The sequence below is a fragment of the Longibacter salinarum genome (assembly GCF_002554795.1).
GTDB classification, from domain to species: domain Bacteria; phylum Bacteroidota; class Rhodothermia; order Rhodothermales; family Salinibacteraceae; genus Longibacter; species Longibacter salinarum.
In genome coordinates, this window is the sequence record NZ_PDEQ01000005.1 from 1 (window position 1) to 115,343 (window position 115,343).

Here is a 115,343-nt window from a genome sequence, read left to right on the forward strand (position 1 = left end):
TTTCAACTGCATCGCACGCGGCTGCAGGCCCCGGAGCGCATCGCGAGGCTCGTCCTCGTACTCAGCCTCATCTACGTCTGGCTCATCGCGGTCGCAAGCGCCGTCGTCAAACGAGGCGACCGATGCTCCGTGGACCGATCCGACCGACGGGACCGAAGCTACCTTGCAATCGGCCTGCGATGGATCCGGCGATGTTTGCAGAACGACGCCCCCATCGACATGCGATTTACCCCCTATTTTTGAAAACTGTCCGGTAGCTAGGGTTCAAGGTTCAGGGTTCAAAGTTAGCGGCGCCCCGGTCCATGGCTCGGGGCGCCGCTTTTTATGTGTTGACGTAAGGGTCGCTCGCCCATCAACCCGTTCACACTTTAACACATCCATACCTCAACACACGCACTATCGCGCAAGCAGGCGCTCTCGAAGCACGCTCTGCTCGGTCTCGACCTCTTCGAGGCGTGATTTCAGGAGGTCCCCAATGCTGACGATGCCGACCAGAACGCCGTCCTCGAGAACAGGGAGGTGCCGAATGCGACGGCGGGTCATCGTCGACATCATGTCCTTCACTCCCTCATCCGGACTACACGTCACGACGGTCTGCTTCATCACCTCGCGCACGCTTTGACTTAGCGTTCGAGTACCTTCCGTTGCGAGCCGTCGGATGATGTCCCGCTCGTCGAGAATACCGACAAGTTTGCCGTCCCGCTCGACGACGAGCGCACCGATGTTGTGCTTTGACAGGAGGTTGACACTCGTCGCGATGAGTTCGTCAGCTGCAATCGTGACAGCGCCGGTGCCTTTTCGTTTGAGAATCTCTCGGGCGTACATGGGAATGAGGCTCGCTGGATGGGGGAAAACGCATGGTCAACGATCACCGCGTGAGGAGCGCCCGTTCCGAGCACTGTCGGGACATCGGGTATTGACGAATCGAGTGTCGCACAACACAACGCGAGCCAATTTGCCCTTGTACCGTCACACCGGGCACTCCATCACTTCGCGTCCTGCGACGCGGATCACACTTGCAGATTCAACTTCTTGGAAACTACACGAGTGTGGATTTCTTCGTCCTATACAAACGATCAGGGTGACGTAGGACTCTCCCGGATATGAATGAGGGAAAATCGATGATGCCCGAGGGTGGACAACCATCATCCAAATGGGTTCATGTCTTCCGGAGCACCCGGCATCCAGACCGCACGTGCTACATCCATCCGCTCCACCGCGCAAGCGTATACAGAAGACCGAGAGCGAACAGGCTCCCGAAGATCTGCTTGTTGTAGCGAGCCAGCCAGAGCGGGAGATAAATGTCGAAGTTGTCGGCGCGTTCATCCGTAAAACGCTCAGCAACGTTCGTTAACGGACAACGCCACTCATTGACGACGATAATGGCTACCTCCACAAGTACGATAGCGACCAGCACCGCTGCGACATCGAACTCGCCACGCCACGCGTAAACCGGCAGGGCGAGAATGCAGCCGGCAAAGAAAGCCCAGGCGACGGTGTGGATCCCCTTGATAAGGCGCAATGCAACCTGAGGACGCATAACCATGACATCAGATGTGAGCGTGCGCGTGGCGACAGGATAAGCAAAGAACCTGAGACATTTTACGTCAGAGTTGGCTCTCGCTCGCTCCCGTCCACCCGATGACGGATTAAGCGGTCGCCCGATGTCCGTCCAGGAAAGACATCACCGCGGAATTGTACGCAGAGGCATTGTCCTCGTGGATCAGGTGAGACGCTCCGGGAATATCGATGCGCTCGGTTCGTGGCAGCAGTTCCTCTAGCCGATCCACGAGTAGGTGAAAGACGGAGCGACTTGAGCCGCCCATCACGAGCAACGTCGGCGTCTGCATTTTTCGAAGTGCTTCATCATCCAGCTGAGGGAATCCCGACCCAACAAACTCAGCTCGGATGAGATTGTCGCGGACCTGCTGTTTTCTTTTCTCAGATAGATTCTGGTAGGTCGTTCGACCGAGAACCGCAGTGCCAAACCGTTGCATCACCTGCTCCATGTCGCCGCGCTCGGCGGCTTTCTCGGCAGGAATGAGTCCGCTCGCACCCATCCTGAGAATCGCTAGGGCCGTCCGCGGCCGGGTCATAAACAGCTTTAGTAGCTCCATCGGCTGCGGCGTGCTGCTAACGAACAGCGTAAGCACGGGCGGCTCTGAAAGAGCGAGCGTGCGAACGAGACCTAGATTCTCCTGAGCAAAAAGAAGAGAGACGAAAGCACCGTAGGAGTGACCGACGACATGCGCCGGCGTCGCATCAAGCACACGAACAATCTCACGCAGGTCGTCGACGTGCTCGAGCATCGAGTAGTCCGCCCCCGGAGGAATCGGCTCGTTCGGCCAGTGATAACGTCGACTGTAGGAAATGACGCGAAAGTGCCTGGAGAACGCCTCCTGCTGACGCTTCCACGTCCGACGATCGCTTCCGGAGCCGTGAACCAGGATGAGCGGCTCGCCGCGACCCGATTCGACATACTCGACCTCTGCGCCGTTCGCTCGTACTCGTGCCATAACCTCCCGGTCGTTATCCGAAGGCGTCCGGTCTCACGAACCAGGCGTTACGACGTGGACCCCTTGCCACGACCGTAAGCTACCGCGGAAATATCGAGGCCATTTCCCCTGTGTCTGTCTACGTACTCTGTAGAACGACGGGAAAAACCGACCGTTCTCTCGCACCGGGAAGCGTGGGAATGCGCCGATACTCGCTTCAGAGCGAATCGGACCGGCGATTGTCCGACCGGCGAAGACGACCAAAACCCGTTCATCGGATGGATCGCGAGAAAGACCGGACAGAAAGTCCCTTCAAAATCAGAGCTGAAGGTCTTTCGCCGACACACGCAGTAGACACAGCGAGCGAGATGCGCGACATCTCGATGTTTTGATCCTCGCGAGGACCGACCGGCGGGAGGTCCGTACATTTGGATCTTCGAGGGCTGTCCGCCCGCGCAGCCCCCCTAAATTCCCATCACGCCGATCAAGAAATACGTCAGTATGATCGCAGCGAGGCCAGCCCCCGCACTCGTCGCCCATCCGAGTGCACGTGAACGCGTCCATCCACTGATCCCCAGGCTCACGAGCAGCGCGGAGATCCCGAGCAGAAATGCCTGTCCGGAGAGGCGAAAAGCTGTGAGAAGCGGTCCAGGCATCTGCGCCTGTCGACCCATATCCGGGCGCTCGGCTAACCAGATCACACCCCAGGCACCCGCAACGGTCGCCACGAGAAGCGACAGAGCCGCCGTCACGGCCGCTCCCGCTGCCCACGTCACCGTCCGCTTCATTATCTCACTCTCTGCTCCCATCTGAAGCCATCCGATGGCCAGCGAGATCGAGAAGCCACCGAGCACGGCGCTGATGAAGGCCAACTGATTCTGTATTTCAGCAGCGGATTCAGGAATCATGGTTTGTGGAGAGCGTCGATAATCGAGGATGGGCTGTACGAGCAGAAAGCACACCGTCCTCTCGCGTGGGCCTACTGCCCGACGAAGAAGACAGCATTCGCGAACGGGATGAAGCCCCCGTACCAGAAGCCGCGAAAGAGTGGATTGCCGGAAAAGTACACGACGGTCCCGTCGCCGATCGACTGGGTGCCAAACACGAGCGTCTCATCGAGCCGGTCCTGCGCCTCATGACCCATGAACCCCGTCACCGGCTCACCATCGGCCAGCGTGGCGACATTCCACCCGTCGTCGGCCTTCAGGTAGGAAACAGCGTCGTCGCTGCGCTTCAGGGCGTAGTACGTTTCGCCCACCCCAAAACCGAGAGGATGACTGGTATCAACGGATGCGCGGTGGATGCTTCCGGGTGTTGCCGACGTCAGGGCATCGCGCGACCGATCCGCGTACCGGCGGGGTACGGCCGTCGTATCGGCTCCATGCGATGCCATCTCGATCGCAAACGGCGTGTGCCCGGCCAGGGCTTTCGTCGCTCCTCCCATCGTGACAAGACGCCCGCCCTCGCGGACCCATTCAGCCAGCATGCTTCGCTTCTCTTTGCTATCCCAGTCTCCCGCCAGATTCGGCAGAACCAGAACGTCAACGTCCTCGAGCGCCCGTGCGTCTGCATCGTCCGTATCGATCAGCGTCACCGGGTACTCGAACTGATGATCAAACGCGTACCAGACCTCACCGACGCGATAGGGACTTAGCGGCGACCCGCTGAGGAGTGCAACGTGGGGCGCTTTGATCGGGCGAACGCTCGACGACCCAAGGTCGGAGCCCCGATCCACGAATCCGCTCGCTACGCCGTGGAGCGCCCGGTTGTGCTTCGACGCAATGCGACGCACCTCCCGATCGAAGGCATCCTCCATCTCGAGATTATCGGCGCGGGGAATGATCAGAGCGCCGGCGTCATACGACTGCCCCTCGTGCTCGAACGGCTGCGTGGCCAGGCGAACGCCGAATCCTTGATGCAACAATTCGCCGAGGAACCGAGCATCCGCGCGACTGCCCCAACGCGTGATGTACGCGTACGACGATTCGCCGCCCTCGCCCATCTGCCGGGACGAGGCCTCACCGATGGAACCGGAGGTCGCTGGCAGGTCTCCCGTCACGGCCACGGCTTCGAGTCCGTACGCATAGGGCAGTCCCCACGACGTAATATCGTAGGTCAGCGAGTCGATGATCGTCGTCCGCGGCTCGAGCAGCACCTTGGCCAGTCGCGACTTCGGTTGAGCGGCAGGCACGAGCAGGTCTCCAGCCGAAACGTTCGCGCGGTCCATTTCCCCCGTTTCATAGCGGAGGCCACTCACGGTGCCGTCTTCTGCAACACGTCCATATTCGATCTTCTGACGGTCGAGATGGGCAGCCACAGCACGGAGACGGTCCCCGGAGGCATCTGACTTAATCACGAACCCACTGTATTCTCCCGGCGGGTTCTGCTGTGCCGTCTGGTAATAGCGGGAAAACTCTTCCTGCACCGTCTGGTGGTTCTCCGCTGCGACCTCTATGGTCGACATGCCCGCCGTGTGGTGGTGTGCAATCCGGTCGCCGAGTGTGAGAGTGTCGCCGGTTGCCGTGATCACCTTCAGGCCCGCGCGGCCGGACCCGCCCTGTTCGTAGGTCATGCCGATGGCTCCGTTGAAGATCGGCCACGTATCCCCGTATCCAGGATAGAAGAGATCGAACACTTCGCGCGTGAAGTAAAGCCACCCGTTTTGATCGAAGTACCGAGCGTTGTTGCGACCGATCGCGAACTGAAAAGAGCGTTGCCAGTCGGTGATGTCTTCGTGGAACGGGTCCGCCGCCGGCGCAAAATAGTAGGGATCATTGATGCCCTGCTCATGAAAGTCGACGTGGACGTGCGGCATCCACTCGTGGTACACGGCCAGACGCTGTTGCGTCTCCGGCTGCACGCCCCAGGCCCAGTCCCGGTTCAGGTCAAAGTAGTAGTGGTTGCTCCGACCGTTCGGCCACGGCTCGTTGTGCTCGCGAGCGATCTGTCGAGCACTGGGCGTCCGTCCCACCGTCCGCTTGTACCACTGCACGTAGCGCTCACGCCCGTCCGGATTCAGGCAGGGGTCGAGGAGAATGACCGTGTCCGAGAGCCATTCGCCCGTGCGATCGTTCAATGGATCCGCCATCTCAAACAGCGTCTGCATGGCCGCTTCGGTCGAGACCGACTCGTTGCCGTGGACGTTGTAGCTGAGCCAGACGACGGCTGCAGACGGTCCCTGCACTCGCCCGTCGGCCATTCCGGCGCGCCGAAGGTTGTTTTTACGGATCGCATCAATCTGATCGTGGTTTTCGGGGGAAGCCAGCGTCGCAAGCAAAAGGGGGCGACCTTCCACGCTCATGCCATACTGCTGAAGCGTCACCCGCGGCGAGGCCTCCGCTACGTGCCGGACGTAGTCAACCACGCGATGATGCGGCGTAAATTGTTGACCGAGATCATACCCGAGGTAGGCTTTCGGAGACTGAAGCGTCGCCGGGGCCGTGGCCGCATTCTGAGCGACCGATGCCGGCTGCGAAATGCCCATGATGAGGGCAACGATCAAAAATGCAGCGGCGACGTGAGGGCGTGCGTGCATAAAACGTCAGGGCTTCATTGAACGGGAGCCCTAAAGACTACGCCTTAGCACACTAAGAGGAAAGAGCCAGGGGTGAGGCGCAGTTGAAACGTGATCGGAACCTTTTTTACCACATGGAGATGCAGACCTTCCGCCACGCTGATTCGATCAGTCATTTATCTCCCCCGTCATGGCCGACATCGAAATTTCTCGCTCGCATTCTCTCGGTACCTCTGGTGCTCGTACCGCCGTCGAGAAGGTTGCGTCCAAGCTCCACGAAAAGCTGAATGTCGACACGGAATGGCAAGGCGACACACTCCATTTCGAGGGGAACGGGGCGAACGGCAATATCGAGGTGAAGGAGCAACACGTTTATCTGGCACTGAACCTCAACTTTGTGCTCAAATCAATGAAGGGTTGGATTCGAAACGAGGCGGAGAAATATCTCGATAAGTACCTTGCGCAAGCTAGCGCGTAGACGTACCCTGGCACGTTCAGCCGTCGGCATGGTCGCCCCACGCATCGAGTTGTCGACGGATCGTGATGATCTGGCCGATGTGATAGGCATTGTGGTCGGCGACGAGCAGTGCTTCACGCAAATAGGTCTGCTCGTCCCCATGAGGAACGGGTTCGTAGAGATCGATGGAATCGTCGCGTACCATGTCGCAGATCGACTCCAGGTCGGTCCGAAATCCCTCGACGGAGGACGTCCACACGGTGTCGTCATCTGGAGCCGACGCGTCCGGCCAGTAGTCGTTCGGCCACTCGCGCTCCGCATACTCCGGTGCCCTGCAGAACTCCAGAATATCGCGCTGAGCGATTCGCATGTGCTCTACTTGCTCCCACACGGAGTACGGCAATCCTTCCGGTCGAACGCCTCTCAGCTCGGGCGCCAGACCACCGATCGCATCGTCGAACGTCGCATGAGCCTGTCGAGCGGTTAGAAGGTTGAGAACGTGGTGGCGCAGAGCGTCTTCACGGTCAGCCATGGGTCGAAACGTTAGCAGAAGAAAGGAGCGGCAATCTTGCTCAGTACAAACGGGTTCTTCGCGTCTGATCCCCAGCGCCACGTTGTTTGTTCAGGAAAGAACACTCAGTCGCGCAGCGAATCAACACCCGAACACGTAAACACCCAGTTTCCTCAACACCTTCGCCATGCCCGCCTTCTTGAACTGGCGACGGGTCGTCGCCGTCCTTGTGATCGCGTGGAGCGGCCTGCTGATGGTCAGTTGTGGGCTTCCCCACGTGACGGTGGAAGATGACGGTCCGCCGGTGCACGACATATACGTCGTCGAATACGGCTGGCACGCTGGGATCATCATCCCGACGCAATCCCTCCCCTCCGATGCGCTCCCGGCATTTCCGGGCGTTCCCGCGTCCCCGTTCATTGACGTCGGCTGGGGCGAAGCGCGCTACTACCCATCGAGCGACCCCGGCACCCTAACGCTTCTCAGGGCAGGTCTGTGGCCCACGTCGAGCGTCGTGTACGTCGTCCCCATCTACGAGCGCCCACCCCCATCCAGTCGAGGAAGTAAGACCGTCCGCCTGCGGGTGAGTGATGCCGAGCTCCGCGCCATGGCGAACGCAATCCGATCGTCGATGCGCGTAACGGAGGACGGATCCGCCATTTTCGCCGCCGAGGGACACGCGCAGAATAGCCGCTTCTTCGAGTCTCCCCTTTCGTATCACGTTTTCAACAACTGCAATCACTGGGCGGCTGCAGTGCTCCGGGCGGCCGGATGCGACACCTGGCCCCGCTACACACTCACCGTCGACCGCGTCATGCGCCAGGCCGAGGAATGCTCGCGGCGATGAGTTCGGAGTTCAGGGTTCAGGGTTCAGGGTTCAGAGTTCAGAGTTCAGAGTTCAGTGTCCGAAACGGCCGTTACGGACAAACACTTGAATACTCTCACACCCACACACTTCCAAACGTTCACACTTCCACACCTCCAAACCGAAATCCGTATCATTCCTCGAACTCCCGCTCGGGCTCCGGGGGCTCCATCTCACTCAGATAGGTGTTGAGGCGATCGCCGCCGTCGTCGTGATCGAGATCTCGGAGGATGTAAAGCACGGCCTCGTGCGGATGTTTGTAAAAGTGATCTTCTCCGAGTCGCTCCCACAGGCCCGCCCGTCTCATGAGATCGCGAACCGGACCGATCAACCCAGTGAAGTAGAGATCGATACCCTCCTCGTCGAGCACGTCCAGGATGGAGTCCAGCGCCTCTGCGGCCGTGGTGTCGAGATCGTTGATGCTCGCTCCATCGATAACGACGGCTTCGATGCGATGGAGCTGCGTGCGACTCTTGTCGAGAATGAAGTTCTTGAAGTACTCCGCGTTCGCGAACGTAAACGCCGCATTCACGCGAAGAATGAGCACGCTATCGATCGGCGACGCCCCGTCCATCCTTCGCAGATCGTGATACGACCGCGTCCCCGGTACGTGACCGAGCTCCGCCATTTTCGGCCGACTGAGTCGGTACAGGGCAGCGACAATGGATGCCGCGACGCCGACCAGAATGCCTTCCTGGATCCCGACGGTCAGAGTAATAACCATTGTCAGGACCGCGATGAACGCCTCCCTTCGCTTTGTCTGGACCAGGTACTTAATTTCACCGATGTCGATGAGTCCGGCCCCGCTCACCACGATGATGGCTGCAATTGCTGGCATCGGCATATGGTACACCAGCGGGGTGAGCACCAGCAAGGTCGCACCGATCAGGATGGCCGCGATGGCATTGGGCACCGGCGTTTTTGCACCAGCGCGGTCGTTCACGGCCGAGCGTGAGAAGCTACCGGACACCGGCACGCTCTGGAAGACACTTCCGATCAGGTTCGCGCTCCCGACGGCAAACAGCTCGCGGTTCGCATCAATAGCATACCGGTGCTCCTTCGCGAATACGCGCCCAAGCGAGATCACGCTCATGAACTGAACGACAGCGAGGGTCGCGGCCGTGGGTAGGAGTTGCCAGAGATCCCCCTGCGAGATGTCCGGCCACCCGGCGCTCGGCAGCCCCGTTGGAACGCTTCCGATGACCTCGACGCCGGCCGCGCGACCGCCGAGGATCCATCCCAGCAGCGTCGCAACGGCCGCCACAATGAGCGCACTCGGCCACTTCGGACGCCAGCGAGCGATGGCCAACAGGCAGACGATACTCAACCCGCCCACCACAGCCGACGGCACGTGCACCATGTGCGCGTGGATCGCAGCATCAGCGACGAGTTCATGGACATACGCGCTCCGTTCTAAGTCAATGCCAAGCAGTGGGCCAAGCTGACTGGCTGCAATGATGAACGCGGCGGCGGTCGTGAACCCGGCAATGACCGGCCGCGACAGCAGGTCGGCCACGAAGCCGAGACGAAGGGCGCCCATCCCCAGTTGCAGCGCCCCGGCGATAGCGGCCGCCATCACCGCGAGGGCCACATACCGATTCGAGCCCGGATCCGCGAGAAGACCAACGCCAGCTGCGAGAATCAGCATGTCGATCGCAACCGGCCCGGTGATCAGCTGCCGCGAGGTCCCGAGAAGGGGATAGACGAGCAGCGGGACCAGGGCGGCGTACAGACCATAGATCGGCGGCAGTCCGCCGAGGACCGCGTACGCCATCCCCTGCGGGATCAGCATGACGCCCACCGTCAATCCGGCCAGCACATCGGTCCGGAAGTCGTCATTATCGTAGCCTGGCAGCCAATCCGTGATCGGCGTCAGCTGCCGCAGCCATCGGAGAAGGTGCGTCATGTGGGGGCAAAAAGTACAGTCGGTCGAAACCCATGATCCTCGCCTCGTCGGTACTCCCCGAATGAGGGATCGATCCAACGTGTAGGGAGGTATTTTCTGGTCTTTGCGTCATACAAAAAGCCCGCCGCCGAGCTCCAGGAAGAGTTGGCGACGGGCTGGTCTTGCTTCGTAACGCGCAGTGCGATCACGGGAAGAAGCCCATGGCGGTGTACGACTTGCCGATCTTGTTGATCGCGGAGCAGTACGCAGCTGTTCGCATGTCGATGCCTTTCTCCTCCCGGATAACGCGGACCTCGTCGTACGCGAAGGCCATCGTGTCTTCCAGACCGGAGTTCACGAGATCCTGCTCGCTGGCGCCGAAGCCAATGCGTTCGATCAGTCCCTCGAGGAGCTTGCTGTCGAAGTCTTCCGCCGTAAGCTCGTCCACGGCGCGGAGGATCCGCTCTGCGTTCCGCTCCTCGAAGCGACGGCTCATGCGGCCATGACGCACGTGCGAGAGGTTGCGGAGCCACTCGAAGTAGGACACCGTCACGCCACCGGCGTTGAGGTACACATCCGGAATGATGAGCATGCCCCGCTCGTTCAGGATCTCATCTGCGTCGGCGGTCAGGGGGCCATTTGCGGCCTCGGCGATGATCTTCGCCTTAATGTCGCCCGCGTTATCGCGGTCGATGACACCCTCCAGCGCAGCCGGAATCAGGATATCGCAGGGAAGCAGTAGCGCGTCCGCGGATTCCTCGATGTTTTTCGCGCCCGGGAAGTCGAGAATCGACCCGGTCGTCTTCCGGTGGTTCATTACCTCTTCGATGTCGAGGCCGTCGGGGTCGTAAATCGCACCCTCGATCTCAGCGAGACCGACGATTTTCGCGCCGCCTTCGTTCTGTAGAATGCGGGCGGCATGGTAGCCGACATTGCCAAGCCCCTGGATGACAACGCTTTTGCCTTCCACGCCGACACCGAGATCGAGCGCTTCCATATCGCTCTTGTAACTGCATGCCTCGCGGATGCCGTAATAAACGCCGCGGCCGGTTGCTTCCGTCCGGCCCCGGACGCCACCCTGTCCGACCGGTTTGCCCGTCACGCACCCGAGCGCGTTCAGGTCATCGTCGGTCATCTGGTTGTACGTGTCCATCATCCACGCCATCTCCCGCTCGCCGGTGCCGTAGTCCGGCGCTGGCACGTCGAGACCCGCACCGATGAAGTTCTTCCGGATCAGTTCGAACGTGTAGCGACGGGTGATCCGCTCCAGTTCGTCGACCGAGTATTCCCGTGTATCGATGCAGACACCGCCTTTCGCGCCGCCGAACGGCACGTCGACGATAGCGCACTTGTAGCTCATGAGGGAGGCCAGCGCCATCACCTCATCGACGTTGACGCTAGTCGCGTACCGAATTCCACCCTTCGTCGGCTTCTTGTGGTGGGAATGCTCGGCGCGGTAACCGCGAATAACATCAATGGAGCCATCGTCTCGCTTGATGGGAAACTCGAAGCGGACGATGTTGTCGCACGCGCGGATCTGGCCGAGGATGCCCGGATCGAGATCCGAGTGAGCGGCCGCCGCATCGAACATGCGGTTTACCTGCGCGAGAAATCCGTGCGGCTTTGTACCGTTTGACGTCGGCGTCGCCGTAGATGTGACCATGACAGAAGGGGTATCGAAATAGGGAACGTACGGGCCGTCGCCCGAGCGAATCACTGCAGGCTCCAGAGAGAAGCCTCACAAAACGGGCAACACAGACTGTACCGCATGTAAGGCAGCACATACCGCAACTGCAAGCGCTTCCGGACGCGGCCCTGGAACGTCTGCCGCTTTTTAACCCGGATGCGCAATACCTTGTCCGTCCCTTCATGATATCCGACCATGTTCGCTGTAAACATCGCCGGCGATGACGAACGAAAGTAGTCCATCGGGCCACGTCGACAAATCGTCCAACCTCGCGCGACTCCGGGTCTTTCTCCCGACGCATGTAGCTTTTCCAGACATCGTTGTGGGCGAAGAACCGTCTCTTTCGTCTTCGCACCGGAGAGATCGTCCTTTGCCGCTCGAGATTTTCCCCTTAGACGGCCAACGGAGTAGCGTCCCTGAACCCATCGCTTAAGCAACCGGGACCCCTACGGCGGGCACGTCAGTAGCACGAAAATGTCTCCCGTCGTCCCTCGCGCACAAGCTGATTCGGTTCGTGCCTGAATCTATCCTTCTCGACATCACCACGGTCATCGTCCTGGGCATCGGTGCTCAGTGGCTCGCCTGGCGATTCCGGCTCCCTTCCATTCTTCTTCTGTTGCTTGCCGGTTTTTTGGCGGGCCCGGTGCTTGGGCTGCTGTCCCCCGCCTCGCTTCAGGGCGACTGGCTGTTCGCCTTTGTATCCGTGTCGATCGGGATCATTCTCTTTGAAGGTGGGCTCAGTCTACGTCTCAGCGAGCTCCAGGCCGTCGGGTCCGCAGTTCGCAATCTGATCAGTATCGGGGTGTTCATTACCTGGGGCCTGGCGGCGTTCTTCGCGCACATTGTGATGGGGTTCAATGTCGAGCTCTCCATCCTGATCGGAGCCATTCTTACGGTCACGGGACCGACCGTCGTGGTGCCGCTCCTCCGACACGTTCGCCCGAGAGGCCGCGTCAGCACGGTCGCGAAGTGGGAGGGCATTACCATCGACCCGGTCGGCGCAATCATCGCCGTCCTCGTCATGGAAACGCTGCTGCTCATCCACGAACCGGCACAAAGTGGGGGACACACGGGCCTGAGCACAGCTGCAGAGCACGTCGTCATCGGTCTGGGACTTGAGATCTTCGTCGCCCTCGGCGTCAGTGTCGCAGCCACGTTTCTGCTGCTGATCATTCTCAAGCAGCGCCTCGTCCCGGACTTCCTCCGAAACCCGGTCACGCTCATGATTGTCGTGGCCGCGTTCGTGATTTCCAACGTTCTGAAAGAAGAGTCGGGCCTGCTCACCACAACGATCATGGGCATCGCGCTGGCAAACCAGCCGTATGCACCGGTTCAGCGCATCATCGAGTTCAAAGAGAACCTTCAGGTCCTCCTCATCGGGTCGCTTTTCATTCTTCTAAGTGCCCGCCTGGACCTTGGTGCGCTGGAGTTTATCACGATCGAGTCGCTCATTTTCCTCGGTCTCCTCGTCATTCTCGTCCGACCGCTGGCGGTCTTCCTGTCGACATTCAACACGCAACTTGAGTGGGAGGAGCAAGCGTTCCTCGCCTGGCTCGCCCCACGCGGAATCGTCGCTGCAGCGGTCGCCTCACTGTTTGCATACCAATTGCGCAACATCTACCCCGATCAGGTAGAGGCCGTCGTTCCGACGGTCTTTTTCGTCATTGTTGGAACGGTCGCGATCTACGGTCTAACCGCCGCCCCTCTTGCTCGCTGGCTGGGTATCGCCGAGCCAAACCCGGAGGGCCTGCTCTTCGTCGGAGCCGCGGAATGGGTTCGCCACGTCGCGGCGTTTCTCCACGAGCACGGCCATGAGGTTCACCTGGTGGATGCCAACGCCGACCACGTCCGCCGAGCACAGGAAGCAGACTTACCGGCCCGGCGCGCAAATGCTCTGTCTGAAACTGTTCTCGACGATCTGGACCTGAGCAGTACGGGACGGCTCCTCATCACCATTCCGAATGACGAGGTGGCGTCCCTCACCGCACTCCACTTCTCGGAAGTATTCGAGACCACCGACATCTACCAGCTCGCTGCAGAACATGAGAGCCGGCACAGCAAGGAGGGGGAGATGCCGAAACACCTGCGCGGCCGCCCCCTCTTCGGCGAAATGACGAGTTATGCCGATATCGAAGACCAGTTTAATCAGGGGGGTACGATCCGCGCCTTCGACCTGCAGAAAGATGGAGGGCTCTTCGACGATGGTGGCAAGGAGTACTACACGTACGAAGACCTCCAGGAGCAGACGGGGGACATCTCCGTCATCCCGTTCTTCATTCTTCGCGGCTCGGACCTGGTTATTGTTTCGGAAGAGAGCAACTTCTCGCTTCGTCGCGGGGACACGCTTATTGCCATGGTTGGCGCAAGCGAACGGGTCCACCTCGTCGAGGAGGGCGATAGCTCCGTATTCTTCTTTCAGGACCCAGACGCGGAACCCTCCGCACCAGAACCCGCTACGGAGACTCCGACGCAGGAGGAAAAAGAGTCCACATCCTCCTGATCAGGATTCTGCGCTGGCGGTACTCCGGTTACCCGGTTGTATCAGATCCTGCATGCCGCGTAACGTAGCGGTTGTCCCTCGGTGATTCATGGAGCTATAGGAAACCGCTCCCTCACCTGCGCTTTCACCCACCCCACGCGGCCCTCACCCCGTCGCTTCTACTCGGTTTATTTTGACATCATGGCTGCATCTTCCCCATCAGGTGCGAAGAAACTTGAAAAGTCGCTGACGTTGTTCGACGTATATGCGATCAGCACCGGAGCCATGTTCAGCTCTGGATTCTTTCTCCTCCCGGGTCTCGCGACAGCCGAGGCCGGGCCATCGGCGATTCTCGCCTATTTTATCGCCGGTATTTTGATCATGCCGTCCATGCTGAGCATGGCGGAACTGGCGACAGCCATGCCGAAGTCCGGCGGGACTTATTACTTTCTCGACCGGAGCCTCGGCCCCCTCGCCGGCACAGTTGGCGGGCTCGGCACATGGCTGGCCCTCGTATTCAAAAGTGCCTTTGCCCTCATCGGTATGGGCGCTTATCTCGCGATCTTCTTCGACGTCCCGATCAAGCCTCTGGCAGCGGCGCTCACCGTGGCATTTGCCGTCTTGAACGTTGTCGGCGCCAAGGAAACGAGTAGCCTGCAACGGATTCTGGTCGCCATCCTCGTCGCCGTCCTCGTCTTCTTTGCCGTTCAGGGGCTCATCACCGTTGCCGGTGGAGACCCGACGCAGGTGAAGGGCGGCTTCACTCCCTTCTTTGCATTCGGCGCCACCGGCTTCTTATCCACGATCGGACTGGTGTTCGTGTCGTATGCCGGGCTAACGAAGGCGTGCAGTGTCGCCGAGGAAGTCCAGAACCCAGACAAGAATATCCCGCTGGGCATGTTTTTGTCGCTTCTCACGGCGACGCTGCTCTACGTCATCGGTGTGTACATCATGGTGAGTGTCCTGGACCCGGAGCAGCTGCGCCAAGACCTGACGCCGGTCGCAACTGCCGGGGAGGTCTTTCTCACGTGGCTGCCGTATGACGGAGGATTGATCCTCGTTGTCGTGGCCGCCATTGCCGCCTTCGCCTCTACCGGAAACGCCGGCATCCTGTCTGCGTCGCGATATCCGCTTGCGATGGCGCGTGACCGCCTCGTCCCTGACAATTTCGCGCGACTCGGGCGGTTCAAGACACCGACCGCGGGCATCATGATTACGGCGTTCGTCATGCTCCTGGTCATCTTCGGGCTGAGTGAGGAAGGCGTCGCGAAGCTTGCCAGCGCGTTCCAGCTTCTGATTTTTGGGCTGGTTAACTTCGCCGTGATCATCATGCGCGAAAGCCGGATTCCGTCGTACGCACCCGGATACCGCTCCCCATTTTACCCGTGGACGCAGGTCTTCGGCATCGTGATCGCATTCTTTCTGATCACCGAGATGGGGCCGCTTGCGATTCTCTTCACCGGAGGCATCGTGGTGGTTGGAATCGCTTGGTACTTCTACTACGCACGCTCCGTCCCCCGGGAAGGAGCTATTTTCCACCTCTTTGCTCGTCTGGGCAAATTCCGCTACGACGGCCTCGACAGTGAGCTGCAGGCCATTCTTGAGGAGAAGGGGGCAACCGACGATGCCGCATTCGAACGACTGGTCGCCCAGGCCGAGATTCTCCATCTTGACGAACCGACCGACTACGAATCGGTCGTCGAGCGCGCCACGGAGATCCTGTCCAACCGCGTGTCGATCTCTGCTGAAACGTTGAAGCACGACTTCCTCGAGGGTACGCAGCACAGCGCGACGTCCGTGGCCCATGGAGCCGCCCTTCCGTACGTTCGAGCCAGCGGCATCAAGACGCAAGCGATGGTGATGGTGCACTGCCAATCCGGCATCTGCGTCGACATCGATCCCGAAATCACCGGTGAAGACGGGTCGGAGCCGGTCTACGCGATCTTCTTCCTCGTCACACCGGAAGATGAGCAAAGTCTCCACCTCCGTACACTGGCCACCCTCGCCAGCCGAACAGATGACGAAGACTTCCTCGTCGAATGGCGCTCAGCAAACGACGAGCAGGAAATCAAGGAGTCGCTTCTGCATCACGACCGGTACCTCACTCTTCAGCTGCTGAGCGGCACCAATACAGAAGCGTTCATCGGGCAGCGGGTGCGCGACGTCAACGTCCCGGCCGGCAACCTCGTCGCGCTAATCCGCCGACGGGGGGATATGATCATTCCGAACGGGAGCACGGAGTTCGAAGAGGGTGACCGAGTGACCATCATCGGCGATCCGAACGGCATTCAGCGGCTCTACGAGCTCTACCGTCGCGGCGAGCGGGAAGGCGTGGTGAGATAACCACCTGTTTGGCGGATGGATATCGAAACTGAAGGACGGTTGTTCATCCCTATGATAAGCCTGACAGTGATCGTTTCGCGATGACGCCGTAGGCACGGTGCGCGAGATCAACCAAACCCAGTAGTGCCAACATAGCGAGGACCGATCAGCGGGAGATCCATACCATCGGATCGCCGAAGGCTGTCCGCCGAACAGGTTCTAAACGTCCAGCAAACGAGGATACAGCCACAGACTGGTTGACGTCGTCTGGCCTCTCGTGCAGAAATTCCTGCGTAGCACATCACACACGCCTTTCGTCCCGTAATGCGACGCAGTTTTAACACAGGTGAAAGAGATGGAAAACGAACGATAAAAACACCTCTCAGCGGCGTTTGGGCGACACAGCGTAAAGGATTCGACTTGGGGCGTTAGACTATCGTTACCACGCCGCGTGGATCGACGGGTCGTGATGCACATACGGGATGGCTGGACGAGATGCGCCACGATTCTCGTCACGTCAGATTATTCATTTTCCCCGTTTTGCTATGAAGAACACGCGCTACGTAACACGAACTCTCTACGCGGCCCTTGCTGTACTCGTGGCCGCCACGATGGCGGTCCCATCGGCTCAGGCTCAAATGTATGACGAGCCGCTGACCTCTGACCGTCCGGGCTTCAGCAACGCTGCCGCGACGCTGCAACAGGGTGCCTTCCAGACCGAACTCGGCTACAGCTTCGCGAATACGGCGGATGTATTTGGAGACGAGTCCGCCTCGTCCCATAACCTGGGTCAGCTCCTCCTTCGGTACGGCGTGACCGATGCATTCGAACTCCGGGCGAACGTGGGTTCGTACGAATACCAGGAAGTCCTCGACCCATCCCTTACAAATCCGTCGCTAACGGATCCGGAAACGACCTACGAAGGTGGCTACTTCGGCCCATCCGTTGAAGCAAAAGCACGCCTTTTCCGGAACGAGACGTCGACGCTGTCGGCCTTTTCCTCAACCTTGCTTCCGGTTCAGACAGGTTTCTACGACAGCAACCCGGATCAGCGTGCGATCCAGACACTCGCACTGCTCCTTGACGGCCAACTGGGTACGGGCGTATCGCTCACCATCAACGGTGGAACGCAGTTCTACTGGGACGGTGGCGTGCAGGAAGATCGCCAGTTCTCGGCGCTCTTCATCCCGACCCTCAACTTCGCCATTAATGATCAGGTGGGAGCCTACGTCGGGTACTACGGTGAGTACACAGAATTCGCGAACACGAACTTCGTGGAGGGTGGACTGACGTTCCTCGCCAACGAGAACACGCAGCTGGACCTCAACACGGGATACCGTGTGGACGACAACCTCGACCAGTTCTTCATCGGTCTTGGCCTATCCCAGCGTTTCTAAGTGGCGCATAGCATGGTGAATGCGGCGCACGTTTTGGTGCCGCCATCATTCCGCGGACCGAGGGGCCACGTGCCTCCCGGTCCGTTTTTTATTTGCTCTCCGCTCTGCGGTCGAAGGCCGAACCCATTCGAGGACGCGATGTAACAGCCCGCGCTCCCGCAGACGTCTTTTCCAACACCGCCTCTCTCCACGCTCATGACTATCGACGCGAAGACGCGTCTCGTCACGCTCCTCGGTTTCCCGGTCGAACACTCGATGTCTCCTGCCCTTCACAACCCTGCCTTCGAAGCGCAGGGCGTGAATGCAGCCTATGTCGCGACGCCAGTGCGACGCGAGGATCTGGCAACAGCGGTGAACGGACTCCGAGCCATGCACTTCCTGGGAGCCAACGTCACGATTCCTCACAAACAGGCGGTCCTCCCGCTGCTAGATGTCGTGACGGAAACGGCCGAAGCGGTTGGGGCCGTCAATACGATCGTCTGCCAAGGTACGGACGACGAGATCCTGCGACTGAAGGGGGACAACACGGACGTGGCGGGATTTGTGATGCCGCTCGCCGACCACGCGACCACACTCCGCGACGGCAGCGCAACCATCCTCGGCGCGGGAGGCGCTGCCCGCGCCGTCGTCTACGGACTGCTCACCCGGTTCGACCTCCACCGCCTTACGATCGCCGCCCGGCGGCCGGAGCAGGCGGAGGCGCTCGCACGCGAATTCTCGCCATGGGCAGACGGTACGGCGGTTACGGCTACAGCACTGGCCGAGGCCCCAGTGCGTGCCAGCCGTTTGGTCGTCAATGCGACGCCGGTGGGCATGCACCCGAACGAAGACGAGACGCCATGGCAAACCGTGAGCGATTTCTCCGACGGCCAGATCGTATACGACCTTGTCTACAACCCACGCGAAACGCGTCTACTCCGCGAAGCATCGGAACGCAATGCCACCGTCATCGGCGGCCTCGACATGCTCATCGGACAGGCCGCCGACGCCTTCCGGCAGTGGACCGGACGAGAAATGCCGATCTCCCTCGTCCGCAGCGCCCTCTAGATTCCAATCCCCTCGCGCGACCTCGGGCGCATCTCCTATTCTCCTGCCTGCGCTTCTCTCCATCCATCCTGTTTGCCATGGTCATTCGTCCGAACGTCTTCGCCGACATGTCGCCCATCACGGCTGGATTCTCGACGCGCAACGGAGGCGTCAGCTCAGCGCCCTTCGACACGCTCAACCTCGGCTTCTCGACGGAGGATGACCCGGACAACGTCACGACGAATCGGCTCCGTTTCTGCAACGCTCTGGGAGCGGTACAGGACCAGATCGTGGAGGCCGGACAGATCCATGGAAAGACGGTTCGCGCCGTAGATGAACCCGGCGTCGTTCCAGAGTGTGATGGCCTCGTCAGCGATACGCCCGGCGTTCTGCTCTGCATCGGAACGGCCGACTGCGCCGCCGTGCTTCTCGCAGACCCCGACGCCGGCGTGGTTGGCGCCTGTCACTCCGGCTGGCGCGGAACCGCTGCGGATATCGCAACAGAAACGGTCAAACACATGGTTGACCTTGGCGCCCGCCCACAGCAGATGTCCGGATACGTCAGCCCGTGCATCTCACTGGATGCGTTTGAGGTCGGGCCCGAGGTGGCCGAGCAATTCGACGCAAAGTACGTGGAGCAACGGGCTGAATGGGATCGACCGCATGTTGACTTGAAGGCGGTGATTCGGGACCAGCTAACGCAGGCCGGCCTTTCCAGCGAGCGAATCGAGATCTCACCCTACTGCACCATGCTGGACAACGGCGACTTCTTCTCGTATCGTGCCGCAGGCGGGATCACGGGCCGCATGTTCGGCGCCATCGGTCGATCCCTGCGCCAATAGCTTTCATCAACGCCGATGCGGGGGATGCCCTACCAACCGCTTGGCAAAAAGTCGATCCAATTTATCGTTAGCGGGCACAGCGGAGGTTCGTTTTCGTTGAGGCGCCGTGACATTTTTACTTCGATGACCTTCTCTCTATCCTATGCCCATTGCTTCGTCTGATTATGCCGCGCCCGCATGGCTGATTGGAGGTCACGCTCAGACGCTCTACGCGACGCTCTTCAGGGGCGTGGACTTCCAGTACAAATACACGGAACGTATTAGCACGCCGGACGACGACTTTCTGAACCTCCACTGGACCAAGCCGAGCGATGCCGGAAGCGTATCGGAGCCGAGTCGCCTGAACCGCGTGGCCGTCCTCACGCACGGGCTTGAGGGCAGTGCCCAGCGCAACTACATGCGCGGGATGGCGAAAACGCTCGTCCGGCACGGGTGGGATGTGGTCGCCTGGGATCTGCGCGGCTGCGGAGAGGAGCTCAACCGAACCGTCCCGACCTATCACAGCGGGAAGACCGAGGACCTCGATGTTGTCGTGCAGCACGCCCTGTCGAAAGGATACGACCAGGCCGCCCTCGTTGGATTTAGCCTGGGCGGGAATATGACGCTCAAGTACGTCGGCGAACGGGGGGAAGCCATTGACGACCGGATCCAGCGCGCCGTCGCAATCTCCACGCCCGTCGACCTGGAGGCCTCGTCTCGCCGAATCTCCGAACGGTCGAACTGGCATTACACGCAGTACTTCCTCCGATCGCTGCGCGAGACCGTTCGCCAAAAGGCCGAGCGCCATCCAAACGTTGTCGACCGCACGCTCATGCAGGGCGTCCGTACGCTCACAGACTTCGACAACGCCTTCACCGCCCCACTCAACGGCTTCCGCGACGCACAGGACTACTACCGGCAATCCAGCAGCAAACAATATCTTGGCGAGATCGCGATCCCAACCCTTCTGCTGAACGCGGCCAACGACCCGTTCCTCCCGGACGAGTGCTACCCGCACGAGATCGCCCGTGATCACAACCTGCTGACCCTCGACACCCCCGGCGAAGGCGGTCACGTCGGTTTCGTCTCGTCCGAGCCCGATGGTGCGTACTTTTCGGAAATCCGAACAGCCGACTTCCTCAGCCAGCAGGTCGTCGCGATCACCAACGCCTGACGAACGTCCCGTAAGTGCTACGGATCACGGGGACACGCCTTCGCACCGGCTGATCCACAATTCAAAATATTCATTCCGCACTTCGCACTTCACACTTCGCAATCCACATCTCGCATTTCGAAATCCCCGACCCTATTGCCCGCCGAGGATAATCGGCAGCCCACCGGACTCAGAGCCGCCAACGACCACGACCTTCGAATTCGACGATTGCGCCAGTTCTCGCGTCGCCTCGATGCCTTTGAATCGCAGGAATTCAGGGGACAGGCTTTCCGTGATGATCCGCTGGTATTCGGCTTCTCCCTCGGCCTCAATTCGCTTCCGTTCAGCCTCCAACTCTTCCTTCTGCAACGTGTACTCGTAGCGCTGCGCCTCCTGCTCCTCCTTCAGCTTGTTCTCGATCGCGCTCTGAATCTGTTGCGGCAGGCGAACGTCGCGGATCAGCACCGCCTCGATCGTCACGTACTCGGTCTCCACGCCCGTACGAACCCGGTCGATCATTTCTGTTTGTAGCTCCTCGCGTTTGCTGGAATAGAGTTCCTCGGGCGTAAACAACCCGACGACCTCACGGGCCGCGCTACGGAGCTCGGGCTGAACGAGCTTCTTGTAATAGTCCGTGCCGTACGTGGTGTGCAGTTGCGGAAGCTTTCCTGCGTCGGGCTTCCACCGAACCGACACGTCCATTCCGATGGACAGGCCGTTCGACGAGAGCGCGGTGATTTTCTCAAGTTGCTCCTGCACTCGGACGTCGTAGCGAATGATATCGACCCACGGCGCGTGCACCTTCAGCCCTTCACCGACGGTATTATCGAGATTGGTCCCCCCGAAGACGCTGTACTTCACGGCGGCCTCTCCACTTTCGACCGTCGTCGACATGCAGCCGGGAATCAGGATGGCAAAGAAAATGAGTCCAACGATAGCGCCTCCGACACGGAGAGCGGCTTTCGTGAGATTGGGATAGCTTGCCATACTGGAGACCTGCAGGTTGCAATTCGAGAGAGAAAAAAGCGTACATCTAACGTCGACGTGAGCGACGTCTGCTACGGTGACGAGGTACCAACAATCGTTTAAGCCGACTCCTTCTGCAGGACGCGCTCACTGCTTTCCAGTCGTACGTCGCGGCATTTGAGCTGGAGGGTCGTGCGACCATTCCACGTGTTCTCCTCGACGGAATACAGCAATTCGATCGGTTCGCCGGAATCATAGCTCTCGCGAACCACGTCCAGTTTGTTGCCCATGCCGAAGCCGATGACGTCGTAGCTCTGACGCGAGTCGGAGTCTGCCTCCCGCACACGAAACTTCAGGTGGTTACCGCCACGGCCAACCGTCCGTGGCTTGCCGTCCAGAACGAGATTGCCGGAATGAAAGACGGGCGTCGCGTTCGCCGGCCCGTGTGGACCGAACTGCTTCAGCACCGCCCAGAAGCGACCGCGGTGCTCCCCGACAACGTCCAGCGGCATGGACGCGTCGACCTTGATCGCCGGCGTCAGCATTTCGGCCGTGATCCGCTTCCCAACCGCCTCGTCGAACGCATCGCGGAACGCATCCACCTGATCCTCAGGAAGAGACATGCCCGCGGCGTAGTCGTGCCCTCCGAACTGAGTGAGCACATCTTCGCAATCCGACAGAGCGTCGTACACGTTGACGCCCGAAATCGACCGTGCCGACCCTTTCACCTCGGCGCCATTCCGGGCCAGGAGAATCGCGGGCTTGTGGAAATGCTCCACGACGCTCGATGCTACGATGCCGATGATGCCGAGATGCCATTCGGGGTTGTAGAGAACGAGTCCGTGCGGCGTGCGCGACGTGATCTGGCGCTCCGCCAGCTCGATCGCTTCCTTTTCGATCCGATCGTTGATCTCGCGACGCTCCCGGTTCAACGTCTCCAGTTCCCGGGCCATCGGTAAGGCCGTCTCGACATCCGGCGCGAGCATGAGGTCGACGGCGAGGTCCGCCTGCGCCATGCGCCCGGCCGCGTTGATGCGCGGACCGATGGTAAAGACAATTTTCCCCGTCGACGTGACATCCGCCAGATCGAGATCTGCCGTCTGTGCCATCGCGCGCAGTCCGGGGCGAACCTCGTCCTTCTCCTGCAACACCCGCAGGCCCTCGGCCATCAGCACTCGATTTTCGCCGTACAACGGGACGATGTCACTAGCCGTGGACACCGCGAGGAGATCGAGGTAACGAAACGCGTCGTCGGCAGGCTGCCCCAGCCGATCGAGCGTTGCCTGCACGAGCTTGAACCCAACGCCACATCCGGAGAGCTCCTTGAACGGATACTCGCAATCATCGCGCTTTGGGTCGAGGATCGCGACCGCTTCTGGAAGCGTAGCCTTGGGCGTGTGGTGGTCGCAGATGATGAGGTCGAGACCGAGCTCACGGGCATACGCGGCTTCCTCCATCGCCGTGATCCCGCAATCGAGAGCAATAACCAATGTCGCTCCGATCTCGCGGGCCCGATCCAGCCCCCGCGACCCAAGCCCGTACCCGTCCTCGTAACGGTCCGGAATAAAGACGTGCGCATCGACTCCCTGCGACCGCAGAAAGTCCGCCATAAGAGCGGAGGCCGTTGTCCCATCTACATCGTAATCGCCGTACACGAGTACCGGATCGTCCGACTCGATCGCCTCCGCGACGCGATCGGCCGCTGCCTCCATGTCCTGCATAAGGAAGGGATCGTGGAGCGCTTCACGGTCTGCCCGAAAGAAGTGCCGCGCCTCATCAAACGACGAGACGTTGCGAAGCGCAAGAGCACGAGCGAGCGCTTCCGGCAATCCATTGAGCTCCTTCTGAAGATCAGAAATGACATTCGGATCGTCGACGGAGCGGAGAATCCAGCGATACGTCATATGCGGACCGAAACGATACATTCTATCAGCGGACATGAGACCGACAAGCGAATCGGCCGGCACTCACTATCTTAAGACACATCGTGTGCTGTATCATAACATGCGATGGGGATTCTGTCTGAAAACTCCACGATGACAGCCTTTCTCAACGAAACCGGAATATAGTTAAAGAACGTACCCTTTACTCACGGAGAGATCTCGTCTCGACGAACGCATCGCTCTGTCAGGTGACGAGCACCGAATCCCTGTGGGGCTGCCAGTGAAGTGCTTACCAAGACCGCTCCCACGGCACGCCCCTTGCTTGAGTAGACAACCCTTTGACATTCCAAATGAAGGCACTCATCGGCGGTGCAACGTAATTTTTATGCGCCGAAAGCTATTTGCTGCCGAGAGAGTGGACACGCGTGCACCCTGGAACGTTTAGGTGGTACAATCAATCTAGTGTTGTACGCCTCCCACTCGGCTCCCGTCGTACATGTGGCCCCGGGCAACCGAGGTACATAATGTAGCGATCCTTTCCGGCCTCGGCACGTGTACATTACAGGTTTACCTCTGCCTGGTGGCTCTTGACCCCCGGGTGCTCTTTACCGGCCGACTCGTTCGATAACTCCTCGTCGTTCGGTTTCGTCCCCTGCCTGCGCCGCATTCAACTGCAGGCACTTCTTTGCTTTATCTATCTACCCCATCCAATACGGACGGTGCAACCGGTTTTATCCGGCCCGCAGTGGCCACCGATCCAGATCTGAGTCGGCCGTCGACGCCTGCTCGTTTCTCTCGGTTGGCGCGTCGTACGGACGGTGCGCGTATGCTTCATTGCCCTGCGCCTCCCCACAGACATTCTTGTCGTTGCGGCGCTCTCTTCTCTGCCAACCTCGGCACGCCTTAACCTCGATTTACTGATTCGAATGAAAATTTCCACGCTTCAAGAAAAGAAGCTCGACGAGCTCCGCGACATCGCGCGTGGTCTCGATCTTCGTGGGTACAGTAAACTCCGCAAGCAAGACTTAATCTACCGTATCCTGGAAGCGCAGGCGGAGGATGCGGCTCGTTCCGGCTCTTCGAGATCACGCAACGGGTCCACAAACGGATCCTCCGACTCCTCGAGGAAGCGTTCGAGCAACCGGTCGAAGAAGTCATCGAGCAATTCTTCAAACTCAAGCGGCCAGGAGGACAAATCATCGCGGAAGAACCAGCGAGGTAGCGGCAAAGCTTCCGGAAACGGTGGCCGATCGTCTAAGGACCGTCAAAAAGGGAGTGCGTCCTCGAAAAACGGATCGTCGAAGAAACGTTCGTCCAACGGCGACAAAAGCTCTTCAAACCGGGGATCCAACCAGAAGTCTAACTCGAAACGATCTTCGTCCAAGGGATCACACGACGGACGCTCAAAACAGCAGCAGTCGAGCAAAAAGAACTCGATCTACGCGGATCGGCCGGAATACATGGCCGAGTACGATGCCGACGACACCGAACTCCGCGGCATGATCGAGAAGGTCGGGCTACTTGAGGTGCTGCCCGATGGCTACGGCTTCCTCCGGTCAGACGAGTACAATTTCGAGTCCAGCCCGGATGACATCTACGTCTCTCCGTCGCAAATCAAGCGCTTCGGCCTTCAGGATGGCGACACGGTCTTCGGGCAGGTTCGGCCACCGAAAGAAGGCGAGAAATACTTCGCACTAATTCAGGTTCACACCGTCAATGGCTGCAAGCCGGGCGAACTGGAAGAGCGGCGCGAGTTCGATTACCTGACTCCCATCTTCCCAAACAAGCGCCTCACGCTGGAGACCGATGCCACGGAGTACGGGCAACGCATCATCGACCTCTTCGCCCCGATCGGCATGGGGCAGCGCGGCCTGATCGTCGCCCCGCCGAAAGCCGGTAAAACCGTTCTGCTGCAGAAGATCGCGGCCGGGGTCACGAAGAACCATCCGGATGCGCACCTCATCATGCTCCTGGTCGATGAACGGCCGGAGGAGGTGACCGACATGGACCGGCACGTGGATGGCGAGGTCATCGCGTCGACATTCGACTCCGATGCGGAGAAGCATGTCGAAATCGCCGACACGGTCATGATGAAGGCGAAACGACTCGTCGAGTCCGGCCAGGACGTCATCATCCTACTCGACTCGATTACCCGCTTGGCCCGCGCGCACAACGCAGTGGTGCCGAGCAAGGGACGCACGCTCTCCGGCGGTGTCGAAGCCGGTGCCCTCCGCGGTCCGAAGCAGTTCTTCGGCGCAGCGCGCAATGTGGAAGAAGGCGGCTCGCTAACGGTTATCGGCACGGCGCTGATCGACACGGGCAGCAAGATGGATGAGGTCATCTTCGAGGAGTTCAAGGGCACGGGCAACATGGAGCTCGTCCTGAATCGCACAATGGCCGACCGACGCATCTACCCCGCGATCGACCTGATCAAATCCGGGACACGACGGGAGGAGCTCCTCATCTCCAAACCACAGATGAAGCGGATCTGGGTTCTCCGGAAGATCCTCGCCGACATGGATGCCATCGAAGCCATGCAATTCCTGCTGGACAAAATGGAGGGAACGGAGGACAACGACGACTTCCTCGCGACGATGAACTCGTAGCGCCACCTTCGCACCTCATCGTTCGGTCAAGCGCCCGCCTTGCCGCCCTCTTCGACGGAGGGTGAACGAGCCAGGCGTTTTCCATTTCCCCGTGACCTTCCTTCCCAGAACAGGATATCTCGCCGGCTGCTACAGGAATCTGCCGATTACGACACGACGGGAAGACGTGCGGAACGTCGTATAGTTTGATGGAGTGATCCATATATCTCGCTTTCCCCACCTCTCAATTGGCTCGTATGTATCGCCACATCGTCGCTATCGCCGCAGCTGTGTTCTTGCTGTCTGGAACATCCGGTTTCGCGCACGCACAGTCGAACGAACAATCTGACGACGCCGGCCCCTTCCTGAGACACCCGGCCGTGTCCCCCGACGGTAATACCATCGCATTTTCGTACCAGGGCGATATCTGGACCGTGCCCGCATCGGGTGGGCGCGCGTTCCGACTCACGGTGCATGAAGCCTACGAAGGCCAACCGCAGTGGAACGACGCCGGGACCCACCTCGCCTTCACGAGCAACCGGCACGGCAATGCCGATGTCTTCGCTATGACGGCCGAGGGCAATACGCCCGTTCGGCTGACGTATCATTCGACAAACGATCGCGTCACCGACATCACGGCAGACAACCGCGTCCTCTTCAACACGGAGCGCACCTACGTCCAGGTCGAGCGAGAGAGTGAGGTCTACCACGTGCCGATGGACGGCGGAATGCCCGACCGGCTCCTCAACGCCCTCGGCGACGGCGCTACGCAATCGCCCGACGGACGCTTCATCGTGATGGAGCGCGGCAGCAACCGCACCACGCGAAGCGATTACCGTGGCCCCGCGAACCGCGACCTCTGGATCTACGACACGCAGGAGGAGAGCTACCAGCAGATCACGCAGTACAACGGCAACGACTACGCGGCGGTGTGGGCCGGACCGCGCGAGCTGTACTTCATCAGCGACCGCAGCGGCACGCGCAACGCCTACCGCCTGCAACTCGCGGACGATGGCTCCGCCAGCAGCGAACCCGAAGCGCTCACGAACTACGACCGGGACGGCGTCCGTACGCTATCTGCCAGCGCAGACGGTAGCCTTATCAGCTTCGAGCGCATGACGAACGCGTATACGCTCGACGTGGACGGCGGAGAGCCGCAGATCCTCAACGTCACCGTCCCGCGCGATGCACGAAATGTGCCTGTGGACCGCATGACCATGTCGGACGAGGCCCGCGAATTTGCCGTCTCCCCGGACGAGTCGCAGATCGCGTACGTGGTTCGCGGCGAAATCTTCGTCACGGAGACAGACACCGAAGAGCCGGAATCCAACCGTCTCACGCGTCATGCCTACCGCGATCGCGACGTCGTATGGGTGAACGAGAAAACCCTTCTGTTTACCAGCGACCGCGAAGGACAGTACGATGTCTTCCGCCTGACCTCCACCGACCCGGAGGCCGAATCGCTGTTTGAAAGTCTCCAGCACTCGGTCGAACGCATCACGTCCAGCGATGTCGATGAACGACATCTCGTTCTCTCTCCCGACCGCGATCGCGTCCTCTTTCTCCGCGGTCAGGGTACCCTCGTTTCTGCATCCGTTTCCGACGACGGCCTCTCGGACGAGAACGTCCTGATTGAGGGATGGGCGGAGCCGCGCGACGTCACGTTTAGCCCGGACGGGCAGTGGATCGCCTACTCGCAGAGCGACCTCGACTTCAACGAGGACGTCTTCATCCTTCCTGCCGATGGCGACGGCACCCCCGTGAACGTCAGCCAGCACCCGCGCTCCGACGGCAACCCTGTCTGGAGCCCGGACGGATCGAAGCTGGGCTTCGTGTCGGAACGCAGCGGCAACGACGCTGACATCTGGTTTGCCTGGCTGACGGAAGAAGACTTCGAGCGCACGAAGCGGGACTGGGAAGAGCTGCAAGAAGAGACGGAGGACGAGACGAAAGAGGACGACGAGCAAACCGTACCCGTAGATATCGACCTCGAAGATATCCACGAGCGCCTGGTACGCGTGACGTCGATGCCGGGCAACGAAGATTCGCCCGTGATCGACAAAGAGGGACAGACCTTTTACTTCGTCGCCGGGGAGCGGGGACGCACCACCACCTACGATCCGTCGCCCGACCTCTACAAGATCAAGTGGGACAGTAGCGAACGGTCGCAGATATCGCAGGGGGGAATTTCGCCCTCTGACATCGTCCTCGGCCCGGAAGCATCCACCCTCTACTTTCGTCAGCGAGGCGGCCGCCTGGCGCAATTCGCAACGACGGGCTCCGACGTGGAGTCGCTACCGTTCACAGCGCACATGACCGTCGACCGGAGCGAGGAGCGGATGCAGATTTTTGAGGAGGCGTGGCGTTCGATCGCCAACGGCTTCTACGACCCCGACCACCATGGTGTGGACTGGGATGCCCTGAAGGACAAGTACCGCCCGTGGGCACAGCGCGCCTCCACGATTCAAGATCTGCAGGAGGTCATGAATCTGATGCTCGGTGAGGTCAACGCAAGCCACATGGGTTTCTACCCGGCCTCCCTCTTCGGCAGCAACGGAGGAGCCGAAACCGGACTCCTCGGCGTTGAGCTCGACCCAACCGATGACGGCGCTCGCATCGTTCGCGTGGTACCCAACAGCCCGGCCGATCGCTCGCTCAGCCGTCTGTACGAGGGAGACGTTATCCTCTCCGTCAACGGTTCGTCCGTCGCCGACGCCCGCAACATCTACGCGCTCCTCGACGGGACCGTCGACCAACGCACGCTTCTCCGCGTCCGCGGCCAGGATGGCGACACGCGCACGGTCCGCATTCGCCCAACAGACGATCTCGACGATCAGCTGTATCGTGAATGGGTCGAAGATCGGCGTGAACTGACGGAGGAATACTCCGGTGGACGCCTCGGCTACATTCACATCGAAGGCATGAACTGGGAAAGCTTCGAGCGCTTCGAGCGAGAGCTCGTCGCTAGTGCCGGGGACAAGGAAGGTCTGCTGGTTGATGTCCGATTCAACGGTGGCGGCTGGACGACCGACTACCTCATGACGGTGCTGACCACCCGCCGGCACGCCTATACGGTGCCGCGCGGCGCAACCTCAGACATCGACAATCACGAGCAATTCCGCTCGCACTACCCGTTCGGCGAACGCCTCCCCTACGCGGCCTGGACGAAACCCGTCGCCGCCCTCTGCAACCAGAACAGCTACTCGAACGCCGAAATCTTTTCGCACGCCTTCAAGCAGTTCGACCTCGGGCCTCTCGTCGGAACGCCCACGTTCGGTGCCGTCATTTCGACGGGCGGCGTCGGGCTGATCGACGGGTCCTTCGTCAGACTCCCGTTCCGCGGCTGGTGGGTTTACGAAACGGACGCGAACATGGAGGGCACGCCGGCGACGCCTGATATCACCGTAGAGAACGCACCCGATCACCGTGCGCAGGGGACGGATGCCCAGCTTCGCCGGACCGTCGACGAACTTCTTCAGCAACTCGATGGCCAACAGGCGACAGGGCCCTCTAGCTCGGACGACGGCAGTGGCCCGAGTGGTCGGTAACGTGTAGCCTCTAAAATTGCGCAAGATCCTTTCAGGTGGGAACCGTTCCCATACATCCGTGTGGTAAACGATTGCCCTAGCGCGTACATTGCAACTTAACTTTTCTGTCCTGGCATGTCTCAGAACGTCAAGCTGTCTGCTATTTTGTTCGACATGGACGGCGTCCTCGTCGATGTTTCCCGCTCATATCGACGCGCCATCGAGGAGACGGTCGAGCACTTTACGGGGCGGAAGATCGGAGCGAACACGGTCCAGCGGTATAAGAACTACGGAGGGTTCAACGACGACTGGAAGCTCACGCACGCGATCATTACGGACACCGCAATGGAGGTGCCGCTCAGCCGCGTGATTGAGGAGTTCCAGAATCGCTATCGTGGCGAGAACTGGGACGGCGTCATCACAGAGGAGACGCCGCTCATTAGCGAAGAAACGCTCCAGGCGCTCAACACGGACGAGCGCATCATGGGCATCGTCACAGGGCGCCCGGAAGAGGAAGCTCTGTGGACGCTGGACCACTTCGGGTGGAAGAAATACTTCCCGCTCCTCGTCTCCAAGGAGAAGCAGGGAGAACGCCCGAAACCGCACCCCTTCCCGCTGAATCACTCCCTGACGATTCTTGCCGCTGCCGGCCGCGACGTCTCCCCGAAGGAGGCCGTCTACATCGGTGACACGGTGGACGACATGGAAGCCGCTCGAAAGGCAGGCATGTGGGCCATCGGTATCGTCCCGCCCTACGTAGATGCCGATGACCACCGCCCGCTCCTCCGCGATAAAGGCGCCCACCTCGTCCTCGAAGATCCGAACGAACTGCCGGACCTGTTCGATCGCTTCGGCGAGGCCCTCGCAGCACACTCGCACGCGTAACGCCCCCGAGGAAACCAGATCTCTGACGTACGAAGCGGTGAACCTGCCCGACCGGCACGGTTCACCGCTTTTCTTTTTGATCGCAAAGCACGGTCGCCTTCCGGCAACGAAAAACGACCATTCCTGGCGTGCGTGGTGCACACAGGCGAGCCCCCACTTCGGCTCGTGCACCTACTGCCCGTCCACGACAATTTCGACCCGGCGGTTCTTTTGTCTTCCCTCCCGCGTCTCGTTACTCGCCACCGGCACCTTCGGGCCGTACGCACCGATCTCGAGCGTCGGCGTCTGAATACCGTGCTCCGTGTTGAGGTAATGAGCTACCGCCGCAGCACGTTGTGCGGAGAGGTACCAGTTGCTCGGATAAATGCTGCGGAGACTGTCCCCGATCGGCATGCTGTCCGTGTACCCTTTGATCCGAAACGCACGCCCATCATATTCCCGGTTGATGGTTTGCGCCAACTCATCGATCGCCCGCTTACCACGATCGGTCAGCCAGGCACTGCCCGATGGAAAATACACCACCGGCTCGAGGGTCGTCGTCTCCTCCTGTGTTTGCTGCTGCTCTCGAACCGAGGTGCGAAGTCGCTCGACCGTACGAGATAGTTCGTCATTGACCGTCTGCAGCGAATCGACCTGCGTCTGCAGGCGCTCTACCTCCTGTCCGCCGCAGGCAGTCAGAGAAATGGAGAAGACGAAGGCAACACACAAGAACAGAACCGATCTGAGCGTCGACGTACTCATACATGAAACGATATTAGTCCAGAATAGAGGCCCCATGCGAACGGATCGGGACCACTTCAAATCTATGAGACAGCGCTGACGGATGCCAGAAGAGGAATCAAGGTCGCCGTCAACAACGGAAGCAACATGCGCGTGATATGTACTGGATAAACGGAGCGGTTTTTCCTAAGCGTCTGTCAACTGCTGTTCTCTGCGAACCGGCGGATCGTGCCTTCCACCCGGTCCATGTGCCGGGCAAGCGAATCGTATCCAATGTGCTCGCGAGCGACGGGCCATCGCGCCCAGGCCACCCGACGAATCCCCTCCTTCCGCTCCGGCTTAAAGTGTCGCTCCGGCGTCTGCATCAGGTACCAGTGCGTTATCTTTACGGCGTAAACGCCCCCATCCGGATACGCGTGATGCGTGGTCCCCAGCGGCTGATGCTCCGCCAATTGCTCGATGCCAACCTCCTCGCGGACCTCGCGCAGAGCACACTCCGCAATGCTTTCACCCGGATCCAGCTTGCCTTTCGGCAAATCCCAGACTCCTCTTCGATGAATCAGAAGGAGAACGGGTTCGCCATCTACAATGCGAAGAACATAACCTCCGCCCGCCTTCACGACCTCCGGCGGTCGATACGGATCCACGTTTCGAATGGCAGTTGACGGCACCCCCTCCACCTCAACCGTTCGTCCCGTCGCTCGCTTCGGCGGACGCTGCATTGTCGACGTGTCCACGACGTAGATCCGCTCCGCTCCCCGGGGTACGTCGCCCAGATCCAGGAAGAGTGTCAGTTCCTCCCCCTCAGGTGCGATAAGACCGTGGCGACGAACCTCGTCGAGGTCATCGCGATACGCATCCGACGGGGCAAAAAGCAACATAGACAGACGGAAAATAGCGAGTGGATCGGTGTGACACAGTGCGCTACTTACACCGGCATCGCATAGTTCAAACAAACCGGTTTTGCAAGAACGATGTAACTCCGGGAACCGGAATTAAAATACCAATATAGCCTATTACTCTCGGCTGATCTTTCCGCACCAACGACTCCTTCATGTCGATCGAAACCATCATCGTGTTCGCCCTTCTGGTCGTGGCGATGGTGCTGTTTATGTCCGATCGCGTGTCCTTCGACGTTACGGCGCTAATCATCCTGTCGACCTTAATGTTGACGGGCATCGTGTCGCCGCAGGAAGGCATCTCGGGCTTCAGCAACGCCGCTACCGTCACAATCGGGGCAATGTTTGTCCTTAGCGAAGGTTTACGTCGGACCGGGGTGTTGAGGCATCTGAGCGATCTTTTTGCTGACGTCGGCGGCGGGAGTTTCTCCCTGACAGTCGGCTTCATGATGGTTGTCATTGGCGTTGTGTCGGCGTTCATCAACAATACCGCGGCCGTCGCCATCTTCATTCCGGTCGTCATCGGTCTCTCCAATCAACTGGGCGTCAGCGCATCGAAATTGCTGATGCCCCTCTCCTTCGCGTCGATGTTTGGCGGGGTCTGTACGCTGATCGGGACCTCGACGAACATTCTCGTCAGCTCGATCGCGGAGTCGCACGGTGCGGAGCCATTCGGGATGTTCGAGTTCACCGCCCTCGGGCTCATCTTTGCCGCGGTAGGCGGAGCCTACACCTTCTTCGTCGGCATCCCGATGATTCCGTCTCGCCGGATGGGCAAGGACCTCACGTCCGACTACGAAATGCAGGAGTACCTGACGGACGTCGTATTATCGGAGGAAAGTCCGCACGTGGGTGAAACGGTGGAAGAGTCCGCGCTCACGAAGGACCTTGACCTGGATATCCTGCAGGTCTTTCGGAGCTCCCGAGAACCCGTTCAGCGCGACCGTGAAGCCCCGCTCGAAGCTGGCAACGTGTTACGCGTCCGAGGCGGCGTACAGGAGATCGAAAAAATGCTGGAACGCGAAGACATCACCCTGCGCCCGGCCCGCGACTGGTACGATGTCGACCTCGAAGGGGGCCCCGACAAGCTGGTCGAAGCCGTAGCCGCACCGGACTCGGCGCTGGAATCAGAAAGCATCGGAGATGTCGATTTCCCCGATCGATTCGGAGCGGTCCCGCTCGCCATCCGCCGCCATGGAACGCTCCAGCAGGAGCACCTGGAAGAGGTTCGCCTGTCCGGTGGCGACTCGGTGCTGCTTAACATCGACGAGGAGCGCGCCTCCGAAATTGAGCGCGACCCCTCGTTTGTCCTTGCCACCGAGGTCGAGGTGGAGCAGTATCGAGAAAAGCGAACGCCGATCGCGCTGACGATTCTCGCTACCGTCGTCCTGCTTGCAGCATTCGACATCACGCCGATCGTGGTGAGTGCGATCGCGGGCTGCGTCGCCATGGTGCTGACTGGCTGCATTACGACCGAAGAAGCCTACCAGGCCATCAACTGGAAAATCATTTTCCTTCTCGCCGGCGTCATCCCCCTCGGGACCGCAATGGAAAATACGGGCGCTGCCGGCATTTTATCGGCCACGTTGATCGACACACTGGGCCCCATTGGCCCGACTGCTGTCCTGTCCGGGTTCTTTTTTCTCTCGATGATGCTGACAAACATCATCTCGAATCAGGCGACGGCAGCCCTCCTCGCCCCCATCGCCCTGCAGGCCGCGGAGAGCCTGGGCGTAGACAGTCGTCCCCTGCTCATGGCAATTACGTACGCCGCGTCCCTTAGCTTCATGACGCCGGTCGGGTATCAGACGAACACAATGATCTACGGACCCGGCCAGTACAAATTTACGGACTTCACCAAGGTCGGTACGCCGCTCAATATTTTGTTGTGGATCCTTGCCACCTTCCTCATCCCCTGGATCTGGCCGTTTTAGAGCCTATTGCAACACCCCGCTTGGGCTGTGCCCAGCGGCGAGAATCTCTCGCTCGGGCTCAACGAACGTAGCAGCGTTTGCGATAGTCCCTTGGCATTCCTTCTCTTCGATCTCCATGTGTAGGATCATTTCCCGGCAATAGTCTCTTCTACACGATCATCACGAAGCCTCGCCGTGACCCGCTTCGTCGATTCTGGATTGTCATGACCGACCGATCCTTCTTGCTCACCATGTCCCTGGTCCCATGACGAACCGGATCAAGGCCTGGATCCGCTACCTTACGGACAGCTCCTCGTGGGTACGCCGCTACGACCTCGACGACATGCGGGCCGACGCCATCGCCGGGGTGACCGTCGGCGTGATGCTGATCCCTCAGGGAATGGCGTACGCCGTCATCGCGGGGCTCCCCCCAATCTACGGGCTCTACGCTGCGCTCGTCCCGACGCTTGCCTACCCGCTGCTGGCATCCTCGCGGCAGCTGGCGATGGGACCGACAGCAATTGACATGCTCATCGTGGCGGCCGGGGTGGCCCCCCTCGCCGCCACCGGAAGCGATGAATACGTTGTTCTCGCGATCTTGCTGGCCGCCATGGTTGGTCTGATCCAGATCGGCATGGGAGCCGCCAAGCTGGGCTTTGTCGCCAACCTGCTGTCTCGCCCCGTGATCACGGGGCTGACAACCGCTGCCGCGCTGATTATTGGGTTCAGTCAACTCGGCAACCTGCTCGGCATTGACCTCGCGAAGTCGCAGTACGTCCACCGCCTCCTCATTGACGCAAGCCAGCACCTGGGCGAAGTCCACGTCCTTTCGCTCGGCATCGGGCTGGGCTGCATCGTGCTTCTCATTCTCCTCCCGCGCATTCAGCCGATGATTCCCGAGGCCCTCGTCGTCGTGATCGTCGCGACGGCACTAAGCTTCGCTCTGGGCTTCGAGCGCGACGGTGTCGAGGTTATCGGATCCATCCCAACCGGTCTTCCGGAGCTGGACATCCCGAGTCTCTCACCGTCGGACTGGCGCGGGCTATTTCCCGCCGCGCTGACGCTCGCCCTCGTGCAGTTCATGAAGAATATCTCCCTCGGGCGCGTCTTTGCGCGGCGACACCGGTACACGATCGACGCCAACCAGGAGCTCCTGGCGATGGGGACGTCGAACCTCTTGGGGAGCTTCGCGCAGGGCATTCCGGCATCCGGCAGCTTCTCGCGATCCGCCGTCAACGATCAGGCCGGTGCCCGCACCCCGGCAGCCAACATTTTCGCGGCCATCATCATCGCGCTCACGCTACTCTTCCTCACGGGCCTCTTCTACTTTTTACCCGTTCCGGTCCTCGCTGCGATCATCATGGTTGCCGGATTCGGATTGATTGACCTACGCGAAGTCCGTGAGCTCTTCGAGGCCCGGCGTCGCGACGGGTACATTGCGCTGTTTACGGCTACCTGCACACTCGTCATCGGCATCCAGGAAGGCATCCTCCTCGGCATCGGCGCCTCGGTGATTATGGTGCTGTACCGGATCAGCCGTCCAAACGTCGCCGAACTCGGACACGTACCGGGAACGCGTCTCTTCCGCGACATCGAGCGATTCGATACCGCCCAGCGTATCAAGGACGTCATGGTCCTGCGCGTCGACGCGGCCTTCTCCTTCGCCAATGCCGAATACTTCAAGGACTTCATTCTCGAAAAGAGCGAGCGAGAGGGCCGTCGGATCCGAGCCGTGATCGTCGATGGAACGAGCATTAACGATCTCGACACCACGGCCGTCGAAGCATTAGAGGTGACAATCGAAACGCTCGAAGCAAAGGATATTGAGCTTCACCTGACGGGTCTCATCGGTCCCGTCCGCGAAGTCGTCCGACGCTCTGGCCTGCACTCGATCGTCGGCGAACGCCACTTTCACATGGAACCGCACGAAGCCGTCGTGGACATTCTACGTCGATGGGACGATGAGCGATACGATGAGGACGACGAGCGCATCGAACGCTACTATGAGACGCTAGATGAGGAGAAAAAGACGTCGACACCGGCCGCTTCCTGATCACCTTTCTTTCTGGCCTCCCTATCTCGTCGGCTCCGACTCATCGCGGGAAACGCTCTATTCACCGCATTCCGGTCGCGTGCGAGTAGATGAATGTCGTGCTTTGCGGCACCATGACACGTGCCCTTATGCCGTCCTGCGACATGCTTCGCTCGTACCTCAATCTCGCTATTCGTACGCTCCGCCGCCGCGTTGGCTATACGCTCGTCAACGTCGTCGGTCTGACGATCGGACTCGGGTGCTGTGCTGTGATCGCCGTCTTTCTCCAGTACGAGCTGAGCTTTGACACGCACCACGACGATGCAAACAGCATCTATCGGATCTACACGCAGTTCGAGGACAACGCGTTTTCCGATATTCAATTTCCGAGCTTTAACCAGTCAACGGCCGAAGATCAGATGGTCGTTCCCCGCCGCATCGCACGTGAGGTGCCCGGGGTGGATGACGTGGCGCAGTTCGTGATCCTCCCCACCCCTCTGTTTGTCGAAAATCCGAAGGGGCAACGATTCGAGTCGGATCGGCAACTGATCACAAATACGGGAGCGGCATTCGGCCGGATGTTTACGTTCTCTCGGATCGCGGGAGCCTCTGTCGAAAAGGCTCTCTCAGAACCCAGGTCGATCGTTCTAACCGAGCGGACGGCCACGAAATACTTTGGGGACGCAAACCCGATCGGTCAGACACTAAGCGTCGGTTCGTCGACGACGGCAACGGTGCGATCGGTGGTCGAGGATCCGCCGATGAATACGCGAATCCGCTTCGACCTCGCACTGTCTGTGACACGCATTCCACGGTGGGCTGCCTTCCGGTACGTAAAGCTGAAGCCGAGCGTCAGACCCGAGACCGTTCAACCCAAAATCGCGACCATCCTGAACGAGTCGTCAGCGTCGTTGAGGGAACGCAAGGCGGATGGCACGCTCATCGGCCACTTCCTCCAGCCGCTCACGAGCATTCATCTGGCCGATCGCATGCTGTATGACCGGACGCCCCACCGCAACCCGGCCTACCTCTGGGCTTTCGGTGCTATCGGACTGCTCGTCCTCGCGATCACCATCATCAACTACGCAAACCTCGCCCTTGCTATTTATGCCGGTAGAAATGCGGAAATCGGCATCCGAAAAGCGCTCGGGGGTCACCGGACGCAGCTTGCCCGCCAGTTTCTCGTGGAGTCGTCCGTCCTCGCGCTGGCCTGTGTGCCTCTCGCCGTCGGCCTCTGCGCGGCCATTATTCCCGGTTTCAACGCACTGATGGACACCGGCATCTCGCTCTGGTCGGTATTCGACCCGATTGTCCTGGCTTCATTGACTGTCCTCGCGCTAGCAGCAGGTCTTGGAGCCGCTAGCTACCCCGCGTTCGTGCTGGCCAAAAAGCAAACGGTGAACCTCTTCGACCACGGTTTTTCAACCGGTACGCGGAAAACGTGGTCGCTGAGACATGGGCTGATCGCACTTCAGTTCATTGTGCTTATCGGGCTCGGCGGGCTGAGCTGGATCGTGTACAACCAACTCGACTTCATGCAGAACAGCGACCTCGGGTATCCGGTCGACACCATCGTGCAGCTCACCTCTGTGCAAGCGGACAGCACGCAGTACCAGCAGTTGAAGCGCAGGATGAACGAATCACCACATATCCTCGCCGTGGGAATCGGGGCACGCCCACGGCAACGCCTCAACCGGGGCCCGTGTGGCGTGACCGGACTTGAAACGGACTACAGCGGCTGCGACTACGAGCGCGTCGATCCGGACTGGTTCGAGGTCGTGGGGATCGACAATGCGGCGGTCGAACGCATTCGGGAGGCCGGACCCAGCGCGCCGGAACAGGTCGTCGTCAATCAAGCCTTCGCCGAGATGGTATCGGCCGAGATCGAATCTCCCGTGGGTCGCGGCATGATCAACGTACCCGACCGCCCGCCTGAAACCCCACCTCCCATCGTGGGCGTGATCCCGAACCTGCACACCAATTCGATGCGGCACGAGATCTCTCCGACGCATTATCACGTCGTAGCCGCGCCTCCGTATGCATACCAGCCCGTAATGCGCATCGCTTCGGGACGAACTCGGGAAGCGATGGCTCATGCGGAAGCGGTGCTGTCCGACATGTTTCCGAATACGCCGCTCGAAATCTCGTTTTTCGACGACACCGTAGCCGAACTCTACGAGCAAGAACGCCGATTCGGCACCCTGGTGACGATTCTTTCGATGCTGGCGATCGTGCTCGCGTCGATCGGCCTGGCCGGTCTTGTCGCGTACCTGACACGGATGCGGATGCGAGAGATCGGCATTCGGAAGGCGCTCGGGGGATCGGTCGCGAGCATCCTCGTGCTACTCAACCGGGAGTACGTACAACTCGTAGCAGCAGGTTTTGTCGTCGGAGCCCCGCTGGCCTGGTGGGCGGGACAGATGTGGCTGGACCAGTTTGCCTACCAAACGAGCATCTCTCCCTGGATCTTCGTCGCGACCGGCGTGGGGGCCATCATGGTGGCTATCGCCGCTGTAAGCACGCAGGCCTATCGTGCCGCGCGCGTCGACCCCGCCCACGTGCTTCGGTCAGAATGAAGCGTCCATAACGACTCTTTCCACCTCCACGTCCCCAGTGTCATGCCTCAATCCACCGCAGCCTTGACTCTCGCGGTTGTTCGCAAGACGTTCCGGTGCGCTATTCTCAACTTGATCGTTTTGTTCACACTCTCCCTCTCACAACCAGCAACCGGACAGCCATTTCCCGATCCAAACGCCCCTTCGTACGCTCGCGGGGAAGCGATCGTCATGACCGCGTCGCCCCGGTTTGCTGACGACGATCTCGGGAATGGGTATCGAGTCGACCTGCTCGGGGTCAAAGGAACACGTTTAGCACCTGCACGCACCGAGTCTGAACGCATTTCGCGGACGGGGGAATGGCTGCGCCGATCGGAGAACGAAGTTACCCTGAACGTCCAGTCGACGGCTGTCGGAATGGTGGATGTCACGCTCCCGGCCGATTCGCCGCGTCGGGTTATGAACGTGATGTTGTATCGTCTCAAACGCGCATCTCGGCTCATCGACACCGGCGTCGACAGGATCGAGGCGACGCCCGAGGCCAGCCTTTTGCTGACGAAAATATACCACGGGCACGCATTCAACCTGGCTATTGTCGGCACGGAAGAAACCTTCACGCCAGAAGCTGTCGCGGCCGTGCGCCGATGCTACGAGGAAGACCGCCCCCTCGAGCCGGTGCTTAAGCGATACGAACTGAAGGTCTCCGCCTCCTCCCGAGGTCTGGTGACGCGCGTGCCGTGGACCGCTGTCCCCGACCGCATTCCAGTCAGCTGGTCAGACGTAAAGGCACTCTATCCGATGGACGAGCCCGAGGCAGTATTTGCCGAGTACACGTTCCTCAGAGACGTAACCCCCGATCCTGTGCAATGGACGCAGTAGTCGGTCCTCGCATGCGCGAATGTCCCTCATTCATCCTCACCTACATATTTTCCTCAAGTCGCGCCGAAATCATGACGCTTATCCGCACGCTCAGCCTGTTTCTTGCCCTGTCTCTTCTCCCGCTCGCGCAGGTATGGGCGCAGTCGCACAGCGACGTAACCGTCAGCGAAGAGGAAATTGAGGAGCGGGTCCGGTCGGCGCCGCGAGGCAACGCCGCCAACAACATCGCCCACTTCTCACCGGACGGCTCCCGGATTACGACAATGACTCCGGGCGGCACCTTCGCCATCCGGGATCTGGAGACAAAAGACATCCTTCAGTCATTTCCGGGACAGTCACGCTACACGTACGAGGCCACGTGGTCCCCCGACGGATCCATGCTCGCGAGTTCCTCGGTCGACGGAACGGTGCACCTCTGGGACGTCGATTCAGGCCAGCGCGTCGCGGTTCTGGATCAGTTTTCGAATGGGTCGCCCACGATGGGCGGTGGCATCACGGAGGCGCGATTCTCACCAGACGGACGGTACCTCGCCGTCTTGCAACGCTACACGCCGGGCCGAGTCGCCGTCTGGGACATGCAAGAAGAAGCAGAAGTGATGCGTGTTGAGCGCTCAGGAAAAGTGTACGGAATGGCCTGGGGCGAGGAGGGGCAGCAGATTTATACGGCGGAGGAAGACGGAGCAATGTATTCGTGGTCGTTTCCCGCGGGCAAAGAGGTCGACCGATGGAAAGTGCAGGATGACTACCTTTTCGACATTGATGTCGCGGGGTCGCGGATCGTGGTTGGAGGTCGGAGCGGTGTGCTACACGTTCTCAACATCGACGACGGACGCATCATCCAGCGTCTTCGTCAGGGATCATTCGTGAACCGCGCGGCCATCGTCCCAAATTCCCCATTCGTGGCGGGCGTGAGCTCCGACGGTATGCTCAAGGTATGGAATAGCGATACCGGTGCCCTCCACTTTCAGCGCTTCGCCCACAACGCGAACGCATACTCGGTCACCGTGTCGCCCGACCATAGAACGCTCGCCACCGTCGGGCAGGATCGCTACGTTCGGCTCTGGGATGTGGAAACGGGCGCCCTTCTCGGCACAATTGGAGGCACGGAGACGAGGTAGACCATGAATCGGCGAAGCTAAGCTGTTTGGTGCATTTCTGACAACAAGATCGCCCTATGTCCCACCCTCTCCGCTCGACATCGATTCTGCTACTGATCGCATCGGTCGCGCTTTTCGGCCTAACGACGGAAGCGGTGTGCGCTCAGAACATTCAGGATCTACTCGACACCACTGCCGACCGTAAAGGGGTTATCTTCGCTCCAGGCGTAATATCATCGCCGGATAGCAGCGAAAGCTCACCGTCAATCACTGCCGACGGCAGCACGCTGGTGTTTACGCGCTACGCAAACTACGGGCAGCAAGTCCCCTACATCGCCACGCGAATCGGTCACTCGGAGCATGACGACGCATGGGATGTCCAGCGCGCTCCATTCGCTGAATTCGTTTACAACCTGGCCATCTCCCCGGACGGCCAGACCATACTCTACCGGCCACCGCGTAGGGGCAACTCGGCATCGAAGCCTACGAGTCGCGTATTCCGCGTTCAAAAACAACCCGGGGGCAAGTGGAGCGATGCCGAAGAGATCGAGGAACTCAGAAAGACGCGCGCAGGGTACTTCGACCTCCAAGAGGACGGCACCCTGTACCTGTACGCACGACCCGGAGAGTCAGACGCTGACCCGAACAAACCGCGCGGCGTGTACCGGACCCATCTGAATGTCGACGGGTCGACCGAGCCTCTAACGTTCGTCGGCCTCCACGTCAGTCCGTCCGGATCGAATACATTCGACCCCGACGTATTCCGCAATGGGCGGCAGATGATCGTCACGCGAGCCGGAATCTCGGCGGAAGAAGAAGAGACGTTGGGCCGAAAAGGGTTTTACCTGCACCGGCGCAGCAGCGACGGGTGGACGAAAGGCCAGCGGCTGAAGCTTCCGTACGGCTGGGGTGCAACCATCCTACCAGACAGCCGGATGCTGTATGTGCATGACGGCGACCTGTACGTGGTATCACTGTAGCCTCCGGGCGTCGGAGGCTGTGCGCAGCGCCTCGCCCCTACATTTGTCGCATCTGCCATTTCTGCTAAAGGAACCGGGAATCGTTGCGGGTCGACGGCGCATTTGGCCGGGCTTACCGAACGGCAAAATGAGTCCACGCTCACTTTATAAACGAGAGACAACCCGCTGCCTTCATCAGAGCCCCGGGACGTTTCGCTCAGGCCAAAGCGATTTATCATGGCCCATCGCGTGAAGTAGAAACCGTTCACAAAAGCTTGAAAAAAGATCACGAAGCTGCTACATTGGTTCATGATACCTTCACCGTATCGCGAACCGGACCCCCGAGACCGCTATGTGCCCCCTTACTCGCCGCACCTCTTTCCTCTGTCTCGCACTCCTCCTTTGGACTGCCGGTAGCGCCTTCGCCCAGCTTCCTTCCAATGAGCTTGAAGGCACCTGGCGCATGGTGTCCCAGGAACGGGTGTATCCCGACTCCACGGTCGACACGCGTGAGGAATGGGGGGCGAATTACAAAATTCTCAACTCGACACACTTCGCCTGGGGACGGGAGACGAAGAACGGAGAGGAAGTTCTCGCCGGTGGGGGGCGCTATGAGTACCACCCCGAGCGCAACATCTACGTAGAGCATATCGAGTACCACTCGTCCCCCGGCTTTCAGGACGTGACGCTTCGTTTCGAGGCTAAGGTCAAGGGGGATCGATGGATTCATGTCGGAGACCTCGGCTCCTACAAGTTGCGCGAAGTCTGGGAACGCGTCGACCCGCAAGAAGCCGAACAGGAGACGGTTGCAAACTCTCCCGTCGGAAATGACGATCGGTAATCTACGCCCTCGACGTGAGGCTCCCGGCGTACGATTCACAAAATCGATCTGCCCGACAACATACGCTCTTTCGTTACACAATCCCATTTTGACCCCCGACCCTGGTGGCGCTTATCGGCGCCACCAGTTTGCTATTGTGCCGTTCTTTCCCAAACGACCGCATTTTACGGGCAACGTTTTGCCATGGGCAAGCGTTAGCGATGCTTACCCGACGTTCGTCCCCCTCGACTCTTGTCTGGAATGGCTGATTTGCTGCAGACGCTACGCGACCTCTGCTCTCAACGAATTCTCCTCCTCGATGGCGCGATGGGCACGATGATCCAGCGCCATGACCTCACGGAAGAGGACTTCCGTGGCGATCGCTTCGCCGATGTGGACGGCGACCTGCAGGGCAACAACGACCTGCTGTCGATCACGCGACCGGACATCATCGGCGAGATTCACCGCGACTATCTTGCCGCCGGCTCCGACATCGTCGAGACCAATACGTTCAGCTCGACCTCGATCGCACAGGCGGACTACGACCTGTCGCACATCGCGTACGACCTGAACGTAGCAAGCGCACAGATCGCGCGAGAGGCGGCTGACGAGTTCTCGACCGAGGACAAGCCTCGCTTCGTCGCCGGCGCCATCGGGCCGACCAACAAAACGCTGTCCGTCTCGCCCGACGTCAACGATCCCGGCTACCGCGACGTCACGTTCGACGAAATCCACGACGCGTATCTCGAACAAGCGCGCGGCCTCGTCGATGGCGGCGTGGACATTCTTCTCGTCGAAACGGTCTTTGATACGCTGAACTGCAAGGCGGCGCTGGTCGCTCTTCAGGACCTGTTCGACGAAATCGGACGTGAGTTGCCGGTGATGATCTCCGGCACGGTCGTCGACATGAGCGGCCGGACGCTCTCCGGGCAGACGCCGGCGGCCTTCTACGAGAGCGTGTCGCACATGTCGAGCCTGCTCAGCGTCGGGCTCAACTGCGCGCTGGGTTCGAAGCAGATGCGACCGTTTATCGAAGAGCTTTCCGACGCCGCCGAGTGCCTGACGAGCCTCTACCCGAACGCCGGACTCCCAAATGAATTCGGCGGCTACGACGAGACGCCCGACTTCATGGCGGAGCAGCTCGACGACTACGCCGGTGAGGGCTGGGTGAACATCGTCGGCGGCTGCTGTGGCACGACGCCGGATCACATCGAGGCCTTTGCAACGGTCGCAGCCAATCACACGCCGCGTACACCCTCCGAGCGGACGCCAACCCTGCGCGTCAGCGGACTCGAGCCGCTGTCTCTCACGCCCGAGCTCGGGTTCGTTAATATCGGAGAGCGGACGAACGTGACGGGCTCTCGGCGCTTCCGCGAGCTCATCAAGAACAACGACTACGAGACCGCGATCAGCGTGGCGCGCCAGCAGGTCGAGAACGGCGCGCAGATGATCGATGTCAACATGGACGAGGGGATGCTCGACTCCGCCGACGCCATGAAGACGTTCCTGCAGCTCATTGCCGCCGAGCCCGACATCGCGCGTGTTCCGATCGTCCTCGACTCCTCGAAGTGGGAGGTGATCGAGACCGGCCTGAAGTGCGTCCAGGGTAAGGCCGTCGTGAACTCCATCTCGATGAAGGAGGGCGAAGAGGAATTCCTCGAACACGCGCGCCTATGCCGGAAGTACGGCGCGGCCGTGATCGTGATGGCCTTCGACGAAGACGGACAGGCCGACACGTACGAACGCAAGATCGAGATCTGCGAGCGAGCCTACCGCCTCCTCGTGGACGAGATCGACTTTCCGCCGCAGGACATCATCTTCGACCCCAACATCTTCGCTCTCGCCACGGGGATTCAAGAGCACAACGAGTACGGTACGTCCTTCCTCGACGCCGTCGAGTGGATCAAGGAAAACCTTCCCCACGCACGAACATCGGGCGGCCTCTCGAACGTTAGCTTCTCCTTCCGCGGTAACAACCCGGTGCGGGAGGCGATGCATACCATCTTCCTGTACCACGCCATCCAGCGCGGCCTGGACATGGCGATCGTCAACGCCGGCCAGATTGAGGTCTACGACGAGATCGACCCTGAACTGCGCGACCGGATCGAGGATGTCGTCTTCAACCGTCGCGACGACGCCACCGAGCGGCTTGTGGAGATGGCGGAGGAGATCGCTGAGCGCGACACCGGCAAAGAAGCCGAGCAGGAGACGGCCGCGTGGCGCGAAGAGCCCGTCGAAGACCGCATCGAGCACGCGCTGGTGAAGGGCATTCTCGACCATATCATTGAGGACACAGAGGAAGCGCGAGACAAGTATCCGTCTCCGCTCGAAGTCATCGAAGGCCCGCTGATGGATGGAATGAACGTCGTTGGCGACCTCTTCGGCGACGGCAAGATGTTTCTCCCACAGGTGGTGAAGAGCGCCCGTGTCATGAAAAAGGCGGTCGGCTATCTGAAGCCCTACATCGAGGAAGAGAACGCGGCCGAAGACGCCAGACGCGAGGCTGCTGGAGAAGCGCCGCGCGAGGACACCGACACCCCGAAGGTTCTCCTCGCAACCGTCAAGGGCGATGTCCACGACATCGGCAAGAACATCGTCGGCGTCGTGCTTCAGTGCAACGGCTACGAGGTCGTCGATCTCGGCGTCATGGTACCCGCGCAGAAGATTCTGGAGGAGGCCCGCGCGCACGATGTGGACATTATTGGCCTCTCGGGTCTGATCACGCCGAGCCTCGACGAGATGGTGCACGTCGCGAAGGAGATGGAGCGGGAAGGATTCGACGTGCCGCTGCTCATCGGTGGCGCGACGACGTCCGAAATCCACACCGCCGTGAAGATCTCCGAGCACTACAGCGGTCCGGTCATCCACGTGCTCGACGCCTCCCGAAGCGTCAATGTGGCCGGTAACCTGCTCGCGGAAAACCTGCGCGACGCGTTCCTCGGCGACGTCAAGGAAAAGTATGAGAAGCTCCGCGAGCGCCACGCCCGGCGTAGCGGCAAGAAAACGCACCTCTCGATCGAGGAGGCTCGGGCCAACAAGTTCACGTGCGACTGGGACGAAGTGCCAATTACACGACCCGCGAAGCTCGGGACCACGGTTCTGCCGAAGGTGCCGATTTCCACGCTGCGCGACTACATCGACTGGACCCCGTTCTTCATTGCCTGGGACCTCAGCGGATCGTACCCGCGCATTCTCGAGGATGAGGAAAAGGGGGAGGAAGCCAAGCGTTTATACGATGACGCCAACGCACTTCTCGACGAACTCGACGCCCGCCAGCAGATCACCTGCAACGGCATCTTCGGGCTCTTTGCCGCGAACAGCGTCGGCGACGACATCGAGCTTTACACCGACGATTCCCGCACGGAGGTAGCCACGACGTTCCACTCGCTCCGTCAACAGACAGAGAAAGCGTCGGGGCACCCGAACCGTGCGCTCGCCGACTACGTCGCACCGAAGGACAGCGGCATCGCAGACTATGTCGGGGCCTTCGCCGTCACGGCCGGCCTCGGACTGCATCCCCTCGTCGAGAAGGCCAAGGAAGACGGCGACGACTATCGCGCGATCATGCTGCAGGCCGTGGGCGACCGTCTCGCGGAAGCCTTCGCGGAGTACATGCACGAACGCGTCCGCCGCGACGACTGGGGCTACGCACCGGACGAGGACTTCGACAACCAGGAGCTCATCCGGGAAAAATACCGCGGCATCCGTCCCGCACCTGGCTATCCGGCCTGCCCGGACCACACCGAGAAGCCGCTCATCTGGGACCTCCTGGGCGTGGAGAAGCACACCGACATCTCCCTGACCGAGAACCTGGCGATGCACCCGGGCGCGTCGGTCTGCGGCGTCTACTTCGCCCATCCGGAGGCGAGCTACTACAACGTCGGCACGCTGGAGCGCGACCAGATCGAGGACTACGCCGAGCGCAAGGGCATGGACGTGGCCGTCGTGGAGCGCTGGTTGGCCTCTCGCCTCGCCTACGAACCGGAAACCAATGTTCGCGATGCCGTCGACCTGCCGACGTCCGGCGATGGTGCAACCGCCCAACCGGAAACGCCGGGGGCGTAGAGGTATGGAGGTGTGAAAGTGCGGACGTGAGGAAGTGTGAGGGTATGTGGGCGTGAGGGTGAGATTTAAGATCTGAGTTCGCTACGCTCTCTCTCGCAATCCTGCTGAATGCTCGCCTGCTCAAGGCGATTCGTCCAGAAACAGAACTGTCTTTCAACATTCGATCACTCTGGCGCTACGTCCACCTGAGCCGACGCTACCTCTTGATATGTATGAAGGATTCCGAGCCGTGCTTAGCGACCTCCTTCCGTCGCTAACAGCCGCGGACTGGACACAAGTCAAACGTCTCGTATCCCCTCGCAAGCTGTCGGTTGGAGAGTCGCTCGTGCGCGAAGGACACGCAGGCCACCGAGTCGCTTACATCTACCGTGGAGCCGTTGTCTACTACACGCTACGAGATGGAGAGCGCAATGTCCTCGGCTTCGACTTCGAGGATAGCTTCGCAGGAGATTTCCGCAGTTTCTTTGATGAAGTCCCGGCGACGAAAACGGTGACAGCGTTAGAAAACTGTGAGGTTCTGGTGCTTACCCGTGCACACTTTGATGAACTAGCCGAAGCCAACCGAGACTTCCGTTCCGTTCGGTCGAGAATGGCAGAAGAACTTTTTAGAGGCGCCGAGACGCGCGCGGTCGAGATGCAGTCTTTCTCGGCAGAAGAACGGTATCGCCGCTTGCTGGACCGTAGCCCGCATTTGCTTCAACGCGTCCCACTATATTTGCTGGCGTCGTACATCGGGGTCACCCCAGAGGCACTGAGCCGCATTCGACAGCGACTCAGTGCCAGTGATGACCAGTGACTGCGTCGGATCAAAATTTGTAAAGTAAAGATGCGTTGGGGAAGACGCCGAGGTCATGAGCAGCATGCGTCTTCTTCGCACCATCCGCACCGAAAAAGACACGCTCATCATTTTCGAGTGTACTCGCTACATTGGGCCAGAACCGGAGCGTTAAGTCTAGGCCGAGATTCCGGTAGATTGGTTGATGATAGTTGAGCGCCGGACCGATCGAGAACGTCGTGTAAGCAAACGCCTTGCCCTGGGGAGGTGTCACCTCATAACGGTGTGCCTTCAACTCGACCCGAAGGTCAAACCGCCACGGCAATCGGTAGCCGATTCCAAATCCGGTGGTCCAAGGACTGTACACGTCGAGATTCTGATCTCGCTCCGTACGGGTTCGGCCCACACGGTCGTAGCTCAACCATAGGCCGTGTGAGTATTCGAATACCCACCGACCGGTCGTATAGGCAATCGCGAGGTTGGCTCCGCGGAGAAGAACCGGTTGTGAGAGGCCTGCTTTCAGCGCGAAAGAGGCTTGGTTTCGTCCCGTATCTCGCTGGGATACGTCTTCTGTCGGGCGGCTCACCTGAGCATTTGCCGCCGAATAGAGGGACACACCCAGAAGGCAAAGACAGATGTAGAAGGGTATGCTTTTCATTGGTGATGCACTGCTGTCGATGAGAAAAATTGTCATCAACAGTCTAGCGCACGACCTCCGTGATCGCATTGATCTAGATCAAGAAACGCGCGCCGCCCAAAGTAGGACGGGACGAATCTCCAGAACGAATCCGTGCTGCCAACGTCGCTACGTAACTCAATTTAGCGACCTACAGGATGTCGTCCACATGTTTACTGTATCGGTCACTCCATTCGCGTCACCTGGACATCCACCCGCCAAACAGATGTTTTGGCTCTGACGGTGTACGGTCTACGAATTCACACCGCCATGCAGAACGGGCCTTCCCTTACGACCTGAATACCGAACGCATTGTCACGTTTCCATGTCTGCCGAATGCAACGCTAGTCCGATCGGACGTGCCGGAGCTTTTCGGGATTCAGAACGGCGAAGAGCCGGTCGATTTGACCGTTGTTGCTACGAAAGACCCAGACGCTCTGCAGGTCGTCTCCGTAATGGACGGCGAGCCCGGCCTCCCCGTTGACAGTCACATGCTCCAGACGCAAATCGGAAGGCGCTTTACCGACGAGGCCCATGAGAAATCGAGTGATTCGGTCTCGTCCGTAGATCGGGCGCAGGGCTGCGGTCACCTCGCCGCCGCCATCGGAATACGAGATTGCGTCTTCGGCCAGCAGCGTGCCCACACGCTCGGGGTCACCGTCCTCAATAGCCTCAACGAAGGCGTGAACCAGCGCCTCCTGTTCATCGCGTGATGTGCTGAATCGCCGATTACGGTCGCCTACGTGTTCGCGAGCCCGCTGGGCAATCTTTCGGCAATGCGCGGGCGAGCGGTTGACGATGCTCGCGACGGTCGTGTAGTCAATATCGAAGCCTTCGCGGAGGACGAAGACGGCGCGTTGCACCGGTGTCAGCGCCTCCAGCACAACGAGTAACGCCACAGACAGCGCCATGTCGGTCTCCACGGACGGTGGTACTGCTCCACGTTCTGCAACAAGGGGAGCGGGCAGCCACGGACCGGCGTACTCCTCCCGCTGCTGTCTCGCCGATTTCAACTCATCGAGGCACAGGCGGGTAACCACCGTCGTGAGATACGCCGGCGGATTCTCTACTGTCGCCGGGTCGACCTCATGCCAGCGAAGGTAGGCGTCCTGCACGACATCCTCTGCGGCCGCAACGGTGCCGAGCATTCGATACGCCAGGCCAAACAGCCGGTCGCGCTGATCTTCGAACAGATCGGTCGTGTCAGGCTGCATGGCGAGCCGGGGTAGCCTCGATGTCGGAGCGGATCGCGCACAGCTTGTCGGACCCAATATTGAGCGGGCGATTCAGCAGGTTGTAGTAGTTTTCCATCGCGTTCAGCCACGTGAGTTCGGCAATAGCCCGGTCATCGAAATGCGTTCGCAGAGCATCGAACGTCGCGTCGGTCACAGATGTCGAACGGGTCGCCTCCTCGACGTAGACCAGGGCAGCGCGCTCACGGGGCGAGAAGACGTCACTCGTCTCATACTGTAGCAGTGCATCGTATTTTTCGATCGAAATCCCCTGGTCTTGTGCGCTCGCCTGGGCGATATCGATACAGAATGAGCAGCCGTTCAGCGTCGCGACGTAGCTCTTGATTAAGAAGCGGAGTTCCGGATCAATGGACAACTGCTTCTCCGTGGCATTCATCTTCTGAGCTACGGAGGCACTACCGGGTACGCGTGCATTCACCACCTTGACGGGCGTAATGACACGACCAAGCGTCCGTTTCGTGATCCAGTAGACGAGACGCATCCACCACGAGTCGGGGCGGTCGATCGGTTCTAGACGCGGCGCTTCAGACGAGGCATTCACTTCAGTCATCGTGGGACATGGGTTTTCGAAAGCAGTCGGCGAAAGCATCACAGAAGTGACGAATCAGCCGAAACCCACGTGACGCCCCATGCACCACATCACAAAACCGTTACGATACCGTGTCGAGGTGTGGAAGTGTGAAAGTATGGAAGTGCGGACGTGTTTGCTCTAGAGGTCCATTCTACCACGATACGTGGTACGTCAACGTCTTAACGCCCGAACGCCGAAAACCTTCAAACTTCCAAACTTTCATACGTTCACACCTACCCCCCCCTCTACGCCGCCCGCTGTAGTGGTTCGAGGTGGCGTTCCGCCTCAATGCGATCCTGGTCGCGGATGCAGGAGCTGATGAGGTTGTCCTTCGAAAAGTCGCCGCCTGAGATCCAGCGGAGCAGCCCATCTTTCCCCAGCATCTCCTCGCGGATGTCATTTACGGGGCGCTTGTCCTGTCGGTAGCGACGCCGGGCTACGCCGCACAGCGCCTCAAGATACCGCGCCTTCTCGCGGAGGGCGTGCGCACCCTCATCGACGATGCCGCGATGGGAGCAGAAGACTGTTGTGATGTCGTATTGCAGCACGCGGTGAATGCTTCGAAGGAGCGCGCCAACGTGCTCGTCATAGCGAAGATACTCCGGTCGCTGCGTGATGTAGAGGTCCGCAGAAAACAACCAGCCTTTCCCTTCAACGCGGTAGCACACCATGTCGTCCGCGTGTCCGGGCGTCGGAATGGCGTGAAGGATGAGCCCATCGCCGATCGACAGGTGCTCGGGGACCGGCTGGGCCTCAATGGGGCCAGGGGAGCCCCAGACGATGCGGCGGTACATCTCCATGTCGAAACCGTCGCGCAGTAGATCCAGACTCGCTTCCGGCGCGAAGACCGGCACATCCAGCATCTCGGCAATGCGCCCAGCGTTTCCCGCGTGATCCTCGTGGTGATGCGTGACCACAACACGGTCGACCCCGCGCGTGTCCGCCATCTCCTGGACGAACGAGCGCACGCGTCGCCACTGGTTGGGCGGACCCGTATCGATCAGCGTGCGCCCCACATGGTAGCAGTACGCATGCGTACTGATGCCGACCGGGTACCGGCCGGTGCGAAAGGCCTCAACGGGCCCGTGTTGATGGCGAGAACAGCTCATAGGGCAGACAAAGGGTCGTTACGATGCTGCGTGCGGTGACGGCTCGTCGGTGATATCGGAGGTACAGTGCGGACAGCGTGTGGCTTGAACCGGAATATCCTGTACGCAGAAGGGACACTTCTTCACGGTCGGTGCCGCCGGTTCGGGGGCTTCATCCGGCTCCATCATCTTGTTCACCGACCGCACGAGGACAAAGACGGCGAAGGATACGATGAGGAAGCTAATCGCACTGTTTAGAAAGACGCCGCCGTTCACTGTCACGGCCCCCGCGGCATTTGCTGCTTCCAGCGTAGGGTACGGACCCGGCGTCGTCCCGTCCTTCAGAACGACGAAGATGTTGGAGAAGTCGACGTTACCGACAAGCAAGCCCAGTGGAGGCGTGATCACGTCCTTTACAAGCGACTGGACGACGCCGTTAAAGGCCGCCCCGATGATGATACCGACGGCCATGTCGACGACGTTACCGCGAAGCGCAAACTTTTTGTATTCCTGAAGCACGTGTTTGGTAGACTTCGATCAGAATCTCGAACGGCCAATCCTTGCGTACGTGCGACCACGAAACAGTGACACTGATATCTGGGTGCAGGGTCAGACGAATCTGACCAACTGACCGTGTCGCAATCTTCCGGCCAAATGTGAGCCCCGCTCGTATCTCGACCGGCGGACTACGTAAAATATGGATGCACAGGCCCGTCGTTTATTCCGTTGCCGTGACGTTTCGATTCCTTGCATGCGTGAGAATATCTTCGACAATGTCATCCACATCATTGTGGAGGCTCAACACGTCTGCATAGGGTGTCCCTTCTGCTAGCGTTTCGATAAGCGGATACACAGGCTTGGTCTCTGTCCAATATTCGCGGTCGAGAAATACCATCGGGCTGGCAGCACCAAACGTTTCGTAATGATTCTGGGCCGCATCCATAAAAATTTCCTGGATGGTTCCCGCACTTCCGGGCGCATAGATCACGCCGTGAGTAGCGATCGCAAGAAGACCGTCCTCCCGAATGCTGTTCGCGAAATACTTGGCAACGTGGCTCGGGAATAGGTTCGAGGGCTCGTGCCCATAGAACCACGTTGGAATCGCGAGACTGTCGGCTCCGTCTGGATAGGTGTCGAGAATCTGGTATGCGAGATCGAAGTACGCCTCGTCCTCATAATGAGGTGCGGCCGCAAGCGTATCCACAGCGTTGTGCACGACATCGAGTTCATGCGCGGAAAGGTACGCGCCGAGATTTGCCGCTTCCATCGCTCCCGGTCCGCCTCCCGTGGCGACGAAAAAGCCGGCCCGCGCGAGCTTCCACCCGATAACAGCAACCTGTCGGAACGTCGGACTGTCGCGCTCCAGCCGGTGACCTCCCATGACGCCAACCACACGCCGTCGATCGGTCTCTGGAAGAACATGGTCCAGATGCGAATCCGGGTTGTCCGGTGGGTCATGGAGAAGATCGGCGAGCGCGTCATCAACGGCGTGATCGTGGATGCGAAAAGCTAGGGCATCCATCACAGGCACCGCCTGACTGACCTTCGTCCGCGCCTTAAAGTAGTCGTAGATGCGCCGGTCGGCGGTTTCGTGCAGGCTCTCGTACTCCCCGCGCCGATACCCGTCCATGAGTTCCTTCGTGCTGTAGAGGGACGCCCGGTAGGGGTGAAACGGCAAGCCGGTGAAGGCGGGAAAGATCGTCCCTCCGGTGTTGCGGATGTGTTCGTCTGTCGCGCTCGTCATTCGGCATCCGAGAAAACAGGCGTCTTCGGCTGGCACGCGCTGGACCACCTCCTCCATGACCTCGGACCGCAGATCCAATCCCTGCACGACAATGTCTTTCATCGACCCGTGCGTCTCGATGTGAGCGACGAGCTCCGTACTGGATTCAATTTCGATGACTCGGTCCGGACAACACTCGTACATAAAAAAGGAGGTCGTTGATGTGAATGGTCGCGCCGAAGCTGAAAACCTCTGTGTAGACAACACAGAAAATAAGGGAAGCGACGTACCGTTTCATTTCGAAGAAGGTTCGCCGCTGTTGTCGCGTGGATCTTGCACGGTCGAACCCTCGTAATTTTAGTGCACAATCATCAAAGACGGTCGCTCGTCTCTCTTGTCTCTTCTTCGCAGCATCGATTCTCTGCTCCATCCGCTTCTGCCCCTACATGCAGGGCGATACTCCTACGGGCTGTGGGTCATTGGGATCTTGTTGTCTTTCCTTATTTTCCCATCCCGCTCTTCGGCCTTCGCACAGGAATGTCCTTCGCCGCCAGCGTCTCCTGCAGGAACGGATACGACCTCCTGGAGCGCGTATGCAGAGAACGCCCAACGGCATCGCCAGTGTGCCGACCCGTCGAACGGCGATTGGGTCGTGCGCGAAGCTGTCGGCTGGATGCGGGCAAAACGGTTTGAGAATGTTATCCAGCTTGCGGATAACGTTCTCCGCGGGCCGACGAAATCCGATAGCCTGACGGTCAGCCGGATCTACGAACTCGCGGGCATCGCCGCCTCGCGCCTCAGCCGCCCGGATGAAAGTACGCATCTCTTCCGAACGTCGAGATACTATTCGTCGACACGTTCTCCTGCCGAGCAGGCAGAACTTCACTTCAGTTGGGCGAAAAGCGCCCTTCGATCTGGAAGGTACGTGCAAGCTCGCTCCCACGTGCAGCGGGCTCAGAAGGAACTGGCAAACCCGGACACGTCCCTCGCGCTGTCGGCTCTCCTTTCTACGACGCAAGCCTGGGCTTTCGTTCTGGAGGCTGTCCGTGATGACCGCCCCCCGTCGGATTCTGTCGACACCGTCCTGGCCGAAGCGAATACGATTCGGTCGGCGACCGGCGACCGGCTCTGGCATGCGTCCGACGGACGTCAGATGGACATCCAGAGCCGCTTCGCGATCGTTCGCGCTGCCGCAAGCACCGTGCGCGGTCAGTCCGTGGAAGCGGGTGACCTGTCGGCGGCCCGGTCGCGTGCCCAGAAACATGGCGATGCCTGGGCCGAGATCGCTTCTCACTTCGTCGATGTCCTGCGATACGCCGAAACCGACGAGCCAGATGCAATCTACGACCGCATGGATCAAATCATCGACCTCTCCCGGTCGGCTCAAGAGCCAACCTTTCTCGCCCAGGTGCTCCTCGCCAACGTGCGGATCGCTTCAGATCACGGCCAGGAAGACGAGGCCCACCGCGCGCTCCAACGGTTGAGCTCGCTCGATGCCGTCCCGCCAGCTATCTTCCAGGCCGCGTCCACTCGGCAGATGAGGGCGTTCGAAAATCCATGGACCTGGACCACGTGGGCTCAAATCCTCGGCCTCGCGCTTGTCTTGTCCCTCGTCTTTCAGGTCTTCGTCTCGCGTATGCGATCCAGCGATGACGCGACACCCGACCCTGGGGACGAACGCGAGGGCGCAGACGTGCCCACGGAGCCTGGACCGGAGCCCTCCTCCGAGTACCAATCACCAAAGGGTCTCGACGATCCAGTCGTGAACGACCATGCTGCCGTCGCCTTCGATGTGCAGATCGACCTGGACCCGGAAGAGATCGAAAACATCATCGCGTCGACGCCCTTCACCGGCGGAGCCGAGTCCTCCGGTCAGCAGGACGCTGCCTCGACGCCTGCACCCGACGCCGAGGGGCGGCGCTCTGCACAACCGGTCAGCGTCCCATGCTACGGAGCAGACGGCTCACGCGAGGGCGAAATCGAGATTCCCTCCAGCCTCGCGGGCGGACTGCTGGAGCGGAAGATCGTCGCGCTTGAGGTCGAGGGCGAAATTCTCCTGCTGTACCGCTTCGAAACGGGATCCCAGCGCGTCGTCCACTACGACCCGGAATCGGGCACCTTTGAGGACGTGGAGACCGACGGCGACTTCCACGGCTTCCCGATCGCCAAACTCGGCCGACCGGATACGGATTCGTCCGACTGAATAACGGACCGTTTCGGCGAATGCGTCGCGCCCGGCGACGTCCGCCAGCACGCAACCCGTGTCTGGCTACCCGTGCCGAAGAAACGAGCCTGCGTTATGATTTCCGGCGCGCATGGGTCTTAGAGACAGCCCCCGAACCTGTCTCTCACCTCCTGCTGCACCAATGCCTCGCCCGGATTTCCCGCAACGCAAGAACAGCCTCCGTCATCCGGACATCGACTACAGTTCGCGCGGGGCCTACTTCGTGACGGTTCGGACGCATCGACGTCGACCTCTCTTCGGCTCGATTCGAGACGGCGTCATGGACTGTTCGCCCACCGGCGACATTGTCCGGGACGAGTGGTACCGGACCGAGACGCTGCGGGGAAATGTCGTGCTGGATGCTTTTGTCGTGATGCCCGACCACGTCCACGGCATCCTCTGCCTCGTGCCGGAGGGCGTCACGGAGGTCTCGCCACGGGGCTACCGATGGCGCCCCCTCGCGCCGCCCGATGCCGGCAATGCCCAGAGCCTGCGCGCAAGAAGGCATGATCCGGAGCGCCACGGCGTCGCCTACCGGCCGCCGAATTCGCTGTCCTCGATCATGGTCGGCTTTAAGGGAGCCGTCACCCGCCGGATCCGCGCCGAATGCGACATCCAGCCCGATGCCCGAATCTGGCAACGCACCTTCTACGACCGCGTCCTGCGGAACGAACGCGAATGGCGGTCTGCACGGCAATACATCCGCCTAAACCCACAACGTTGGTGGGAAAAACACGGCCGATAACGTACCGACACGTCGCCATGTGTCCATCGTGGCCGATTTTTCCTGGACGCCGGCCCGTTCCCCCGCCGGGTCGTTTTCCGTCCACGGTTCGGGGTCCCCACAGCGGGTACGATTCATCCCTGTCCGGGCCGGTTTCCCCGCGTTGTAGGGGCGCATTGCAATGCGCCCCTACAACGCAAACGGGGGACACACCGAAAACCGATGTATAAATGCCAGGGGAACGGGATGGACCCAACCGGCACCGACGCAAAACGCCCGACCCTCCTCGCGGAGAACCGGGCGTATGCGATACAGCCAAATGATGCTGCTTGGAGCCAACCGCGCACACACGCGGCAACCCTTTCACGGTATCATCCGCATCCCGTGCTTGCACCGCAGTTCGGGCACATGTAGCACGCGCCGCTGCGGACCGTGATGCTGCCGCACTCGGGGCAGGGCGGAGCGTCGGACTGGTTCTGGAAGGTATCCTCCGTCGCGCTCTTCATGGCCTGCGCCTGCGCCGGATTGCTCCCCGACGTCGCCGCGTCCATGAAGGCCTCAACGGTCTGACCGATCAGCTCGTCCTGTTGCTCCGCCGTGGCGTCGTCCACATCGCCGAAGTCAAGCTCCGCCTGTGTGGTGTCGACCGCCGGGCCGCTACGGTGCGATTCCTCCGCAGCGGCCTCATTAGGGTCCGTGGTCACCTCCTCATCTGAGGCGAGATCCGGCTCCAGCTCCTGATCCAGGAATTTGATGGACAGGTAGCGGAAGATGTAATCCATGATCGACTTCGCGATCGGGATCTGCTTGTTGTTCGTAAAGCCACTCGGCTCGAAGCGCATGTGGCTGAACTTGCGGCACAGATCCTCCAGCGGCACGCCGTACTGCAGCGCGATGGAGATGCTCGTGGCGAACGCGTCCATCATGCCGGCCAGCGTGCTGCCCTGCTTGGCCATCGTGATGAAGATCTCACCGGGGCGCCCGGCGCCGCCGTTCTGCACGCTCTCCGGATAGAGCCCGATCGTGAGGTACCCCTCGTGACCGGCAATGGAGAACTTGTGCGTGATGGACGGCCGCTCGTCGGGCAGACGCTTGCGCGTCGGCTTGTAGACGACCTTCTCCTGAATCTCCGGCTCTTGCGTCACCGCACCGTCACCGGACGGATCGGCGGCCTTCGCGGCTTCAGCAGCTTCGGCAGCCTTCTGCTTGTCCGACTTCTGCGTGTTGCCATCCTCGGATGTCGACAGCGGCTGACTCCGCTTGGAGTTCTCGCGGTAGATCGCGACGGCCTTCGTGCCGAGCTCCCAGCTCTTGAGGTAGGCGTCAGCAATATCCTCCACCGACGCGTCCTCCGGCATGTTGACCGTCTTCGAGATCGCGCCACTCACGAACGGCTGCACGGCACCCATCATGCGGATGTGACCCATGTGATGGATCGACCGCTCGCCGTTGTTCGGTTTGAAGGCGCAGTCGAAGACCGGCAGGTGCTCATCTTTCAGCAGCGGCGCACCTTCGATCGTGTCATTGTCATCGATGTACTCGATGATCGCCTTGCGCTCGTCCTCGTTGTATCCGAGGCGCTCCAGCGCATCCGGCACGCTCTGGTTGACGATCTTCATCATGCCCTCGCCTTCGCCGGCGAGCAGCTTGTACTTCACGAGCGCGATGTCCGGCTCAATGCCCGTCGTGTCGCAGTCCATGTAGAACCCGATCGTGCCGGTCGGCGCGATCACGGTGGCCTGCGCGTTGCGGTAGCCGTGGCGCTCGCCAAGCTCGACCATGCGAGCCGCACTTTCACGGGCGCTGTCGAGCAGATCGCTCGGGCACAGGTCGCGGTCGATGTCTTCCACCGCCGCCTGGTGCATGCGCATCACGTCGAGGAAGGGCTCCTCGTTCTCGGCATAGCCATCGAACGGACCGATGTCTTCGTTGGCTGCGATCTCGGCGCTGCGGCCGTACGCTTCGCAATGGATGATCGCCTGCACGGCCCCGGCCACGGCGCGACCTTCGTCGCTGTCGTAGGGGAAGCCCATCGCCATCAGCAACGCGCCCAGGTTGGCAAAGCCGAGTCCGAGGGGACGGAACAGGTGACTGTTGCGGGCAATCTCCTCCGCCGGGTAACCGGCGTTATCGACCAGGATCTCCTGCGCGGTGATGAAGATGCGGGCAGCGGCGCGGAGACGCTCCACGTCGATCGACCCATCTTCGTTCTGATACTTGCGCAGGTTGAGGCTCGCCAGGTTACAGGCCGAGTTGTCCAAGAACATGTACTCCGAGCAGGGATTGCTGGAGTTGATCTGGTCCGTGTTCTTGCACGTGTGCCATTTCTGAATCGTGTCCTCGAACTGCAGGCCGGGGTCGCCGCAAACGTGCGTCCCTTCCGCCACCTTGTCGAGCACCGTGCGCGCTTTGATCTCTTCGACCACCTCGTTCGTGGTGACCGTGCGCAAGCCGTACGTCTCGTCGCGGTCGGCCGCCTCCATAAACTCGTCGGTGACGCGGAGGCTCTGGTTCACGTTCTGGAACGCGACGGAGCCGTACGCCGGGCCGTTGAACGAGCCGTCGTACCCCTGCTCGATGAGCGCCCAGGCTTTCTTCTCCTCCTTCTGCTTCACCTCGACGAATTCCATCACGTCAGGGTGCCAGCACTTGAGCGTCTGCATGATCGCCGCGCGACGCGTCTTGCCGCCGCTCTTGATCGTGCCGCCCGTAGCGTCCTGCACCTCCATGAAGCTCACCGGACCGGACGGCGCACCGCCACCGGACAGCTTCTCTTTCGTGGAGCGAAGCGTCGACCAGTCCGCGCCCACGCCGGAGCCGAACTTGAAGAGACGCGCACTCTCGCCCATCGTCTCCCAGATGCCGTCGATCGAGTCTTCCACGTCCACGATAAAGCAGGCGCTCGCCTGGGGGTACTCGTAGGGGTCGACCTTGACGATGTCCTCCTTATCGAAGTCCCATCCGTAGATCTTCTTGTCGCCCGTGTCGCGGATGCCGTACTGCTGGCCGAGCCCGACGTTGAACCAGACCGGCGAGTTGAACGCGCCATACTGGTGGGTGCAGAGCCAGGTCAGTTCGTCGTAAAACGTTTCCGCGTCTTCCTCCGACGCGAAGTAGTCCTGCTCTTTGCCCCAGTCCGTGATGGAACGGGTGACCCGGTCGACGAGCTGCTTCAGCGAGTACTCACGGAGGCCGTCTTCCGGCGAACCGTTGCCCTTGTCATTGTCGCCGTAGAAGTACTTGCTGGCGACGATGTTTGTGGAGAGCTGACTGAAGTGTTCGGGGAATTCGACGTCCTTCTGCTCGAAGATCATCTCCCCGGACGGGTTCGAGATGGAAGCATCCCGAATCTCCCATTCGCACGAGTCGAACGGATGCTCTCCTTCGGTCGAAAAAACGCGATCGATAGAGAGTCCGCCCTCGAGCTCGCTTGTATCGGGGAGGTCCGGTGCACCCCCATCTCCCTGAAAGAGATTGGAGGAGTTGGATTCTGACATGCGTGCCGTGTGGATTTGAATGGAGGGTTGCTGGATTTCAACTCGCTCAAAATACCTGCTCCGGGCAGGCTACCGGTCCGTCCCAGAGCCAACCCACGTGGCTTCGTCATCTCCGCGGGTCGTTCACTCGGAAACAAGACCGTCGCTACGGGGCGGCAGCAATCGATCGACTGCGTCTATTACGCCGACGGACGGTAGATCGTGCCGGCGACGCGTCTTCTTATCGGCATCAGACCAACGGTGCAGTCGATGCCTGGCCGCTCGGCGCTGCGCAAAAAAACCGGTGCAGAAAGCAGGGTGAACGAGTTCGCGCGCCACGGTGTATCCGCACCGACTGCGAGCCGGATTAGAAAAACAGAGCAGCGCACGGAGTGAAAGGATGTGCACGATCGCACATGCGTCCGACGTCCCGCTACAGCGTCCAACCGAAAGGGAGTGTCAGCCTCAATAAAGTTGGTTTGACACCGAGCGCCTGACGTCTTCGGTGTGAAGACGATGCGGGCCGGAGCGATTCACCAAATCGAGACCGTCGTTGACAGCAAAAGCTGCGAATGCAGCACGGGGCTCTCCCGCCCACGGGGTGCTGTCATCGATAGTAGACGCGCGGACGTACCAAGGCGCTGGCATCGCGACTTCCTTTCACCGACATCATGGTGGGTTTCCCCCTGATGCATAACGGCTATTTGCTCGAAAGCAAGCAGCCGGTCGCGAAGTCGTCTCACGTGCAATCAAAAGGAAGGGGCACGGACGCCGTGATGCAAATCTGTTTATCCACAATCTCCTAACGTCAAGCTCTTCGACGATCCGCATAACGGAAATAGCCAATTCGCCGCCGATGCTGATGATTGGGAACCCAGAGGGTCTTACGATAACTGTTATTGTCCAAGTCCGTCACACCCGCCGCGAACACCCACAAAGTTATCCACAGCCTCCTCCACAACATGTCGTCACCCATCGAAGTTGAGGTCGCAATAACAGAAGAGGTAAGGGCGCATCGCAATGCGCCCGAACGGCGACATGAGCAGCGTACGCCCTCCGCACACCCGTACAATAAAGGTCACTCTCCGTCGGGCCAGACGCTCGAAACTAACGCAGCGCCCTCCTCCGATCGGAAAAGGGCGCTACGCATCAGCCACGGTGATGGCTGTACACAAAAATGGGCGGCTCTCCGGCTCTTCCTCCTCCCTGCGTACAGGCAGGCGCACAGCGCCCGCCCGAACGACCGAGTCAGACTAGTAATCCGAGAGGTCGTCGCCGAAGTACTCGTCGTAGTTGTCGTCTTCGTACGAGTATTCTTCCTCCTCGTCGTCCAGCTCGTAGAAGTCGTTATCCCCGTACGGGTCGCCCATCAGGAGTTCGTCGTCCATGAGAGGACCTCCCATCATGGCGTCGTCGAGGATCATATCGTCATCATACATTTCGTCGTAGAACATGGCGCTTCTATGCTTCTGGTATACAAAGTGGGGTGAGTGGGACTGCACGAGGTAGGTCGATACGACACGTATCACGGCCTTCCGATTCCCTCGTGCAGGTGAAACCACGGCAACATCTGCTCGGCGTGGCTCCCAAAATGAACAGCGAAAAAGTGCGGCATTGACGCACGAGATTCCACCAGGTTTCCGGCAATCCGAACCATTGTGCGTCGTACCATCGCGACCTCCCGTGAACGGGCGCGGTGCACGAAAACAAACAATCCGTGTGCCCAAATCCGTTAGGAGGTTCCGCATCGTACAAAGAATCAGCGTCTTGTACAGGCTCGCTGCGTGGAATTACGATGCAGAGCCAGAGTCGCACGCGTATCATCCCCGAGTCCAGACGAAATGCGCTTTCGGATGATCTCGAATCGGATTCTGGCGCGCTGCGAGCCACCAGGCCCGCGTCGTGGATCCATGAACATTTTCCGAAGCCGGCAGAATGAGCCACGCCTTGGAGTCGTTTTGCCACAAATTCCCCTTCGACTCCATGAAAAGCGACCAACGGAACGAATCCTGCTGGCTGCGGCGGAGTAATGCATAAACCGTGACCGGCCCGCCGTTTGCCGGCCCCCGTTTTTCCACTGGCTCCCGATGTTTTTCGACGACCCGACGATCTTCTGCTCTTATGGCTGCCGAAAGTAGTGCCTATCCCGAACCCAGCGACTTCGAAGTGATGCGGCCGACGTATCGCGAAAAGGACGACGGGTTCGTCCAGGCGACCATCTCGATTTCCCCGTTTCGCGTGAAGGGGGAGAGCTCGTCCAAAGCAGGCGCGCGACGGGCCGCGCTGTATGAAGCGCAGAAGACCTACAAATCGTACCACCCGGGATACTCGATTAAGAATCCCTTCCCCGAACACTTCGTCGATGGTGAGGGAATGGAGTGGCACCGCCTCCCACCGTTCGAGCGCGGCACATACGGCGACTACAAGTTCATCGACGACCAGGGCGAAGAAGACTACGTAGACATCGACACGATGCTACTCTGGGACGTACGACCGAAAGACATTCTTGAGGGCGAAGAGTCCTGAGGCGACCGACTCGTTGAAACGAAAAGCCGCTCCTCCAATCGGGGGGAGCGGCTTTTTTTATCTACGAGCACGAAGCTACCAGCAGTGTCTACTGACTCTCGCGGACGGACCAGTCCATGAAGCAAGCAATCGCTGTTCATCCAGTAGCGGCCTGTGCATCCAGACGATCGAGCACCCGCTCTGTGTCCCGAATCAGCGTAGCAATTGCCTCCGCACGCGCCTGCAAATGAAGCGCGTTCCGCCCGTCCGCGTCCTCGTTCTTCGTAGCCGTTCGATCAGCATCCGTCTCGACAACGAGGGATTTGCAATCCTTACTGAGCCGACGGGCCATCGCCTTTAGCATCTCAAGGTCGCGGCGCGCCTCACCGACCGCCGTCGATGTCGGGTCATGGCGTGATGAGGATCCATTCAGACGAAATCTGGGGAGCGACCGATCCTCGAGAAGACGGTCGTGAAGAAGAACCATGGCCTCGGCAGGTAATCATGAGAGACACGTCGTATCGACCGATCGCCGTGCTCCATACACCTGAGATGTCGCGTCGCTCGCGGACGCTCACAACGATCGGATGTACATATTACATTCGTACAAATCGATCGCTGTCTACGTACTCCATCACATGGCCTGCGAAAAACTCGCACGCTCCCGTGGAGCTTTTCACTACAACCTCCGCATGATGAGGTTATGGTGCAGGGGCCGAGGTTGCCGTCCACTGGATGTCGACGTGCACGGGCAGATGATCTGAAATCCGACGCGCCTCACGCAGAGTTGAAAAGGCGGTCGTGAAGTCAGCGATCCCGCCTCGCGAGATATGAAGCGGTCCCATTTCCACGAAGATATTGTCGTATTCGTTGGCGAGATGACCGTTAGGACCCGTCCGCCGCTTCCGCCGAAGGCTGGTCGGCTGATCGTCGAGCACCGCTCGGTAGCCGAGTCGCCGGAATCCACTGAACGCTTCGTGATCCTCGTCCAGGTTGAAGTCGCCAAGCACGACCAGATGGTCGGACGCGTACCGCGGGTGTAGCGCGTCGAGTTGCCGGACCTCGTGCTCCGGGTCTTTCGAGCGCGGCACGGCGTGGATGCTGGCAACCAGGAAGGTGCTGCCGCTCTTCCGCTCCTGAAAGCGCGCCATGTACGGCTCGCGGTCGATGGAGCGAGAAAGCGTCGGTTCAAGCCAGGCACGCCCCTTGATCTGGGCACGCGAGGTTTTCCAGACGTACGCATAGCGCTCCGACCCGTCGCCGCTTGTCGGGTCGCTGAGTCGGTAATCCCAGTCAAACCCACGGCGATCCAGTTCATCGACCAGGCGACCAACGGCCTGCGCACCGGCCGGACCCGTGGACACCTCCTGGATGGCCACGATGTCATAGTCGCGCAGCGTCTCCGCGATGAACGCCATCTCGCGATCGTTCTTCGAGCGGCCGAAGTTGTACAGGTTCCACGTCGCAAGACGCAGATACGGACCGCTCGGCGCCTCCCCAGTGGTTTCCGTTTGGACCGTCGCCACCGGGTCTGTGGCCGACCGCGTCGCAATACCTAGAATTTCGATTCCGGTGACATATTCGACACCGGCAACACTTATGACGATTACGGCTGCCATGAGCAACCGCTTGACCTTAGAATCCATCGTAAAGCAGGAAAACGCGGGGACAACGAATGAGGCGTATTAACGTCGTCGTCCCCGTGGAGAATTGCGATCCCTGACCGCCATAGAATGTGTGAGTTTCACGAGACGTGACATTCCAATCGCCTCACGTACTGGTTTGCGCATCTTGACCGTAGATGGCTCCACACAGTTCTAGCGCGTGTACAGCCAGACGCCATGAATGATACCCGGAATGTACCCGATCAGAGTCAGGACCAGGTTGATCAGAAAATCCGTTCCCAGGCCACGCAGAAGATAGACTCCGAGCGGGGGCAACAGGATCAAAAGAAGGAGCGTGATGAAGTTGTTATTCATGGCGGTACACGTTTGAAATGAAAAAGCAGTCGTTCGATTGAACTGGCGTATACAACGAAGGGACGCAGGCCGCCCCCCATTATTTGCGCACGGCTTACGCGGCGGGATTCTCTACGACCGTTTGCGTGCCAGCGTCACGCCATCGGCGAGGGGGAGCATACTCACGTCCACCCGGTCATCGGCATGAATAGCCGTGTTGAGGTCGTGCACAACCTGAACGCTCTCCTCCTCAATCTCGGGATGAGCCACACGACCGTCTCGAAACGTGTTGTCGAGCACCACGAGGCCACCTGGGCGGACGAGACGGAGGCACAACTCGTAGTACGTTGGATAATTGATCTTGTCTGCGTCAATAAACGCGAAATCGTAGGTCTCCGCTGCATTCTCCTTTTCCAGAAGGACATCGAGACTGTCCAGCGCGGGTGCGATGCGAAGATCGATCTTGTCCGCGACGCCAGCTTCCTCCCAGTACCGCCGTGCTACGTTTGTGTACTCCTCACTGATATCGAGAGCCGTGACGTGGCCGTCGGACGGAATTGCCTCCGCCGCAGCCAGTGCACTGTACCCCGTGAAGACGCCAACCTCCAGGGTCCGACGAGCGTTCATGAGCCGTAGAAGAAGCTGAAAGAACTGCGCCTGCTCCGGCGCAATTTGCATCTCTGACTGAGGGTGAGACATCGTTTCGACCCGAAGCTTACGCATTACCTCCGACTCACGAAGGGACACGTCAAGCATGTATTCCTGCAGGTCGTCGGGAAGGCCAATCGACTTGTTGGACATACGGTTCGGGACGCCGGAGGGAAGGAAGCGTGGGGATCTGCGAATGCATTGCATCAAGCCAACCGAGGCTGTAGCCAATGGATCCACGACCTGAGGGGCTCGCAACGTTTCACCGCTGGACGGGTAAAGGTGCGTGATATCGACCTCTTCACTCGCTCGGCTCCCGACCGTGTATGCTTCGATTCCTACGTCTTTCGTTCTCCGCCGAGAATGTCATCCGGTTCATTCCGCTAACGCTCCTCCTGGCGATCGTTGTTGCGGGATGCGGCTCGTCCGGCGAAGAAACGTCCGAGGCAGATTCGCCGCACCGGAGTGCGTCCGAACGCATCCTATTTCCGGTCGAGCAAGACGGCAACTGGGGATACATCGACCGTAGCGGTACGGTTGTAATCGAGCCGCAATTCGAGCAGGCATGGCAATTCGTCGAACGCCGGGCGCTCGTGAAGCAGCAAGACCAGTACGGGTTCATTGACACATCCGGCGCCTTCGTCGTCCGCCCCCGCTACCACGACGCCTGGCACTTCAGCAACGGCCTCGCGCCTGTTCTCGAAGACAGCCTGTGGGGCTTTATCGATCGATCCGGCGACATGGTCGTCGACCCGAAGTTTAGTCTTGCACCGGAGGTCGTGGAGGAGGCCGACCGCTCGCTGCAGGATCGAGATGCCATTCTGAAGCGAACCGCACGGGATGGACAGTTTGGTTTTCAAAACCAGGACGGCCAGATGGTTATCACGCCGCGGTTCGACCAGGCCTGGTACTTTCGCGACGGTCGCGCCCGGGTGAAAGTCGACTCGCTCTGGGGATACATCGACCGCTCGGGGGATCTCGCCATCAAGCCGGCCTTTCCCCGCGCCTGGGATTTCCGGAATGGACTCGCCCGCGTCGAACTCCGGTCTGGACATCTCGCATACATCGACACCAGCGGCGCCACCGTTTGGCCATAGGTAAGGGGCGGAGAGCTTCGCTCCGAACGGTAGCCTGTGCGCCGCACGAAAACCGGGTGCCATCACGTTGAACGAGTGCCATCCCCCCGGACCGTTTCCCGGACATCTTCTTATCTCGCTCCTCCAGTTTTCCAACCTATGCCCGAACCACGCATCCTCTGGGCCGACGACGAGATCGATCTGTTGCGCCCCCACGTCATGTTTCTGGAAAAGAAAGGCTACGATGTGACGACCGTCGCCAACGGATCCGATGCCGTCGACATGGTGGCAGAAAACGCCTTCGATGTCGTCCTGCTCGACGAGCAAATGCCCGGCATGGACGGCCTGCAGACGCTGGAGGCCATCAAGGACGTGCGCCCCGAGGTGCCGGTCGTCATGGTGACGAAGAGCGAGGAGGAAAAATTGATGGAGGAGGCCCTCGGGGGACAGATCAGTGACTACCTGACGAAGCCGGTCAACCCGAGCCAGATCCTGCTCACGATCAAGCGCCTCCTCGAACGCCGACAACTGCAGCAGGAGTCGGTCTCGCAGCGCTACCTGCAATCCTTCGGCGAGATCTCGCAGGCCCTGCACCAGCCGATGGAGCACGCCGACTGGACAGCGCTGTACCAGAAGCTCGTCCGGTACGACATGGAACTGTCCGGCGACGACGGCGCCCGAGAGATCTTCCGAGACCAGTTCCAGGATGCGAACCGATCCTTCGGTCAGTTCATTGAGGACAACTACTTCGACTGGATTGCCAGTGTCGACTCGGATCCAGATATGCAGCGCCCCCCTCTCTCCCACGAGCTCGTGCCGGAGTTCGTGCTTCCAGAGGTGCGAGCCGGTGAGCGGCCCGTCATCTTCTTCGTGATCGATTGCATGCGCTACGATCAGTGGCTCGAGTTTGAGCCGCTTCTGCGCACCGACTTTTCCATTCAGACGGACTTTCACTACAGCATTCTCCCCACGGCGACGCCCTACTCGCGCAACGCGATCTTCAGCGGCCTCCTGCCCCGAGACCTGACGGACCGGTTTCCTCAGGCCTGGGATATGGCCGAGGAAAATGAGCAGAGCCGCAATCAGTACGAGGAAGAGTTTCTGCACGACCAGCTCGACCGGCATCATCTCAACGACCGGAGCCTGCGCTACGACAAGCTGATCGCAACCGAAGACGGACGTAGCTTCGCCGGGAAGGTCACCAACCTGACCCAGCACGACCTGAGTGCCGTCGTCGTAAACTTCGTCGACATCCTCGCGCACAGCCGGTCGGACTCCGACGTTCTGAAGGAGCTTGCCCCGGACGAACCCGCATATCGCTCGCTGACGCGCACATGGTTCGAGCACTCGTGGCTACTAGAAGCCCTCCGGACGCTCGCCGAGCACGACTGCCGCATCATTATCACGACGGATCACGGCGCCATCCGCGCGCTCCGCTCCACCAAAGTCATCGGCGACCGCGAAACGTCGACGGCCCTGCGCTACAAATACGGACGGAACCTGAAGTGCGACGAGGAAGACGCCATATTTATTCGGGACCCGGAGGAGGCCGGCCTTCCCGCGCACTCGATGAACACCAACTACATCATCGCCAAGGAAGACTACTACTTCGTCTATCCAACCAACTTCCACTACTACGAAAACCTGTATCGCGACACGATGCAGCACGGTGGATGCGCGATGGAAGAAATGATCCTGCCCGTCATCACCATGACGCCCCGCGGATAGCGTTCGGGCGTTGACACGTTGATACGTTCGTACGTTAACACGTTTATGCGTTGCGACGTTTGGCGCCACATTACGCAGCCTAAAACGCCACCACATAAACACCTCAACACGTACACACTCTCACACCTCAACACCTCCCCACCTTCATACTTCCACACTTCCATACCTCCAATGGAATCCGCTTTTCCCGTTACCACGCAGTCTGTCGAGGAAACGATGGACCTTGGTGCTGATCTGGCTGCCAGGCTGGATCCGGGCGCCGTTGTAGCGATCGACGGAGATCTCGGGGCGGGGAAGACCCATTTCGTAAAAGGCTTGGCGCGCGGGTTGGGATATTCCGAGCGGGAGGTTCGCAGTCCAACCTTTACCATCGTACAGGTACACGAAGGCGGATCGATGCCTCTCTACCATTTCGACGCGTACCGCGTGGGCTCGCCTGAGGAGTTTGTCGACCTGGGCTTCGAAGAGTACGTCTACGGCGAGGGCGTCACGGTGGTGGAGTGGCCGCGTCGCGTGGAGGATCTGCTGCCGGACGATACGATCTGGCTTCGCCTGGAGCACATCTCGGCGGAGGAGCGTCGAATTTCTAAGGGCCGGTGACGCAGGTCGGCACCTCGTAGAAATAGAAAAGCCAGCCGACAGGGCTGGCTTTTTCGTTGGATCAAACCGGTCACCGAACCTTCATCATCCGACTTTTTGAAGTAGGTCCTGGATGCGCGCCAGTACCATCTGTATCGCGACGTGGTTGTGGCCGCCGCGCGGAATGATGATATCCGCCTTGCGCTTCGACGGCTCGACGAACTCGATGTGCATCGGGCGAACCGTTCGTTCATACTGCCGGAGCACCCCGTCAATTGCGCGCCCCCGCTCTTGGATGTCGCGACGGATGCGCCGCATGAGCCGGATATCGTCGGCCGTGTCGACGTAGATCTTGATGTCCATCACCTCCTCCAGATCCGGCTCCGCGAGGACAAGAATGCCCTCGATTATGACGACCGGGCGCGGCTGTATCGTCTCCGTTTCGTCCTTCCGGCTGTGCGTGGTGAAGTCGTAGATTGGCTTCTCCACCGCTGACCCATCCACGAGTTGGTCGAGATGCTCGCGCATCAGCCCGGTCTCGAGCGCATCGGGATGGTCGAAATTGAAGCGCTCTCGCTTTTCCGGCGGATGCCCCGAAAGATCCTGGTAGTAGGCATCGTGATCCAGAACCGCGATCTGGTCCGAGCCGAATGCATCCGTGATGCGGCGTAAAACGGTGGTCTTACCCGAGCCAGATCCACCGGCGATTCCAATAATGACGGGCGATCGCATGAGCGAGCTTATCGTGCAGCAGAGAACAGAGGAATGAATCGAGACGGTGGCACGCGGTTAGCTCGTCGCCATCACCAGATTCCAGGTCTTCGTTTCGTCGTCAAATGTGGACGCCTTCTCGTCCCATTCGAAGTCGTCTGGATGCTCCCACTCTCGAAGATCTTCGAGGTCCTCTGCGGTCTCGCGTACGATGAAGTTTACGAGCTGGCCGCGCTGCACCTCCAGATCCGGTCCCGTGACCTCTTCGCCATCCTCCAGGAACGTTACCTCGACGCGCGCCTCGTACGTATGCTCATCCGTCCAGGCGGAGCGATTCACCTCAGGCAGCAGATCCCAGACCCATCGGCCCTCCAGGCTCTCGTTCAGTAGAGGACTGATATGCGGGCGCCAGTAATCTTTCACCGGACCGATCTCGCCAAAGTCGACATCCATTCCGAGGCGGTAGTTCGGAATGAGATCATCGGGACGCAGAAGCCCGAACAGACCCGAGATGATGACGCCATTCTCCAGCAGCCGTCGCTGGGCACCGGTCGGGAGATTGGCAAAGTCCATGGCTGCATACATGATGCCCGGGCTATATCGATCGAGCGCGGACATCAGCGGAGCATCGTAGATCTCCGAATTGACCTCAATAAACTGCTCAAGCTCATAGCCTTCCAGGTCAAAGGTCTCCGAGGCAAGGTCCTCATCCTGGATGACCTTTTGCAGATCGTCAATCAGAGCCCGGCGCTCGGGGTTGAGCTCGTCGAAATAATTAAACGTGCCCGAGGTCCGGTAATCGAACATGTCAGGTGCAAAGGGATTCCCCCCGGGCTGCTTGGTAGTGGCCGGGGCGAGCAGGACGGTAAGATTGGGCATGTAGGAGAGGCGCGTTCAGTGGAAAATGGGGCGTCGGGTCCAGGACAGACCCGAACAAGAAGCGGATCCGGATAACGCAGAGGGCGCGGGGACGCGTCGACCGGGCAACAGCAGAGTAGCGTGACAGGAGCGGTACCGCAAATATATCGATAGCACAGGCGAACGCGTCAGGCCGGAGTCCGACCCTTCACCCGTCCTTTGCGGCGTGCTACCGGTACCTGATACCGATTCGAGAATAGCGATCGCTGGTGCCACTCTCGACGGCAGATCGCTACTCCGATTCGGATGATGACCGGGACGCTGAACTTTGCTTGCGGAGCTCTTCGAGGAGAGCGTCGATGTCATCGCGGATGTGGTCGGCCTGGGCCTGCGCGTCTGCAACCATGGCGTCGCGATTTCGGCGGGCTTCGCTGACGGTGCTGGATCCGGTGTAGCGCCGAATCACATCACCTGCTTCTTTTGCCGCCCGTTGAATTTGATAGGCGATACGACGTCGGGCATCGGGTCCGCGCTTGGGGGCGAAGATCATCCCGAGTGCGAAGCCCACGGCTCCGCCCGCGATGGCACTCCAAACCCCGATCTGCGTTGCCTTTCGCTCTGATTCCGTGCTCATGGGCCGTAATTCGTTAACGACAGAAAGCCGAGTGGGAAACGTCCAATGCAAAAGTGTAGCCGTTATCACGCACCGAATTGCGCAGTACGCGTGAGGATTCGATAGAATCGTAATGCAGTCCCTCCTCGGGCAAGGAAAACCGGCAAAGATGATCGACCCGATCACGCCAAAGGGTTTACGGGTTCATCCTCCACCGGAATAAACGACCTCCCGCCTACATTTCGTATCCCGGCGCACGGACGATTATCAACGTGTGTTTCAACAGCAGGGGCCAACCGGATTCGTGACCAGACGTTTGTCCGGCACCAGCATTCTCAGGCCCTGAAGTCTTTTGAATGTTACCGACCTCGTGCGTTTCTTGCAAGGGACTTGAGCAGTGCGCATGGCCTCGTTTCATTTCTCTTCGAATGCGCGCTTTTCTGCCCCACGTTTTTGCGCCGCGCCGGCTACGCTCGTCCCCCCTGGCCTCTTTCTTTCCCTCTATGCCCGACACACCATTCACCGTCCGCGAATTGGACGCGTTCGAATACGTGGACGAAGGTCCACGTGACGCCGAGGTGCCCCCGGTCGTTCTTTTACACGGCATGCTCGGAGATTTAAGTAACTGGACCACGACCATCGAGGCCCTCTCCAACCGGGGATACCGTGTGCTGGCGCCAACCATTCCGGTGTACGACCTTCCACTCGGTGAAACCAGCGTGCCCGACCTGGCCGACTTCGTCCGGTCGTTTATCGAGCGACTCGAACTTGAGCAAACGGTTCTAACCGGCAACTCGCTCGGTGGCCACATTGCCCTCCTCTATGCGCTCAAGTACGCGGAGGATGTCGCGGCCCTCGTTCTCTCTGGCTCCTCCGGCATCTACGAAGCTACCCTCGGCACCACGACGATGCGCCGACAGGATCGAGAGTTCATTCGTGAGCGGACGGAAATGACGTTTTATGATCCGGCTCACGCCACGGAAGAGCTTGTGGACGAAATGCTGGACATCGTCAACGACCGCCCCCGCGCACTCCGACTCATTAAAATCGCACGCTCGGCCGACGAGGAGACCGTCACGGAACAGCTCGGGACGCTTCCCATGCCGACCCTGCTCATCTGGGGACGCGACGACGTGATTACCCCGCCCGACGTGGCCGAAGAATTCCGGGACCGGATGCCGAACGCCCACCTTCACTTTATCGATGAGTGTGGACACGCTCCGATGATCGAGCACCCGGACCAGTTCAACGAACTCACGCTCCAGTTCCTCGACGAACTTTCTGAACGCCAAAATTTCCCACAGTCATAGGGCCGACCCGACGGACCCATGACTCGACCTGCTTCCGCGCATCCCGTTGCACTGCTACCCCAACCGTACACCACAGTAGACACGGGCGCCTGCAGATGTCCACTCGAGTATACACACCCGTCCGCTCACCCTATATAAGCGCATTGTAAACGGCGATTCAGGGACGTGGCACGTACGTTGCCATTTATCTGATGCCCAGTCGGAGGGTGCCTCCACGCTGCGACTGGCCTTCGTGTCGAACAGCACGACAGGATTCATTATCGCCGGGTTGACGCGTTTTTGGGTGAGCGCGCAGCCCGGCGTTTTTTATGTCGCTTCCTACCAATCGTACCGGTACCACGACGTACTCGCCCCCTGTGACATAGTGGTGTCACCACCCGTCCGTATATTACACACGCTGGTCCGCGATGTCGACGTGTTGTGAACGCAAAGACATTCGGTCTGCAGTACGTCAAACTTTTTGTCGCTGACGTTATGACGTCGGCATCTGGTGTGTCTTATAGACAGACAAGACGATAAGCGTAACCGCCGACTGCTCCGGGATCGTGCCGAGGTTGGACATTTCCACCTCGCTGTGCGTAGACTCCGAGCATGTCTGGCGACACGCCCATAGACAGCATCTCTTCACTCAACGCAACGAGAACGCCATGGCTCGCGGAGTCAACAAAGTCATTCTCATCGGAAATCTGGGTCAGGATCCGGAGCTTCGCTACACGGGTAGCGGCACCGCCGTGTGCAATATGCGCCTGGCCACAAACGAATCGTACAAGGATCGGGACGGCAATCTGGTCGACAAGACCGAGTGGCACACGGTCGTTGCCTGGGCACGACTCGGCGAAATCTGCAACGAGTACCTGTCAAAAGGCTCACAGGTGTACTTCGAGGGCAAGCTGCAGACCCGATCGTGGGAGGACCGTGACGGTAACACACGTTACTCCACGGAGGTCAAAGCGCAAGAGATGATGTTCCTCGACCGCGCCAACAACGGCCCTGGCGGTGGCCCGTCTGGCGATGGGTTCAGCCAGGGACAGGGCGGAGGCCCGTCGGATCAGCGCCAGCAACAGGGGGGCGGACCGCAGCGTCAATCCCGCACACAACAGCAGCAACAACAGCAGGAGGAGCAGGAAACGTTCGAGCCGGACGACGAACTGCCGTTCTAGCGAATGCGAAATGGGGAGGGCGAACGTCGAAATGCTTCTTCCCGCGACATTTCAGTGCAGCATCCGCCGTCGGCATCCAGGGTTTCTCTGGGGGCCGGCGGTTTTTTTAATTTTCTAACCTCGTTCAACGCCCACCGTCGTCCGATCGGCAAAATGTCGTTGAATCGGGTCGAGGGACCGGCTCCGCGTTCACGCGTCACCGTTTGCATGTTGCATCATTCGCGTTCCTTCATGCCGACTCTCGCACGACGCCCCGGATCGCCATGCCTGACCAACTCGAGTCTCTCCGCCGCTCCTTCGACAACGTCGACCACGCCATCGCCGGATGGATGCGGCGAAACGGCTCGCTCCTCCTGCGTATCTCCCTCGGCGTGATCTTCGTCTGGTTCGGCGCCCTCAAATTCTTCGACGGACTCAGCCCCGCCGAGTCGCTCGTTCGGAGCACGGTCTACTGGGTCGACCCCGACATCTTCCTTCCGATTCTCGGAGCGTGGGAAGTACTCATCGGACTCGGCCTCCTGTATCGCCCGGCCATTCGCGTCGCGATTTTTCTCCTATTCGCTCAGATGCCGGGGACGATGCTCCCGCTGATCCTTCTGCCCGAGGTGTGCTTCACAATCTTCCCCTTCGGACTCACCCTTGAAGGACAGTACATCATCAAGAACCTCGTCCTCATCAGTGCTGCCCTCGTCGTGGGGGGCACCGTGCGGTCCGACATCCGCTCCGAATCCTACAGGAAGTAGTAGAATCGAACGCTTCCCGCACGTCAAACCTCATCCCCCACACCTCACTTTTCGTCTTCCTCCAAGAACTTCTCGAGGCGGACCACTTGCGTGTTTGATACGAACATCACACCCGAGCTTTTCTCGAACAGGGGCGTGAGGCCATCCATCACGCAGTCAATCATTTCGTCATCGCCAACAGCGAAGAACATGACGAGACCGGCGCGGTCGTTGAAAAGAAGACGTCCCTCGTGGAATCCGTGCGCCCCGCGGCCCGCGATGTCGCGATGAACCGTGTATCCGGTGGCGCCGCACTCCTCCAGCAGGTCCTGAACGAATTTTTCCTTTTCGCCCCGGACGATAATCTCGATTTTCTTCAGCGGATGCAGGCGGTGCTGCCTTTTGGGTGATTCCGTCGTCTCCTGTGGCTGATCAGTCATGGCAAGGTAGAAGAGTCGGTTAGATGAAATGCCAGATGTTCAAGAAGTGGGTTCTGCTTCGGGCAACAGCTCAGGAACGGTCCGATCGTCGGACATCACGGATGCCCATGTCCCACCGGGTTCGTAACGAAGCAACGTGTTGTCCTGCTGCGGATCCATGACCGTCAAGGCGACCCATTCGTGGTCAAACAATCGCTTTAGCGTATCCTGCCGCTGCAGGATCATGCCGACACGCTCGACCGGGGCATGGAGCACGGCAAACAGGCGAAGGGGGTCATGATACGGTACGTCGTCATCGAGATACAGCGACTGCAGCGGCAGCCCAGTCATCAGGTCGCCGCCATTTCCCTGCACTACGCCGACCTTCCCGCTGACGTTGTGCGTTATTTTTGAGCCGCTTCCGTAGACCGCATTGTCGACGGTCGAGAAGTAGTACTGCATGTTAATCCACTCGCCGACGACGAGCGGGCCGGTAAGTATCGTTTCGAGCGCCGTTCCGCTCTCGTCAACCCTCCAGTCGTACGAGTGAAGAAAACTCCGACCATCAAGGTCCAGATCGTTCGTCAGCCGACGTGGTCCGACAATGAACGCCGCATTGCCGGCCAGCCCCCACTCGGGGCGCGTCTCCGACCAGTCCGCTGCGCGCCGCTCCGTCTCTCGTGATGGATCCGAAAGCAGTTGAGCATCCATCGTGCCAACCCGTTCGGCCGCCGCCTTTTCTCGAGCCTTCGTCAGGTCCGCGCGGAGGCGAGCCAGCGCATCTGCATCGACTGGCGGATTCTCTTCGTCGACATAAAGACGAACCTCGTCGGTTGTCGTGTTGTGCTCGCCCGCGAGAAAGACCGTATCATCGGGAATGTCGATCCCCCGATCGCGGAGGGCATCGCGTACGTCTGAATCATTGCAAATGGCGGCGAGGACCCGGGCATTCGGTCCCCCAGGATTTCCGGCGCAGGCTCCACAGTCCAGACTCGACTTAAAGGGGTTGTTCGGCGTCTGACTGCCGTGCCCCGTAAAGACCACAATCGGAGCAAACGTCTCCGTCCAGCCCATCAGACGGAATGCGGCCTCGGCGTACACGACCTTTACCTGATCGGACAGACCCACGGCAAGGGCATCTTCCTCGTCGAGCGACTCGTCCCGGTCCACAGTCACTTCCGTAAAGCTCGATGGACGCGGAATGCGCTCATTAGCGGACTGGATCCAGTCATATATTTTGTGCGGCAAAAGCGTTCGAAGGGCCATGGCGACACCGAAGAGCCCCCCACTCCCTTCGACGAATCCGAAGGCGGCAGCGACGTCGTTCTTCAATGTCTTCACCAGCTTCTGTCGCGCCGCGTTCAGCCCTGCCCAGCCATTGTACCGTTCGGCTTCTTCTGATCGGTTCGGTGCTACGCGTTCAGCGATCCGGTGACGCGGGTCGACGATTGGCGGACATGCTTTGACACGCTCGCCGACTTCTCCTTCCGGCGCGTAGGCTTCATGCTCCATCGGAATCCCGAAGAAGCCCGCATAGCCGTGCGTTTCGTACGGCCCCGTTGCCTCAAGGTGACGGCGAATGATCTCCGACCGCACGTCAATGCAGAAGACAAGTTGCGCGTCCGGGCGACCCGTCTCCTTCGTCGGCTGGTGTGCGGATGTCGCGAGGTCGTCAAGCAACCCCTGTCGGTACGTTTCCTCCCAGGCCGAAAGCCAGATGGCGGGAAGAGACGCGTCGTCCGGATGCACCCTACCGTTCGCTGTCGCGTCTTCCGGCAACAACGGTTCGTCAAGCAACCGCGCCAGCGTCAGTCGCACGGCGAGGTACCCGCCGAGCGTGATCGGCTTGGCCTTGCCCCACTCCTTCGCTGTTCCACGCTCTTGCCAACGAATCAGGCCCACCCATCCTGGAAGAGCGGCAAGGTGGTGCGTAAAGATCGTCTCCCACTCCGATTCCGGTACGCCGTCGAGGGCCTCGATGAAGGCATCCAGCTTCGTAGATGGGAGATCGGACGTCTGCCGGATCCCCGGTATATCGCGATCGAACGGAGCGAGGATGCGCCACGACGCAAAGAATCCATCCGCCCGGTTCGGCATCGGCCACGCGGCCTGACCGTGATCGAAAAATGCGGCCAGCCACTTCGACATGAGCCGGTTCAACCGCTGATCGCTCGGCGCAGCGGTTGAGGGAACGTCATTCGCCTCCATCGTGGCGAGCGTCTCCTCGGGCTTCGACGTAATGTCGTGCTTCTTCAAGCGGTCGCGCAGGAGGTTGGGTTGGATGGCCCCGCGCTCCCATGCATGACGAAAGGTCGTTGGCGACGGATATCCTCGGCCACGAAAGAGGTGGCCAGCGCGCTGCACCGCCTCATCGAAGGGCAAGGTTTCGAACCCGGAAAGCGGATTCGCCGAGTTAAAGGTCCGGAGCGGCCACAACGGTCCGACCGCTTCAGCAGCATTTTCGATGCGGCCCCGCAGGACCGAAATCTCAATGGACATGGTAGCGGTCGCGTCGGGTGAGAAGCGTCGAAGATACGGGTTGCGACGTGTTCATCAGAAGCACGTACAGGCGCGTACTGGAGTGATGCCAGCCACGGTCAATGCCGACGTACACGAACGTAAACACGGCCGCGATGCCCCAGTGCAGCGGTGTAAGAGGCGTACCGAAGGCCAGCAGTCCAGTCCCTGCAAGCATCCACGCGACTCCTTTGTACACCGCGGCGTACATCAGGATAGCGGGAAGCAGCACGAAGGGAAGCGCCCAGGCGCGCGTTCGGGCAGGCAGACCGGTCCGGCGCAGGAGCGTCCGAGTGGCATGCAGCACGGCAAGGACCACGAAAAAGACGAGGAGCGTGCCCCCGTCCAGGGCCAAAACGGACTTCCCGGTGAGCCAGGCGAAGAGAAAACCGGCGGCCACAGCCACGACAAGAGAGCTGAGGGTCGATGCCCACCCGGCTGGGTTCGGTCGAGCCTGAGGTGGAGAGGTTGATTCAACGACCGAGCCCGAAGCAAGAAACAGGTACGCCTTGTAAAACCCGTGTAGGATCAGGTGGGCGATGCCGGCTGCACCGAACCCGAGACCGAACTGCATCACCATGAAACCCATCTGAGCCGTCGTCGAGCAACCGAGTTGGCGCTTCACGTTCGTTTGCACCAGTGCCCATGCCTGTCCCGCCAATGCCGTCACGGCGCCCACGAAAAAGACGAGGAGAACGACCGCGTCCGTTTCGAATACGATGCCCGAGAAGCGTGCTAGCAGAACGCCTCCCGCGTTCACCAGCCCTGCGTGCATGAACGCCGAAACCGGAGTTGGGGCGGTCATCGACGAAAGCAACCAGCGATGGAAGGGGACGAGCGCCGACTGCATCATCGCAGCGACGACGATGAGGCTGACGCTGATCGTCGTCACGACCCGTGGCAATGCGCTGAGCACGTCCACGAATCCGGAGACGGTCCACGCCCCGCTACTATGCACAAGCAGAGCGAAGCTGACCGCGAGAGCGCCACTTCCCGCCAAAAACATCCGTCTAGCGAAGCGAGCAGACGCCTGTGCTTCCGGCCACCTGCGAATATGCCCAATGAGACTTGCCAGCAACCACCCCATCACCGTCCACAGCGCGAGGAAGACAACGACATGCTCCGTTGCCGTGAGCAAGAGCACGACAACACTGAGCGAGAAGAGGCGCCCGTAAAACGAGCGCAGATGGCGAGCGCCGGCCATGTATCGCCGCGAAAAGCTATGCACAATCCCGCTGACGAACGTCACAACAACAGCCATGACCTGCGTCAGGCCATCCACCTGGATGTACGGGTCGATGCTCCAGGTCTCTCCCTTCAAGAAGAAGGCGAGCGCGACGGCAAGGCCGAAACCGGCCCACATCACACGGGTGAGGACTGCGGGAAGTCGGGTCGGAGGAGGCATGAGGAATGGGTTGAGGGGCAGATACGAGAGCCGAACGGCAATCCATGCGCCGGTCGAAGCCGATTCACCAAGCTAAGACATTCACAACGTACGTTCACGTTTCGATGCCGTAACAGTCTCACGGAAAAAAGATTCAAAACTGACGGCTTCCTTGCAGACGAGTCGTCGCGAGTTACGAGAAACGAACAAAGACGGAGACAAGACGAAGCGGAAAACCGATCATCTGTCTCCAACCATCGTCTCCCGCGACACGGAAATCAGACCGACCCGTTGTTGGCGGGGAAGGTGCGAACCGGCACCGCAGGTCGGACCGTGTACATTCCCTGATCTGAATAAGTTGGGATCAACGCTCGAATGCAAACTCGATACCTTCAGTTGATCCCTTGTTCGACAGGTTCTTGACGATCCACATCGGTAATTGCACGGGCGGCGGACTCGATAAAATCTGTGGACTTTCTGAAAATGACCTTTACCATCAAATTATTCGTTTCAGAGTTCATAAAATGATTTCAGTCTAGACGCCCACAATCAGGGAGATTCACTCAATTTCACGCCTCGTCGTCGCAAGTTTGTAATAAGTTACGGCTTTGTTTGTACGTTGCCGGGTGTCACCTGATCTTTTCAGGCCGGTGACCGTTACGCTATTGTGATCGTTGATATCTTCGCGCCGAGCGATTCTCTTCCCCGCCTCTACCGCTGTACACGTAGGGCTTGCCGATCCGCCGAATGATTGCTATGGGGGAGACGAGCCGTTTAGATGTGCTCACGGACTTCAGATCGCGACCGCTTCCACGGTCATCTGGACCGTACGCCGCTTCTTCCTGCAGACTCACCATTACAACATGAGCATCGCCTCATACCTGAACGAGGACGTAGATGCTTCGGTCGACTTCAAGTCGTTCCGAGACGCATTCAAGAAGAAACTCCGCAATGTTTTTCACCGTCGGTCCAGTGCCGACCAGGTGGGGACAAGCCGCGGGATTCCGCCCTTCATCATGCGTGAAATTCAGTCACTCACGCCCCTTTCGGTTTTCATTCCGGAAGAGCATGGAGGACGCGGCGGCCACGTTCACGAGTGCCAGTCAATTCTTGCGGCCGCCTCATACGAATCCCTCGCGCTCTCGCTCACGATCGGAATCAACGGAGCGCTGTTCCTGCAACCACTTACGAAGTACGGGCGAGAGGAAATCAAGGCCCCGATCTTCCGGCGGTTTATCGAAGATAAGAACATGGGCGGGCTGATGATCACCGAGCCGGATTACGGCACGGATGCCCTGCGCATGGAAACATCGTATCAGCAGCAGGACGACGGAAGCTATCGCATCCAGGGGACAAAGCACTGGGGAGGCCTTACGGGATGGGCCGACTTCTGGCTCGTCACCGCCCGCCGTAAGAGCGAAAGCGGCAACCTGGGTCGGGATATCGACTTCTTCGTCGCGGACATGAACCGCCCCGAGCAGCTGATTGAAGTCGAGGAACTGTACGAAAACCTCGGCCTCTACATGATTCCGTACGGGCGCAATAAGGTCGACATCCGCGTACCGGAGGCCCATCGCCTCCAGCCGGAGAGCACCGGAATCAAGATGATGCTCGACACGCTGCACCGAAGCCGGATCGAATTTCCTGGAATGGGCATGGGCTTCCTTCAGCGTATGCTTGACGAAGCAATCTCCCACTGCCGTGAACGGTTTGTCGGAGGCAAAGCCCTACTCGAGTACGACCAGGTCAAACGCCGCGTCGCCGGGATCCAGGCCGCCTACACGGCCTGCTCCGCCATGTGTATGCACACCAGCGAGCACGCGGGGATCGAAAACAACCTCGCGACGCACGCCCTACCAGCAAACTCGATCAAGTCGGTCGTAACCGACATGATGCAGAGTGCGTCGCAGTCGCTCCTACAGCTTGCCGGCGGAAAAGGATACAAGCTCGACCACATTGCCGGACGCTCTACGGTCGACAGCCGTCCGTTCCAGATCTTCGAGGGTTCCAACGATGTGCTGTATCAGCAGATTGCTGAGTCCGTGCTGAAGTCGATGCGCCGGATGAAGGAGCGCAACCTGTACGCCTTCGCGTCACAACACGACCTCATGAACCGTGCGTCCGACTATTTCAAGGATGCGCTCGACGTTGAGGTCGACATGTCGCTGCCTCAGCGGAAGCTTGTAGATCTGGGCCGCATTCTCGGCCGAGTCATTACGATGGAAATGACGATCGAGATGGGCGACCGAGGCTTCCGCTCGGACCTGATCTCAAACGCCCTGAGTCTCTTCCGCTCCGAAGTGAAGGGCATGATTTCGTCCTTTCAGGATCGGGAGACAACGGATGTCATCGAAGATTACGGCGACAACAGCTCGTGGCTCGACCTCGTCCGGCCCCAAAATGCATAATCAGTATACCGCCTGACCACCAGGTGTCAACGCACGTGATGGATTTTCGAGGGAGGGCCCAAACTTTCGGGGCTCTCCCTCGTGTTTTGTGTAGTACAACGTGTCTTCCACCGGCTGCATCCGCGACTTCACCAACCGTCGACGACCTATGACCTTTGGAGTCATCGTTTTTCCCGGCTCGAACTGTGACCACGACGCCTATCATGCCGCCAAGCATGTGTTCGGCCAGGAGGCCCGATTCATCTGGCACCAGGATGAGACCGTCGGAGACGTGGATGCCGTCATCGTTCCCGGCGGCTTTTCCTATGGAGACTACCTGCGCTCCGGTGCCGTCGCTCGATTCTCTCCGGTGATGCAAGACGTCGTACGCTTCGCCAACGAGGGCGGACTCGTCCTCGGCATCTGCAACGGATTTCAGATCCTATGCGAGGCTGGCCTGCTTCCCGGCACGCTCATGCGCAACGACAACCTCCGCTTCCGCTGCAATCACGCGACGCTCCGCGTGGAAAACAACCAGACACCGTTCACGCACCTCATGGATAAAGGACAGGTCGTGTCCTTCCCAATCGCGCATGGAGAAGGTCGCTACTTTGCCGACGGCGACGTGCTCGATGAACTCCGGGACAACGACCAGATCGTTTTTCGGTACGCGACCGAGACCGGAGACATCACCAAAGACGCCAACCCGAACGGATCGATCGACAATATTGCCGGAATCGTCAACCGGGATGGCAACGTACTCGGCCTGATGCCTCATCCCGAGAGGTGTGTCGAATCCCTCCTGGGCGGAGGAGATGACGGGGCCCTCGTCTTTCGCTCGCTCATCGAGCACACTGCAACGGTCGCCGCGTAGCGCGTGCATCCGTTCGATTTCTGCCTCCATCTTTTTCCCCGCGCATGCTCGACTCCCCAATTACGCTGGGCCTGCTGATCATCAACGTGGCGATCAGCCTCTACGCCCTCGTCTCTGATCCCTCGCTCATCCGGGATCTCTCGTTCCGCCCTCGCCGCATCGAAGATCACGGTGAGTACTACCGATTCTTCACTGCCGGCTTCGTGCACGGCGGGATGGCGCACCTCGCGTTCAACATGATCACGCTCTATTTCTTCGGGCCGTTGCTCGAAGGCGTACTTGGCGCGGGTGCGTTTCTGATTCTCTACTTCGGCTCCGACCTGTGTGCCAACGCGCTCACGTTTGCCATGCACCGTAACGATCCCAACTACGGGTCGATCGGCGCATCGGGCGCTATTTCCGGTGTTCTGTTTGCCTTCTGCCTTTTCGCTCCGTTTGCGAAGCTGTACGTCTTCTTCGCGATCCCGATGCCGGCCATTCTCTTCGCTATCCTCTATGTCGTCGTTTCCGTCTACGCGATCGGACAACGCGAACAGGGGGCGGTCGGCGGCATTGCGCACGAAGCTCACCTCGGTGGGGCGATCGGTGGCGTCCTAATCACGATTGCTCTCGTCCCGACAGCGGTCAACGAATTCATTCGCGCCATCCAGCAGGCTCTATGATGGTACGATGAATGTCCGTTATGTAGAACCGGGGTACCCGGCTGAAATTGTGCTAATTACGGTCTCGTAATGTGATCTTCGCCGTTCCTTTGCAGGAATCCCGTTATTGGGGTTGCACCGAAACCTCGTGTAGGGTATCGTACAGTGGCTTCATGCACCTTATCTCTCGCCTCGCGAGAACTCAGTCGCATCACACGTGGATATAGCAGAGAGCTCGGCTTGTGGAGGCCGAGCTTTTTGCTCTGAACACGGTCTGCGCGATGTCGCGCGCTCGAAAAGGGTCGTCCGTCCTGCTTGCTCGCCCCTACCGTTGTGAATAACTTGTTTATAATTTGTTCACAACTCGTCTTGACACGCACTTCATGAAGGCTTACAATATGGCCAGTGCCTTCGGGTACTGTTCCTTGACGCGACTGAGTCTCTGGGCTGCATGAAGCCAGCCTGTGTAGCGCTCTCGGCGTGTGTGCCTTTGGGCCGCATTCCGAAAGGGCGAGAGGCAGATGCACCGGACCGTACATCCGTGTTCTTCGGAACGCGCTATGTGCGTCATCCAACGGGGCGTGTCCAAACCTATCGCATATCGCCGAGAGGCGGAGAGCGAAGGACAGAGCACGAACCGGACGATGTGTCGCTCGGCGTTGTCGGACGTGTTGAATGAGTGGAAGCTCGTCGACCGTGCGAGGACTCCGATACAACGCTCCGGGATGCATCGCTCCTGATCGACGCACCGTGTTCGCTACATGGTGCACTCCTCGATCATGCGCGCATCGCAGCGGTCTTCTTCCCTCTTCCCCACTCATACCCGTCAGGGATGACGTGAGGTTCAGACGGACAGAGGATCGACGCGCGAGACAGTGTAATCGGACTGATTGCTCGTTCGCGAGCGTCAGAGCGATGCCCTGTTTCGGTCATCGGGCGGATCATTTTCCACGGAATGGTTCGCTGCGAAGGATGCTTCCTCCACAGGACGAGCCACTCAATGAGCGAGAACGTGCGTTAGGCGTTGCCTGACGCGGCACTCCCTCGGTGAGCGGCACATGTAGGCCCGTGGTGCTCGGACCGTTGCTCTGCGACGGTAAACGGACGGCTCTTCGAGTCGGACGACGAGTACCGCTCCGGCATACCCGACGGTATGTCCTAGGAGACGGGCCTCCCACCACGACGATACTTCGGTATCTCTGGTTCGGGAGGCCAGCGTTGAGGAATTTACGAGCACTCTGCCAGCCACCGCGGCCTCTGCCAGCGGGGGCTTTCTTATTGTTGCGACAGACGTGCGTGTTAGAGCCGCGACAGCAGATCCGACCAGTCCTGGAAGGCAAACGTCCGTCCGTTCATCTCCTGCCCGTTTACGCCACTTCGGGCGAACCAGGCGACGTGCCACCCAGCGCGGCTCCCTCCTTCCACATCCGAGCGCCAGGAGTCGCCGACGTAGAGGATGCGCTCCGGTGTCACTTCGGCCCGCTCGGCCGCCACCTCGAACACGTGCGGGTGTGGCTTCATGTGGCCGGTCTCCTCGCTCACGAGCACAACGTCGGCCCGATCGCGGATCTCTGGAAACTTCTTCAGCTTCTGTGCCTGGACTTCGGCAAATCCATTCGTGAGTACACCCACGCGGTAGCGCTCGGCGATCTCCGCGTATGTATCACGGGCGCCATCGACGTACTTCCAGTGCTCCGCGTACCGCTGCAAGTACACTGAACCGATACGCGCCGCATCTGCGTGGGGCGCATCGATCGCATTCAGAAGCCGTGGAAAACGGTCGTGTTTCACGATCTCCTTCTCAATCTCCCCGCTCGAATACTTTTCCCAGAGCGGCCGGTTGATTTCGTGGTACGTCTGCTGCAGTTCGTCAACCGACAGGTGCCCGAACACGGCGAGGTAGCGGGACCGGACGTCGGCCAGCGCATGACGCTCGGCGTGACTGTGATCGAGAAGCGTGTCGTCGACATCGAAGAAGACGAAGTCGATGTCGTTGGATAGGGTCGAGGTACTCACGGGACGGAAATCAATCGATCTAGGTGAACGGGAACTGCGCGAATCACGCGATGGATCGCTCGAACATGGCGTATTCTTTATCGACAACGGCGCCGAGCGATTCGACATGGTTCTTGAGCCGGTCGTTGGAATCGAGCACCCAGCTCATTTCGCAGGCGTCGAAGCCGTTCGGCGGGCCGTTCTCGATCGTGGCCAGGACCAGGAGCGCGTCCAGTCCTTTCCCCTGAAACTCTTGACGGACCCCCATCAGCGGCATTCGGCATTCGTAGATACCGTAATGCGCGTTGAGTAAAAGCTTGGGCAGACCGAGGGGGAAGAGCTTCCCATCGGGAATATGCTTCAGCGCCTGATTGATGTTCGGCAGCGTAATCGAGAAGGCCACCGGCTCGCCCTCGTGCTCCACGAAAAAGACCATCTCGGGCTCCACGATCTGCTTGAGTTGGTCGGCGAGCTGGTCGAACTCGGCATCCGTCATGGGCACGTGGCCCCAGTTGTCGGACCACGCTTCATTGTAAATGTCGACCACGCGACGAGCCTCGCGTTCGAACTCGTCCATGTTGAGCGTCCGTAGCGTCAGGCCTGGCGTGCGACGCTTGACTAGTTGTGCTCCGCGTTTCAGTCGATCAAACTCGACGTATTTCTTGTGGACGTAGTAAGCCCACATGGTCATGGCCCGCTCGAAGCCGTACTTGAGGAGGAAGTCCTCATGATAGGGCGGATTGTATGGCATTAAAATGGACGGCTCGCGGTCGAAGCCGTCAACCAGAAGCCCGGCGGTATCATTGAGCGACGGGTTCGCCGGTCCGCGCATCCCCGTCATCCCTTGATCCTGCAACCACGCGGCCGCCGCTTCGAATAGCGCCTCTGCCACCGAGTACTCGTCGATGCACTCGAAAAAGCCGAAGAAGCCGTTATCGTCGTCATATTTCTGCAGGTGCATGCCGTTGATAATCGCGGCAATGCGACCGACGACGCGGCCATTACGACGCGCGAGAAACAGCTGGGCGCGACCGTGTTCGAAAAAGGCATTTTTCGATGGGTCCAGCGAATGCTTTACCTCTCGCCGAAGCGGAGGCACCCAGTGAGGATAGTCGTCTGGATAAAACGTGTAGGGGAAGTCGATGAACGCCTTTCGGTCTGAGCGACCGGTCACGGGGTCGACCTGCAGGGACGCGGGCGTTTCCGTAGACACCATGGAGAAGAAGAGTCTAGATGATCTGAGACCGCCAGACGAGGGCGGGGCGATAAAAAGCCGCCGCTCTCTGCAGGACGAGGCAACGTCCCGAGAGGCGGCGGCAGCAGGATGAGAATCAGATTCGCCGGCGTCGACCTAGGCCGCGGCGGAGTGACCATTCGCCGAGCCGTTCAGATGCCCGTTCGCCGATCCATTCAGGTGATGTCCTTTCGGGTGATGGCCGTTCGTCTTGGCGTGGCCATTCGATCCGATGACGCCGTGCTGCTTCCCGACCTTGTGGAAGGCGTCCAGAATCTTGTCGAGCTCGTCGTTGCTGTGCGTCGCCATGTAAGACGTACGCATCAGCGTCTGCCCCGGCGGCACGGCCGGCGGAACGACAGCATTCACGAACACGCCGTTATCCAGGAGATCGCGCCAGAACTGGAAGCACGTGTTCATGTCGCCAATGACGACCGGAATAATCGGCGTCTCACTATCCCAGACGTCGAAGCCCAGGTTGCGGAAGCCGTCGCGCATGTAATCGGAGATCTCCCACAGGCGCTCAAGACGCTCCGGCTCCTCCTCGAGGATGTCGAGGCATTTGAGGACCGTTGCCGTGTTGGCCGGCGGCATCGAGGCGCTGAAGATGTGGGCCGACGCTTCGTGCCGGATGAACTCAATGACGTCGTGATCGCCCACGGCGAATCCTCCCAGCGATGAGAAGCTCTTGGAGAACGTGCCGGTGATAATGTCGACATCGTCTTTCAGGCCGAACGTCGAGGCCGAACCGCGGCCACCCGGACCGATGACGCCGATGGCGTGCGCATCATCAAGCATCAACGCGGCATCGTAGCGATTCGCGAGCTCAACCAGTTCCGGGACGCGAGCGATTTTTCCGCTCATCGAGAACACACCGTCCGTCGCAATCAGCTTGCCGGCGTCCGGGCGATCCTCGGAGGCACGCTTCAGAAGCTTCTCCAGTTGATCGAGGTCGTTGTGGCGGTAGCGCTGCGTGTCCGCCATGCTGACCCGCGTGCCCTGAACGATGCAGGCGTGGTTATCCTTATCGGAGAAAATGATGTCGTTCCGACCGGCGAGAGCCTGAATGACGCCCTCGTTCGTCATGTATCCAGTCGAGAAGAGCACCGCCTCGTCCTTGCCCATGAAGTCCGCGAGGCGCTCCTCCAGACGCAAGTGGAGGTCGAGCGTGCCGTTCAAGAATCGGCTGCCCGTACAACCCGTCCCATATTTCGCCACTGCATCACGCGCCGCCTCCTTGACGCGCGGATCCGCTGTAAGGCCGAGATAATTGTTCGACCCGGCCATGATAATCTCGCGACCATTCATGATCGCAGACGTGCCCTCATTGCGCTCGATCGGGCGAAAGTACGGATATAGATCCGCATCTTTGGTCTTCGCGTAGTCGCCAGACTTATCGAAGAACTTGTGGCATTTGTTAAAGAGCGACGGGGCCGACTTGGTCGCGGTCTCGGTGTCGTCTCCAGGGGACATCGCGGTCTCCTGCGACCGTCGGGGGTCAGACTGGGTCATAGAAACGGTATGCGTATATGCAAGGCATCGTGTGGGAAGCAGGAGCACTACGGACGGGAGCGGGCTCCCTTTGTACATCCGATAGACTCATCCTATGTTACAAGCCGCACCCAACCGCACGAAGGTAACACGGCCTCAAAAATTTTTATTTCCGGGCGAGCCGGATCCGCATTCATTCACCGACAACCGCCGTCCACGCGACGGTGCGAGTGCACTCTGAATCAGGAGTGTATGCCCAATCCCGGGAGTGAGTGTTAGTTTCCCCTACCTAACACAATCATTACACCCAAGCCGGCTTTCATGCGTGTTTTTGGTAGCCTTTCACATCCAAGACAGACCTTCATATTTTCTTCTCCTCCCTTGCTGTACATCGGTATCCGCCAGCTGAAGGAAGAATTAGAACCGGAGGCGGACCGCAGCAGAATTTCCGAGTGGGGACGGCATGACCTTCAACGATAGTTCATCACCAACATCGAAGGTCAGAAGGTGCGCGCTGACGTACGCATCCACGACGCTGAGAACGTAGAAGAGGCCGGTTCCGACCACCGATAGATCACGCCATCGTCGATGTCGGTCCCTCTGCGAACGTAACCGTTGCGCAGGGATCTCCGCGTTGAGGGCGGATACGCGCTGCTGAACCAGACGGTATTGCGACCGAAACTGGATATAGGGATTGGAATCCAGCTGTCCCGACGCCACGCGGTCCTCGCTAATCTTAAAGAGATGGGCGCGCTGATATAATTTGTACTGATCGTGATTGTACAGAATTGAGTATGTCAGCCCTGCGAGGCCTGCATACACGATCGGAATTTTATAATGCTGCTTGTTGTAGAATTGCCCCCACCCCGGCAGGGCAAATGCGCGCCAGAGTGCCTTGCTCGGCGTATGGTCGGGTGGAAGCCCACGCTCCACGAGAATTCTCGTGCGTACGCTATCGGGCTGCGCCGAAACGGGCGGCGCGAACAGGCTGCACCCGAGAATAGCGAGGAGCAGCAAAAAGGCTCCGCGGGTCCGAGTGTAAGAAACAGCCAAGTCGATACGGGATGCTGTGAAAGTCAGTCCTGTCGCCACATCAGGCCCCGACGAACGATGGATGCACATGAATCATCCGCGCTCAGAATCATCCGCGCTCATGCGAACGCCAGGCCGTACGCGCGACCAGATCGCACATACGATTAGACGAAGAAAGTAGAAATCACCCTTCGAGCATGTCGATCAGTCGCTCAAGATCCTCGGCGGAATAGTAAGAAATCTCGATCTTCCCCTCGCCGTCGGATTTATGCCGGATATTGACCTGCGTGGAAAAGCGCGAGCGAAGCTGGTTCCGATACTCTTCAAGTTGCAGATCATCCCGGCTCGGCCCGGTCTCCTCCTCTGCCTGATCTTCGCCTTCCTGCTCAGCTGCTTCGGCTTCCTCCTGGGCCTGCTGGTATGCCCGAACGCGTCGTTCGACATCTCGTACCGACAGGTCTTCTTCGATCGTCTGCTTCAGCAGATCGATCTGAGCGTCGTGGTCGTCGATTGTGATCAGCGCACGGGCATGACCCATCGCGACCTCCTTATCGCGCAGCGCCGCCTGAATTCGCGGGGGGAGGCGCAGCAGCCGGAGGAAGTTCGCTACGGTCGCGCGGCTCTTGCTGACCTTCTCCGAAACCTGTTCCTGCGTCAGTCCGCATTCCTCCATCAGGCGCTGATACCCCAGCGCCACCTCGATCGGGTTCAGTTCCTCTCGCTGGACGTTCTCCACGAGCGCCATCTCGAGCATCTGCTCGGTATTGGCTTTTCGGACGAACGCCGGCACACGAGGCAGACCCGCCCGACGCGCCGCACGAAGACGGCGCTCCCCGGAGATGATCTCGAACTGGCCCTCGCCTAGTGCGCGAACCGTAATCGGCTGAATGATGCCGAGCTGCTCGATCGAAGCGGCAAGCTCTTCGAGGGCATCCTCACTAAACTCTTGTCGGGGCTGATACGGGTTCGGACGAATATTTTCGACCTCCACCTCCGCAACACGCCCGACAAGGCGGTTGCCGTCTTCAAAACGATAAAGCTGGCTGCGAGAAACGTCATCGCCCGACGATTTCTCGCGCTCCTCGTCCCGCTCCTCCTCCGAGGGAAGCAGTGCGCTGAGTCCTTTTCCAAGTGCAGATTTCTTAGACATGCCAGATCGTCCGTCGGGACTACTGATGATGAGAAGCCCGGATGTGCAGCTGTGCGTCTCCGAGCGCGTAGAGTTGAAGGGCGGCTAAGCGGGGAATCGTGCGGTCCCCTGGAGACTAGAGGGAAAAGTCGTTGGCCGGGGTTTTCTCCTCCGGCGCCTCTGAGAGCGCTCCAGGCACGCTTTCCTCCGGGTTGTCTGCACGATTCGATGCAGTGCCCGTGGTAGACGGATTGCCGGTCGCCGGCAGCGGCGCGCTGTCATCGTCAGATTCACTTCCGTTGCTGTGATGCTGCAGGAAGCGCTGGTTGTCCGCCAGAATCTCGCGAGCAAGCGACATGTAGTTGCGAGAGCCTTTGCTCGTCGCGTCGTACAGAATTACGGGCTTGCCGAAGCTCGGCGCTTCCGAAAGCCTCACGTTGCGCTGTACGATCGTCTCGAACACCTTGTCGCCAAAGTACCGGCGCACTTCCTGGGCCACCTGATTGGACAGGCGCAGGCGCGTGTCGAACATCGTCAGCAGCACGCCCTCGATCTCGAGATCCGGGTTGAGGTGCTGGCGCACGATCTTGATCGTGTTGAGCAGCTGACCGAGACCTTCAAGTGCGAAGTACTCTGCCTGAACCGGAATGAGAACCGAGTTGGCGGCCGTCAAGGAGTTCAGCGTGAGCAGGCCGAGCGATGGCGGGCAGTCAATAACGACAAAATCGTACTTCCGCCGCACCCGCTTGAGCGCATTGGAGAGAATTTTCTCTCGCTCCATGACGTCGATCATCTCGATTTCTGCACCGACCAGGTTGATGTGGCTCGGTACGACATCGAGGAACGGAATCTCCGTGGACAGAACAGTTTCCTGCGCGGACACCTCCCCGATGAGCGCCTCGTAAATCGAGGCCTCGACATCTTTCGGCTCCAGACCGATCCCGGACGTACAGTTCGCCTGGGGGTCGATGTCAATCAGCAGCGTCGAGTGCTCTGTTGCTGCAAGAGACGCCGCGAGATTGATGGCCGTGGTGGTTTTGCCGACGCCGCCTTTCTGGTTGGCGATCGCAATGACTTTTCCCATAAGGAGTTACCGCTCTTGAGTACGGGTTGCCGCAATCGGTGCGACATACCCATCAGACCATAGGGGTGAACGTGCAGGAGGCTGATCGTGCATGGATCAGCCACCGTAAACTTCGTCTTGCACAGATGATGCCAGGAGCCTAATCTCGGCGTTGGAAGCCGGTCGTGACTGGAAAATCGTGTGTTCGTCTCCGCGATCCACACCTGGCGTGTGAAGGCGTCCGCGCGCCGCGAATAATAGAGACATCTGTGCTCTCCGGAGGACAGGTACACTCGTCGATCGGACGGTATGTCCGCCTCCGCGAATCGAGTATTCAACATACGAACTTCGGCGCGCCAATGTCCACAGCCTCATCGTGAGGGTCGGGCGAAGAGATTACGCATGAAGGGCGATTCCGCGAACCGATTTGGCCATACGCCAACGGCGAAGCCCCTACGTGCGCCCGGATCACTGCACGGGGATTCAAGGTTCGATTCGGCGTCCCTCCCTCCTCTCCAGTTGGCTGTATGTCATGGCGCGTCGCATCGTACTTTCATCGGATGACGGCCCTTCACGTTCCGTTGAGAATCTGACGATCGACTATCGGGGGGACCTGAACGAGCAGCAGTTCGACGCCGCCACCACGGGCTCTGGACCGACGCTCGTCATCGCGGGGGCCGGCACCGGGAAGACGCGCACGCTGATCTACCGGATGGCGTACCTCGTGGAAACCGGTACGAAGCCGGAATCTGTTGTTCTGCTCACCTTCACGCGGCGCGCCGCTCGCGAAATGACGTCCCGTGCGGCGGACCTTCTGGATGGCCGCTGCCAGCGCGTGCAAGGCGGAACGTTCCACGCCTTTTGCCTCGGTGTCCTGCGACGTCATGCACCTACAATCGGCTTTCCGCGCAACTTTACCGTCCTTGACGCAGCGGATGCGGGCGACGTTATTTCGGTGCTCCGAGCCGACGGGAATTACGACCAGGGCGAGGAACGCTTCCCCCAAAAGCGGACGCTCTACTCGATGTTCTCCGCCGTCATAAACCGGCAGGAACCGCTCGACGAGGTTCTCGCGCGGCGTTACCCACAGTTCTCTCCGCTGTACGACGGACTGGAGCAGATGCGCCAGGATTACCAGGCGTACAAGAAGAGCCACGGCATGATGGACTTCGACGACCTGCTCTACCGAACGCTGGAGCTGTTCGCCGCGGACGACGGCGTGCGACGAGAGGTTGCCGGACGCTGCCGGCACGTGCTGGTCGACGAGTACCAGGACACGAACGCCCTGCAGGCGGAGCTCGTCAAGCAGTTTGCCTCCGTCCACGGAAACGTCATGGTCGTGGGCGACGACGCGCAGAGCATCTACCGCTTCCGGGGCGCGGACTTCCGAAACATCTTCGCTTTCCCGGAAGAATTCGACGACACACAGGTCCTGAAGCTGGAACAGAATTACCGATCCACGCAGGTGATTCTGGATCTAGCCAATCACGTTATCGACAATGCGGATCGCTCCTACGAGAAGACGCTCTTCAGCCACCGGGACGTGCCGGACGCCGAGCTGCCGGCCGTCGTACCCGCCGCGGACGGGCAGATGGAGAGCCGCTTCGTCGCGCAGATGATCCTTCGTCTCCGCGAGTCGGGCGTCCCGCTCCACGAGCAGGCCGTCCTCTTCCGGTCGAGCCACAACAGTTACGAGCTTGAGACCGAACTCAACAAGCGCAACATTCCCTTCGTGAAGTACGGCGGGATGAAGCTGAGCGAGGCGGCGCATATCAAGGACGTTCTCGCGCACCTGAAAGTCGCGGAGAACCCTCAGGATGCCGCGGCCTGGAATCGGGCCCTGCAACTGATTCACGGGATCGGGCCAAAGACGGCAAAATCGCTCATCGAATGGGCGACGAATGAGGCGGACGACCCGTTCGTCCATACAGACAACGCGCCGTTCTCCAACCGCTACATTTCGCAGCTCAAGAAACTGCTCGGCACGCTCCGCTCCATTCGGGACCCCGACATGCCGCTCGTGGAGCAGGTCGAATCGGTCATCGATTACTACCGGCCGATTTTCGAGGACGAGTACTACGAGGACTACCCGAAGCGCGAACCCGACCTCGATCACTTCATCGGTCTGTCGGAAAATTATTCCAGCCGGCGCGACTTCCTGTCATCCCTCGCGCTCGACCCGATCGAGCTCACTGCACTGGACAACGACGGCGAGCATGAGGATGAGCCGCCCCTGGTCCTATCGACGATTCACTCGGCGAAGGGGCTCGAATTCCACACCGTGTTTATCATCCGCGCGCTGGAGGGCGACCTTCCCTCGCGGTACGCACTTCGGGAAAAGGGAGGCGTCGACGAAGAACTTCGCCTGTTCTACGTCGCCGTGACGCGGGCGGAGGACAACCTCTTCATTTCCTATCCCATGACGCAGTATCGGCGGTATCAGGGTGAATACATGACCGACCCCAGCCGGTTTATCGTCGACGTTCCGGAAGATACATTGGAGCCGGTGCAGCTCGTCGAAGAGACCGAAGCGCAGGAGGACGATCAACCGTTGCTCGGCGGTGATACACCGGCCGCGCTCGGATCCGGCGATAGCGAACAAACGAGCGCTTCCGCCCCGAAGCAACTGGGCGACGGAAGCGACAGCGCATCACGTGCTGACACCGAGACGAGCCGGGAGTACGACCCGCGCGATGTCGACGGTTTACCGTTTTAGCGGCATGAGATCCGAAGGCGGCGCTCCTCACGAAACGCAGTCTCGCTTCGACGTCCGTCGATCGCTGACATCGTACGCATCCACCTTCCGCGATCGAACCACCCCTTCTTCCATGGAGTATTGCACCGAAGCGGGTCTCTGTCGCGTCGCTGTTTCACGAACCGCTTGAATAAACGCAGCGCGCGTCGCTCTCATTCTATTGTGGTCGTCTCAGCGCCCTGATTTACGCTACTGATGCTCTCCACCGACTCCGTGAAAGCAACTGATTCGCCCGACCTCACGATCTATCGTGTCGGAAGGGATCGCGTCGATCTGATTCGCGATTTGAATGAGTCCGTCTTTGGCGATCGGCACGTGATCAATCGGTTCGACCATGACGACCTGCTCATGCTCGTGGCCGAGCGAAATGGCGACCCCGTTGGGTTCAAGGTCGGTTACCGGCTGCGTACCGACACATTCTACAGCGCCAAAGGAGGCGTCGTCGATCATGCTCGGCGTCAGGGTATTGCTCGTGCCCTGCTCCAACAGATGCTCTCCGTCGTCGAGCAGTGGGGCTACATTCGATTCGTGTACGATACCTTTCCGAATAAGCATCCGGGCATGACCGTACTCGGTCTGAGGGAAGGGTTTGAGGTCATCAAAGCAGGATACAGCCCACAGTACGAAGACTACCGCCTCCGCTTCGAATGTCGCCTTACTCCCCCGGCACCGAACCATAAAGAATCGTAACATGCTTCTTGCCTCGGCGGCATTACTTTTTTTGCCGTGGCTGTAACCATCTTTTGCGTCGATCCGTGATGTGTGTGCTTCCGGCGCACCGCTCCTCGTTCTCTCCCCCGGCCTGACAAGCGATTTCCCGTGCGTGTATTATTTGAACTGTACGAAGGCCTCCGCATTGCGGGCCAGGCCATCTGGGCCAACAAGCTCCGCTCCGTACTGACGACCCTCGGCATCATCATCGGCATCATCGCCGTCACGCTGATGGCGACCGTCATTGATGGGCTCGATCAGCAGTTCGAGAAATCGCTGTCCCAACTCGGCACGGACGTCGTTTACGTGAGCAAGTGGCCGTGGGGACAAAACACGAACCTCGACTGGTGGAATTACGTCAACCGTCCGGCGATTGAATCGCGGCTCGCCGAGAGCATCCGCGAACGGTCGCGCTATGCACGCGCCGTCGCCCCGATGACCAGTACGAACCGGACCGTTCAGTTCAAGGAGCGGTCGATCGGCGCGGAAGTGACCGGCTCGACGCCTGAGTACGGTCGCATCCGAAATGTGGAGCTTGAGTCCGGGCGCTTCTTCACCGAGGCTGACGAGCGCGGGGCCCGAAACGTATGCGTGATCGGGGCCACTGTCGCCGAGGAGCTCTTCCCAATCGCCACCCCTCTAGGCAAACGCATCCGGCTGGGCAACAAGCCCTGTAGTGTGATCGGCGTGCAGGAAAAACAGGGAAAAGGTCTCTTCGGCAGTGTCAGCTCCGATGAAAGCGTGATCATGCCATTCAGTACGTTTGAGAAGCTCTTCGGCATGAGCCGGTGGCGCAGCATCAATGTGATGATACAGCTCCCGCAGGGACCCGCGATGGAGCAAGGAAAGGACGAAATCACCGGCATCGTCCGTATTGCGCGCGGCGTTGAGCCAACGGAAGAAAACAATTTTGAGATCAACGACTCCGCGCGGATTCGCCAGTCCTTCTCGGCGACGAAGATAGCGATCAACAGCGTTGGACTGTTTCTCACCAGTCTTGCCCTCGTCGTGGGTGGCATCGGCGTGTCGAACATCATGTTCGTATCCGTTCGCGAGCGTACGAAAGAGATCGGCGTTCGAAAGGCCGTCGGTGCCAAGCGGCGAACGATCATGCTCCAGTTTCTGGTCGAGGCCATCATCGTCTGCATGATTGGCGGACTGATCGGCGTGGCCATCAGCATCGGGTTGACGCCCCTCATCGAAGCGGTCATGGGCGTGACCGCCGTCCTCCCGCTCGACACCATCCTGATCGCCTTCGGCATCTGTGTCTTCGTGGGAATCGTTGCCGGTATCGCCCCGGCGTGGCAGGCGGCAACGGCTGACCCGATCGAGGCGCTCCGCTACGAATAACGCCCGTTCTATAGCGCTCCTCTTCTTCCGACTGACCGTTCATCCATGAGCGTATTTGAGTCCATCCGCATGGCGCTCACCGCGTTACGCGCCAACATCCTCCGGTCTGCTCTTACACTGCTCGGCATGGTGATCGGGGTTTTCGCCGTGATCGCCGCCGTCACGGCCGTGGAAGTGATCGAGGTCTACTTCGAAGAGTCCCTGCAGATCTACGGCTCATCCACGTTCTCGGTCGAGCGCTATGAGTCCCAGATCGGCGGTCGCGACCGCGAGAAGTACCATCCACCGATTACGTGGGAGCAAGTCATTCGCTTGAAGCGTGCGCTACCGGGCGGACTCCAGGTGAGCGTGGACGAGGACTTCGACTGGGTCGTGAAAGCAAAATACGCGGAGCGGGAAACGGAACCCAATCTGCAATTACGCGGGACGGACGAACACTTTCTCAGCAACTTCGGCTTCGAGATGGCCGCTGGACGGCCGATCACGGCTCAGGATGTGCAATATGCGCGTCCGGTCGCTGTTCTCGGCGCACCGGTGGCAGAGACGCTCTTTCCGAACCAGTCCCCTCTCGGTAAGCAGGTTCGTATCGGGCGCGTACGGCTGGAGGTCATTGGCGTGCTCGATGAGAAGGCGACCTTCCTCGGCTTCGACCCGAACACACGAGTCTACGCTCCCATCTCGTATATGCTGAGCACGTATGGCGACAACGGGCGCAACATTGCCTCCGTGAGTGTCCGTGCACCGAGTCCGCAGACCGTGGGTCCAGCACAGGAGACCGTGATGGCGCAGATGCGAACGATCCGAAAGGTGCGCCCTGGGGACGAGAACAACTTCTCGCTCGAAACAAATGCCTCGATTCAGGACCAGCTTGCCAGCTTCACCGGCAGCCTCGGCATCGCTGGTGCTGCTATCGGCCTCATCTCGCTACTCGCGGCCGGCATCGGCATCATGAACATCATGCTCGTCTCGGTGACCGAGCGAACTCGCGAGATCGGCATCCGGAAGGCCGTAGGCGCAAAGAACTGGCATGTACTGTCGCAATTCCTGCTCGAAGCCATCGTCCTGTGTCAGATCGGGGGCTTACTCGGCATTCTGCTGGGTGCGCTCGCGGGCAACGGTGTCGCATTCTTCTTCGACATCAGCATGGCATTTCCATGGGTGTGGGCGGGCATTGCCGTAACCGGCGTCACATTCATAGCAATCGTGTTCGGCATGTACCCGGCCTTTAAAGCGTCCCGACTCGACCCGATCGAAAGCCTTCGTTACGAGTGAGGCTTCCGCAGCTGCGGAAGGAAAATCGCGCGTAGAGCTTGCGATTGGCCGGGCTTACGCGACAGGTTGGGCATGATCGTCTCCTCTTTCCTCGACCTGCCTCTCTCCATGGAAGAAGCCAAAAAAGCCGCCGGCGAACAGGCGGCCGACCTCGTTCGAACCGGCATGCGCGTAGGCCTCGGAACGGGCTCCACAACCGCCTTCGCCCTGCGTGCCATCGGCCGACGGATCCGTGAAAGCAGCCTGCACGTCATGGGCGTCCCGACCTCCTTCGCGTCCGAGCGCCTGGCCCGCGAGTGTGGTATTCCGCTGACAACCCTTGAAGAAGTGGAAGCACTCGACCTGGCGCTTGACGGGGCCGATGAAGTGTCGCCCGAACTGAATTTGATCAAGGGCCGTGGCGGTGCTCACACTCGTGAGAAGGTCGTGGCTGCACAGGCCAAGCGATTCGTCGTTCTGACTGACCCGAGCAAGGATGTCAAGCGACTTGGCGAAAAGCGGGTCGTCCCCGTCGAGGTTCTGCCGATGGCCACCGGCCCCGTCCTCCGAACACTCGATGACGTATGCACCGAAGCCACTCTACGGATGGGGAAAGAGAAAGACGGCCCGGTGGTCACCGATCAGGGCTTCTGGATCATCGACGCCAGATTTGAAGGCGGCATCGACAATCCACACGCCATCGACCGGATGCTCCGCGACCTCCCCGGCGTGCTCGACCACGGACTCTTCCTCGACATGGCAACGGATATCTTTGTCGGCCACCCGGATGGATCCGTCGAGCATCGTCAGCGTGACGACTGAGAATACCGGACCCACACAAAAAACCGCCCGCCTCGGCTTGAACCGAAGCGGGCGGTTTCATTTTGGTATCGCACGGCGTGGTGTGTCACGCAACCGTGCAACCAGGTCGGACTGTTACTTCAGGCGGAACGTCACCGGAAGCGACATCTGCACCTTCACCGCCTTGCCACGCTGCTTACCCGGCTTGAACTTCTGCTGCTTCACGGCGCGGATGGCTTCTTCGTTGAGAAGCTTGTGGACTCCACGCGTAACTTTCGGGTTCTGAACGTTTCCATTCTCGTCCACGACGAACTGGACGAACACACGGCCTTCGATGCCCGCCTTCTTGGCAAACTCAGGGTACTCAACCTCGCCCTGAAGCGCTGCGAGACCACCGATCAGCTCCGGAGAGTTCTCAACAACAACGAAGATTTCCTGCTCTTCTTCTTCCTCGCCTTCATCCGGCGGGGGCGGTCCCTGGCTCGTGTCGAGCGATTCATCGAGATCGAGGGACGCGTCAAAGTCCACGTTCTGATCCTCGATAATCTCGTCGTTCGGCACCTCCATCGGCACCGGGGGCTTCGGAGGCGGCGGGGGCTTCACTTCCTGTTTCGTCTGCTGGACCTCCTCCATCTCGACGACGTCCTGCTCTTCAAGATTAACCTTGAAGTCCTTATTGTTCTGGATATTCCACTTGAAGCCGATCAGCAAAATCGAGAGCGCAACGACAAGCCCCAATTGAATCCAGATCGGATACTCCTTGCGGAGATTCGCCTCTTCCGTCTTTCGTACCGACATGATCCTACCTGATTGTTAAAAATGCAGCGGTGACCCAATCGGCGAACAGTCCGAGAACGCCGAGGAAGGATCTCTGGCAAGGCTACCTGCCCTGGTTTAAGCCGAAAAGCGGATAAGCTTCCCAGACATCCTTGTTAGCCAACAGATCAACGTTTTCCTTTTCTGTGATGTTTCGCTGGCTTGACACTCTTTTCGCCCTCCCTTCTTAATCGGGGGGAACGTCTTCACGCAATCGCTTCCCACAGCCCCGTAACGCGACACTTCGTCCTGTTCAAGCACCGACGAATATCCTTTCGGATACGAAGTTCACATGTGGTTTAACGACCTGCCTACCGACAGATTTATCTCTGCGGCTACCGTAGTTTAAACGTAATCGGGATCGTCATTCGTACAGGGACACGATGCGTTCTCTGTCGACCCGGCAGAAACACCGTTTTCTTAATCGCCCGAATAGCCGCGTCGTTGAGTAGCGAGTGTGCGCTTTTCTGCACGACAACATCCGTAACAGAGCCATCGGGAAGCACGGTAAAGCGGACAGACACTTTTCCCTCGACTCCCGCACGCTGGGCACGCTCGGGATACTCGAGATTCTCGTAGAGCGACTTCATCCCGCCCTTCGGCTTCGGCATCTGCTCCACGACGACGAACGGTTCGCCTTCAGACCGGTCCTCCCGCACGTCCGGAGGCGTCGGCGACGTCACCGGCGGCTCATCTTCTAAAATCAGTTTGTCCCATTCGACCTTTTCGGGACCAATGATCCTTTCGTCTGGGACGACCTGCGGCACCATGGGTCGGGCCGGCGGCGGGGGCGTGGCATCTTTCGTAGGAGGCGGGAGGTGCTTGAGGTCCACAGTCTCCGGTGGAGGCGGGGTCGGGGTGGCGGGCTCCGACCGATAAAAACTCAGGCTCGCTGCGACCAAGACGAAGGAGAGTGAAAGCACAGCTCCCGTGGCCATGTGGAGGGAATAGTCACGACGCCACGTCGAACCAGCTTTTTTCGAAACAGGCATAAGGACACTGAAATCTATGAACGGAAACAATCGTTCGCCGTCTCTTCACAAATCGAGATTCAATGTCCCCAACAGGTTTGTGTAGATCAAGTGAAGTAGGTGTTCGTAACAATATCTGCCTCAGCCCTCTCTGGCAGCCGGTTCTTCGTTGGATTCGACCGTGCGCGAGCGGTATAGAAGGTAAGTGCCGAGGCCAAGGACCAGGCCGACGACATCTGCGAGAGCATCGTACGGATCGGCAGATCGCTTGAACGGAATGATCAGCTGGTAAAACTCACTCCCAACTGCGAACAAAAGTCCTCCAAGAAAGAGATTGCGTACCCGTCGCCACGGAATGGTCCACGGCACGCGTGGCTCGTCCGGCCTCAGGGCACGCATCCAAAAGATCGCGAGTCCGCCAAACAGGATGACATGTGCAAATTTATCCAGCGTCAACGATGGATCGACCTTCGGTAAACCGGGCGCCGGGATCGTCAGCGCGACAATAATGCCCGCCGTCCACAGCGCCGCCAGAATGAGGTAATGACGGGTGTCGAGAGATCGAAGGAGGCGAGAAAGCCAGTTCATGCGGTTGCGCTTCATCAGAAGAAAAATAGGGCAGACACCGTGTCAACGGGCTTGTCTACATCGTTGATACCGGACCGGCATCTCGTCCGCTATCACGTTAGACGGAGTGACAGAGCCACCGAGGTCCGTCTAGAGGTTACGTCACCTGCTCGCCTTCGATGTGCCGCAGATTTCGTACGCCGCTTTCGCCACCTCGTCGAGCACATCCGTGGCTTGCATCGTGCGGGCATCCGAGTGGGTGGCGTACCGGTCGGCGGCCGCGCCCCCGAGGTGCATTCCGGCGGCAGCGGCGTGAATCGGCTGGAGTCCCTGCGCGAGGAAGCCGGCGCAGAGCCCCGCCAGCACGTCTCCCGTTCCCGCGACGGCAAGCGACGGCCCGCCGGCGCCCCCGACGAAGGTCGTCCCGTCCGGCGAAGCGACTACGCTCGGGTGCCCTTTCAGCAGCAACACGACATTCCATCGCTTCGCGTACGCCTGAGCGACTCCGATTCGGTCGGAAAAGTCCACGTCTTCTCCCGCCAGCCGCTTGAACTCGCCGGCATGGGGCGTGAGAATCCATCGGCCGTTCGGCTCCAGATTACCGTCCTCCGCCCCGAGGACGCCGGCAATCGCATTCAGGCCGTCGGCATCGATCACCGCGGGAAGGTCTGTTTCAGAAAGGAAATCGCAAATCGAAGACTGCGTCATCGATTTGCGACCGAGTCCGGGTCCGACGAGAAGAGCGCGTGCCTTGTCAAGACGATCCGATAGCGTGTCGTGAATGTCTGGAGCCAGCCCGTCCTCCCACTCCGGCAGCGCAAGCGTCGGGATGGAGGTCATTTTCTGCGCGAGCGTCGACTCGATCGACTCCGGGCAAGCACACGCGACGTACCCTGACCCGGCACGGGCAGCGGCACGAGACGCCATGACCGGCGCTCCGATGTATCCAGGAGCCCCGCCGACGACGACCGTCATGCCAACCGAATATTTGTGGGCGTCGTTGGCTCGTTCCGGCCACCACCGGCAGAGATCCTCGTCCGATGTCCGAAACGCGCAGCCGGCATCACGGGACACGCGACTGAGTATGTACCGCGGCATCCCGATGTCGACGATGTCGATCTCGCCCGCATATTGTGCTCCATCTCCGACGACCAGCCCGGCCTTCATCGACGCCATCGTTGCCGTTTGATCGGCCCGAACGCAGACGCCGAGCGCTGCGCCCGTGTCGCTGTGCAAACCGGTGGGTATATCAAGCGCTGTAACTTTCTCCTCCTGCCCATTCAGCCACTCGACCATACCGCGCAATGGCTCGCGCACCTCGCTCGTCAGCCCCGTTCCGAGCATCGCGTCGACGTACAGGCTAGGTTGGACCGCAGCCGCCTGCGCCTCCAGAGCCTCGACACGATCGCAGGTTGAGAGTGTCAGGTTGTCGGCGGCGCTGCCGGGGGAGTTAGCGAGCGACTGTAGCAGTTCGAGATTGTGCGCCGGATCGTCGCGCAGATCCTCAGGCGGTGCGGTGCACGCGACGTGGACCCGTGCTCCGCGCTCGGCGAGATGACGCGCCACCACGAGGCCGTCACCCCCGTTATTCCCTTTCCCGCAGATGATGAACGCACGAATCGTTTCGGCCGGGCCGTAGCGACGGAGGATGGCCGATGTGGCCCCACGTCCCGCCGTTTCCATCAGCGTAAAGCCAGGCAGGCCGAAGTCCTCGATCGTGGTTCGGTCAGCCTTACGCATGGCATCAGCCGTGAGGAGCACATCGCGCGGCAAGCATCGGTCGGGCATCGTGGAAATGCGGGTCAGGTGAGATAAGCGGACGCCGAGTCCTATGGCGATTCGGCAAGGTTCTCGATGCGGATCGGCCGGGCGAGGACAGGGATCCGGAGTGGCGCCGGCAGAACAGTTGTCCAACGAGGACGACTTTCGGTGGGTTGTTCGGTCCACGTAACGGGCTCCGCCGGTTTGTACGGAAGAAGGCGCCCGGGATCCCATCGGCCGTTGCCGTTTCTATCGAGGAAGGCACGGAAGCGGTAGCTCCCCTCCGGGAGCATATCGAAGACGAATGTTGTGTCGGCTCCTACGACTTCCGTTCGCCTATCCACTGGAATGGAGCTTGATGTGGCGTACAGCTCGACAATCACGGAACCCGCAAGTCGGCTGCTGTCGACCGGCTGGTAGCGAATACGAAGTTTGGGCTCTTCGCTCGGTGGTTGTCGGAGTGAATCCGTCTGGGTGGTGTCCGCTTGGACGGAATCCGCAACGGTTGTGTCCACCTGCACGGTGTCCACCCGAGCCGAATCTGCGGCAGCGTCCGTCGCCCCAGCTAGCGAGTCTGCCGCTGTCGTGTCCGCCGGCGGTGCGTCGGATGTGTCCACGGTGATGGCCTGCCCTTCGAGTTCGCCGAGCACCTTCGACGTGACGCGCCGAAAGCGCCGCGTGTAGGTGGTATCCGCTCCGGCAAATGGGCCATCGTCCACGGCAACCTCCAGCGTCGTGCCTGGTGAGAGCGGTGGCTCAAACGTGAATCGGTAGTCCGTGCCGTCGGCGGTCGTCGCTGTAAGCGTTCGCGGTTGGCCGAGCGTGTCGCGGGCCGCGATGGCCGTTCCGAAGCGCGAGCTACCGACCGGTTGGTTGAACTGGACGCCGGGTTGATCCGGCGGCAGAAGCGGCACGGCCCCGGTCGAGTCCGGGGTCGCGTCAGCTGGCAGGAACTCGAGAAATCGGGTTGTGACCGTATCCGCCAGCGTAGTCGCCGCAAACCCGACGGTGGTATCCGGGAGCGCGGTACCGAGGGTGTCCTTGATCACACTGTCGGCAATCGACAACCGGTGGCGCCCTTCCTCCATCGCAGCCGTCATGAGAAGGTTGACTTCGGTAGACGGGATATCGCGTGCGTAAACCGACTCAATCGACTGTTCTTGATCGCGCAGAGAATCGATCAGCGGATAATCGGACGGGTCCAGCGATGGTTGAACGGGCTCACTGAAGCGAAGCGTGAGTCGCCGGTTGGATCGCGGTTGCACACGCTGGAGCTCCGGGGCGATGGTGTCGAGGCGCGCGACGATCCAGGGCACGCGCACCGGGTCTGCACCGACATCGCCCGGAAGAACCGGTCGGGGCGGCGTACCGAACGGCTCCAGCACATCTGGTCGACGATTTCGGTTGTTATCCTTGATCGCGATGACGTAGTACGGCTGCTCGCGAAGGTACTCCAGTGTAAACGAGCCATCGTCGCCGGTCTGCGTACGATAGTCCGGTCGGTCTGGTAGAGAATCCGGCGGCGTACCGTCCGGCGCGGCGTAGGCGTAGATGTCCATCTGCGCCTGTGGCTTCCCCTCGCCCGGCTCGACCACACGTCCGGCGATGCTCCCCCGGTTGATCCGCGGCCCCGTCGAGAAGGCGATCGTGATCGGTTCGTTCAATGCGACGCTGCGCGTATCCGTGAGCTCGGTATCCAGCGTGACGATGTACGTCGTGCTGTCGCGGAGCTCTGAAGGAAACGTGATCTCCACGGCGCGGCCGTCCCAGTCGTATTCGAGCGCCCGATCGAAGGCCGGCGTCACGCTGATCGACCGAATGAGCGTCGAACGCTCGACGTATTCCGAAAAGGCAATGCGGATCGACCGCGTACTTACATTGACGGCGTCTCGGGCGGGCGACGATGACATCACGCGGGGCGGCGTCTCGTCGCGTGGACCGCCACTGGGCGCCTGCGGATTGGCGCAACGGATGAGGAGCATACCCCCGAGACAGAGGACGGCGAGAGCACGTGGAACAGATCGAGACAGCAAGAGGCCGGGGAGCGGTGGGATAAGCATTCGAATCGAGGCAACGTTGCTCTGTAGGCGCCGGACCCCGTTTGGTTTCGGTTCGGGATGTCGGATTGGGGATTCAGGATTCAGGATTGAGAATTGGGGATTGGGGATTGAGCATTTAGAATTAGCGATTGGGCATTGAGGATTGGGGACTGCCGATTAGGGATCGAGCACTGGAAGATACCACTCGCGATCGGTGCTGACTTTCCCGAACGGAATCCGTCCCATAAACAACCTACCATCCACCACAGACCGTTCGGTCGTTAAGGTGTTCGAACGTTGAACGATGGGACCGTGCACAGACGCATGCGGAGAATCGCGCTTAGCATTTCGCATTTCGCTTTTCGAAGTTCGAGCTTCGCAGTTCGCAGTCCAAACTTCGCACTTCGCCTTCGATTGCGCATTTCTGGACACTCTCCATGCTACAGAAAAAGCGGTCCCCCTGGCGTTGGAAGACCGCTTCTCTTCATGCGATGTGCTGCTTCTGGTCGGGTAGGTGATCGAGGATCAGGCGTAGATTCCGCGCAGGCGGAGGGCTTCCGACACTTTGCCCACGGCCATGACGTACGCTGCGATGCGAAGCGAGACGCCGTGCTCCTGTGAGGTCTCGTACACCCGATTGAACGCCGTCGTCATCATCTGCTCAAGACGCTCTTCTACGTCTTCTCGCGTCCAGAAGTACCCCTGACGGTCCTGAACCCACTCGAAGTACGAAACCGTGACGCCGCCGGCATTGGCGAGGATGTCCGGGATAACGATCACGCCGTTCTCGTTCAGAATATCGTCCGCCTCCGGCATCGTCGGGCCGTTGGCGCCCTCCACGATGATCTTCGCCTTGATGTTCTCGGCGATATCGGCATCGATCTGGTCTTCCTTCGCTGCTGGAACGAGGATGTCGCAGTTGCACGTGAGCAGTTCTTCGTTCGAGATCTTGTCAGCCTTCGCGTACCCATCCAGCGTGCCGCCATTCGCCTTGACGAACTCTCGCATCTCCGCGATGTCCAGCCCGCTCGCATTGTAGTATCCGCCGGTCACGTCGCTGACGGCGACGACGGTGCATCCCTGCTCCTGCAGAAGCTGCGCAGCGATCGATCCCACGTTTCCGAAGCCCTGAACCGCGACGGTCGTATTGGCCGGAGCGATGTTCTCCTGCTCCATCGCAGCGAGCGACACCGTCATGACGCCGCGTCCCGTGGCTTCGACGCGTCCCTGCGAACCACCAAGACCGATCGGCTTGCCCGTCACAACTGCATTCTCCGTGCGGCGGGCGTGCATCGAGTACGTGTCGAGAATCCACGCCATGATCTGCTCATTCGTGTTCATGTCCGGCGCCGGGATGTCGCGGTCCGGCCCAAACACGTCGATCATGTTTGCCGTGTAGCGGCGCGTCAATCGCTCCAACTCGCCGGGACTCATGTCCGACGGGTCACAGACGACACCGCCTTTCGCGCCACCGAAGGGTACGTCAACCACGGCGCACTTCCAGGTCATCCATGCGGCCAGCGCCTTCACCTCGTTGAGGTTCACGTCCGGCGCGTAGCGAATGCCACCTTTGCTGGGGCCGAGGACATCGTTGTGAATCACCCGGTAGCCCTCGAACACCTTGATCTGTCCACTGTCCATCACGACAGGAATCGACGTGATGTGGACGCGGGCGGGACGGTACAGGTATTCGTAGAAGCCCGGGTTGAGCTCCAGAATCTCGGCAGCGATGTCAAACCGCTCCATCATGGCCTGGAACGGATTGTCGCGATCAATGGGGGCCGGCTCGCGATAAACGGAGCGGTCGTAAACGTCAAACTTGAATGGCATGAGAGACTCGAATCAAGCGTGTGGCAAGCGAAGAGACGTGCCGGGCTGGAACCGCTTCCAGCCAGACTCTTCCGCCCGGTAATGTGCAAGCCGAAGAAGGCAACACGTCGTGTGGTAAGGTGCGGATTGGACCGGAGAAAATCGAACCTCGCGTGCTGGAACCGCGACGAAGCGGAACCGACATGTTATGAGCGGTTGACGTTGCTGAAAAAGCGGAGATCGATCCGGTGCAAATAGGCTCGCTGAACGTTTGTTGTGTCTGCGGGTTGCCGAATACGATCTGGCCGCCGGTGCCTCGCGCCTCGTTCCCGCGAATCTTCATGAGATGGTGCCGTGCCGACGCCCTCTCTTCTGACTTCTCACCTGACCCTCCGCATCTGTGACCGACCTTCACACCTGTCCCCTCTCCAATCGTCGTCGTAAGGACATCGCGTCGCTCCACCGACGAAAATACCGGCGGCGTCATGGGCAGACCGTCGTCGAGGGGCTCCGTGCCGTCGAGTCGGCGCTCGTGGCGGGGGCTCCGGTCATCGACGTTGTGTTGACGACGGAGGCAGCGCAAGATCGCGCGGTGCGTGACGTACTAGCCAACGCCGGCTACGCAACAGGCTACGACAATCCGTCAGCATCCGGCGTTACCGTGTGGACCGCCGAATCCGAGGCGATGCGGGAGCTATCGGGTGTCGAGTCGCCGCAGGGAATTCTCGCCGTCGTCGAGCGCCGATATGAGGACGTGGCCTCGCTCATCGCGAACCTATCGGAAGGCGGCACGTTGCTCGCGCTCGACGGCATCCAGGATCCGGGGAACGTCGGCACGATCATTCGCACCGCCGCGTGGTTTGGCGTCAGCGCGATCGTCGCCGGCCCCGGCACGGCCGGACTCTACGGCCCGAAGGTGATGCGCGCCGGTATGGGCGGACACTGGGACCTGTCGCTCGCCCGCACCGACGCGCTCGGCCCGGCACTGGACGACTGCCGGTCGGCGGGCTACCCGATCTATGGCGCCGACCTCTATGGCACCAGTGCCTCCGACTGGAAGCCACAGCAACCCTCCGTGCTCGTGCTCGGTAGCGAGGCGCACGGCCTCAGCGCAGCCGTCCTTGATCGCCTCACCGAGCCCGTCGCCATCCCCGGTGCTCCCGACCGCAGCGGCGCGGAATCGCTGAACGTCGCCGTCGCTTCCGGTATCCTCGTCTATGAATGGGTTGGTGAGGGGTGAGGTTTGGAGTACGGGGGATGAGGGAAAGGGAGAATGGGAGAAAGGGGGAATGGGAGAAAGGGGGAATGCGTTGAGACGTTATAACGTTGTGCGTTTGGACGTTGGGAATTAGCCAAGAGCTTCGGGCGATGCGATGTCAGCATGCACTCAGTACGGATGTCATATCCGAACAATGGCGAAACGCCTGGGAATCCGACTCCCCGACCCTCAAACTCTCATACCTGTTTGGTCGATGAACTGCGAGGACGTAAGAGCCGGGGGGGCACGTCTCAGCTAGGACCGAAGGTCATCGGTTGGCTCGGACGCAGTAGGCACGGTAAGCGCAATCCACGACATCTCAGCATTTTGAACGTCGCAAGGACCGACCGCTCGGAGGTCCGTACCCTTGACTGTCCGCCCAAAAGGCTCTCATACTCTCACACCCTCACACTTCCACACCTTTCATACTTTAACACCTCCGAACGTCCACACTTCCACACGTTCAGACAGCCGTCCCGGGGGCGTGTGCAAAAGCGCGGATTGTATCGTATACTTTTTCACTGTGCTGACTTCGTTTTCGACCGTGTCCGGTGTAAGTTTCTGCACCCGGGCCACAGATGCCTGTCGCAATCCCATTTGTGCCTTATGGAAATTCCGTCTCTTCAGGGCTTTACTCGTGAGAAAGGCGGTCTGATGACCATGGAGAAGCCGCTGAAAAAGGGCGAGCAGCATGAAGCCCTTCGGATCGGTGTCCCTCGCGAGGTAGCCAACGAAGAACGGCGGGTCGCGATTGCCCCAACCGGCGTCATCGCACTCGTCGCCAACGGTCACGACGTCTACGTCGAAGAGGGAGCCGGCAAACAGGCTCACTTCCGAGACGACGAGTATGCAGAAGCCGGCGCTAAACTCGTCGACGACCCCGGCGACCTCTATGCGCAGTGCGACCTCATCGCGAAGGTCGGTCCCCCGGACGGGGACGAGCTGGACTACCTGAAGGAGCGGCAGATTCTTATTTCTGCGCTCAACCTCGGCGGCACGACCGCCGAGTTTCTTCATCACCTGATGCGACTGAAGATTTCCGGCATCGGGTTCGAGTTCATCCGGGACCCGGACGGAACCCTACCGCTCGTCCGGATGATGCACGAAATCACCGGGTCGATGGCCATCCAGATCGCAGGTCGTTATCTGGAGAGCAACGAGGGCGGCAAGGGCGTCATGCTCGGCGGCATCTCAGGCGTCCCTCCCGCAACGGTCGTCATCCTCGGTGCCGGGGTCGTGGGTGAATGGGCTGCGCGCACCGCACTCGGCTACGGTGCCCACGTCATCGTTCTCGACACAGAGCTCGGCGCGCTCCGATCACTGGAGCACTACCTCGACCGCCGCATCACAACGGCCATGGCGAGCGAGCAGTACATCGCCCAGGCCGTCCGCTCCGCCGATGTCGTCATCGGCGCCATGATGTCCGACGGACAGCGTTCGCCCGTCCTCGTCACCGAAGACATGGTCGCCGACATGGCCCCCGGCGGCGTGATCGTCGACGCGGTGATGGACCAGGGCGGCTGCATCGAGACATCGCGCCCGACCAGCCACTCCGACCCCGTCTACCGGGAAAGCGATGTCGTTCACTATTGCGTCCCGAACATGCCGTCGAATGTTGCGCGCACGGCAAGCTACGCACTAACCAATGTGCTCGTCCCGTACCTCGTCCGCATCGGCGAGTGCGGCTCGATCAACGAAGCTCTCTGGCACGACGAAGGCCTGCGCAGCGGCACCTACGTCTACCGCCAGCACCTCACCAAGAAGAGCCTCGCGACGATGTTCGGCATGAACTACCGCGACATCGAGCTTTTGATTGCCTCTGGGATTTAGCGAAAAAACGTTGTGACGTTGGTTCGTTCGTGCGTTGTCGCGTTCGTTATTCCTGTAGAGCGGCTCATGGCACTCGTATGGTTTCTCTTTCTTCACCCATCATGATGCAAGCCGGGAGCGCCTCTAAAGCTCAGAATCGAATTTTAAGCTCGAGGGCACATCTCCAGCCTTTCAGATAGAACTGTCAGGACAGAGCTCGTCTTCCAAACGCCCAACGCATTAACGTTCAACGCCCCAACGCACAACGCCCATGAACGAAAACACGCTGCTTCGCCTCGAAGGGCTGGCCGTTGCGCTGGTGGCGGTTGGAATTTATTCTCAGTACGGCGCGTCGTGGTGGGTCTTTGCGATTGTCTTTTTGCTGCCGGATCTCGGCATGCTCGGCTACCTAGCATCTCCGCGCGTTGGGACCTGGACGTACAACCTCGTCCATACCTACGTGACGCCGCTGATCTTTGCCGGAGGCGCCTTCGCCTTCCGCGCCACCGCAGCCGAGTATGCGTCACTCATCGGGTCCATCACGCTCATCTGGATCGCGCACATCGGGACCGACCGCGCGCTGGGCTTCGGCCTGAAGCGGGCGTCCGGGTTCAAGGAAACCCATCTCGGCCGGATCGGGAAGGGTTGAGGCAGGGAGGTGTGGAAGGATGAAGGTTTGGAGGTATGGATGTGTTGGTGTGCAGTGGCGTCTGCGATCATGAGCGGCGAGGCGATTTGAACGTTTTTTCTCGCAACATCGGCCGGTCTGGCGGGGGCGTTACATTGCGATAACGGCACCGGCCCATTATCTTCGATTTCGCATCACAATAAGACGGCTTCGCTGCTTGTACGGAAGTTTCGTCCAACTATTGATGCCTGATGCCGCGCGGTGCATCGTGGGGTCTTCAACCGAAGTCCCGAGGTGAAACGTGCTGGCGTCTTTTGTTTGGGCCCTGCCCGACCCTTCCTGTCCCTGCCCGTTTCGGTCTCGACCCGACCTCCTCAAATTATGGCAACACCCACCGCAGAACGCGAACAGTGGGGCTCCCGCATCGGATTTGTCCTCGCCGCTGCCGGCTCCGCAATCGGTCTGGGAAATATCTGGCGCTTCCCTTTTAAGACCGGTGAAAATGGCGGCGCGGCCTTCGTCATCCTGTACCTGGCCTGTATCCTCTTCATCTGCCTGCCATATCTGTTCGCTGAGCTTTCGCTCGGTCGCAACAGCCAGAAGAATCCGGTGGGCGCGATCAAAGCCATTAAGGAGAAGGGGCCGTGGTCCCTCGTCGGCGGGCTCTGCGTGCTGACGGGCGTCTTCATTCTTAGCTACTACGGGGTGATCGCTGGCTGGGCCTTCGGTTACATCTTCAAAGACATCGTCGCCCCGGCGGTGGATGCCAGCCAGTACTTCTCGAACTTCATCGCGAACCCAATCGCGGTGATTCCGCTGCTCGGTCTGTTCATGCTGCTCACGATCGGCGTGGTCGTCGGTGGTGTGGAGCAAGGCATCGAGCGCTGGGCGAAGGTGCTGATGCCCGTCTTGCTCGTTCTGATGCTCGTCGTCATCTTCCGCTCGGTTACGCTTCCGGGCGCCGGTGCCGGTCTTGACTTCTACCTGAACCCGGACTTCTCGAAGATCGACGGCGGTGTTATCGTCGAGGCCCTCGGTCAGGCGTTCTTTTCACTCAGTCTCGGTATGGGCGCCATGATCACGTACGGCTCCTACCTTCCGAAGCGGGAGAATCTGCTTGTCTCCGGTGGGTACGTCGCGCTCTTCGATACCGCAATTGCTCTCATGGCGGGCCTGATGATCTTTCCGGCCGTATTTGCGATGGGCGCTACCCCGAACGAAGGCCCCGCGCTCATCTTCGTCGTGCTGCCGCAGGTGTTCGAGGCCATGCCGCTCGGGAGCTTCATCGGCGCCGTGTTCTTCATCCTTCTGTCGATTGCCGCCCTGACATCGACCGTCTCGCTGCTGGAGGTGGTGGTCTCGTATTTTGTGGACGACACCTCCTTCACCCGAAAGAAGGCCGCCTGGCTCGTCGGTGGATTCACGTTCGCCTTCGGTGTACCGTCCGCCCTCGCGAATGGCGCAGTCGGCTGGCTCACAGACATGTCGTGGCTCGTGAGTAACGACATCGTCGGTCAAAACCCCAGCTTCCTTGACATTATGGACTTCATCTGGGGCAACATGTCCCTCGGCATGGGCGCCCTGCTCCTGAGCATCTTCGTCGGCTGGGTATGGGGAAGCGAAAATGCCATTGAAGAACTCCAACAGGGCTCGGGCGACACCTTCAAAGGAGCGATCACGAAGTCGTGGAGCATCTTCCTGAAGTACATCTGCCCGATCTTTATCCTGGTGATCCTGGCTAACATCGTTGGAATCAACCTCATCGAATGGGTAATCAACCTGTTCAGTTGATCCGTCGCCCTTCGCTCTAACTGGCTTGCGCACCGGTTTTATGGCTCGCCGTAGAACGCTCGCTGTTTGTGCCGTCGTCCTTCTGATCGTGGCTCTCGCCCCGGTGGGGACGACGGCGCAGCAGCTGGGCCGTAGGGCCCCGGTCGCATCGGTTGCTGCTACGCCAACGGGCGGCAGCGATGTATTTCGCCGTGTCGCGCCTTCTGCACCTCAGCGAGACGACTGGGTGGCAATGGATAAGGCGAAGCACGTTAGCGGCAGCCTCCTGCTCACGCTGTCGACTCAGTACATCCTCGTCGTCAAGGCTGGTTGGACGGAGCCGGACGCACTGCCCGTCTCCGTCACATCGGCGGCCGTGATTGGCATATCAAAAGAGCTGTCCGATCGATACGCGAGTCCAACCGGGTTCTTCAGCGCGAAGGATCTGGTCGCTGATACTCTGGGGATTGCGCTTGGCGTCATCGTGATCCTGCTGTAGCACCACGCTTTTCCTGGCGGACGTGACGCCCATGAGAATATCGTTTTGCTAGTGATGTCGCGGCTACGTTTTGCGGCTCATGCTCGTCGAGCCGAGTGGCTGGATGTAAAGAAAACCAATTGCGTTAATGAACCGGAGACGGTGGATCATTCCCGTTTCAGCTTTGGTTCCTACTTTGGTCTGTGTCCCCGACCGATTGCGATGCTGAACGCCTGGGACTCGTCCCGGCCCCTCTTCGTCGTGGTCTCTCGCCCCCGTCTGGAGCTACTCCTCCCGCCTCATGAGCGATTATAAGGTCAAAGAAGAGTGCGGCATTTTCGGCGCATTCAACGACCCCGCCGCCGCCCGCCACACCTACTACGGCTTGCACGCACTTCAGCACCGTGGCCAGGAGTCGTCGGGCATCGTGTCGAGCACCTTCGACGAGCAGATGCAGCAGCCGGTGATGCCGTCGTACAAGGACTTCGGTCTTGTCCTTGACGTGTTCGACGACCCGGCGATCTTCGAAACCCAGTTGCTCGGAAACGCAGCGATCGGCCACAACCGGTATTCGACCAGTGGAGCCTCCACGAATCGGTCGAACATCCAGCCGTTCGTTGTACACCACCGGAACGGCAACCTCGGCCTCGCCCACAACGGCAACCTGAGCAACGCCCGGAAGCTGCGGGATCGATTCCGGGACAAAGGGACCCTGTTCCAGACGACGAGCGACTCCGAGCTCATCCTCCACCTCACGAGCCAGAGCGATGAGGAGACGCACTTCGAGCAAATCCGCGATGCGCTGTCGCAGATCGAGGGCGCCTATTCCCTGGTTCTACTAACCGACGATCACCTGATCGCCGTCCGCGACGCCAATGGATTCCGCCCCCTCGCCCTCGGCCGACTCGGGGATCCCGACCAAGAGGGAGGCGCCGCATACTTCGTCGCGAGCGAAACGTGCGCGTTCGACATGATCGGCGCGGAGTACATTCGCGACATTGAGCCTGGAGAAATCCTCGTGATCGACCGCGAAGGATGCGCCAACGGAGGCGACTTTGACAGTTACCAGATCCCGTCGAAGCACGGCGTCAGCCAGTGCGTCTTCGAATACGTCTACTTCTCGCGCCCGGACTCCAAGATTTTCGGGGAGATGGTCGACAAGGTGCGTCGGCGCATCGGCGAAGAGCTCGCCCGCGAAGCGCCGGTGCCCGAGGTCTCGGAGGACGAGAAGACGCCCATCGTGATCCCGGTCCCCGACTCGGCCAACACGTCTACGCTCGGCTACGCCATGGAGTGCCAGAAGATGGGACTTCGGTGTCGCTTCGAGCTCGGACTTATCCGGAATCACTATGTCGGACGTACGTTCATCGCGCCCGGGCAGGATCGGCGCGAGATGAAGGTGCGCTGTAAGTTCAACACGGTCGAAGGCCTTCTGCGCGACCGCACGGTCATCGTCATGGACGACTCGATTGTTCGTGGTACGACGGCACGGTACCTGGTGAACATGCTGCGTGAGTCCGGAGCGAAGAGCGTTCACTTCCGCGTGTCTTCCCCACGCGTCATCAGTCCCTGTTTCTATGGGATGGACTTTCCAAACAAGAGCGAACTGCTGGCAAACCAGTTCGAGGACGCGGATGAAATCGGAGAGTGGCTGGGCGTCGACTCGCTTGCATATCTCTCCGTAGACGGGCTCATGAAAGCTGTTCATGGCGCAAACAAGCAGGACCACGGCTACTGCAACGCCTGCTTCACGGCGAACTACCCGGTTCCCGTCGACATGTCGACGACCAAGGAAGAAAACGAGTGGCAGGTATAAAAAGAGCGGGGAAATGAGAGCCGGTTCCTTGGAAACGGACGGTTTCTGACCACGTCCTGCTCGATCGAAGAAGACGGAGCGTTCGACGCCACATTTTCTCACGCGTCGATTCACACAATCGGTGTCCGGTTGGTGCACGTTAGAACGCTAGTCTATTTGAGGCATATCAACGCCAGATCTTGAGATCCATGTGCACAGCACGTTCATGCGCACGGATATACCATATTGGTTGTAGTTCATTTCCCTCTGGTTTAATCTTTTGAATGGATACCGCGTCTTTCGCGAGCGCTGAAGCACAGCGCCTCTGAAACGTGTCATCCACTCGCCCCTCATCCTTCCCGACTCTCCCGACTATGCCTGTACTGTTACGCCGAACCGCATTCTTTCTCCTTTTATTGCTTGTGCCGGCTACTGCCGTATCTGGCCAGAATATCGATGAGGAAGTCGCGTCGCTGAACACACGAATGGAGACGGCGCGCTCCAACAATCTGAATCTCATCGCTCCAAAAGCCTTTCTCGAAGCGCGCGAATATCTCAATGAGGCGCGGGAAATGCTCCGTGATGGCGACAAGATCGCCGATATTCGCGAGGCGGTGCAGAAGGGTCAGCGAAACCTGAATGAGGCCGAACAGCTCGAAGACATCGGTAATGTCATTCTTGAGGACGCCATTGCTGCCCGCTCGGACGCCCTCGCGGCTCGCGCTCCGGAGTTCGCAAAGGAGCAATGGATGGAAGCACAGGAAGTGATGCAAGAAGCCGGGCGCGAGATCGAGAAAGGAGACCAAAACGACGCGCGCGACAAAGCTCGCGAGTCGACGCAGATGTATCGACGGGCGGAGCTTACCGCTATTCGCGCCGATGTCCTCGGTCGAGCTCGTCAGGCCCGATCGCAGGCCCAGGCGGTCGAAGCCTCCGAATGGGCGACCAAGACCTACAACGACGCCCAGTCGAAGCTGCGAGAAGCCGAGCAGCGTCTCAAGGGGGATCGGTACGACCGGTCTAGCGCCCGAACGGTCGCCGAGCAAGCCACGGACCAGTACGTTCACGCCCGCGACATCAGCCGGCAGGCGCAGCGCGTCGATGAGGATGTCGAAGTTCGCTTTGAACAGGAGCGACTCGAAATGGAGAGTGCAATGGAGCCGGTGCTCGAGGCGCTGAACCTCGATGTGACGTTCTCCGAAGGGTTTGCCCCCGTCGCCGAGCAGATGGACGCAGCGATTCAGAGCGTCTACGCGGACCGCGAAAACCTTCAGAGCAGCCTCGCCGACCGTCAGCGCGAGATTCGCCGTCTGCGCGCGAAGGTGGATTCGATGGACGCGCGTCTCGCTGAACTGGAAGAGCGCGAGCAGGAAGTCAGCGCTGAACTGCGACAGCGTCGAGAACGCGAGCGCACCCTTGAGCGGGCCCGAGGCATCTTCGGAGACCAGGAAGCGGAAGTCCTCCTCCGTGGAGATGAACTCATCGTCCGAATGAACGGGCTTTCGTTCCCCGTCGGCTCCTCCGAGATTCGACCGGCAAACTTTGGCCTGCTGACGAAGCTGCAGCAGGTACTCCGCGAATTCCCCGACGCCCCCGTCACCGTGGCCGGGCACACGGATGCGCGTGGTAACGACGCGTCCAACCAGCAACTGAGCGAGCAGCGCGCCATGGCCGTGCAGGAATACCTCTTGGCCAACATGAGCGTGCTGAAACCGACGCAGATTAAGGCGGTCGGATATGGAGAATCACGTCCGCTCGCGACGAATGAGACTGAGAAAGGTCGAGCACAGAACCGTCGCATCGACGTGACGATCTCGCTGCCATAGCAGCCTTTGTGCTCCAGCGACGGAGCCTTTACATTTGAGTTTCCGCCGGCGCGGGTCACGAGAACGACACATCATTCTCGGGCCCGCGCCTTGCGTTTGGGCATGGGGCTTCCTTCGTTTTCAACTCCATCCCCTGCAGCGCCGACAGTGGCTCAGCCATGCCCGACGCCTATTTTATTCCATTCCTGGTTATTGCCAGCATCGGTCTTCTCATTGTGCTGGGCACGACCGTGGCCGTCCTGTACGCGGGGAGACGCCTGTCTGGCCCGAGTGAGGGTGTCGAAGCAGATGCGCGCATACTGCAGGTGGAAGAGGCGACCTCTCCGGTCAACGAGGCAAGTATGGGGGTCGATCTGGAACTCGAGTGGCTCAATGGGCCACACGCTGGCTCTACGTCTCGCCCGATCGTGTACATGAGCCAGGCCGAAGCCGAACAGCTCGAAGCACTGGATCAAGCGACGTTTTTCGTCGATGCGAAGAACGCCAACAGCGTGCGGTTCTCTTCCCCCGAAGAAGCGCTGCCCGAGCAAGAGAAGCTCAAGCGTCAGTCGATCGACTGGCTCAACCTCTCGGATGACGATAAAGCCGAGAGGGTAGCATCATTCTTCGAACATTGGTCACAGCACCTGGAAAACCCACGGCGCGGCACCGACGGAACGGACCCAACGCTGCGCGGCCAACTCGACGGAGCAGATGTCACGGTCACCGGTCAGCAGACCCTCGGCACCATGTCTGTCATGGTCACGCCCCCCACGCCGCTGAGGCACCTTCCACACAACCTGCTCCTCCAGGTCAGCCACGACCGCGAACAGAATCAGGAAGCCTGGCAGAGCGGGTTGAGAAAAACCGACGCCGTCGGCCAAGCTCGGCGCTATCTCGACACCAACGTCTACCAGACCTTTCTACCGGAAGAGGAGACGGACGCCATCCGGCGATTCGAACAGATCCCGCGCGATCTGCGACAGCAGCTCATCGACGTTTTGGAAACGTCCAAGAGTCGGGCACACCTCCGTTCTGATCATCTTTTTCTGCACACGTCGGCGCGTATCCTGAGCGAACCAGATCCGGACAACGACATCAAACGAATTGTGAGGCTGATCCGCTCGTTGCTTGAGCGCATGAAGTGACCGACGGAGACATCCAGACGTCCTGCCGCCTCATTGCCACCTACAGGTTTATCCAGTCGACCCCAATCGCCATGTCCGACCAACGCTCCGGCCGCGCCCGCCGCGTGACCATGCCCTGCCAGTGGTACGAGGTTTTCATCCCTGCGCCACTTCCTCCCGACCCGCCGTTATCGTTTTCGGCCAACGACGTGCAGGCGATGGAGGAAGCAAAGGAATCTCTTGACCATTTGGCAATCAGCCTCGAAACCACTCCGGAGGTGCATTCTCCCCTTCGCCTGGAGGAAGCCGCGGCCTCGTGCCGGTTGGACGGGCTAGAGGTGTCCACCGAGGAGCTTGCGGCAACGATCGGCGAGGACGACGTGAGCGACGATATGCGAGAGGCGGCCGGATATGTAGACGCGCTCCAGTATATCGAAGAGCAGATCCGAGACGGGTACCCGGTCACCCTCCGGATGCTTCGCGACGTTCATGCTCGACTGCTTCCGAGCGAGCGAGGTCGGGGCAAGCTCCCGGGCTCGTTCCGTCGGCAACAAACGTGGGTTGGCGGAGCGTCGCCGGTCGAGGCCGAATTTGTGCCTCCAGCGCCGGACGACATCATGGACGTGATGGGACCGCTCGAGCGTTTCCTGAACGATCAGCCTGTGGAAACGACACCTCTTGTGAAGGCGGCGCTGGGATCGGCGCAGCTGCACATGACACAGCCGTTTCTGACTGCGAACGGTCGAATGTCCCGCCTGGTCGTAATTATGGTTTTACTCGCCAGCGACCTTCTCTCCACGGCAGCTCTTCCACTCAGTCGGACGATTGAGGACCACCGTGAAGAACATGACGAAGCGCTCCGGGCGGTCCGCACCGAAGGCGCCTGGGAGGACTGGGTCCG

At 59.9% G+C, this 115,343-nt stretch carries 88 protein-coding genes and 1 pseudogene (1 of these 89 running past the window's edge); 47 read left to right on the plus strand and 42 right to left on the minus strand.

What is annotated here, in order from left to right:
• Window positions 1–243 (plus strand): hypothetical protein (locus CRI94_RS17690; protein WP_218919379.1); only part of this gene is annotated, 243 nt, incomplete at its 5' end.
• 153 nt (window positions 244–396) lie between these two features.
• Here CRI94_RS17690 and CRI94_RS10170 read toward each other — a convergent pair.
• The 5 genes from CRI94_RS10170 to CRI94_RS10190 all read right to left on the minus strand — a co-directional run bounded on the left by CRI94_RS10170 (window position 397) and on the right by CRI94_RS10190 (window position 6,030).
• A complete protein-coding gene (locus CRI94_RS10170; protein WP_098075608.1) occupies window positions 397–825 on the minus strand; it encodes a CBS domain-containing protein in 429 nt (142 codons plus the stop codon).
• Window positions 826–1,198: 373 nt separating this feature from the next.
• Window positions 1,199–1,546, minus strand: coding sequence for a hypothetical protein (locus tag CRI94_RS10175; protein ID WP_218919380.1), 348 nt, complete (start codon window positions 1,544–1,546; stop codon window positions 1,199–1,201).
• A gap of 103 nt (window positions 1,547–1,649) precedes the next feature.
• A complete protein-coding gene (locus CRI94_RS10180; RefSeq protein WP_098075609.1) occupies window positions 1,650–2,516 on the minus strand; it encodes an alpha/beta fold hydrolase in 867 nt (288 codons plus the stop codon).
• A 443-nt stretch (window positions 2,517–2,959) separates the two neighbouring features.
• The gene (locus CRI94_RS10185; RefSeq protein ID WP_098075610.1) at window positions 2,960–3,403 is read right to left on the minus strand and encodes a hypothetical protein; all 444 of its coding nucleotides are present in this window, start codon (window positions 3,401–3,403) and stop codon (window positions 2,960–2,962) included.
• A gap of 71 nt (window positions 3,404–3,474) precedes the next feature.
• Entirely contained in the window at window positions 3,475–6,030 is a 2,556-nt protein-coding gene (locus CRI94_RS10190) for a M14 metallopeptidase family protein (protein ID WP_245846158.1), read from the minus strand.
• Between the two features lie 169 nt (window positions 6,031–6,199).
• Here CRI94_RS10190 and CRI94_RS10195 point away from each other — a divergent pair, with 169 nt between their 5' ends.
• A complete protein-coding gene (locus CRI94_RS10195) occupies window positions 6,200–6,487 on the plus strand; it encodes a polyhydroxyalkanoic acid system family protein (RefSeq protein WP_098075611.1) in 288 nt (95 codons plus the stop codon).
• Window positions 6,488–6,503: 16 nt separating this feature from the next.
• Here the strand turns inward: CRI94_RS10195 and CRI94_RS10200 are convergent, their stop codons facing one another.
• Window positions 6,504–6,998 carry a DinB family protein gene (locus CRI94_RS10200; protein ID WP_098075612.1) on the minus strand — a complete coding sequence of 165 codons (495 nt, stop codon included), beginning with the start codon at window positions 6,996–6,998 and terminating at the stop codon, window positions 6,504–6,506.
• A gap of 166 nt (window positions 6,999–7,164) precedes the next feature.
• On the opposite strand from CRI94_RS10200, the gene CRI94_RS10205 reads away from it, so the two are divergent.
• On the plus strand, window positions 7,165–7,824 hold the full coding sequence (locus CRI94_RS10205; protein ID WP_098075613.1) for a DUF2459 domain-containing protein: 660 nt from the start codon (window positions 7,165–7,167) through the stop codon (window positions 7,822–7,824).
• Window positions 7,825–7,975: 151 nt separating this feature from the next.
• Here the strand turns inward: CRI94_RS10205 and CRI94_RS10210 are convergent, their stop codons facing one another.
• On the minus strand, window positions 7,976–9,748 hold the full coding sequence (locus CRI94_RS10210) for a SulP family inorganic anion transporter (RefSeq protein ID WP_098075614.1): 1,773 nt from the start codon (window positions 9,746–9,748) through the stop codon (window positions 7,976–7,978).
• Between the two features lie 184 nt (window positions 9,749–9,932).
• Window positions 9,933–11,390 carry a Glu/Leu/Phe/Val family dehydrogenase gene (locus CRI94_RS10215; protein ID WP_098075946.1) on the minus strand — a complete coding sequence of 486 codons (1,458 nt, stop codon included), beginning with the start codon at window positions 11,388–11,390 and terminating at the stop codon, window positions 9,933–9,935.
• 538 nt (window positions 11,391–11,928) lie between these two features.
• On the opposite strand from CRI94_RS10215, the gene CRI94_RS10225 reads away from it, so the two are divergent.
• The 6 genes from CRI94_RS10225 (at window position 11,929) to CRI94_RS10250 (ending at window position 20,633) form a co-directional block, all read left to right on the plus strand.
• A complete protein-coding gene (locus CRI94_RS10225) occupies window positions 11,929–13,914 on the plus strand; it encodes a cation:proton antiporter (protein WP_098075616.1) in 1,986 nt (661 codons plus the stop codon).
• Window positions 13,915–14,094: 180 nt separating this feature from the next.
• The gene (locus tag CRI94_RS10230) at window positions 14,095–16,236 is read left to right on the plus strand and encodes an amino acid permease (RefSeq protein WP_098075617.1); all 2,142 of its coding nucleotides are present in this window, start codon (window positions 14,095–14,097) and stop codon (window positions 16,234–16,236) included.
• Between the two features lie 524 nt (window positions 16,237–16,760).
• The gene (locus tag CRI94_RS10235) at window positions 16,761–17,612 is read left to right on the plus strand and encodes a transporter (RefSeq protein ID WP_179862247.1); all 852 of its coding nucleotides are present in this window, start codon (window positions 16,761–16,763) and stop codon (window positions 17,610–17,612) included.
• A 195-nt stretch (window positions 17,613–17,807) separates the two neighbouring features.
• A complete protein-coding gene (locus tag CRI94_RS10240) occupies window positions 17,808–18,659 on the plus strand; it encodes a shikimate dehydrogenase (protein WP_098075619.1) in 852 nt (283 codons plus the stop codon).
• 77 nt (window positions 18,660–18,736) lie between these two features.
• Window positions 18,737–19,480 carry a peptidoglycan editing factor PgeF gene (pgeF, locus tag CRI94_RS10245; protein WP_098075620.1) on the plus strand — a complete coding sequence of 248 codons (744 nt, stop codon included), beginning with the start codon at window positions 18,737–18,739 and terminating at the stop codon, window positions 19,478–19,480.
• A 142-nt stretch (window positions 19,481–19,622) separates the two neighbouring features.
• Window positions 19,623–20,633: a YheT family hydrolase gene (locus tag CRI94_RS10250; protein ID WP_098075621.1), complete on the plus strand. Its 1,011-nt coding sequence runs from the start codon at window positions 19,623–19,625 to the stop codon at window positions 20,631–20,633.
• Window positions 20,634–20,765: 132 nt separating this feature from the next.
• Here the strand turns inward: CRI94_RS10250 and CRI94_RS10255 are convergent, their stop codons facing one another.
• Both CRI94_RS10255 and recJ read right to left on the minus strand, forming a co-directional pair.
• Window positions 20,766–21,599, minus strand: a complete 834-nt coding sequence (locus tag CRI94_RS10255) for a prohibitin family protein (protein WP_098075622.1) — start codon at window positions 21,597–21,599, stop codon at window positions 20,766–20,768.
• Window positions 21,600–21,697: 98 nt separating this feature from the next.
• Complete coding sequence (recJ, locus tag CRI94_RS10260) at window positions 21,698–23,482, minus strand: single-stranded-DNA-specific exonuclease RecJ (protein WP_098075948.1); 1,785 nt, start codon at window positions 23,480–23,482, stop codon at window positions 21,698–21,700.
• Window positions 23,483–24,387: 905 nt separating this feature from the next.
• Between recJ and rho the strand changes: the two genes are divergently transcribed.
• The 3 genes from rho (at window position 24,388) to CRI94_RS10275 (ending at window position 30,458) form a co-directional block, all read left to right on the plus strand.
• Complete coding sequence (gene rho, locus CRI94_RS10265) at window positions 24,388–26,067, plus strand: transcription termination factor Rho (protein ID WP_098075623.1); 1,680 nt, start codon at window positions 24,388–24,390, stop codon at window positions 26,065–26,067.
• 236 nt (window positions 26,068–26,303) lie between these two features.
• Window positions 26,304–29,594 (plus strand): S41 family peptidase, encoded by a 3,291-nt coding sequence (locus tag CRI94_RS10270; RefSeq protein ID WP_098075624.1) that lies wholly within the window; start codon window positions 26,304–26,306, stop codon window positions 29,592–29,594.
• Between the two features lie 114 nt (window positions 29,595–29,708).
• On the plus strand, window positions 29,709–30,458 hold the full coding sequence (locus CRI94_RS10275) for a TIGR01548 family HAD-type hydrolase (protein ID WP_098075625.1): 750 nt from the start codon (window positions 29,709–29,711) through the stop codon (window positions 30,456–30,458).
• A 171-nt stretch (window positions 30,459–30,629) separates the two neighbouring features.
• On the opposite strand, the gene CRI94_RS10280 is transcribed toward CRI94_RS10275, so the two are convergent.
• Window positions 30,630–31,199: an OmpA family protein gene (locus CRI94_RS10280; protein WP_179862248.1), complete on the minus strand. Its 570-nt coding sequence runs from the start codon at window positions 31,197–31,199 to the stop codon at window positions 30,630–30,632.
• A gap of 176 nt (window positions 31,200–31,375) precedes the next feature.
• Complete coding sequence (locus tag CRI94_RS10285; RefSeq protein ID WP_098075627.1) at window positions 31,376–32,059, minus strand: NUDIX hydrolase; 684 nt, start codon at window positions 32,057–32,059, stop codon at window positions 31,376–31,378.
• A gap of 173 nt (window positions 32,060–32,232) precedes the next feature.
• Between CRI94_RS10285 and CRI94_RS10290 the strand changes: the two genes are divergently transcribed.
• The 9 genes from CRI94_RS10290 to CRI94_RS10330 all read left to right on the plus strand — a co-directional run bounded on the left by CRI94_RS10290 (window position 32,233) and on the right by CRI94_RS10330 (window position 47,193).
• The gene (locus CRI94_RS10290; RefSeq protein ID WP_098075628.1) at window positions 32,233–34,011 is read left to right on the plus strand and encodes an SLC13 family permease; all 1,779 of its coding nucleotides are present in this window, start codon (window positions 32,233–32,235) and stop codon (window positions 34,009–34,011) included.
• A 244-nt stretch (window positions 34,012–34,255) separates the two neighbouring features.
• Window positions 34,256–36,043, plus strand: a complete 1,788-nt coding sequence (locus tag CRI94_RS10295; RefSeq protein ID WP_098075629.1) for a SulP family inorganic anion transporter — start codon at window positions 34,256–34,258, stop codon at window positions 36,041–36,043.
• 128 nt (window positions 36,044–36,171) lie between these two features.
• Window positions 36,172–38,598, plus strand: a complete 2,427-nt coding sequence (locus tag CRI94_RS10300; protein ID WP_179862249.1) for an ABC transporter permease — start codon at window positions 36,172–36,174, stop codon at window positions 38,596–38,598.
• 42 nt (window positions 38,599–38,640) lie between these two features.
• Window positions 38,641–39,456 carry a hypothetical protein gene (locus tag CRI94_RS10305; protein ID WP_098075631.1) on the plus strand — a complete coding sequence of 272 codons (816 nt, stop codon included), beginning with the start codon at window positions 38,641–38,643 and terminating at the stop codon, window positions 39,454–39,456.
• A gap of 71 nt (window positions 39,457–39,527) precedes the next feature.
• Entirely contained in the window at window positions 39,528–40,574 is a 1,047-nt protein-coding gene (locus CRI94_RS10310; protein WP_179862250.1) for a WD40 repeat domain-containing protein, read from the plus strand.
• 56 nt (window positions 40,575–40,630) lie between these two features.
• Window positions 40,631–41,533: a PD40 domain-containing protein gene (locus tag CRI94_RS10315; RefSeq protein ID WP_098075633.1), complete on the plus strand. Its 903-nt coding sequence runs from the start codon at window positions 40,631–40,633 to the stop codon at window positions 41,531–41,533.
• 331 nt (window positions 41,534–41,864) lie between these two features.
• Window positions 41,865–42,353, plus strand: a complete 489-nt coding sequence (locus CRI94_RS10320) for a DUF4488 domain-containing protein (protein WP_245846159.1) — start codon at window positions 41,865–41,867, stop codon at window positions 42,351–42,353.
• A 240-nt stretch (window positions 42,354–42,593) separates the two neighbouring features.
• Window positions 42,594–46,397, plus strand: a complete 3,804-nt coding sequence (metH, locus tag CRI94_RS10325) for a methionine synthase (protein ID WP_098075635.1) — start codon at window positions 42,594–42,596, stop codon at window positions 46,395–46,397.
• Between the two features lie 208 nt (window positions 46,398–46,605).
• Window positions 46,606–47,193, plus strand: coding sequence for a Crp/Fnr family transcriptional regulator (locus tag CRI94_RS10330; RefSeq protein WP_098075636.1), 588 nt, complete (start codon window positions 46,606–46,608; stop codon window positions 47,191–47,193).
• Window positions 47,194–47,203: 10 nt separating this feature from the next.
• On the opposite strand, the gene CRI94_RS10335 is transcribed toward CRI94_RS10330, so the two are convergent.
• The 6 genes from CRI94_RS10335 to CRI94_RS10360 form a co-directional block, all read right to left on the minus strand.
• Window positions 47,204–47,830 carry a hypothetical protein gene (locus CRI94_RS10335; RefSeq protein WP_179862251.1) on the minus strand — a complete coding sequence of 209 codons (627 nt, stop codon included), beginning with the start codon at window positions 47,828–47,830 and terminating at the stop codon, window positions 47,204–47,206.
• A 362-nt stretch (window positions 47,831–48,192) separates the two neighbouring features.
• Window positions 48,193–49,062 carry an RNA polymerase sigma-70 factor gene (locus tag CRI94_RS10340; protein WP_098075638.1) on the minus strand — a complete coding sequence of 290 codons (870 nt, stop codon included), beginning with the start codon at window positions 49,060–49,062 and terminating at the stop codon, window positions 48,193–48,195.
• Complete coding sequence (locus CRI94_RS10345; protein WP_179862252.1) at window positions 49,052–49,651, minus strand: carboxymuconolactone decarboxylase family protein; 600 nt, start codon at window positions 49,649–49,651, stop codon at window positions 49,052–49,054. The genes CRI94_RS10340 and CRI94_RS10345 overlap by 11 nt, the downstream gene beginning before the upstream one ends.
• A gap of 266 nt (window positions 49,652–49,917) precedes the next feature.
• A complete protein-coding gene (locus CRI94_RS10350) occupies window positions 49,918–50,781 on the minus strand; it encodes an MBL fold metallo-hydrolase (protein ID WP_098075640.1) in 864 nt (287 codons plus the stop codon).
• Window positions 50,782–50,799: 18 nt separating this feature from the next.
• Window positions 50,800–51,279, minus strand: a complete 480-nt coding sequence (gene mscL / locus CRI94_RS10355; RefSeq protein ID WP_098075641.1) for a large conductance mechanosensitive channel protein MscL — start codon at window positions 51,277–51,279, stop codon at window positions 50,800–50,802.
• Between the two features lie 199 nt (window positions 51,280–51,478).
• The gene (locus CRI94_RS10360; RefSeq protein WP_098075642.1) at window positions 51,479–52,687 is read right to left on the minus strand and encodes an LOG family protein; all 1,209 of its coding nucleotides are present in this window, start codon (window positions 52,685–52,687) and stop codon (window positions 51,479–51,481) included.
• Between the two features lie 448 nt (window positions 52,688–53,135).
• Here CRI94_RS10360 and CRI94_RS10365 point away from each other — a divergent pair, with 448 nt between their 5' ends.
• Together CRI94_RS10365 and CRI94_RS10370 are read left to right on the plus strand one after the other, a co-directional pair.
• Entirely contained in the window at window positions 53,136–54,686 is a 1,551-nt protein-coding gene (locus tag CRI94_RS10365; protein WP_098075643.1) for a hypothetical protein, read from the plus strand.
• A gap of 163 nt (window positions 54,687–54,849) precedes the next feature.
• Window positions 54,850–55,452 carry a transposase gene (locus CRI94_RS10370; protein ID WP_098075644.1) on the plus strand — a complete coding sequence of 201 codons (603 nt, stop codon included), beginning with the start codon at window positions 54,850–54,852 and terminating at the stop codon, window positions 55,450–55,452.
• Window positions 55,453–55,802: 350 nt separating this feature from the next.
• Here CRI94_RS10370 and CRI94_RS10375 read toward each other — a convergent pair whose 3' ends face one another.
• Window positions 55,803–58,928, minus strand: a complete 3,126-nt coding sequence (locus CRI94_RS10375; RefSeq protein ID WP_098075645.1) for a vitamin B12-dependent ribonucleotide reductase — start codon at window positions 58,926–58,928, stop codon at window positions 55,803–55,805.
• 1,232 nt (window positions 58,929–60,160) lie between these two features.
• Window positions 60,161–60,361, minus strand: a complete 201-nt coding sequence (locus tag CRI94_RS10380; RefSeq protein ID WP_098075646.1) for a hypothetical protein — start codon at window positions 60,359–60,361, stop codon at window positions 60,161–60,163.
• Between the two features lie 667 nt (window positions 60,362–61,028).
• On the opposite strand from CRI94_RS10380, the gene CRI94_RS10385 reads away from it, so the two are divergent.
• Window positions 61,029–61,433, plus strand: coding sequence for a hypothetical protein (locus tag CRI94_RS10385; RefSeq protein ID WP_098075647.1), 405 nt, complete (start codon window positions 61,029–61,031; stop codon window positions 61,431–61,433).
• Between the two features lie 136 nt (window positions 61,434–61,569).
• Here CRI94_RS10385 and CRI94_RS10390 read toward each other — a convergent pair whose 3' ends face one another.
• From CRI94_RS10390 to CRI94_RS10405, 4 genes are all read right to left on the minus strand, one after another.
• A complete protein-coding gene (locus CRI94_RS10390; RefSeq protein WP_098075648.1) occupies window positions 61,570–61,899 on the minus strand; it encodes a hypothetical protein in 330 nt (109 codons plus the stop codon).
• A gap of 214 nt (window positions 61,900–62,113) precedes the next feature.
• Complete coding sequence (locus tag CRI94_RS10395; protein WP_098075649.1) at window positions 62,114–63,058, minus strand: endonuclease/exonuclease/phosphatase family protein; 945 nt, start codon at window positions 63,056–63,058, stop codon at window positions 62,114–62,116.
• Between the two features lie 171 nt (window positions 63,059–63,229).
• Entirely contained in the window at window positions 63,230–63,391 is a 162-nt protein-coding gene (locus CRI94_RS10400; RefSeq protein ID WP_098075650.1) for a YqaE/Pmp3 family membrane protein, read from the minus strand.
• Window positions 63,392–63,502: 111 nt separating this feature from the next.
• Window positions 63,503–64,171 carry a class I SAM-dependent methyltransferase gene (locus CRI94_RS10405; RefSeq protein ID WP_098075651.1) on the minus strand — a complete coding sequence of 223 codons (669 nt, stop codon included), beginning with the start codon at window positions 64,169–64,171 and terminating at the stop codon, window positions 63,503–63,505.
• A gap of 173 nt (window positions 64,172–64,344) precedes the next feature.
• On the opposite strand from CRI94_RS10405, the gene CRI94_RS10410 reads away from it, so the two are divergent.
• The 3 genes from CRI94_RS10410 to tsaE all read left to right on the plus strand — a co-directional run bounded on the left by CRI94_RS10410 (window position 64,345) and on the right by tsaE (window position 67,422).
• Window positions 64,345–65,115 (plus strand): WG repeat-containing protein, encoded by a 771-nt coding sequence (locus CRI94_RS10410; protein ID WP_098075652.1) that lies wholly within the window; start codon window positions 64,345–64,347, stop codon window positions 65,113–65,115.
• A 138-nt stretch (window positions 65,116–65,253) separates the two neighbouring features.
• Window positions 65,254–66,822: a T9SS response regulator signal transducer PorX gene (porX, locus tag CRI94_RS10415; protein ID WP_098075653.1), complete on the plus strand. Its 1,569-nt coding sequence runs from the start codon at window positions 65,254–65,256 to the stop codon at window positions 66,820–66,822.
• A gap of 171 nt (window positions 66,823–66,993) precedes the next feature.
• Window positions 66,994–67,422 carry a tRNA (adenosine(37)-N6)-threonylcarbamoyltransferase complex ATPase subunit type 1 TsaE gene (gene tsaE, locus CRI94_RS10420; RefSeq protein WP_098075654.1) on the plus strand — a complete coding sequence of 143 codons (429 nt, stop codon included), beginning with the start codon at window positions 66,994–66,996 and terminating at the stop codon, window positions 67,420–67,422.
• Window positions 67,423–67,506: 84 nt separating this feature from the next.
• Here tsaE and udk read toward each other — a convergent pair whose 3' ends face one another.
• The 3 genes from udk to CRI94_RS10435 form a co-directional block, all read right to left on the minus strand.
• The gene (gene udk, locus CRI94_RS10425; protein ID WP_098075655.1) at window positions 67,507–68,133 is read right to left on the minus strand and encodes a uridine kinase; all 627 of its coding nucleotides are present in this window, start codon (window positions 68,131–68,133) and stop codon (window positions 67,507–67,509) included.
• Window positions 68,134–68,190: 57 nt separating this feature from the next.
• The gene (locus CRI94_RS10430) at window positions 68,191–68,991 is read right to left on the minus strand and encodes a YaaA family protein (protein ID WP_098075656.1); all 801 of its coding nucleotides are present in this window, start codon (window positions 68,989–68,991) and stop codon (window positions 68,191–68,193) included.
• Between the two features lie 271 nt (window positions 68,992–69,262).
• The gene (locus tag CRI94_RS10435) at window positions 69,263–69,604 is read right to left on the minus strand and encodes a YtxH domain-containing protein (RefSeq protein WP_098075657.1); all 342 of its coding nucleotides are present in this window, start codon (window positions 69,602–69,604) and stop codon (window positions 69,263–69,265) included.
• Between the two features lie 482 nt (window positions 69,605–70,086).
• Here CRI94_RS10435 and CRI94_RS10440 point away from each other — a divergent pair, with 482 nt between their 5' ends.
• From CRI94_RS10440 to CRI94_RS10450, 3 genes are all read left to right on the plus strand, one after another.
• The gene (locus CRI94_RS10440) at window positions 70,087–70,893 is read left to right on the plus strand and encodes an alpha/beta fold hydrolase (protein WP_098075658.1); all 807 of its coding nucleotides are present in this window, start codon (window positions 70,087–70,089) and stop codon (window positions 70,891–70,893) included.
• 647 nt (window positions 70,894–71,540) lie between these two features.
• Complete coding sequence (locus CRI94_RS10445; RefSeq protein ID WP_098075659.1) at window positions 71,541–72,053, plus strand: single-stranded DNA-binding protein; 513 nt, start codon at window positions 71,541–71,543, stop codon at window positions 72,051–72,053.
• Window positions 72,054–72,316: 263 nt separating this feature from the next.
• Window positions 72,317–72,796, plus strand: coding sequence for a DoxX family membrane protein (locus CRI94_RS10450; RefSeq protein ID WP_179862253.1), 480 nt, complete (start codon window positions 72,317–72,319; stop codon window positions 72,794–72,796).
• A gap of 44 nt (window positions 72,797–72,840) precedes the next feature.
• Here the strand turns inward: CRI94_RS10450 and CRI94_RS10455 are convergent, their stop codons facing one another.
• Genes CRI94_RS10455 through CRI94_RS10465 form a run of 3 tightly spaced genes read right to left on the minus strand, consistent with a single transcriptional unit; the run spans window position 72,841 to window position 77,116 of the window.
• On the minus strand, window positions 72,841–73,215 hold the full coding sequence (locus CRI94_RS10455; protein ID WP_098075660.1) for a P-II family nitrogen regulator: 375 nt from the start codon (window positions 73,213–73,215) through the stop codon (window positions 72,841–72,843).
• Window positions 73,216–73,254: 39 nt separating this feature from the next.
• On the minus strand, window positions 73,255–75,693 hold the full coding sequence (locus CRI94_RS10460; protein WP_098075661.1) for a DUF2309 domain-containing protein: 2,439 nt from the start codon (window positions 75,691–75,693) through the stop codon (window positions 73,255–73,257).
• The gene (locus CRI94_RS10465) at window positions 75,683–77,116 is read right to left on the minus strand and encodes a proton-conducting transporter transmembrane domain-containing protein (RefSeq protein ID WP_098075662.1); all 1,434 of its coding nucleotides are present in this window, start codon (window positions 77,114–77,116) and stop codon (window positions 75,683–75,685) included. Before CRI94_RS10465 ends, CRI94_RS10460 begins: the two co-directional genes overlap by 11 nt.
• An 842-nt stretch (window positions 77,117–77,958) precedes the next feature.
• Here CRI94_RS10465 and CRI94_RS10470 point away from each other — a divergent pair.
• The 3 genes from CRI94_RS10470 to CRI94_RS10480 all read left to right on the plus strand — a co-directional run bounded on the left by CRI94_RS10470 (window position 77,959) and on the right by CRI94_RS10480 (window position 81,018).
• Window positions 77,959–79,503, plus strand: coding sequence for an acyl-CoA dehydrogenase family protein (locus tag CRI94_RS10470; protein ID WP_098075663.1), 1,545 nt, complete (start codon window positions 77,959–77,961; stop codon window positions 79,501–79,503).
• Between the two features lie 148 nt (window positions 79,504–79,651).
• Window positions 79,652–80,356, plus strand: a complete 705-nt coding sequence (purQ, locus tag CRI94_RS10475; protein ID WP_098075664.1) for a phosphoribosylformylglycinamidine synthase subunit PurQ — start codon at window positions 79,652–79,654, stop codon at window positions 80,354–80,356.
• A 44-nt stretch (window positions 80,357–80,400) separates the two neighbouring features.
• Window positions 80,401–81,018: a rhomboid family intramembrane serine protease gene (locus tag CRI94_RS10480; protein ID WP_098075665.1), complete on the plus strand. Its 618-nt coding sequence runs from the start codon at window positions 80,401–80,403 to the stop codon at window positions 81,016–81,018.
• A gap of 1,278 nt (window positions 81,019–82,296) precedes the next feature.
• Here CRI94_RS10480 and CRI94_RS10485 read toward each other — a convergent pair.
• From CRI94_RS10485 to CRI94_RS10510, 6 genes and pseudogenes are all read right to left on the minus strand, one after another.
• On the minus strand, window positions 82,297–83,013 hold the full coding sequence (locus CRI94_RS10485) for an HAD family hydrolase (protein ID WP_245846160.1): 717 nt from the start codon (window positions 83,011–83,013) through the stop codon (window positions 82,297–82,299).
• A 43-nt stretch (window positions 83,014–83,056) separates the two neighbouring features.
• Entirely contained in the window at window positions 83,057–84,208 is a 1,152-nt protein-coding gene (locus CRI94_RS10490) for a GNAT family N-acetyltransferase (RefSeq protein WP_098075667.1), read from the minus strand.
• Window positions 84,209–84,343: 135 nt separating this feature from the next.
• Window positions 84,344–85,738, minus strand: a complete 1,395-nt coding sequence (locus CRI94_RS10495; RefSeq protein WP_245846161.1) for an aminotransferase class I/II-fold pyridoxal phosphate-dependent enzyme — start codon at window positions 85,736–85,738, stop codon at window positions 84,344–84,346.
• Between the two features lie 396 nt (window positions 85,739–86,134).
• Window positions 86,135–86,770, minus strand: a complete 636-nt coding sequence (locus tag CRI94_RS10500; RefSeq protein ID WP_143815365.1) for a DUF5683 domain-containing protein — start codon at window positions 86,768–86,770, stop codon at window positions 86,135–86,137.
• Window positions 86,771–86,933: 163 nt separating this feature from the next.
• On the minus strand, window positions 86,934–87,899 hold the full coding sequence (locus CRI94_RS10505) for a ParB/RepB/Spo0J family partition protein (RefSeq protein ID WP_098075669.1): 966 nt from the start codon (window positions 87,897–87,899) through the stop codon (window positions 86,934–86,936).
• Window positions 87,900–88,188: 289 nt separating this feature from the next.
• Window positions 88,189–88,962 (minus strand): annotated as a pseudogene (locus tag CRI94_RS10510) (ParA family protein); the annotation flags it as partial.
• A gap of 511 nt (window positions 88,963–89,473) precedes the next feature.
• Between CRI94_RS10510 and CRI94_RS10515 the strand changes: the two are divergent.
• The 5 genes from CRI94_RS10515 to rpiA all read left to right on the plus strand — a co-directional run bounded on the left by CRI94_RS10515 (window position 89,474) and on the right by rpiA (window position 95,830).
• Window positions 89,474–91,657, plus strand: a complete 2,184-nt coding sequence (locus CRI94_RS10515) for an ATP-dependent helicase (protein ID WP_098075671.1) — start codon at window positions 89,474–89,476, stop codon at window positions 91,655–91,657.
• 234 nt (window positions 91,658–91,891) lie between these two features.
• Window positions 91,892–92,386, plus strand: coding sequence for a GNAT family N-acetyltransferase (locus tag CRI94_RS10520; protein WP_098075672.1), 495 nt, complete (start codon window positions 91,892–91,894; stop codon window positions 92,384–92,386).
• A 129-nt stretch (window positions 92,387–92,515) separates the two neighbouring features.
• The gene (locus CRI94_RS10525) at window positions 92,516–93,757 is read left to right on the plus strand and encodes an ABC transporter permease (RefSeq protein WP_098075673.1); all 1,242 of its coding nucleotides are present in this window, start codon (window positions 92,516–92,518) and stop codon (window positions 93,755–93,757) included.
• Between the two features lie 45 nt (window positions 93,758–93,802).
• Window positions 93,803–95,029 (plus strand): ABC transporter permease, encoded by a 1,227-nt coding sequence (locus CRI94_RS10530; RefSeq protein ID WP_098075674.1) that lies wholly within the window; start codon window positions 93,803–93,805, stop codon window positions 95,027–95,029.
• 72 nt (window positions 95,030–95,101) lie between these two features.
• A complete protein-coding gene (gene rpiA / locus CRI94_RS10535; RefSeq protein ID WP_218919381.1) occupies window positions 95,102–95,830 on the plus strand; it encodes a ribose-5-phosphate isomerase RpiA in 729 nt (242 codons plus the stop codon).
• A 114-nt stretch (window positions 95,831–95,944) separates the two neighbouring features.
• On the opposite strand, the gene CRI94_RS10540 is transcribed toward rpiA, so the two are convergent.
• From CRI94_RS10540 to CRI94_RS10565, 6 genes are all read right to left on the minus strand, one after another.
• Window positions 95,945–96,607: an energy transducer TonB gene (locus CRI94_RS10540; RefSeq protein ID WP_179862255.1), complete on the minus strand. Its 663-nt coding sequence runs from the start codon at window positions 96,605–96,607 to the stop codon at window positions 95,945–95,947.
• Window positions 96,608–96,960: 353 nt separating this feature from the next.
• Entirely contained in the window at window positions 96,961–97,617 is a 657-nt protein-coding gene (locus CRI94_RS10545) for an energy transducer TonB (RefSeq protein WP_098075676.1), read from the minus strand.
• Window positions 97,618–97,737: 120 nt separating this feature from the next.
• The gene (locus tag CRI94_RS10550) at window positions 97,738–98,184 is read right to left on the minus strand and encodes a VanZ family protein (RefSeq protein WP_179862256.1); all 447 of its coding nucleotides are present in this window, start codon (window positions 98,182–98,184) and stop codon (window positions 97,738–97,740) included.
• Window positions 98,185–98,325: 141 nt separating this feature from the next.
• The gene (locus CRI94_RS10555) at window positions 98,326–99,951 is read right to left on the minus strand and encodes an NAD(P)H-hydrate dehydratase (protein ID WP_098075678.1); all 1,626 of its coding nucleotides are present in this window, start codon (window positions 99,949–99,951) and stop codon (window positions 98,326–98,328) included.
• A 41-nt stretch (window positions 99,952–99,992) separates the two neighbouring features.
• Complete coding sequence (locus CRI94_RS10560) at window positions 99,993–101,906, minus strand: Ig-like domain-containing protein (protein ID WP_179862257.1); 1,914 nt, start codon at window positions 101,904–101,906, stop codon at window positions 99,993–99,995.
• A 582-nt stretch (window positions 101,907–102,488) separates the two neighbouring features.
• Window positions 102,489–103,793: a Glu/Leu/Phe/Val family dehydrogenase gene (locus CRI94_RS10565; protein WP_098075680.1), complete on the minus strand. Its 1,305-nt coding sequence runs from the start codon at window positions 103,791–103,793 to the stop codon at window positions 102,489–102,491.
• Window positions 103,794–104,172: 379 nt separating this feature from the next.
• Between CRI94_RS10565 and CRI94_RS10570 the strand changes: the two genes are divergently transcribed.
• From CRI94_RS10570 to CRI94_RS10610, 9 genes are all read left to right on the plus strand, one after another.
• Window positions 104,173–105,012, plus strand: coding sequence for a TrmH family RNA methyltransferase (locus CRI94_RS10570; RefSeq protein ID WP_098075681.1), 840 nt, complete (start codon window positions 104,173–104,175; stop codon window positions 105,010–105,012).
• 624 nt (window positions 105,013–105,636) lie between these two features.
• Window positions 105,637–106,860 carry an alanine dehydrogenase gene (locus tag CRI94_RS10575; RefSeq protein ID WP_098075682.1) on the plus strand — a complete coding sequence of 408 codons (1,224 nt, stop codon included), beginning with the start codon at window positions 105,637–105,639 and terminating at the stop codon, window positions 106,858–106,860.
• Between the two features lie 250 nt (window positions 106,861–107,110).
• On the plus strand, window positions 107,111–107,488 hold the full coding sequence (locus tag CRI94_RS10580; RefSeq protein ID WP_098075683.1) for a DUF4260 domain-containing protein: 378 nt from the start codon (window positions 107,111–107,113) through the stop codon (window positions 107,486–107,488).
• Window positions 107,489–107,848: 360 nt separating this feature from the next.
• Entirely contained in the window at window positions 107,849–109,258 is a 1,410-nt protein-coding gene (locus CRI94_RS10585; protein ID WP_098075684.1) for a sodium-dependent transporter, read from the plus strand.
• A 40-nt stretch (window positions 109,259–109,298) separates the two neighbouring features.
• Window positions 109,299–109,736: a YfiM family lipoprotein gene (locus CRI94_RS10590; RefSeq protein ID WP_098075685.1), complete on the plus strand. Its 438-nt coding sequence runs from the start codon at window positions 109,299–109,301 to the stop codon at window positions 109,734–109,736.
• A gap of 280 nt (window positions 109,737–110,016) precedes the next feature.
• Window positions 110,017–111,531: an amidophosphoribosyltransferase gene (purF, locus tag CRI94_RS10595; RefSeq protein WP_098075686.1), complete on the plus strand. Its 1,515-nt coding sequence runs from the start codon at window positions 110,017–110,019 to the stop codon at window positions 111,529–111,531.
• A 353-nt stretch (window positions 111,532–111,884) separates the two neighbouring features.
• A complete protein-coding gene (locus CRI94_RS10600) occupies window positions 111,885–113,336 on the plus strand; it encodes an OmpA family protein (RefSeq protein ID WP_098075687.1) in 1,452 nt (483 codons plus the stop codon).
• A 158-nt stretch (window positions 113,337–113,494) separates the two neighbouring features.
• Complete coding sequence (locus CRI94_RS10605; protein WP_098075688.1) at window positions 113,495–114,463, plus strand: hypothetical protein; 969 nt, start codon at window positions 113,495–113,497, stop codon at window positions 114,461–114,463.
• Between the two features lie 71 nt (window positions 114,464–114,534).
• On the plus strand, window positions 114,535–115,343 hold the 5' portion of the coding sequence (locus CRI94_RS10610) for a Fic family protein (RefSeq protein ID WP_143815366.1). The gene runs 52 nt beyond the window's last position; only the first 809 of its 861 coding nucleotides appear in the window; its start codon is at window positions 114,535–114,537; the stop codon falls past the right edge of the window.

What these genes read in the sequence shown, in the direction of transcription:
- CRI94_RS10295 (WP_098075629.1), top strand. Translation starts at nt 34,256, where the DNA reads ATGACGAACCGGATCAAGGCCTGGATCCGCTACCTTACGGACAGCTCC.
- CRI94_RS10170 (WP_098075608.1), bottom strand. Translation starts at nt 825, where the DNA reads ATGTACGCCCGAGAGATTCTCAAACGAAAAGGCACCGGCGCTGTCACG.
- CRI94_RS10275 (WP_098075625.1), top strand. Translation starts at nt 29,709, where the DNA reads ATGTCTCAGAACGTCAAGCTGTCTGCTATTTTGTTCGACATGGACGGC.
- CRI94_RS10360 (WP_098075642.1), bottom strand. Translation starts at nt 52,687, where the DNA reads ATGTACGAGTGTTGTCCGGACCGAGTCATCGAAATTGAATCCAGTACG.
- CRI94_RS10340 (WP_098075638.1), bottom strand. Translation starts at nt 49,062, where the DNA reads ATGCAGCCTGACACGACCGATCTGTTCGAAGATCAGCGCGACCGGCTG.
- CRI94_RS10405 (WP_098075651.1), bottom strand. Translation starts at nt 64,171, where the DNA reads ATGTCCAACAAGTCGATTGGCCTTCCCGACGACCTGCAGGAATACATG.
- recJ (WP_098075948.1), bottom strand. Translation starts at nt 23,482, where the DNA reads ATGACGTATCGCTGGATTCTCCGCTCCGTCGACGATCCGAATGTCATT.
- CRI94_RS10235 (WP_179862247.1), top strand. Translation starts at nt 16,761, where the DNA reads ATGAAGAACACGCGCTACGTAACACGAACTCTCTACGCGGCCCTTGCT.
- tsaE (WP_098075654.1), top strand. Translation starts at nt 66,994, where the DNA reads ATGGAATCCGCTTTTCCCGTTACCACGCAGTCTGTCGAGGAAACGATG.
- CRI94_RS10530 (WP_098075674.1), top strand. Translation starts at nt 93,803, where the DNA reads ATGAGCGTATTTGAGTCCATCCGCATGGCGCTCACCGCGTTACGCGCC.
- CRI94_RS10545 (WP_098075676.1), bottom strand. Translation starts at nt 97,617, where the DNA reads ATGCCTGTTTCGAAAAAAGCTGGTTCGACGTGGCGTCGTGACTATTCC.
- CRI94_RS10460 (WP_098075661.1), bottom strand. Translation starts at nt 75,693, where the DNA reads ATGTCCATTGAGATTTCGGTCCTGCGGGGCCGCATCGAAAATGCTGCT.
- CRI94_RS10270 (WP_098075624.1), top strand. Translation starts at nt 26,304, where the DNA reads ATGTATCGCCACATCGTCGCTATCGCCGCAGCTGTGTTCTTGCTGTCT.
- CRI94_RS10480 (WP_098075665.1), top strand. Translation starts at nt 80,401, where the DNA reads ATGCTCGACTCCCCAATTACGCTGGGCCTGCTGATCATCAACGTGGCG.
- CRI94_RS10440 (WP_098075658.1), top strand. Translation starts at nt 70,087, where the DNA reads ATGCCCGACACACCATTCACCGTCCGCGAATTGGACGCGTTCGAATAC.
- CRI94_RS10585 (WP_098075684.1), top strand. Translation starts at nt 107,849, where the DNA reads ATGGCAACACCCACCGCAGAACGCGAACAGTGGGGCTCCCGCATCGGA.
- CRI94_RS10470 (WP_098075663.1), top strand. Translation starts at nt 77,959, where the DNA reads ATGAGCATCGCCTCATACCTGAACGAGGACGTAGATGCTTCGGTCGAC.
- CRI94_RS10550 (WP_179862256.1), bottom strand. Translation starts at nt 98,184, where the DNA reads ATGAACTGGCTTTCTCGCCTCCTTCGATCTCTCGACACCCGTCATTAC.
- CRI94_RS10280 (WP_179862248.1), bottom strand. Translation starts at nt 31,199, where the DNA reads ATGAGTACGTCGACGCTCAGATCGGTTCTGTTCTTGTGTGTTGCCTTC.
- CRI94_RS10310 (WP_179862250.1), top strand. Translation starts at nt 39,528, where the DNA reads ATGACGCTTATCCGCACGCTCAGCCTGTTTCTTGCCCTGTCTCTTCTC.
- CRI94_RS10315 (WP_098075633.1), top strand. Translation starts at nt 40,631, where the DNA reads ATGTCCCACCCTCTCCGCTCGACATCGATTCTGCTACTGATCGCATCG.
- CRI94_RS10435 (WP_098075657.1), bottom strand. Translation starts at nt 69,604, where the DNA reads ATGAGCACGGAATCAGAGCGAAAGGCAACGCAGATCGGGGTTTGGAGT.
- purQ (WP_098075664.1), top strand. Translation starts at nt 79,652, where the DNA reads ATGACCTTTGGAGTCATCGTTTTTCCCGGCTCGAACTGTGACCACGAC.
- CRI94_RS10190 (WP_245846158.1), bottom strand. Translation starts at nt 6,030, where the DNA reads ATGCACGCACGCCCTCACGTCGCCGCTGCATTTTTGATCGTTGCCCTC.
- CRI94_RS10375 (WP_098075645.1), bottom strand. Translation starts at nt 58,928, where the DNA reads ATGTCAGAATCCAACTCCTCCAATCTCTTTCAGGGAGATGGGGGTGCA.
- CRI94_RS10455 (WP_098075660.1), bottom strand. Translation starts at nt 73,215, where the DNA reads ATGACTGATCAGCCACAGGAGACGACGGAATCACCCAAAAGGCAGCAC.
- CRI94_RS10250 (WP_098075621.1), top strand. Translation starts at nt 19,623, where the DNA reads ATGCCCATTGCTTCGTCTGATTATGCCGCGCCCGCATGGCTGATTGGA.
- CRI94_RS10555 (WP_098075678.1), bottom strand. Translation starts at nt 99,951, where the DNA reads ATGCCCGACCGATGCTTGCCGCGCGATGTGCTCCTCACGGCTGATGCC.
- rho (WP_098075623.1), top strand. Translation starts at nt 24,388, where the DNA reads ATGAAAATTTCCACGCTTCAAGAAAAGAAGCTCGACGAGCTCCGCGAC.
- CRI94_RS10580 (WP_098075683.1), top strand. Translation starts at nt 107,111, where the DNA reads ATGAACGAAAACACGCTGCTTCGCCTCGAAGGGCTGGCCGTTGCGCTG.
- CRI94_RS10445 (WP_098075659.1), top strand. Translation starts at nt 71,541, where the DNA reads ATGGCTCGCGGAGTCAACAAAGTCATTCTCATCGGAAATCTGGGTCAG.
- rpiA (WP_218919381.1), top strand. Translation starts at nt 95,102, where the DNA reads ATGATCGTCTCCTCTTTCCTCGACCTGCCTCTCTCCATGGAAGAAGCC.
- CRI94_RS10605 (WP_098075688.1), top strand. Translation starts at nt 113,495, where the DNA reads ATGCCCGACGCCTATTTTATTCCATTCCTGGTTATTGCCAGCATCGGT.
- CRI94_RS10180 (WP_098075609.1), bottom strand. Translation starts at nt 2,516, where the DNA reads ATGGCACGAGTACGAGCGAACGGCGCAGAGGTCGAGTATGTCGAATCG.
- CRI94_RS10565 (WP_098075680.1), bottom strand. Translation starts at nt 103,793, where the DNA reads ATGCCATTCAAGTTTGACGTTTACGACCGCTCCGTTTATCGCGAGCCG.
- CRI94_RS10305 (WP_098075631.1), top strand. Translation starts at nt 38,641, where the DNA reads ATGCCTCAATCCACCGCAGCCTTGACTCTCGCGGTTGTTCGCAAGACG.
- CRI94_RS10350 (WP_098075640.1), bottom strand. Translation starts at nt 50,781, where the DNA reads ATGAGCTGTTCTCGCCATCAACACGGGCCCGTTGAGGCCTTTCGCACC.
- CRI94_RS10515 (WP_098075671.1), top strand. Translation starts at nt 89,474, where the DNA reads ATGGCGCGTCGCATCGTACTTTCATCGGATGACGGCCCTTCACGTTCC.
- CRI94_RS10560 (WP_179862257.1), bottom strand. Translation starts at nt 101,906, where the DNA reads ATGCTCCTCATCCGTTGCGCCAATCCGCAGGCGCCCAGTGGCGGTCCA.
- purF (WP_098075686.1), top strand. Translation starts at nt 110,017, where the DNA reads ATGAGCGATTATAAGGTCAAAGAAGAGTGCGGCATTTTCGGCGCATTC.
- udk (WP_098075655.1), bottom strand. Translation starts at nt 68,133, where the DNA reads ATGCGATCGCCCGTCATTATTGGAATCGCCGGTGGATCTGGCTCGGGT.
- CRI94_RS10410 (WP_098075652.1), top strand. Translation starts at nt 64,345, where the DNA reads ATGCTTCGATTCCTACGTCTTTCGTTCTCCGCCGAGAATGTCATCCGG.
- CRI94_RS10390 (WP_098075648.1), bottom strand. Translation starts at nt 61,899, where the DNA reads ATGGTTCTTCTTCACGACCGTCTTCTCGAGGATCGGTCGCTCCCCAGA.
- CRI94_RS10575 (WP_098075682.1), top strand. Translation starts at nt 105,637, where the DNA reads ATGGAAATTCCGTCTCTTCAGGGCTTTACTCGTGAGAAAGGCGGTCTG.
- porX (WP_098075653.1), top strand. Translation starts at nt 65,254, where the DNA reads ATGCCCGAACCACGCATCCTCTGGGCCGACGACGAGATCGATCTGTTG.
- CRI94_RS10600 (WP_098075687.1), top strand. Translation starts at nt 111,885, where the DNA reads ATGCCTGTACTGTTACGCCGAACCGCATTCTTTCTCCTTTTATTGCTT.
- metH (WP_098075635.1), top strand. Translation starts at nt 42,594, where the DNA reads ATGGCTGATTTGCTGCAGACGCTACGCGACCTCTGCTCTCAACGAATT.
- CRI94_RS10520 (WP_098075672.1), top strand. Translation starts at nt 91,892, where the DNA reads ATGCTCTCCACCGACTCCGTGAAAGCAACTGATTCGCCCGACCTCACG.
- CRI94_RS10540 (WP_179862255.1), bottom strand. Translation starts at nt 96,607, where the DNA reads ATGTCGGTACGAAAGACGGAAGAGGCGAATCTCCGCAAGGAGTATCCG.
- CRI94_RS10290 (WP_098075628.1), top strand. Translation starts at nt 32,233, where the DNA reads ATGTCGATCGAAACCATCATCGTGTTCGCCCTTCTGGTCGTGGCGATG.
- CRI94_RS10175 (WP_218919380.1), bottom strand. Translation starts at nt 1,546, where the DNA reads ATGGTTATGCGTCCTCAGGTTGCATTGCGCCTTATCAAGGGGATCCAC.
- CRI94_RS10205 (WP_098075613.1), top strand. Translation starts at nt 7,165, where the DNA reads ATGCCCGCCTTCTTGAACTGGCGACGGGTCGTCGCCGTCCTTGTGATC.
- CRI94_RS10230 (WP_098075617.1), top strand. Translation starts at nt 14,095, where the DNA reads ATGGCTGCATCTTCCCCATCAGGTGCGAAGAAACTTGAAAAGTCGCTG.
- CRI94_RS10380 (WP_098075646.1), bottom strand. Translation starts at nt 60,361, where the DNA reads ATGTTCTACGACGAAATGTATGATGACGATATGATCCTCGACGACGCC.
- CRI94_RS10285 (WP_098075627.1), bottom strand. Translation starts at nt 32,059, where the DNA reads ATGTTGCTTTTTGCCCCGTCGGATGCGTATCGCGATGACCTCGACGAG.
- CRI94_RS10590 (WP_098075685.1), top strand. Translation starts at nt 109,299, where the DNA reads ATGGCTCGCCGTAGAACGCTCGCTGTTTGTGCCGTCGTCCTTCTGATC.
- CRI94_RS10465 (WP_098075662.1), bottom strand. Translation starts at nt 77,116, where the DNA reads ATGCCTCCTCCGACCCGACTTCCCGCAGTCCTCACCCGTGTGATGTGG.
- CRI94_RS10495 (WP_245846161.1), bottom strand. Translation starts at nt 85,738, where the DNA reads ATGACCCAGTCTGACCCCCGACGGTCGCAGGAGACCGCGATGTCCCCT.
- CRI94_RS10385 (WP_098075647.1), top strand. Translation starts at nt 61,029, where the DNA reads ATGGCTGCCGAAAGTAGTGCCTATCCCGAACCCAGCGACTTCGAAGTG.
- CRI94_RS10490 (WP_098075667.1), bottom strand. Translation starts at nt 84,208, where the DNA reads ATGGTGTCTACGGAAACGCCCGCGTCCCTGCAGGTCGACCCCGTGACC.
- CRI94_RS10430 (WP_098075656.1), bottom strand. Translation starts at nt 68,991, where the DNA reads ATGCCCAATCTTACCGTCCTGCTCGCCCCGGCCACTACCAAGCAGCCC.
- CRI94_RS10185 (WP_098075610.1), bottom strand. Translation starts at nt 3,403, where the DNA reads ATGATTCCTGAATCCGCTGCTGAAATACAGAATCAGTTGGCCTTCATC.
- CRI94_RS10200 (WP_098075612.1), bottom strand. Translation starts at nt 6,998, where the DNA reads ATGGCTGACCGTGAAGACGCTCTGCGCCACCACGTTCTCAACCTTCTA.
- CRI94_RS10195 (WP_098075611.1), top strand. Translation starts at nt 6,200, where the DNA reads ATGGCCGACATCGAAATTTCTCGCTCGCATTCTCTCGGTACCTCTGGT.
- CRI94_RS10450 (WP_179862253.1), top strand. Translation starts at nt 72,317, where the DNA reads ATGCCTGACCAACTCGAGTCTCTCCGCCGCTCCTTCGACAACGTCGAC.
- CRI94_RS10335 (WP_179862251.1), bottom strand. Translation starts at nt 47,830, where the DNA reads ATGAAAAGCATACCCTTCTACATCTGTCTTTGCCTTCTGGGTGTGTCC.
- CRI94_RS10395 (WP_098075649.1), bottom strand. Translation starts at nt 63,058, where the DNA reads ATGGATTCTAAGGTCAAGCGGTTGCTCATGGCAGCCGTAATCGTCATA.
- CRI94_RS10215 (WP_098075946.1), bottom strand. Translation starts at nt 11,390, where the DNA reads ATGGTCACATCTACGGCGACGCCGACGTCAAACGGTACAAAGCCGCAC.
- pgeF (WP_098075620.1), top strand. Translation starts at nt 18,737, where the DNA reads ATGGTCATTCGTCCGAACGTCTTCGCCGACATGTCGCCCATCACGGCT.
- CRI94_RS10330 (WP_098075636.1), top strand. Translation starts at nt 46,606, where the DNA reads ATGTATGAAGGATTCCGAGCCGTGCTTAGCGACCTCCTTCCGTCGCTA.
- CRI94_RS10240 (WP_098075619.1), top strand. Translation starts at nt 17,808, where the DNA reads ATGACTATCGACGCGAAGACGCGTCTCGTCACGCTCCTCGGTTTCCCG.
- CRI94_RS10400 (WP_098075650.1), bottom strand. Translation starts at nt 63,391, where the DNA reads ATGAATAACAACTTCATCACGCTCCTTCTTTTGATCCTGTTGCCCCCG.
- CRI94_RS10300 (WP_179862249.1), top strand. Translation starts at nt 36,172, where the DNA reads ATGCCGTCCTGCGACATGCTTCGCTCGTACCTCAATCTCGCTATTCGT.
- CRI94_RS10210 (WP_098075614.1), bottom strand. Translation starts at nt 9,748, where the DNA reads ATGACGCACCTTCTCCGATGGCTGCGGCAGCTGACGCCGATCACGGAT.
- CRI94_RS10320 (WP_245846159.1), top strand. Translation starts at nt 41,865, where the DNA reads ATGTGCCCCCTTACTCGCCGCACCTCTTTCCTCTGTCTCGCACTCCTC.
- CRI94_RS10370 (WP_098075644.1), top strand. Translation starts at nt 54,850, where the DNA reads ATGCCTCGCCCGGATTTCCCGCAACGCAAGAACAGCCTCCGTCATCCG.
- CRI94_RS10255 (WP_098075622.1), bottom strand. Translation starts at nt 21,599, where the DNA reads ATGGCAAGCTATCCCAATCTCACGAAAGCCGCTCTCCGTGTCGGAGGC.
- CRI94_RS10345 (WP_179862252.1), bottom strand. Translation starts at nt 49,651, where the DNA reads ATGACTGAAGTGAATGCCTCGTCTGAAGCGCCGCGTCTAGAACCGATC.
- CRI94_RS10505 (WP_098075669.1), bottom strand. Translation starts at nt 87,899, where the DNA reads ATGTCTAAGAAATCTGCACTTGGAAAAGGACTCAGCGCACTGCTTCCC.